A 115,343-nucleotide genomic window follows, 5' to 3' on the forward strand; every position below is an offset into this window, starting at 1 on the left:
ATCCACCGATGAAAACTGTGTCTGTTGAGAAAAATCTTAACAGATAAAATAGCCATAGATAATACCACTCAGGACGAGGTTGATAGGCTGCTGTGAAGTCAATCTTTCTTCCAATAACAGGAGGAAAAAGAAAAGCCAGTACAAGAATTATTTCAAAGGTAATGATTGCAAAAAATAAAATTTCAATAAGATAATCAGGATAAAATTTCTTTTTCATAGGGGTCTTGATATACCAAGTTTTTTAATCATGTGAAAATGTGCCCATAAAAGAAGAATTATAATCATTGGAAACCATAGCACATGGAAACTGTAAAACCTTGAAAGAGTAATTCCTGTTACCTCATATCCACCTCTTACAATCAACAAAAGAGTTTCACCTACTACAGGTAGGCTTCCTATGATATTTGTTCCCACAACAGTTGCCCAGTAAGCTTTCTGATCCCATGGAAGAAGATAACCTGTAAAGCCTTCAAACATAACAATTACGAATATAATCACTCCAACAATCCAGTTTAATTCCCGTGGAGGTCTGTAACTTCTGGTAATAAAAACTCTTATAGAGTGAATTATAATGCTCACAATTAGCACATTGGCAGCCCATTTGTGAATTCCACGCAATAGTTTTCCAAGATATACTTCTTCATGAATTTTTTGAATACTTAAGTAAGCTTCTTTTTCAGAGGGGATATAATAAAATGATAGAAAGAGCCCAGAGACCAGACATATTAAAAATGCTGTAAAGGCAATTCCACCAAAACAGTAAAAATAGGTAATTCCCTCAGGTATTTCTCTTTCAAAAATTCCTCTATGAGCTGATTTTAATCTGAATCTATCAAGAAACCAATCAATGAGTTTCATATTTTTATTCCTATAAAAATTCTGCCATTTTTCATCTTAACAGGAAGCCTATGAAGAGCCTCTTTCGGAGGACCACCAATTACCCTTCCCTCTATGTCATATCTGCCACCATGACATGGACATATGAATTCATTTAGGGTCCTATCAAAGTTTACAAAACAGCCTAAATGGGTGCATACAGGTGAAAGAGCAATAATTGAATTTTTTTGATTTATAAGAAATATTTTCATGGACTTTTCTTCTTCAATGGCTACATCAACTTTTTTTACACCTTCTTTTGGAATTTTGTCCTCTGAGAGCTCAAAAAATTTATAGGGTTTGTTTTTTGGTTTTTTAGGTGTTAAAAATATTAAACCAGTAATTACAAATAAAAATCCCAAAGCTAAAAATATAAGATTAATCATCCTTTTCAAAAAAAGCCTTCTTTGATGTTTATGCAACTTATTATCATTTAAAGAATTTTTTTTCATACCCCTATATCCTATTGTAAAAATCTATTGACAAAAAAAATTTTTTTGACTACTATTTATATATAGTATAACAAAAGCAAGGGGGTGAGGGTATGACCATTACCCGAAGAGATTTTCTCAAAATTGCAGCTGCAACAGGTGGCGCGGCTGTAGCCGGAACTTCAGTTGTAACCTCTGTTTTAGGTCTTGGTAAAAAGCCAGTTTCATTACCTCAATATGTTCCCACTACATGTGAGATGTGTTTCTGGCGGTGTGGTGTTATTGCAAAGGTTGTTGACGGTAAAGTGGTAAAGCTTGATGGAAACCCGCTTCATCCAAACTCTCGCGGCAAATTATGTGCAAGAGGTCATGGTGGAATCGGACTTCTTTATGATCCTGACAGATTAAAAACTCCACTTATAAACACAGGCAAAAGAGGAGAGGCGAAGTTTAAAAAAGTTTCATGGGATGAAGCAATTGGTTTTGTAGCAGATAAAATGCAGAAAATTAAAGAACAGTATGGAGCAGAATCAATAGCGTTACTTACGCATGGAACAATATCAACTTACTTTATGCATCTTCTTCAGGCTTTTGGCTCACCAAATTTTGCAATGCCTTCCTTTGCACTTTGTAGAGGTGCTCGTGGCGTTGCCTTTGAGGTTACCTATGGAGAAGATGTTGGTAATCCTGAAAGACTTGATCTTCAAAACAGCAAAGTAGTGGTTTTAATAGGAAGCCATCTTGGTGAGAATGCTCATAACTCACAGTGTCAGGAATTTGCGGAGGCAGTTGGCAGAGGTGCCACTGTTATAGTTGTTGATCCGAGATTTTCAACAGCAGCAGGTAAGGCAAAATACTGGTTACCTATAAAGCCTGCCACTGATCTGGCTCTTTTACTTGCATGGATAAACTTAATAATTCAGGAAGAACTTTATGACAGAGAGTATGTAACAAAATACACTGTTGGTTTTAATGAAGTTGCCAGTGCTGTCAAGGACTACACGCCAGAATGGGCTGAAAAGGAAACGGATATCCCAGCCAGTTTAATTATTGAGACAGCAAGAATAATGGCTAAGAATAAACCTCATGTTTTAATACATCCAGGAAGACACACTGCCTGGTACTCAGATAATGTTCAGCGTCAGCGTGCTGTTGCTATATTAACAGCACTTCTTGGTGCTTATGGAAGACCTGGTGGAATTTATCTCAGTCCAAAGAAAAAACTTGAGCCAGTGTTTCTCTCAGAAAAAGATTATCCAGAACCTCAAAAGCCAGCAATAAACAAAGGCAATTATCCCTTTGCAGGAGAAGAAGGAGTGACCCATGCAATTGTTAAAGCCACATTAACAGAACAACCCTATCCAATAAAAGCATGGTTTATTACAGGAACAAATATAATGAAAGCAATGCCAGATCAAAGGCAGACATTTGAGGCTGTGCAAAAACTTGATCTTCTTGTGGCTGTTGACATGATGCCTTATGATGGGGTAATGCTTGCTGATGTAGTGCTTCCTGAATGTACCTATCTGGAGCGTCACGATGATTTATTCACTGTTAAAGAAAGAGCCTTTGGAATTTCCATTCGTCAGCCTGTCATTCAGCCAATGTATGACACAAAGCCAGGATGGTGGATAGCAAAAGAACTCGGCAAAAAACTCGGTCTTGAGGATTTCTTTCCATGGAATACATTTGAGGATTTCTTAAAAATGAAGTGTCAAACCTGGGGGATAGACTATGGTGAACTTGCAAAGAAGGGATATATAAGCTTTCCGGAAAGTGAACAGCCTTATATAACACCTGATAATCAACCAAAATTTAAAACTCCATCAGGCAAGATTGAACTTTACAGTAAAGAGTTTAAAGAAAAAGGTTTTGATCCTGTTCCAAAATATACCAGACACACTCAGCCACCAGAAGGCTGGTTCAGACTTATCTATGGAAGAGCTCCAGTTCATACTTTCTCAAGAACAACCAATAATCCTTCCCTGTGGGAGTTAATGAAAGAGAATACAGCATGGGTAAATGCAAAGGTTGCAAAGAAAATGGGGCTTAGAAATGATGATTATATTGTATTGATAAATCAAGATGGAGTAAAATCCAATAAAGTTCGGATAAAGGTTACAGAAAGAATCAGACCAGACTGTATTTATTTTGTTCATGGATTTTGTTCTACTTCTAAGCTTCTACATAGAGCCTATATGAGAGGAGCGGATGACCAGCAGTTAATAACAAGATATGATATTGACCCCATTTCTGGAAGTGTTGGAATGAGAGTCAACTTTGTAAAGATTTCTATGGAGGTATGAAATGCCAAAATATGCAATGGTTATAGATGTGGAAAGATGTATTGGATGTATGGCATGCGTTATTGCCTGCAAAAAAGAAAATGGGGTTGCAGATGGGTATTTTAGAACACGGGTGGTTGAAGAAGTAAGAGGTGAATTTCCGAATTTAAGAATGGAACTGAGGTCAGAGCTTTGCAATCACTGTGAAAATGCACCATGCATAGATGCCTGTCCTACAAGGGCATCCCACAGAGCAAAGGATGGAACAGTTCAGATTGACAAGAAAAAATGCATTGGCTGTAAAGCATGTATTTTAGCCTGTCCATATGATGCAAGATACTCAACTCCTGAAGGAGTGGCTGATAAATGCACATTTTGTGAGCATAGACTTAAAGAAGGTAAGAAACCTGCCTGTGTTGAAACCTGCCTTGGAAAATCAAGAATTTTTGGTGATCTTGATGATCCGAATAGTGAAGTATCACAGCTTTTGAAAAAACATGAAGCTACTGTCAGGCTTGAATTTGCTGGCACATCACCAAGGGTGTTTTACATTAACAAAAAATTTGCAGGAGGTTTATGATGATAGAGCTTAGTATTACAGGAACAAATACAATAACATTTCCACATCTGGAGGTCTGGGACTGGAGAATTGTTTTTTATCTTTTTCTTGGAGGTCTTTCTGCTGGGATGCTTGTAATGTGTTCAATTGCAAACCTGAGAATTCCAAAGCAACCTGTGGAAGAGCTTGCTCAATGCGTTAAAGCGCCTTTAATTGCCTTTATAGTGCTTGCTGTTGGTGCTTTATTCATAATTCTTGACCTTGGCTCACCCATACATCTTATTTGGGGCTATTTAACTTTTCAACCTTTGTCTTTAATGTCCTGGGGTACATGGGGAGTGCCAGCTGTGCTTTTTGCCAATGCTCTTTATATCTTAGCTGTTATTCCGAAAGATCAAAGACATCGTTTAAAACTGCCTTTTCTTATAAAAATTTCTGAAAAACTTGCTCCTAAAATGAGACCCATAGCAAAATTAAATTTTGCTTTAGGAGTATTTCTTGGCATATACACTGGTGTGCTTCTCAGTTCTTTTGCAGCAATTCCTCTATGGAATAATGCTACATTGCCAATTCTGTTTCTCGTTTCTGCTTTATCCTCAGGTGCAGCAATGATTGTTATTATAGCTAAAAAGGCTGAAATAAAATTTCTCTTTACAAAGATTGACATATGGTTAATTGTTGCAGAACTTGTGGTGATAGCTTTGTTTTTCTATGGACTTTACACTTCCACTGCACCATATAAAAGAGCTATTGCGCCATTTTTCTCTCTTACAAGTGAACACTTTATCTTTACAGTTGCCTTGATTGCCATATTCTTACTGCTTCCTTTAGCATTAAGAATTAAACTTGGTGAACTAAAGGAGTTTGAAGACGGTTTTCATGGAGAGTTTACAAAGGCTCAGATTTTCAGGATGAATTTTGCAGCTATTCTTGTGATTGCTGGAACATTAATTCTAAGGGCAGCAATAGTATATGCTGGACAGTTAACAAAACTGTCAGCTTATTGATATAATTTAACAAATCCTGAAAAGAAAGGAGGTGACAAAATGAAAAAAGCATTAGCATTACTATTGGTCTTAACATTTGTCTTTGCAGTAAGTTTTTTATCTTTTGCTGCAGATGCTAAGAAAAATGAGGCAGTACAGGGAACTGTTACTAAAATTGAAGGGAAAAAACTTACAATCAAGCAGGCTGATGGCAAAGAAGTTACAGTTGAAGTTAAGAATGTAAAGGATATTAAAGTAGGAGACAAAGTTACAGTAAAAAATGGTGTTGTAACAAAGGAAAAAGGTAAAGAAGCAACACCTGCACCAAAGAAGAAAAAAGCCGTTGAAGGCTGTTAATCAAATCAAGGAGGAAGGAATTTTGTGTCCTTCCTCCTGTTTTGTTATTTATAGTTATATAACAAGGAGTTTACCGAGTATCATATAATTTTGTTCAATTCCCTAATATTTGACTTTAAAACATTAAAACATTTAAAATTAAAAACCATGCAAATAAAGGCAAAAGGTTTAATTGTTATTGATTCAGAAAGATGTAAAGGATGCAAATACTGCGTATTAACATGTCCAAAAGGATGCCTTGAAATTTCATCAGAGTTTAATTCCTCAGGTTATTTTCCTGCCAGATTTTCCAATCCTGACAGCTGCATAGGATGTGCAATGTGTGCGGTTGTATGCCCTGAAATAGCCATAGAGGTATTCATAGAAGATTGAGTCTTTTGTGGTAAAATAGTCTTAAATTTATCGCAGTAAGAGGGCATTGTTGAAAATCGGAGCTATTTTTTGTGCCTGTGCCGGGCAGATAACTGAAAAGATCGATTTTGATAAACTGAAAACTTTAATAACTGATAAGGTCGCATGGCTTGAAAAATTTGAATTAGCATGTTCTGAGGAGACTCAAAAAGAAATTATAGATTTACTCATCTCAAGAAAACCTGATGGAATAGTTATTCTTGCGTGCTCTCCAAAAAATAAAGACTCTGTATTTCATAGCATTGCCAAAAAAGTAGGGATTAATCCATACATGATAAATCTTGTTAATATCAGAGAACAGGTTGCATGGGTTACTAAAGATAAACAGGAAGCACTAAAAAAAACATATGCACTTTTCAATGGAGCGCTGGAAAGACTAAAAAAACAAAAACCTCTTTTTGAAAAGGAATTTCCAGTTTCCAATGATATAATGGTTGTCGGAGGAGGCATAGCAGGACTCAAGGCAGCAGTTGCTCTGTCAAAAGCTGGCTGGAAAGTTTATCTCATTGAAAGGGAAAACTACCTTGGCGGTAAAATCACCAGATATGAAAAACTCTTTCCAGAGCTTTCCTGTGGACCATGCATGGCACATCCAATGATTGAGGAGGTTTTAAATTCTGATATAGAACTGAGATTAAATTCAGAAGTGAAAGAATTAAAAGGATTTTTTGGAAGCCTTTTTGTAAAACTTTTATCAAAGCCAGTTTATGTTAATCCTAAAAAATGCATTGGCTGCTCTCAATGCGAAGATGTCTGTCCAGTAAATGCTATCAAAGTAGAACCAATGAAGCTTCCAGCAGTGGCAAGAATAAATCCTGAGCTTTGTCTTGCAATTAAAGGACAGGGGTGCAACTTATGCATAAAGGAATGCCCTGTGCCAGATGTAATAAATTTCAATGAATCAGAGAAAGAAGAAACTATAAAAATCAGTGCCATACTCTGGGCAACAGGATTTGAGCTTATGGATTGTAAAGCCATTCCTGAGCTTGGATATGGAAGGTTTAAAGATGTTTATAATTCACTGGAATTTGAGGAAATTTTAAACTCTGAAGGACCTGCACGAGGAGAAATAATAACCAGTTCAGGAAGTCCGCCTCAGAGGATTGCAATTATTCATTGTGTTGGAAGCCTTGATGAAAATTACTATCCATACTGCAGTAAAATATGCTGTCAGTATGCTTTTAAGTTTAACAGAATTATCAGACAGACTCTGCCAGATGTTGAAATAGTTCACTTTGTTAGGGAAATAGTCCTTCCAGGTAAAAAGGCATACAAACTTTATACACAGGCAATTAAAGACTCTTTAACAAAAATTTTAAGATATGAAAGTTTAACGGAGTTAAAAATTAACAAAGAAGATTCATTGATTGTTTATTTTAAAAACGATAAAATTCCCTGTGAAATTGTTGTTCTATGCCCTGCAGTTGTTTCAGATAAAAAAACAGAGGAAGTTTCAGGAGTATTCTTAACAGGCTCTGTTAAAGAGCCTATGACAATAGATGAAACATTAACTGATGCAATGGCTCAAGTTGGAGAACTCCTTTGCTCATTTAAAGAAAAAATAATAAAACAACCATTTATAGCAAAAATTGATTATAATAAATGCAGCAAATGTGGCATATGTTTATCTCAATGCCCTTATAAGGCAATTGAGATTGTAAAGAAAAAACCGGAAATCATTGAAGTCCTCTGTGAAGGATGTAGGATATGTGTGGTTTCATGTCCTTCAAAGGCAATTGAGATTGATGGTTATACTGATGAAGAGATTTTATCTGAAATAGAGGGCATACTTGATGCAATTGAGGAGGTAAGTCATGGCAGTAATTCTGCTTGATGCTCGTGGTTTAAAATGTCCCCAACCCACAATTCAGATGACAATCAAAGCATTAAAAATGAAAAAAGGAGACATTCTTGAGGTTATTGCAGACTGTCCAACCTTTGAAAACGATGTTAAAAACTGGTGCAGAAGAAACAATAAAACCCTTCTATGGATAAAGGATGAAGGCAATGGAGTAAAAAGATGTCAGGTTCAGTTTTAAAAATTTTTTTAATCATTACTTTTGCCCTATTAATCCCTTTCATTGCGTTTGCAACACAACATAGTGACAGTATAGTTCTTGGCATGTCAGCTGCATTTAAGGGTCCAACAAGAGGGCTTGGAATAGAGCTTTACAGAGGAGCAATGGCATATTTTGAGCATATTAATAAAAATGGCGGTATTTATGGAAAAAAAATTGTTATTAAAGCCTACGATGATGGTTACAATCCAATACCCACAATAAAAAACACCATAAAGCTTGTTGAAGAAGATAAAGTGTTTACACTGTTTAACTATGTTGGAACTCCCACTGTAACAAGAATACTGCCAATACTGAAAAGTTACAGCAATAGGAATATTTATTTATTTTTCCCTTTTACAGGAGCTCTTCCTCACAGAAAGCCTCCCTATAATGAATATGTATTTAATTTAAGAGCCTCCTATGAACAGGAAACAGGCGGACTTGTTGAGAATTTTATAAAAATTGGAAGAAAAAAAATAGGAATCTTTTATCAGGCTGATGCTTATGGAAGAAGTGGATGGGACGGCGTAAGAAAAACTCTCGCAAAGTACGGTTCTAAAATAGTAGCAGAGGCAACATACAAAAGAGGTGCCAAATATTCAGAGAGCTTTAAAAAACAGGTTGAAATTCTGAAAAATGCCGGTGCAGATGCTGTTATATCTGTGGGTGCTTATGCAGCCTGTGCAGGATTTATAAGAGATGCAAGAGACATGGGATGGGATGTTCCTATTGCAAATGTATCTTTTGTAGGTAGTGAATTTATGATAAATCTTCTTCTTGAGGAAGAGAAAAAAACAGGTAAAAAATATACTTATAATTTGATAAACTCTCAGGTTGTGCCAAGCTATGAAGATATGAATTTACCAGCAGTAAGGCAGTATAGAACTTTTATGGATAAATACAATCCCATGCCACCTCCAGAATTGATGGAGACAGACTACAAACCTCTTAAATACAGCTTTGTAAGCTTTGAAGGCTTTCTCAATGCCAAAGTAATTGTGGAAGTTCTTAAAAGACTTGGTAAAGAACCAAAAAGAGAAAATATTAAAAAAGTGGTGGAACATATTAAAAATCTTGATATAGGCATTGATGAAAAAATAAGTTTTTCTCAACTAAAGCATCAGGCATTGGATAGAGTATACTATACAACTTACAAAAATGGTAAATTTGTTCCCATAAAAGATTGGAGTGAGTGGAAGAAATGAGAATGTCAAAGCTTTTTCAGAAAACACTTCTTAGCATAATATTTCTATTTATTATTATATTCGTAACAATTAGTGTTTTTTCTGGATGGCATCTTTACAATAATCTGGCTGAAGAATACAAATCAAAGGGAACTGCTATTGCAAGCAGTATTGCCTCATCTTCTGCAGAAACAATTCTTAATCTTGATTCAGCCACTGTTCAGGCAATGATAGATCAGTTTCTTGAAATTGAAGGAGTTTCTTATGTTTTTGTTGTAGACTCAACAGGTGAAATAATTTCCCATACCTTTATTCCAACAATTCCTGAAGAGATTAAAGAGATTGCTCAAATAAACAAAAGTGGCATAAAGGATGTAAGCATTCAAGGTGCAGGAGATTTTTTAGACATTGTATCTCCAATTACAGAAGGAACTGTAGGATATGTTCATGTGGGAATGAATAAAAACAATATTACTCAGAAGATGTGGGCTGTGCTCGGCAAACAGCTTACACTTCTTTCTTTAATATTTATCTTCAGTGTAGTTCTTGCCTACTTTATGGTTAATAAAATATCTCAGCCACTTAATCAGCTCACTGAATATGCTAAAAAACTTCTTTCCCATGATTTTAACGCTAAGGTAGATATAAAATCAAAGGACGAAATAGGCCTTCTTGCCAATACGATGCAATCAATGGCAAATAACATAAATGAAGTATTTGACAGATATGAGTTCGCTCTTAAAGATGCTGTTGTTGAACTTCAGGATACTCTTGCCTATTTGACAACAATAATTGATAACATGGCAGATGGACTTATTGTTGTTGATAAGGATGGAGTAATAAATCACATTAATCCTGCTGCCTCAGAAATGTTTGGTAAAACAGAGTTTGAGATGATAGGGAAGAATATTGATATTCTTGGAGAAGAGCTTAATAAATTATCAAAAAAATCTCTTAATACTGAAGAAGTTGTTTCTACAGAGATAAATCTTGTTAATCAAAGAATTGGAAAGGCTGTTGCAAAAAGCATTAAAAAAGAGTATTTTTCTGAAGAATCAGAGGCAAAAGGAATTCTCGGTTCTGTTATTTTAATAAGAGATATTACTCAGGAAAAAGAAGTTGACAGACTTAAAACAGAGTTTATCACAGTGGTAAGCCATGAATTAAGAACACCGCTTACTTCAATACTTGGCTTCGTTGAGATGATAAATAAGAAATTCGTTGAAAATATTCTCCCCCATCTTAATATGAATGATTCAAAGTTATCAAAAGCAGTTAGTAAGATTAATAAAAATTTTAATATCATTCTTTCAGAAGGAGAAAGGATAACCTCATTAATAAATGATGTTCTTGATATTTCCAAACTTGAGTCAGGTAAGGCAGTATGGAACTTTACAGAGACTTCATTACAGGAAGTTATAACAGATGCATACAAGGCTCTTTCATCACTTTTTGAACAAAAAGGACTTCCCTGCTACATAGAGATTCAACCAGATCTGCCAGTTATCAATGCTGATAGAGAAAGACTTATTCAGGTTGTTATTAATCTGCTGTCAAATGCATTAAAGTTTACTGAAAGAGGATATGTAAAATGTAAAGCACAGCTTAATGGAGATGAAATCTTTGTATCTGTGGAAGACACTGGTATAGGAATTCCTGAAGAAGAAAAAGAGAGAATTTTTGAGAAATTTAAACAGGTTGGAGATTTGATAAGGGGTAAACCCAGGGGCACAGGATTGGGGCTTCCAATTTCAAAGCAGATAGTTGAAGCTCATGGAGGAAAAATCTGGGTTGAAACTAAATTGGGCAAAGGAAGCACCTTTTATTTCACAATTCCTTTAAAAAGAAAAGAGGAGGTAGTTAATGAAAATATTAATAGTTGATGATGAGCCTCTTATAAGGGAGCTTATTTTACAGATAATTGATGAAATAGAGGATATGCAGATACAGGCAGTTGAAGCCTGTGATGGAGTTGAGGGACTTGAATTAATAAGAAAGGAAAAACCAGATATAGTTCTACTGGACATAATGATGCCTAAGATGAGCGGATTTGAAATTTGTAGAATTTTACAGAAAGAACCACCTTCATGTAAAATGAAGATTGTCATGCTTACAGCAAAAGGACAGGAAATAGACAAACAGACTGCCAGGGAGCTGGGAGTAAAATGGTATATTACAAAACCATTTAAAATAGATGATATAATAAAACTTTTGAAAGAACTTGCAGAGGAGGAGTAAATGAGCTTTGAAAAATTTTTTGTAACTCCTGAAAATGCCTTGTTTGTAATAATTGATATGCAGGAAAAGCTTGCCAAAGCAATGAAAGAAGATATTCTTGAGAAAACAGTAAAAAATATCGTTACATTTATTGAACTTTGCAAACTTTATCAAATTCCCATCATCTTTACTGAGCAGTATCCAAAAGGATTGGGAAAAACTCTGGAAGAAATAAAAACTCTGATAAATGAAGAAGCCATTGAAAAAATCAGTTTTAGCTCAGCTGGAGAGGAAAAATTCATCAGTAAAATCAGAGACATCGGCAGGCAAAAGATCATTCTTACAGGAATGGAAACCCATGTATGTGTATGGCAGACTGCTCTTGACCTTCTTCAAAGGGATTACCATGTTTTTGTTCCCTATGATGCAGTATGCAGCCGTAAAAAACAAGATTGGGAAATTGGCATTGAACTTATGAAAAATGCTGGTGCAGTAATAACATGCACGGAAACACTGATATTTCAACTGCTAAAAAAAGCAGGAACAGCTGAGTTTAAAAAAATGCTGGAGTTTATAAAATGATGGACTTTCATATTCACAGTGTATTCAGCGATGGAGAATTAATTCCAGCAGAAATTATCAGAAGAGCTGAGGCAATTGGTTATAAAGCCCTTGCAATAACTGATCATGCAGATCAATCAAACATTGACTTAATTGTTCCAAGAATTGTAAAGGTAATGAGAGAGATTCAACCATTTACCACTGTTGTTTTACTTCCAGGAATAGAGCTAACCCATGTCCCTCCAGATACTATTCCAGAAATAGCAAAGGAGGCACGCAAGCTTGGTGCAAAAATAATTATTGTTCACGGAGAAACCCTTGTTGAGCCAGTTAAAGAGGGAACAAATAGAATGGCTCTGCAGTCAGACATTGATATACTTGCTCATCCAGGATTAATAACTGAGGAGGAAGTAGCACGGGCAGCAGAGCGAAATATATATCTTGAGATTACATCAAGAAGGGGACACAGCTTGAGCAATGGTCATGTTGCCAGCATGGCTTTAAAACACGGAGCAAAAATTGTTATCAACACTGATTCCCATTCACCTGGAGATTTTATCTCAAAGGATTTTGCCATAAAAGTATTAAGAGGTGCTGGGCTACCTCAAGTAGAGATCAATAAAGTATTTCAGAATATGGAAGAAATTGTAAGGAGGAAAACTTCATGAAACATAAGACAGAAGATGTTGAAACCCTAAAAGAAAAATTAATTGCTCAAAAAAAGAAGCTGGTAATCGGAGCATTTATATTTCTTGGTATAGTTTTTCTTGTAACAGGCTTTTATATCTACAATCTTAAACAGGAAAGCGATGCAAAGGAGTTTGAATATGAAGCATATAAGGCATTGTTTCAGAAGAAATTTTCTCAGGCAGGCGATCTATTTGCAAAAGCTTATAAAAAAAAGAAAAAAGTTATATATCTTATGAATGCTGGCTATTCGTACTCTTTAGCAGAGGATAGCAAAAAAGCTATTGAATATTTAAATAAAGTTGCAAGCATGGATGATGAAGCCTTTTCCAATCTTGCAAGATTTAAAATTGCAATGATTTATCTTAAAAACAATGCCTTAGAGCAAGCAATTAAATTTTTAAGAGAAATAATAAGTGGAAAATCTATTGTTATGAAAGATGCTGCATTATTTGAACTGGCAAAAATAACAGATAACAGAGAGGAAGCCAGAAAATATTATGAAGAACTTATTAATAAATTCCCTTCTTCTGCTATGACAGAACAAGCAAAAGCTGAGTTAGAAAAGTTAAATAATTAAGCTTTTTTATTGTTTTTCACTTCTTTAGTTTTACTGTGTTGAGAGGCTTTCTTGTTTTTTAATTTGGTTTTCTTTTTTGAAATTTTCTTTTCGTAAAATTTATCTTCCTTTGAAGGAGTAAATTTGTCATGTGGAGGAATCATGATTTGTGTGCCTGGTTTTAAATTTTTAAATAACTCCGATCCGTTCATCTCATAGAGAACTGTTGTGGAATAACCTGTTTTTTTAGCAATTTTATAGACAGTATCTCCTTTTTTTGTGATATATATATCATGGCTGAATCTTTTTTCAGCTGGAATTTTTTCAAAGTTAGAAAGAAAAGTATCTTTTTTCCCTTCAGGAATCCTGATAATGTATTGTTTAACATTCATTGGAGTAGACCATCTTTTTAGCTCAGGATTTAGTTCTTTAATAGTTTTTACATCAACCTCTGCGCACCTGGCAATTACATCAATATCAGTAGGAGATGGAATCACGATTTCATCATAACTTAAAGCTTCATCTTCCTTTATATTTTCAAAGCCAAATTTTTCAGGTTGTTTTGCAATTGTTATGGCAGCAATGTATTTTGGAACATAATTTTTTGTTTCTTTTGGAAGGTATCTGGTATTAAGAAGCATCCAGTAATCATTTTCACTAATCCTGCTTATAGCTTTATAGATTCTTCCTTCTCCAGCATTGTATGCAGCCAGAGCTAAAGACCAGTCTCCAAACATTCTATAAAGATCTTTAAGATAGTCTGCAGCAGCAATGGTTGATTTAATAGGGTCTTTTCTTTCATCTCTCCACCAGTCAACTACTAAACCATATCTCTTAGCAGTGCTTTCAATAAACTGCCACGGACCAACAGCCTTTGCTCTTGAGCGAGCATTAACATTGAATCCACTTTCTATCAAAGGTAGATAAACAAGATCTTCTGGCAAACCCTTTTCCACCAGTATTTCCTTCATTTTTTCCATATACTTTGTTGAACGGCTCAACCACAGGGAAAATTTTTCTTTTAATTTTTCTGAAAATAAATTAATATGTTTCTCTATTTTCCCGATAAAGCTTTCTTTTGTATCTGGCAGAAGTTTAAAATAATCTTCATTTCCTGAAAATATTAATTCTTTTTTTTCATCCTGTTTGAGAGAAGGAGTAATATCTTTATTGTCTTCAGAATAACATGGAACTGAAAGAGTAAAGATGAAAAAAATAATTAAGCTTATCAGTTTTTTCATAACTATTTTTTATACCTCAAAACATCTTAATTTTTCAACCCCTCTTGTTTCTGGATTTGATGCTTCTATTTAGTTTTTGCTATAATTTTTTAGCCCCCTTAGCTCAGTAGGATAGAGCACAGGTTTCCTAAACCTGGTGTCGCAGGTTCGATCCCTGCAGGGGGCATTTGCTTTGAAGATAAACCCAGAGGGTATAATATATAATGAATCTTTTTGAAAACCGCGAAGAAGGCTTTATCCAGAAAGAAACCCTCTCAATTTTTTTTAATAATAAAAAATGTTCAGATTCACTCAGGGAGTTTTTTAATCCTCAAAAATTTGACTCCATAGAGGTTGTAACCTATGTTTCATCTCCAAGATTCTTTTTTGAAACTTTAAAGGGCTTTAAGAGAATTCTTTTAATTCTCGGAATTGATGATGATACAATCCTTACGAATTTTTCTCCTGAGTTGCAGGAAAAATTTCTAAAGGACCTTGATGAGGAAACACAGAAAAGAGTTGCTCTCGGACAAATAGAAGTAAGATACTCTCCCATCGGATATAGAATTCATTCAAAAATTTACAGACTCAGTAAAGATAATTTCTCCGTCGTTTTTGTAGGTTCAGCAAACTTCACCCAGTCTGCTTTTGAAGGAAAACAGTTTGAAGAACTTGTGGGATACGATAGCCTTTTTAATCCCATATGGTGTCAGTATTATTCAGAAAGAATTAAAACTATTTACGAAAAAAGCATTGACTTTATTCCACTATCTCTCAAAGAGAAAATTCTTAAATCCGGCAAAATTACATTAATTCTTCCAGAGGAAAGCCTTAACATTGTTAAAGAAATTGCTGAAGAACTAAGGGAACATTCTCCTCTAATTCCTTTAAAGGAAATAAAAGAGAGGGTGGAAAATCTTGAAAATTCAATAAAGAAAAAGGATGAAGAAATCAGGATAATCAGAAAAGAAAGAGAACTCATTGACCTGATAATAAAAAGAAAAGAAAGGGATGGTCGTGGAATTATTCTTCCAAAGATAGAGATTGAAAAACAGAAGGATAAAATAATGCAGATTCTCACCAAAAGAAGGGTTGTAAAAGGTGAATTTGAAGACCAGAGGATTGAATTACGATGGGACGATGGACATTTAATCGCCATTAGAGGTGAATGGTCTGAAAGATTTGGTAGACCTGCATCTGTTCAGGTTATCAGGGAAAAACTTCAAATCCTTGACAGATTTATTAAATCTTATGAAATATTTACATCACGAGAAGACAAACAAACACTAAAAAGAGTCTTTGAAGTGATTCTTTATGCCTTCATGTCACCCTTTTTATGGTTAATAAGAAAACAACTTAAGGACAGAGCAGAGCTTCTTTACAAAATTCCCGTTTTTTTACTCATTGCAGGAAAGGCAAACACAGGTAAAACTCATCTTTTAAGATTTATAAGCCTTGCCACAGGAAACAATGAGCAGTATTATCACTATCATAGCAGAACCACTATTTCATCTTATAGGGAAATTCCTCCACAGATTATTGAAGAGTTTTTGAGAGATGAAAATTTATGCCCCATTTTTGTTGACGAAATAGATAGAGCATATTTTTCATCAAAAAACATATCAAAGCCCTTTATGGGTGAAAGTTTCATAAAGGAAGTATCAAATACTCTGATAGGACAGCATCCTACAGTTATCTCAACAACAAATACAACCTTTCAATCCGATGCGCAGGTTATAAAGCGTATTTATTACATTCAATTAAACAACTCTTTTGACCTGACGAGGGAATCAGAGGCATTAAAACATTTTGAAGAAATAAGGGAAAGCTTTGAAACAGTTATTTTCAGGGATTTTATTTTCCGATTAGAAGAGGTAATTAAAGAGAATGGATTAAATATGGAAGGAGATTTTCTGAGTGCTGGAAGAAAAATATTTAGAGCATACTTTGAGGAAACAGAAACTCCTCTTCCATCATGGTTTAATCAAGAGCCTCTCAGAGACTATTATGAAAGAGGCAAGAACATATGGCGAATGCTTTACATGCGAAAAAAGGAGATTTTTGAGGAAATTCCAAGGGATGATAAAATTGTTGTTAATCTGGAGCTTGATAAAAAGGAAAGAGAGGATTATCTCCTCTATCTACCTCCTGAGGTTGTTATTGAAGATAAGGGTTTACTTATTCTCAACAGGGAGAGATTTTTTGAATTCATAGAGGAAAAGCCAAAAAAGATAAAAGACTTTTTTAAAAAACTGGGGTTTTCAAAGTAAATGAACTGGTATCAGTTAAGCATAAGAGATATTTATGAAAAGCTTAACACCCATGAAAAAGGTTTGTCCTCTCAAGAAGTTCAGAAAAGGCTTATTAAATACGGTTATAACAGGCTTCAGAAAGAAGAAAGAGTCAAAAAATTAAAGATTTTCCTTCATCAGTTTGCAAGCCCTCTCATTTACATTCTTCTAATTGCTGGAGCTATCTCCATAATTCTTAAAGAATACATTGATGCAGGAGTAATCTTTGCAGTGGTCATACTCAATGCAATTATTGGCTATTTTCAGGAATACAAGGCTGAACAGAGCGTTAGAGCGCTAAAGAAAATGCTTGTTCCAAAGGCAAAGGTGTTAAGGGATGCAGTAGAAAAGGAAATCAGCAGTGAAGATCTTGTTCCTGGAGATATTGTTCTTCTTTACTCTGGAATTCGTGTTCCTGCTGATATAAGACTTATTCATACTGTTGAGCTTAAGATTGATGAATCCATACTTACTGGAGAATCCCTTCCTGTGGAAAAACATCATCACACAATAAAAGAGGAAAATCTCACTTACGGAGACCAGAAAAACATGGCATTCATGGGGACCATTGTGGTAAGTGGAAGAGCAAAGGGTGTGGTTGTTGAAACAGGAATGAACACGGTATTAGGCAAAATTGCAAAGCATATAAAAGAAGCAGAAACAGTAAAAGCACCTCTTCAGGATAAGATAACAAAATTTGCAAATGCCATTGGAATCATTGTTCTTTTAGCATCTGTGCTACTTTTTCTTTCTGGATTGATTGTTGGTGAGTCAATAAAGGATATGTTTATGACAGCGGTTGCTGCTGCAGTAGCGGCAATTCCTGAAGGCTTGCCTGTTGTTGTAACAATAGCTCTGGCAGTTGGTGTGGCAAAAATGGCGAGACAAAATGCTATTGTAAGAAAGCTTCATGCAGTGGAAACACTTGGCAGCACCACGGTTATTGGCTCAGACAAGACAGGAACACTGACAAAGAACGAGATGACAGTAAAGGTCATTTATGATGGGAAAAATGTTTATGAAGTAGAGGGAAGCGGATATGAGCCTTCAGGCAGGATACTTCATGAAGGCTTGCCTATAAATGCAGCTAAAAGAAAACATCTTATTGATGTTCTGAGAATTGGCTTACTTTGCAACGAATCTTCTGTTTATCCAGAGAATGGAGAATACAGGATTAACGGAGATCCAACAGAAGCTGCTTTAATTGTTTCAGCTATGAAAGCAGGAGTTAATCCTGATGAAGAAAAGGAAAAATACAGACAGATTGCCATAATTCCCTTTGAGTCTGAGAGAGGCTATATGGCAACCTTAAACATTCATAAAGGTAAAAGATTCATATTTGTTAAGGGAGCACCTGAAAAGGTTATTGATATGTGTGTGAAGGATTCTCATGGAAACGAAATAGAGAGAGAAAAAATCCTTCATCTTGCCAGCGAATTTGCAAAGAGAGGGCTAAGAATTCTTGCCTTTGCTTACAGAGAGGTAACAGAAGAAATTGAAGAAATAAGTTGCAGGGAAGTGGAAAAATGCGATGCAGTCTCAGGTTTAGTTTTTGCAGGGTTACAGGGAATGATTGACCCTCCAAGACCTGAAGCAGTTGAGGCAATAAAGGGATGTAAAAAAGCAGGAATCAGGGTAGTAATGATTACAGGAGACCATGCAGTTACTGCAAAGGCAATTGGACAGATGCTTGGAATTTCAGATAGCAAATCAAAGGTTCTCACAGGAAAAGAACTGGAAAAAATAAGCGATGAAGAGCTTTTTCATAAAGTAAAGGAAGTTTCAGTTTATGCAAGAGTATCTCCTGAACATAAATTAAGAATTGTTGAACAACTCAAGAGTAACGGAGAGATTGTGGCAGTTACAGGAGATGGTGTAAATGATGCACCGGCATTAAAGTCCGCTCATATAGGTATTGCCATGGGGAAAAGCGGAACAGATGTGGCAAAGGAAGCCTCTGATATGGTTCTTACTGATGACAACTTTGCAAGTATATTTCATGCAGTAAGAGAAGGCAGAATAGTCTTTGACAACATTAGAAAGGTAACTTTTTTCCTTATTCCCACAGGAGTGGCATCCATACTTTCAATTATTATTGCCATTGTTTTCAGTATTCCCATTCCCTATGTGCCTGCCCAGATTTTATGGATAAATCTCGTAACAAACGCACTTCAGGATGTTGCTCTTGCCTTTGAACCAGGAGAAAAGGGAGTTCTTGAAAGACCTCCAAGGAATCCGAAAGAAGGAATCATGTCAAAGCTTTTGATTGAAAGGACAATAATTGTGGGAGTATTAATATCAGCGGGAGTAGTTTTTAATTTTATTAATGCATTGGAAAATGGTGCATCTATTGAAAAAGCCAGAACAGTAGCAGTTACAACAATGGTTTTCTTCCAGTTTTTTCAGGCATGGAACAGTCGCTCTGAATATGAATCCATATTTAAAATCCCTTTACTTAGCAATCCCTTCCTTTTCTTCAGCCTCATTGCATCCTTTCTTGCCCAGCTTGCATTCATATATGTGCCTGCTTTCCAGTGGGTTTTCAGAACACAGCCAATCTCAATGTCTGACTGGCAGAATATTCTTCTCGTTGCTCTTTCAGTTATAGTGGTTGTTGAAATTGATAAATGGATAAGAAGAAAGAAAAAGCCCCTCTGAAAATGGATAAGGTAATTATTGTAGTTCATGGCAGTTTAAAGAAGGAAGCAGATAATCTTAAAGAGTTCACAAAAGCCCTCGCAATATCTCTTAAAATGAATCATAAAGATGTAAAATATGCTTATCTTCAATATGGCAATCCTTCTGTTGAAGAAATACTGTTAGAATGCGTAAGGGAAAGGGCAAAAAAAATTATAATTCATCCTCTTTTTCTTTTTTCAGGAGTCCATGTAAATTCCAGCATCCCAGAAATTATTGAAAAATTCAAAAAAGATTATCCAGATATTGAAATACATTATACAAAACCACTGGGTTTTCATGAAAAACTGATTGATATAGTTAAAGAAAGAATTGAAGAAATTAAAACCTCTCCACAATAGAGATTGGACTCAAGAACACATATGGGGCACCACCAAACGGGGTCCCCAAAAAGTCAAAGACTTTTTGGGGTACCCCAATCGTAGATTTTTTGGGGACCCCTTGCTCAATTTTGCCCCTTTATAAATAAAACTTCATAAGTAGCGTAAACTCCTCTATGATTACCAAAAAATCTTTTATATGTTTCACAAAATTTTTTAAAGGAGTTCTTACCTGAAAATTTTTTGTTTTCAGTATAGTTCGTTCCTGTTAGTTTATGAAAAATCAGCAAATCTCTGGGTGAATCATAAATTTCCTGATAAAGTTTTACTTCATAATCAAAGGAAAATCCTAATTTTTGAATCATCTCAATATAAAATTCAGCCTTTTGCAAGGTAAAAACTGAACCAAAACCTGTGATTTCTGAAATCTCTTTTAACTCTTTTAAACTATTTGAGGTAAAAATAGAAAAGTAGAATCTCCCGTGTTTTTTCAGAATATCAAAAATTTTTATGAAGTTTTTTTCAGGCTCTTTAAGCCAGTGCAGCGTAGAAGAGCTAACCACTAAATCAGCTATATTTTCCTTTAAGGGCATTTCTTCTGCTCTGGCATTAATAATAATATGATTACCTTTTAAATTTTTTCTAAGCTTTTTAAGAAATTCAAGAGAAATATCAATATGAATATATTTTTCAAAAGAAAGAATCTTGCTTAAGGGAATACTTAAAAATCCTTTTCCACTGCCAATTTCAACAATGTATTGATAATTGGATTTTTCAATTTTTCTTAAAAGTTCAAAGGCAATCTTTTTCTGTAAACTCCCGACTTTTTCATAGGTATCAACAGCCTTGTTAAAATAAAATGTGAGGGAATTCATTTTTTAATTTTAACACAGCTTAAATTTTGAAGGCTCTTACAATGCTTAAAAGATTATCGCTTTTAAGCTCTTCTATCAGAAAATACCTTGCCTGAAGCCATTCTGCAATCCTTCTTGCCAGATCCATCTTTATAAATTTATCCTTTTTTTCTGTATCAATAACAATAAAATCTGATAAGGGAAAATCTTTCAGCATAAAGCAGATGCTTTTTAGTTCTTCAAAAACATGTCCTCCACTTAATGATACATTTGCCTTTCCATCTGTAATAATAAATACCAACAGGCGGGTCTGAGGTTCTTTAAAATGCATTATTTTCATTAATTTGTATGCCTCCATCAGTCCTGCTGAAAGAGGAGTCTTACCTCCTGTTGGAATTTCTTTAAGTCTTTTTAAGGCAAGTTCAACAGAGGATGTAGGAGGAAGAATTGTTTCAGCTTTGTCCTTTCTGAATAAAATCATTGAAACTTTGTCTCTTTTTTGATAACAATCCATTAAAAGTGAAAGAATTGCTCCTTTTGTAGCAATCATTCTCTCAGCAACTCCCATTGAGCCTGAGCCATCAACAAGGAACACTACAGTATGGCTCATTCTTCTTTCTTTTTCTCTGTATCTTAAGTCATCATCTTTAATTATCAATGAATCCTTCATTCCTCTTATTTTTTGAAAAGGTGCAGCAGCCCTCACAGTTGCATCAATTGCTATATCATCTCTTTTCTTAATAAGACTTCTTACATATCTACCTCCCCTGCCCTTTGTTTTTGTCTTTGTTCTTCTTCCAGTAAACTGCCTGAGTATTCTGTCTTTTCTGAAAAAAAATCTTTTTACTTCAAAACTTTCACCAACAGGAAAAACTTCTTCCTTTTCAGATGACGGAGTATTCTGTGATTTTCCTTGTTCAGTGCTTTCATCTATCCATGAAGGAGTCTCCTTTTTATCTCTGTTATCATTTTTTTCTGAGTCTTGAGTTTCATCGGATTTGTGTTGATGCTCATGCTCTTCAGGTTGCTCAATAAGTTTTTTTCTGTGATTTAAAACAAGTGGAGCAACTGTCATTACATGTTCTTGTTTAACAAAATCATCCCCAACATATGCTGCGTAAGCTTTTGAAGCGTATAAAAGAAAGATGTCTGCTCTATGCCCTGATAAAGCCTCTTTTAGAACAATTTCTGATATAAAATCCTTTATTTCATCTGAAACTTTAACTTTTTTTATAAGCTCTCTAAGATATTTGATTTTTTCAATTAAATGAATATTCTCCGATATTTCTCTCTTCTCTGTCAGATTAAGTTTTATTATTTCCCTTCTTTTTTCTCTGTCATTAATCTCATCCATGATAACGCACATGCCGAATCTGTCAAGAAAATGAGAAGAAAAATCTGCTTCCTCAGGATTCATTGTGGCAAGAATCTGAAACTCTGCAGACTCTCTAAGCGTAATTCCCTCTCTTTCAATTATATTTTCAGTCCTTGATTGAACTTCAAAAATAATTGAAAGTATGTCATGGGGAAAAAGGTTTATGTCTTCAATAATGAGAAATCCTCCATCTGCCTTTGAAAGAAGTCCTTTCTGAAACCTTCTTTTGCCAGTTTTAATGGTTTCCTCAATATCAATTCCACCTAAAACTGCCTCTTCAGTGGCATTCATCGGTAATTCAATAAAGGGAATTTTGAATGCTTTAACAATTTCTTTGAAAGCTCTGAGCAGAGTTGATTTACCTGTACCCCTTTTACCTGCAAGTAAAACTCCACCACATGCTGGCTCAATTAGATTTAACAAAAGAGCAAGCTTTGCTGATTCCTGTCCTACAAAATCTGAAAAGCCTATTTTAAATTCTTTCAAGTATTGCATTAAGTTTTTCTGTCTCTATAGATACATCTTCAAAGGGAAGTCTTTTGAGCCTGTGTCTTAAAGCAAAGGGAGCAACTGCCTTAATATCCTCACGGGTTATTTCATCTTTTTCATTGAAAGCTGCAAAAGCTCTTGCAGCCTTGAGCATAACAATATCAGCCCTGTGACCATCAAGATTTAACTCTGCTGTTATTTCAACAACTGCTGATAGAGAACTCTCTGTGATATTTAAACTTTTAAGCCTTTCCTTTGCATTCATAATTTTCTCTGCAAGCTTTTCCTGTTCACTCTGCCATTTCTTATAAAACTCCTCTGGATCGTCGTCAAATTGGGATTTTCTTTTTAAAATCTCAACCCGCAAAGCCTTATCCTTCAATGAATTGACATGAACGCATAAACCAAATCTGTCAAGAAGCTGAGGTCTTAGCTCACCTTCTTCAGGATTCATTGTTCCAACAAGAATAAATCTTGCTGGATGGACAAAGGAAACTCCTTCTCTTTCAACAGTATTTACTCCCATTGCAGCAGAGTCAAGCAAAAGGTCAACAATGTGGTCTTCAAGAAGATTTACTTCATCAACGTAAAGAAAGTTTCTGTTTGCATCAGCAAGAATTCCTGGTTCAAATCTTTTTTCACCCTTTTTAATTGCATACTCAATATCAAGTGTGCCTATCAGTCTGTCCTCTGTAACACCTAATGGAAGTTCAACAACACGCATCTTTTTCTTTTCAATTTCAATTAAGCCATTGTTATTAAGTTTCTCAATACAGTCACTGCAGAAAGGTCCCTCAGGTGAACAGTTGAATCTGCAGCCTTTGACAACATCTATCTCAGGAAGTAAATCAGCAAGTGCTCTCACAGCTGTTGACTTTGCAGTGCCCTTTTCTCCCATAATAAGAACACCGCCTATGTTTGGGTCAATAACATTCAGTATGAGCCCTAATTTCATCTCCTCCTGATCAACAATTGCAGTAAATGGAAATATCATTTCATCACCTCTTGCATCTTCTTTTTCCAGTATTCAACTTCCTCTGCAGTTACAACATCTATTGAACCACCCTGAAAGTTTCCTTTTGTATCTCCCATTTTTTCCTCAATCCATCCCTCAATCTCAAGATAGATTGCCTTTAATGCTTCTTTTACATCCTCTGAAGGATTCCATAGTCCTCTTTCAGCTGCCTCAATCAGCCTTCTTGCGATCTCCTCAAGTGCCCAGGGATTATGCTCCTCAAAGAATCTTCTGTTTTCCTCGTTCATCATGAATGTTCTTGTAATGTCATCAAAAATCCAGTCATCAACCTCCTTTGTTGTTGCTTCCCATCCATAAATTCTTCCTATTCTTTTTGATATGTCTGCTGCACCTTTGTATCCGTGTCTTTTCATTCCCTCAATCCATTTTGGATTTAATAGCTTTGTTCGCACAACACGCCTTATCTCGTCAGCAAGATCTCTAACTTCCACATGTTCGGGATTACGGGTGTCTCCATAATAGGTTTTTACTTCCTTTCCGCTTAAATGTCTTGCAGCGGCTGTGATTCCACCATGAGTTCCAAAATAGCAACAACATCCAAAAAGATCATACTCATCTGAGACTACTTTATTGTAAGTTATATCAACTGTTTTTAAAGCATTGGCAAGTTCTTTATGCTTGCTTTCTCCCCATATTCCCTTCCCATAGGCATATCCATTCCAGTAAAGAAAAACCTCTGCAAGGTCTTTCTCTTCTTTCCATGCAGATGCATATACTGCAAGCTGAGTTCCTGCCTGATAGGTTCCTGGCATTGAGCAGAAAATCCTTAATGTAGCTGAACGCCTGTCTCCGCCATTCTGACAAGCTCTGATTGTATGTTTTTTTATAAAATTCATATCTTCAGGCTCATCAAGAAAGGCAACTGCCTGAACCGCCTCATCAATAAGCTCAATACACATTGGAAAATTATCCCTTGTTATTCCTGAAACTCTTATTGTTACATCAATACGAGGTCTTCCAAGTTCTTTAATTGGTATTATCTCAAATCCCTTTACTCTTCCATTTGAAAGCCATAAAGGTTTTACACCAAGAAGATGCATTATCTGTCCCATTCCTTCTCCGTCAGCCCACATTATGTCTGTGGACTGCCAGTAAACTGCCACATTTTCAGGGAATCTTCCTTCTTCATTTAAATATTTTTCAATAAGCTTTTCAGCAAGTCTTTTACCAATCTCATAGGCAGACTTTGTTGGAACTCTATGCGGATCAAGACTGTAAAAGTTTCGTCCTGTTGGCAGAACATCGTCCCTTCCGCGGGTTATAAGCCCTGATGGACCTGAAGGAATGTATCCACCTGAAAAACCATGAAGTAGCGATTCAATCTCCTTTGAATCCTCAATCTTTCTGTTTAACTCCAGTATCTTCTCTTTAATTGCCTTCCATTCAGGCTTATCCCAGTTTATTTTTTTAAGGATTTCCATCATGCCACCTCCTGTGATATAATTAAGCAAATGATTAGAGAAAGAAGAAAAATTTTGGGATCTATGCTTTTTGACGTAGTAAAGTATTTACTTACCGCTATTGTAATAACAGGACTTTTTTCAGAAAAATTGACATACTTAATCGTGTTTACAGGGCTACTACTTGCATTTATAATAGGAATAATAGCTTTTTTTATAATACCAGAAGATAAGGAGGAGTAAAAATGAAGCCTATTTATATAACTTACATAGGTATTGCCATTTTTGCCATATTCATGTATCTTCTTGTAATTTTTGAAGAAAAAAGGGAGAAACGAAAGAGAAAGGTTAAGTAATTTTTCAAGGATTTCCATCATGCCACCTCCAATTTTGTGTTATAATTAAACATGAAAATTTTAGAAGTTATATATGAAAATGGTGTTCTGAAACCTCTTTCTGAAATTTCCATTAAAGAAAAGAAACATTTTAAAATTATTATATCCGACGAAGATGAACTTTCAATTTCTGATTTATTCAGCGGAATTATAAAAGGATTAAATAATGAAGTAATTGAAAAAATAGCTCTTGATCCGGAATTTGAAATTGAATGATTCATATTCTTGAAGAAATTGAAAATAACACTGAAGTATTCATAGATGCGAATATCTTTATATATTTCTTTTCTAAAGATTCCATCTTTAACCGCTCTTGCTCCAGATTTTTTAAAAGGATAGAGAATCAAGAAATTAAAGGCACTACAAATGCAGTTGTTATACAGGAAGTAATTCATAGAGTAATGGTAGAAGAAGCCATTATAAAATTTCCTGAAATTTCCCTGCAAAAAATAACAACCTTTCTCAAAAATAATCTGGAAATAGTAAAACAGCTTGAAATTAGCAGAAATCTTGTTTATATAATTGAAAACTTGAATATCAATGTAGTTTCTGTTAGTTTTGATAATGTTAAAAAAGCTCAAAAAATCAAAAAACAATATGGTTTTCTCGGAAATGATGCTCTGTTTATTGAAACAATGTTTGAATGCGGTATCAATAAACTTGCCACAAATGATAAAGATTTTGAAATAATTCCAGATATACATATTTACAAACCAACACCTTGCTGATTTAGAACTTCTCTTACTATCTCTTTACCTATCCTGTCTATTTCCTCAATTATTGCTCCGTATGACTTACCTGTCAATGGGTCAATCTTGTTCTGCTCTGATAAAAGTTCGTTTAGTTCATAACCAAGAAGTCTTGCAACCTCCTTTTTCAATGAATGCTCATCACCTGAATCATATCTTAATATGGAATAAATGAAATCAATTCTTCTTTCTCCCTTAGGAGTCTCACCAAATATATGCATTCCATCCTGAATCTGAGTGTTTCTTATAAGTGAAAGCCTGCCATGTGTTTCCTCAATTATTTTTTCAAAGGGAAGTTCATGAATCTCATCATGACTCAACTGAGAAAGGGAGAGCTTTTTACCCTTCCATGGAATTTTTATTTCACTGTCAAGCTTTGCTTTAACTATGGCATGAATTATCATATGCTTGAGAGTATGTAGCCTTGCAGGCTCTTTCTTTTTTGCTTCCTCATACTCACCAAGAAGTCTTTCAAGCTCAAGAAGTTCATCATAGAGTCCACCTTCAATTAAAACTGTCTGCATATGGTCAACAAGCACTGCGTAACTTCGCCTTTTTGCTATTGTTCCCTCAGGAGGATTATCAGCATTGTAAATATAAAGATGAGGAAGAGTATCTATTCCAATATCAGGGAAACAGGCATTGGAAAGTGCTACTGCTTTTCCTGGTAAAAACTCAAGATTTCCATGTGTTCCAACATGAACTATTGCATTAACCTTAAAATCACGGGAAAGCCATTTATATGTTGCCACATACTGATGAGGAGGTGGAACATCAGGATCATGAAGGATTTTACAAACCTGTCCATCACATCTGGCACCTGCACATCCACGCTTTGGCTGAACCATTACAAGCACATTCCCAAAGTTTAAGCCTGTGATAACAATCTTTCCATCATAAACCATAGCTGGCGGAATACCGCTTTTATACTCACCAGGTGGCTCACCCCATGCCTCAATCATTCTGAGCCGTGTCTTTTCAGGAAGCTCATTAAACCATTCTATATATTTATCTTTATCAACAAATGCAATAGCACCACCTTTCAGGACAATCTCCTCAACAGTTGTCCATCTGAACTCTGATATTGCCTTTTTATTCATTATTTCATCAATTAATGCTTTGCCATTTTCTAAGGGATTTACATTATAACCAGCCTCTTTCATCCTTTTCATAATTCTTACCACGCTTTCAAGGCTGTCAAGATGTGCTGCAGAGCCAACAGTTGCCTCAACAGATGCGCAGGGATTGTTATGAAAAACAAAGGCAATTCTTCTTTCATGAGGAGGTGTTTTCCTTAAATCAATCCATCTTTCAATTCTATCAGCAAGCTTTTTCACTCTTTCTTTTATGGGCATCTTTCTTCTTTCGTCTTCACTTCCTTCAACCTGTGCAGAAATTATTACAGGCTCTATCACTCCTTCAAACTCAGGAAGTGCAACTGACCAGCCTATGTCAAGATTCAACTCCTCCTTTTCCCATTCCTCAACTGTTTTGTAATAGGAAGAAACAGGGGATATAACAGGAACATCAAGCTTTTTAAGAATTTCCACTCCCTCTGAGGCAACATCAGTGTTATCCATTCTTTTTATTCTGCTCGTTCCAAGAAAGAATGATATAAGCTTTACCATAGCATCAATTCTTGGCTTACCTTCTTTATCAATAAACCATTCAACTACTAATTCTCCACTTCCTTTTGTTCCAAGAGCATCATCTTTTACTGAATAGGCAAACCCAGCGATCACATTTAATCCCTTTGCTTCAAGCTCTCTAATCAATAAATCCTCAACCTCTGTGTTTCCATTTATCCAGTAATGCCTTGAAAAGAGAATGCCAACAGTTGGAGTATCCTTCTTTTTATACCAATCCATATACTCATCAATACTGGTAAAAATCTTTTCAGCATCAGGATGATATAGTCCTTCCCATGGAATCTGCTCGGGCTCTTCATAAGAAATATCAAGCCCTGCAACTTTACTGGCTAAAAATAGAAACATATTCTTTATATTTTTCTCACCATTTATAACAAGATAACTATAAGCTTTGCTTATGATTTCAGGTGCTACATTTGAGAGAGTCCAGTAGGAAGGATCATGTCCAAGACAAACAATTTTGCCCTTAATACCACCTTCTTTTAGTTTCCTTTCAATCTCCTCCCATACAGACTCATTTGAACGATAGAAAAATAGAATATCAGCATCTTCCACATCTCTTAAAGCATTATCAAGCTTTTCTCTTTCATTTTCAAGTGCTCTAACAGAGTAAACTTTAACTGAAAAATCCTTTATATCTTTTGATGCCTTAAGAAGCATATTATAATAACTCTGCCAGACAACTGCTATAATTTTAAGCATCTAAATCCTCCATTGTAAAAGTTTTTCAATAAAAATAAAACCATCTGATTTACAATACTGGACATATTATGCTCTGTCCATCAACAATGTTTCTTTTTACATCCACACCATAGACCCTTTTAATTAATTCCTCAGTAATAATATCATCTGGCTTACCCTCTGCAACCTTTGCTCCTGAGTTAATTACAACCACTTTATCTGAAAAAAATCCTGAAAGATTGGGATCATGAAGAGTAATTACAGCAGTTAATTCTTTGCTTCTTACAATTTCTTTAATTTTTTTAAGTATATTTATCTGATTTCTAAAGTCAAGATGACTCGTTGGCTCATCAAGTAGCATCACAGGTGCACCCTGTGCAATAGCCCTTGCAATCAATGTAAGCTGACGCTCTCCACCACTTATCTTTGTATAGGGAATATCCTTAAGATACTCAATTCCAACAATACTTAATGCTTCATTCACTTTCTCATAGTCTTTTTTCCCCGGAGATGAAAAAACTCCCACATAGCTTGCTCTTCCCATTAAAACCACATCAGAAACAGAGTAAGGAAAAGGTGGCTCATGTTCCTGAGGAACAACTGAAAATAGGCGAGCCCTTTTTTTGAATGAAAGAGAATCAACTGCCTTTCCTTCAACTTTGATCTCACCCCTGTAATGCTTCCACAAACCTGAAATACATTTAAAAAGAGTTGTTTTTCCAGAGCCATTGGGTCCAAGTATAGTTGTAATCTCTCCTTTTTTAGCTTTAAAGCTTATTCCTTTAAGCACATCCCTGCTTTCACCTTTATGTCTGAAAAATAGCTCATTAACCTCAAGCATCACTTACCCCATGCTTCCTTTCCGCCTCTTTTCATTAAATATATAAAAAACGGTGCTCCGGTAATTGCAGTTATTATTCCAACAGGAATGTCAAAACTCGTAAGGGTTCTTGACACAGTGTCAGCCAAAATCATAAATGATGCTCCTGCTGAAAGACTAAGTGGCACAAGAGTTTTATGGTCAGGACCTGTAAGCATCCTTACAAGATGAGGAACCATGAGCCCTACCCATCCAATAATTCCTGTAACAGAGGTGGCAACCGCAACTGCAAGGGTTGAAAATCCAATGAATAGAATTCTATCCATTGATATGTTCACTCCAAGAGATTTTGCTTCCTCTTCTCCCATACTCATAACATTAAGCCTCCACCGCATAAGAAAAACAGGAAAAATTCCAGCAAAAATACCTATTCCTGCTACCTTTACTGTGTTCCAGTCAGCAAGAGAAAAGCTTCCCATCAGCCAGTAAACAATGCTTTGAAGCTTATGAGGATCAACAAGAAACTTAACAATTGATACCATTGCCGTAAAAAAGGCAGAAACAATTACTCCTGAAAGAATAAGAGGAAGACGGGATACCTCTCCCTGTGTTCTTGCAACAGAGTAAGCAATAACAACTGATGCTACTGCAAAAACAAAAGCCATAAACTGAATGGGAAGATAACTTAAGAATCCAATTGTTATGGCACATCCAAAAGCCGCACCTGCTGAAACACCAAGAATGAAGGGATCAACAAGGGGATTACGAAATATTCCCTGAAGAGTCACCCCTGCAGCAGACAAAGCTGCTCCAACAAGCCCTGCAAGAATTACTCTCGGAAGCCTTATATCAATGATTATTGCCTTTTCAGGAATATCACCAATATCAAAAACATGAAGGGTTTCATTAAGCAGTATCTTTAAAACCATAACAGGTGTCACTCCATAAGCACCTAAAAAAAGTGCAAACCAACCAATTATTAAGGGAGAAACAATAATTATCAATGCCTTAATACCCTTCATACTGCCTCACTTTATAATAGGATATTTCGAATACTTTTAGGTAGAATCTATCAGCAGTTTTTTCAAAATCAATATCTTTAAAAGCTTCAGGATAAATCTTCATTGCCATGTATAGTGCTACTGGCGCAAGTCTTGGTGACCATGTAGACCATTTTGGAAGTTTATAAACTTTATGCTCCTTTACTGCTTTCACAAATCTCCATTGAGAGTTATTATATAGCCATGATTCATCGTATCCTGCTGAGCCCCATATAAAGATCACATCAGGATTCCATTGAATAATTTTTTCCACTGATACATCCGTATTCCTCTGCTTTATTGAGTTAGCAGAATTTACTCCGCCAGCAATCTCTATTACATCATTTGTAACACCAATAGCACCTGAGACTGTTGTTGGCTTTCCGCCAAGATGTATAACTTTTTTTCTTTTGTTTTCTGGTATCTTTGATACTCTATCTTTTATAAGCTTAAAAATCTTTTCCATCTCTGAAATAACTTCCTCTGCCCTTTTTTCTTTTCCAAAAAGCTTTCCATGAATTCTCATTACTTCATAAAGCTCTCTCAGGCTATCAGGATATATTCCTATTACATTGATGCCCTTTTGTTCAAGAAATTTAATTGTATTTGGATTATATGTCCATGTAATCACAATATCAGGATTAAGCTTAAGAACTGCTTCAACATTGACATCAGAGCCTGCACCTACAGCTGGTTTCTTGAATGAAGGATTTGTTTTCACAATTGCTTTATAAAGATCACAGTGTTCCTCTGCCCAGCGGGATACCCCTGCTACCTGATTCCATATATTCAATGCAGGAATAAGTTCATAGGAAATGACAATCACTGCTCTTTTAACAGGAATCTGAACAGTAATCTTTCTATTAAGCTTGTCAATTACAGTATAGGTAGAGGCATAAGTTGCCCCTACCCATGCTAATGTAATTAAAAAAGCTAAAACTTTAATGTAAGCTCTGTAAACCATGATCTTCCAGGCGCTCTGTAGTATTGATAGTATTTTCTATCAAATATATTATCCACTGAAAAGCTCAGCTTTGCAAACTTTGTAATCTGATAAGACACTCTTCCATCAACAACAAAGTATGGGTCATAGGAGCCATATACATTATTTACATAGTCAGAGTTATCATCATTATTGAACCACTTGCCAACATATCTTCCGACAACCATGGCAGAAAATCCTGATTTTTCAAACTCTGCTCCTATGTTTGCTCTCCAAAGAGGTGTATATGTTAGTCTGCATCCAACAGTTTTTGGGTTAGCTTCATTTTCTTTAATTTCAGAATCAGTATATGTAAAGTTACCAAATAATCTCAGCCATTTTTCAAATCTCTGCTCAATCTCAAACTCAACACCCCTTGATTCAGCTTTTCCAACATTTATCAGTTCCTGATATGTGCTAGTAACTGTTTTACGATAAATTAAATCTTTCATATAGTTTTCAAAATAAGTTAAAGATAATTTTGCGCCTTTCCAGAGTTTTTGCTCAATTCCAATATCCCATGAGACAACAGTTTCAGGATCTAAATAAGGATTCCCAGCATATGTAGTTCCAGAAGAAGAAGTCCATGTTCTATAAAGCTCATAAACTGTTGGAGGTCTGAATGCCTTTCCAAGTGAGCCACGAAGAGTTGTTGCTTCAAAGGGTTTATAAACTAAAGCAAACTTTGGTGAAAATGAAGATTTTGACTTTGATGGATAATCCTTTGGATAACCAGCTTTGCCAACATCGTTTGCATACCCATCATAAGTTTTCCACCAATCCTCTCTAAAGCCTATATAGGCAGTAAGATTATTAAGAAGCATTATCTCATCCTGAATAAAGAACGCATATGTTCTATCCTTTCCCTTTGATTCATATTTTAGAGTTGTTGTTGAATCTTCATCTCTCCAGTCTTTTAAATACTTTTCCTTTGTATTTGCATATCCATGCCTGAAGGAACCACCAAAAGTAAGAATTTGATTGTTAAATAAAGGTAAGCTAAACTGTAAATCTGCCATGTAAGCCTCTGCTGGAGTGTTTGATACATAACCACATTTTGTTGGATCTGAGCCACATCCATATCTTGTTGCCTCAGATAAAGTTGTTACATACCAGTCTTTTTCTGTATCAAGGTATGAAAGATTAAGCTTCATTTTCAAGTCTTTGTAAAGCCTTGTTTCAAAGTTTAAAGAGTAAGTATTCTGAATTCTTCCTCCAGCACCAGAAAGAAATGAATTTTCAGATACACTTCCATATTTCCATACAGGATTTCCTAAAGCATCCCTTAAATAAGTATGTGGGTCATCGTAGTTGTATTCATAGCGATTTCTCATAAAACTAAATCTTATTTTTGTATCTTTATCAAACTCATACTGTGTTTTTATTGTAATTCCATCATCCCACCAGCGGTTGTCCCCTTTATCACCTATTAAATAGGCAGTTTTACCTTCTCTGGTTGAAGTTATTTCATATCCAGTAATTCCTGTAGGTGGCTTTGATGTCTGAACATTCAAATCAGTTAGATATCCATTTGTACCCTGCCAGCCATAGCTTAAAAATATACTTAATTTATCCCAGAGTTTGTCACCATAAGATGCGTAAATTCTTCTTAAATCATCCATTGCTTCTCCTCTGTTCCAGCTTGAGCCATATCCAGATTTAAAAATAAACTCCCTTTTTTCAGGCATCTTCGTAATAAAGTTTACAACTCCACCCATTGCATAACCACCATAAAGGGATGAAAAAGGACCTTTAACAACCTCAACTCTTTCAAGGTCTTCTGGATAGTATCCGCCCATTTTTACATAGCCTGTATATGGATTATTTAGAACTACTCCATCCATAAGAATCAGAGTTCTTTTCTGCTCTGGAATACCTCTCAAAGTAATAAATGAAAGAGTATCCATCAAACCCTTTCCTCTTCTTACAAATACACCGGGAACATCATTCAATGTCTGGTCAATGCTCTTAGGTGCTTTAAGCTCAATTTTATCCTTTGTTACAATGCTTACAGATGCAGGTGCAGATTCAACTGGAGTCTCTGTTCTTGTAGCAGTAACCACAATCTCTTCAAGCTTTTCATCCTTTTCCTCTGCAAAAACAGGTAAAATAAGGCATAAAACAAACATAATGCATAAAAGAGTCTGGAAAATCATCTTTAGCCCCTCCTTAAAAATTTTTATAAATACTCTGCTCCCTTCAGAGAGGCTTTAGACCCTTCATGAGTCTAATTCATAAAAAAAGCCGTGGTTGGGATACATTCCCTTCCACGGCCTTCATGACCAAGTTTACCCTTCGTGGGTTATAATATTAAAGCAAAAATTTATAACTTAAGTCAACTTCATTTATGAAATCCGTATTTTTCAGGATTTTTTAATATCTCTTTGTAATAACTGTAAAAATTTGAAATATCCTCAAAATGCTGATTTACTGCTCTACCTTTAATCATCAGATAACAGTGCATCTTTAAATATATTTTCAAAGTATTGAAAATCAAGATACTGCATTATAACTCTGTCTTTATATTCATCTAAAAACTCTGTATCAGAGTAGAAGAGTTATAGGAATATTATAACATCTTCTAAAAATCAGCTATTACAAACCTTCTTCTGTCAAGCTCTATTATTTTTACATCAATATCATAAACATTCTTTATAAGTAAGGGTTCAATTATGTTAATGTCTCCAGTTTGGTAAATCTCACCCTCTTTCATAAAAATAAAATAATCGGCAAACTGAATGGCAAGATTAATGTCATGCAAAACAATTATTGTTGTAAGATTTAAACTCTGTGTTAATTTCCTTAAAATTTGAAGTATCTCAATCTGATTTTTTGGATCAAGATGGTTTACAGGCTCATCAAGCAAAAGCACCCTGGGTTGCTGAGCAAGAGCTCTTGCTATGAGAACTTTCTGGACTTCCCCTCCGCTTAATTCATTGATCTTTCTGAAAGCAAAATCTTTAAGTCCAAAATCATCAATTATTTTTTCAACAACTTCAAGGTCTCTTTCAGTTGGTTCAAAGTATATATGAGGTTTTCTTCCAAGAAGTATTGCATCAAAAACCGAGCTATATGGAGTAGAGTTTGAACGCTGAGGCAGATAGCCGATTCTTTTTGCAGTCTCTCTTGCTGAAAATTTCCTTATATCCTCACCATCTATGTAAACTGTGCCTTTTTCTGGTTTTATGATTCTGTCAATGGTTCTTAGAAGAGTTGACTTACCTGAGCCATTGGGTCCAAGTATGGCATAAACAAATCCATCTCTAAATTTCAGATTAATTCCCTTGAGAACTTCTCTGTCTCCGTATCCAGCTGAAAGCTCTTCTATCTTTAGCATTTACAGTCTTCTCCTTCTTATGAGCAAATAAAAAAACATAGGTGCACCAGCAAAGGAAGTTATAATTCCAACAGGCAATATAGATGGAGAAATTATTGTTCTTGCAATCAAATCAGAAATAGAAAGCAAAACTGCACCAAAAATCGCTGAGTAAGGAATTAAAAACCTGTGATCACTACCAATGATGAGCCTTACAATATGAGGGGATATTAATCCTACAAATCCTATTATCCCGAGAAAGGCAGTGCAAACAGAGACAACGAGAGCACTGAAAAACATTCCTGAAACTCTTAAAAATTTGATATTAACACCAAGACTTTTTGCCACCTCATCTCCCCACATAAGGACATTAAAATTCCATCTATTAAGAAAGAAATAGACAAAACAGAGACAGAAGACAATAAACATGAGTCTGTTTTCAAGCCACCCAGCCTTTCCAATATCACCAAAGGTCCAGAAAACAGTTGCAGCCACCTGAAAATCACTGGCAAAATACTGTAAAAACATGGTTGCTGAGCCAAAAAGGCTGCTCAATGCAACACCAGCAAGTATTATTGCCTCTGGAGTTATATTTTTAAGAAATGAAAGAAAAAGAATAAGTAAAACCGTAAGAATCGCACCAGCAAATGCTGAAATTACAACAGGATAACTTTTAAATACTGTTACAGCCTCAGTTCCAAATGAATGGGTCTGTCCAGCCCCAAGAAAAATTATTGCAAAGGCTGCACCAAAAGCTGCACCATGAGAAACTCCCAGCGTAAATGGAGAAGCCAGTGGATTTTTAAGCACATTCTGCATTACAGCACCTGCAACGCCTAAAGAAGCACCTGCAAGAATAGCGCCAACTGTCCTTGCTACTCTTATGTTCCATATGATATAGGAGTTTTCCGTGTTATTTAATATAGACCTGATAACTTCACTTATTGGAAGATTCATTGAGCCAGTTGAAACAGAGACAGCTGCCACAACAATAAGAAGAGCTATTAAAAAAAAGCCAAAGGCAATCTTTGAATAAAAAGACCTAAGATACTGTTTTTTTATTGAATGCTCAGTAGACTGTAATTCCTGACTCTTTAAACTCAACCTTTCCATATCCTCTGTATACTTGTTTTAAATCATTGTAAACATCCACTCCAAGAAATTTTTTGAATATCTCTCCTGCCTTTTTTCGTGGTTCTATGTCCCTGAATTTATCAGGATAGATAACTTTGCCCATGAAATAGGCATTGGCAAGGAGAATCTCAAGATTTGTCCTGTAAAAATTGTATGGAAAAACAGTGTAAACTTTTCCTTCCTTTATTGCTTTAAGTTTTTTATAAAACTCTTTGTTTTTTAAATAATCATCGTTTACGAGAGAGATTCCACCTGTATCAATGAAAAGATACTGAGGATTCCATAAAAGAAGCTTTTCCCTCTCAATAAAAACATGTCCAATTCTACCAGTTTCATCAACTACGTTTTTAACGTTAAGCCATTGAAGAGGCGGATAATGAGCTTCAGAGCTTGTTATTCCATGCGCTCCCCTTGCACTTATTGCACCTATGTAAACTGTTGGTCTGGCTGAACCAGCTGTTCTCTTTCTCAGGTCTGAAATGCATTGTTGAATATATTTGTTGAGTTCAGTTGCTCGTTTTTCTCTGTCAAGAATCTTTCCAAGAAAGGTAAAGGTATTCTGAATGTCTTCAATTCTGAATCCCTCTGTCCCTGCATACTGAATAACAACAACAGGAATCCCTGTTTTGCTCTGAATCAGTTCTGCATTGTCAACTTCAAAGGTTACAACCAGATCAGGCTTTACAGTGATAAGTTTTTCAAAATCAGGAAGCTTGCCAGGTCCGCCTTCACCAATTGAAGGAATATTCTGAACCTTATCCTTTATTGCAAGCCAGTATGCCTTTCCTGTTGCTGGATTACCTCTCATAACTCTTTGTTTTTCTATCCCTTCAATTCCTGCAACCTTATCAAATGCCTGAAGATAAACAATATAGCGCAAAGAAGCAGATAGTGCCACAACTCTTTCAACCTTTTTCGGGATTGTAATTTTTCTTCCAGCCATGTCAGTTATTGTGACCATCTCTTTTGCACTGAGAGAGGATGCAAAAATAAAAATAAAACAAACTATAAATAAAACCCTCTTCATTTATCCTACCCCTGTGATCTATAAGGTTTTTATATTAAAAATTGGTATTCCCTCATACATATCCCACTTTTTCTAAAAACTCCTCAACTTCTCTGAAAGCTTCTGAAGTTTCTGGAATTTTTCCATCAATTGAAAAACTATAAACATCAGCTGAAAAGTGTATCACGCCTGAAAGAGGCAAGCCTCTTTTCTGAATTGTCTCTTTAACTTTACTTTCAATATCAGAAGACACTTTGTTGATAATAAAATAAACATTTTTACCCATCTTTTGAGCAAGTCCAATTGCCTTCTCAGCAACTTCAATAGAGTCAAGATAGGGCTCTGCAACTGTTATAACTGTATCAATTCCCTTTTCTATACCTCTTCCGAAATGCTCCACGCCTGCCTCTGTATCAACAACTATAACTTCATTCTCCTGCAACTCAATTTTTTCAAGAAACTCCCTGCTTACAACTCCCATCGGACAGGCACATCCTTCCATTGGTTCTTTGATTTTTCCTATGCTAACAAGAGCCAGATTGCCATCTTTCTTGATAAACTCTGCTGGAATATCATTAATGCTGAATGTATCCTTTTCAATTACGCTCATTTTTGGCTCTTTTTCCCCAGATTGAAATCTCTTGATCAGGCTTTGCTGCACACTTTTTTTACCTCCAAGAAAATCCATAAAAGAAGAAGGAGGTTCATTGAAGCCAAAAAGCCTGTAAAGCGTCTGATTGCTTTCATCAGAATCAACAACAAGAACTCTCTTGCCTCTCCTTGAAAAAGCCTTTGCAAGTGCGTAAACAATAAAACTTTTACCAACGCCACCTTTTCCACATACTGCAATCTTTTTCATTACCTATTCCTCCTTAAAAGGCAAATGATATAGAACCTCTCATTGTGAATGGAGCACCCACTCCATAAGTTGTGCCTGATACAGCATCATCCATTGCATTAATTACAGAAACATATTTTTTATTGAAAATGTTGTCAAACTCAAGGGAAATTTTCATTCCCCTGAGCATTCCTACTTTCTCCTTAACATAGTTTAATCTTAAATCAAACACTGCATAGGAAGGAATTTCTTCTTTGTGTTCGCAATCTCCGTATCTTTTTCCAAGATAACGCATCTGAGGAATTATTTCAAAGTCTTTATATTTTGCGATAACTCCTGTTACAACAGTCCACTTTGGAACATCCACCACCTGTTTACCATCTGTTGAAAGGGTTTGACCTGAATAAGTTATATTCCCATCATAGGTTAAATGATTGAATGTGGGATTAAGATAAAAAGTAAGCCAGTCAGAGACATAAACAGTGGTTCCTATTTCAAAGCCATATCCCTCTGCTTTCCCGATGTTTTGCTGGTAGTTTACAGGTTTGTTTGTTTGAGGATCAATAACTCTTGGATCAGTTATTGTTGTTAAAAGATTTTTATGTTTTGATAAGAAAATTGTTGGATTTACCTCTATGAAATCCTTACGAAATCTTAAGCCTATGTCAATATTGTCAGACTGTTCAATGTCTCTATTTTTAAATAGTTCACTTAAAGGAATCCCAGCAGCTACAAATTGACTGTAAAGTCGGTTATATAAATTTAAAATTGGCATATAGGCATATGGTCTTATATAGTTTCTCCCATAACTTAAGTATGCTTCTATGTTTTCATTAAAAGTATAGGATACACCAGCTGTTGGAAGCCATATATCATATGTCTCTGCTTTTCTATCAAGGTATGGTGCTCTTGTTAATACAGGATTGCCTCCAACAAAAGTAGTTCTATATCCATCACTGGCTGAATCTTCAAACTTAAAATATTTAATACCTGCCTGCCAGTTAAATTTATCTATAGTTCCTGCAACTTTCAAATAAGGACTGTTAACATAGGTTGTTCCAGTAGTTGCGAAAACTCCATAACCTCTGTATATCAGGCTACCATCTGGATTAATCCAGTAGTTTTCAGAGTAAATATTCATATCCGCTGATTCATAGTTATAGCCTGCAGTTGCTTTCACTGTATTAAAATCAAGGGCAATCTCTGCTATGATACCTTTTCTTTCAATATCTCTTGTTCTTTGCTGAACTCCCGGATTACCTGAAATATTTGGTGAACCATCCCATATTTTAGCATCTTCCTTTGAAATATATGGCTTTAAAACAATCTTGAGATTATCGGTTACCTTTGCAGTAATTGATGCAAAAAGATCTCTATTTTTATGATACTCTCTGTTGAATTGGTAATAAAGATAATCCTGTGCAGGAATGCCCGTTATTGAGTTATTGAAGTCAAGGCGATAGTATTTATCAAGGTCTTTTGTTTGAGTATAAGTGAGGAAGCGATATTTGTCATGCTTTATTTCATTGAAGTTTCCCCAGATTTTAAACTCTATGTTTTTTCCGATTGGCTGAACAAAAGTAAAATTTAAATTATTTCTTGGTCCAATTTCTCCAGGACCTTTCCATTTATCCTGCCCTGTAAAAGAATAGGAAAGAGAAAATCTTGTATCAGTTGGCTTTATTTCTCCAGAGTCAAATCTAAGATAGGTTCTTTTATACTCAAAAGAACCAATTGATTGGGATAACTTTAACCCAATCTCTTTTTGAGCCCAAAGTGGTCTCAACTCAATAGCGCCACCTCTATTTCCAACGCCTGAGCCTAAATCAGCAGGGACTGCGCCTTTGTAAACCGCTATGCTTTGAAAGTTTTCAATGTCATAGATATAAGCTCTTGGTCCCATTGGATTTCCACCATAATTTGGAATTCCCTCAACAGTCATTGCTCCAAGATAGCCTCTTACTCCTCTGATTCTTATGTTTGCCTGCTCTGTTGCTAAATTATTAGCATCAGCACTTTCAAAAACTACACCTGGCAGAATTGAAATTGCCTCGTATACATTTGTTTTCCCTCTCTCTCCAGAAAGTTCAATTCCCTTTGTTGTTATCTCTGTTCCTGTGTAAACTGTCTCACCAGTTTGCTTTGTAGGCACAACAATTTTCTCTCCAGTAACCACAATCTCTTCAAGCTTTTCATCCTTTTCCTCTGCAAAAACAGGTAAAATAAGGCATAAAACAAACATAATGCATAAAAGAGTCTGGAAAATCATCTTTAGCCCCTCCTTAAAAATTTTTATAAATACTCTGCTCCCTTCAGAGAGGCTTTAGACCCTTCATGAGTCTAATTCATAAAAAAAGCCGTGGTTGGGATACATTCCCTTCCACGGCCTTCATGACCAAGTTTACCCTTCGTGGGTTATAATATTAAAGCAAAAATTTATAACTTAAGTCAATTCAATCAATTTTTTACTTTAAAGATGAAAAAATAAGCTGATATTTTTTAAAATATGCCTATGCTCAGATTTCTTACAGCAGGAGAATCACATGGCAAAGGACTTACAGGCATAATAGAAGGAATGCCTGCAGGAGTCCCTATTTCAAAAGAAGAAATTGATAAAGAACTTAAACGAAGACAACATGGTTATGGCAGGGGTGGAAGAATGAAGATTGAATCTGACAAAGTGGAAATACTCTCGGGAATAAGATGGGGAAAAACTCTTGGAAGTCCAATTACACTGTTCATTAAAAATCGTGACTGGGAAAACTGGAAAGAAGCAATGAATCCTGATGAATCTTTTGAAGGTTCACAACCTCCTGTAACAAGACCAAGACCAGGGCATGCTGATCTGGCAGGATTTCTTAAGTATCAACACAATGATATTCGGAATGTTCTTGAACGATCATCGGCAAGAGAAACTGCAATGAGAGTAGCAGTTGGTGCAGTAACAAAGCAGTTTTTAAAATTTTTTGGTATGAAAATAGGAAGTTTTGTAATAAAAATTGGTTCTGCTGAAAAAAAATTTGAAACAGCCCATTTAAATGAAACAGAGTTGCTGCAGCTTGCTACATTGGCAGAAAATTCTCCGGTTAGATGTCCATGGAAAGAAACAGAAGCAGAGTTTATAGATGTTATTGATCAAGCAATAAAAAATGGAGACAGTATAGGTGGCTGCTTTATAGTTTTTGCTACAGGTGTTCCAGCAGGACTTGGAAGTTATGTTCACTGGGACAGAAAACTTGATGCAAGAATAGCTATGGGAATAATGAGTATTCAGGCTATAAAAGCAGTTGAAATTGGTGATGGAGTTATACTTGGTGGAAAATTTGGCTCTGAAGTTATGGATGAAATTTTTTATGATAATTTTTTTTACAGAAAAACAAATCATATGGGCGGAATTGAAGGAGGAGTTTCAAATGGAATGCCTGTTATTGTTAGGGTTACTATGAAGCCAATACCCACTTTAAGAAAACCTTTAAAGTCCGTTGATGTTTTCACCAAGGAAGCTTCTTTAGCCTCCTACGAAAGAAGTGATATATGCGCTGTGCCTGCTGCAGCGGTTATCGGAGAAGCAGTGCTGGCATGGCATATAGCGGAAGCTTTTCTGGAAAAATTTGGTGGTGACAGCCTGAAGGAAATCAAAAGCAATTTTTATTCTTATCAAAAACAGATAATGGAAAATAAGGAATGAAACTGTCAGGCTTATTAATAGTTTTTCTCTTATTTCTTTTTCTTCCGTCTGATACATTATCGCAGTTTTCTTCTTTAGAGTATCTCATTGAAGGTAAAAATTCCCTTGATTCAGGAGAGTTTCAAAAAGCAGAAGAGTATCTAACAAAGGCTATGCCTGAATTCAAAGAAATTGGTGATTATATAATGCTTTGGCGAGCAAAGGCTTATAAAAATATGAGAAAATATGAAGAAGCCTTAAATGATTTAAGCGAAATAAGGAAATATTATCCCACATCCCCCATTCTTAAAGAAGCAAGGAAAGAAGAGATTGAACTGGCAAAATTACTTAACTCATCTGATCTTGAACAACTCTATCAATCCTTTGTAAATGAATATCCTGAAGAATTAAAAATAAAATTTGAATATGGAGTTTATCTTAAAAAACTTGGAAAACTTGAAAAAGCAAAGAAAATATTTAAAGAAATTTTTATAACTGCCTCTCCCTTTGCTCAACAGGCAGAAAAGGAACTTTCCTCAGATGATATAACAATAGATGATTTGATTAAAAAAGCTAAGGCTTTAAATAATGCCTATCAGTTCAAAAAAGCAGAAAAATATCTCAAAGAAGCCCTCTCTATGAAAAATTCTCAAAAATCAGAGATTCTTTCATTACTTGGATATTCACTTTTTATGCAGAAAAAATACTATGAAGCAGCAGAGATTTTCAAACACACAGGAGAGCATTACTGGAGAGCAAGAGCGCTTTTGAGGGCAAAAGATTATGAAACCTTTGAAAAGGAAATAGCTGATTACATAAAATCAGCAGATCAGCGAATTTCAGAACTCCTTATAAATTATGCAAATATTAAAAGAAGAGCAGGTAAATATGAGGAAGCAATAAAAACTCTTAAGATGATTATTAACAAATATCCATCTCAAAAAGAAAATTCACTATGGTCTTTAGCATGGAACTATTATCTTATGGAAGAATATGATGAAGCAAAAAAAATACTTGAGAGTCTTTACTCCTCATATGGTAAGCTTAAATACCTTTATTGGCTTGAAAAGATAAATGAAATAAAAGGAGTTATTCCTGTAAAACAATACTCTGTTTCCTTTCAACAGGGAGATATTTATTCATATTTACTTTATATGAAAGGAAAAATCTCTAATATTCCTGAACCACTCTCAGTGAACTATCAAATAATACTTCCCAGAAGAGTTGACATACTTGTCAGAGCAGGGTTTAATAATGAAGCAATAAGAGAATTAAAAGCACTATTAAAAGAAAACAGAAAAATTGAAAATATTCCATTAATAAGTAAAATTCTTTATGAACTGGGAGATTATTCTACCTCAGTAAGGTTGATATCAAAGATTCCCCAGAAATTCAACTTTCCTGAACTTCTATATCCTCAGGTTTACAAAGATGCTGTTTTAAAAGCTTCCAGAAAAATCAATATAAATCCTTATATTCTCTTTGCCATTATGAGAGAAGAATCCCGTTTTGAATGTTTTGCCCAATCACCAGCTGGAGCAATGGGATTAATGCAACTAATGCCAGATACTGCAAAAAGAGAAGCTAAAAAAATCGGTATTATACTTAAAAAAGATTCTGAAATATTTGATCCTGATAAAAATATATTAATTGGAAGCTTTTACTTGAAAAATCTAATTGAAGAATTTGGTAATCCTGTAATCGCTGTTGCTGCATATAATGCAGGTGAAAAGGCTGTACAGGCATGGCTTAGAGATAATTCTTATAAAGATATTGATGAATTCATGGAAGATATTCCATATGCTGAGACAAAAACTTATGTACAAAGAGTTTTTACTTCCTATTTTGAATATCTCAGAATTAATAAAGCTTTGACACAGGAAAATATTTCAAGAATAATAAAAATTAAAGGAGGAGGGAATTCATGATTGAAGAAAAAATTGCATCAGCACTGGAAAGAATCAAAGTTCTCAAATCGGAAAAAGAAGAGTTGCAGAAAAAAGTAAACACACTGGAAGAAGTTTTAAGAACAAAGAATCAGGAAATTGAAAATTTACTTTCTGAAAGGGAAGCAATAAAAAAACAGATAGAAGAACTTCTCAAAGAGCTTGATTTAGAGGCATCAGAATGAAACTTAAAATTTAGCAAGGGATCTCCTCCTGTGATTATTAGAAAAAGGGAGGAGATTCTATGCCTTCAGACTGCAATAAAAATGGAGGCAGATAATGTATAAAACAGAAGTTTATATACTGGGGCAGAAATATACAATAAAAGGAGAAAAATCACCTGAATATATCCAGAGGCTGGCTGCCTATGTGGATGAAAAATTGAGGAAGGTTTATGAGCAAAACTCTGCAATACCTCCTCTTAGGGCAGCCATCCTTGCCTGTCTTTACATTGCTGATGAGTTGTATGAAACAAAAAAAGACTGTGAAGAAACAAAGCAACAGTTAAGAAAACTTGAAGAAAAGACAAATGAATTGCTTCTGCTTCTTGACTAAATAATATTTCTTCTTCTGTCAAATGCGTATCTTTTTTCTTTTTGTTTCTTAGCAATAGACTTCATGGTAGATGCAACCTCAGCCATTTCACTGAAATGATTGAAAATTCTAAATTGATTGGAAGTTATTCCAACAGAAATTGTCATAATAGGATAAATCTGAATATTGCCCTGTCTGTCAACTGATTCAATATAACCTTTTTTTAAATCTTCTTCGTCATAAAAATTTTTAACAATTTTGTCAAAAATGTCTATTATTTTCTCTGTTGTCTCTTCAATTTTTTCAGGACTCATTATATAAACAAAGTCATCACCCCCTATATGTCCAACAAAACTTCCATTTGGTTGCTCTGTCCTTACCATATTGAGGATAAGTCTTCCAACTACTTTTATTACCTCATCACCCCTTGAAAATCCGTATCTATCATTGAAAGGCTTGAAGTTATCTAAATCTGCGTATGCCAGAGCAAAAACATCTCCTCTCTGAAGTCTTCTCTGAATTTCTCTCTGAATAACAAGATTGCCAGGAAGCTTTGTTAGAGGATTTGTTGCTATAACTCTTTCTACTCTTTGAAAACACAGATTTATTCTCATTTGCAAATCTATCTCCAGATTATTAACTCTTATAAAATCATCAACAAGAAAATTCTGCCAGTCTTCAATATAAAAATCATGAGATACTATTGCTATAACATTCATTGAGACAAAAATAGGATCACTTTTTAAATTATTTATGATTGAAATCTCCATAACTGGATTATTTATTGCTTCTACAAGAAGCAGTTCAGGAACTTCATCATATATAATCTGAAGAGCTTCTTTAATATCATCAAAATAATAAATTTCATCAGGAAAATTAAAAAGAACTTTCTTTATAGCCTTTTTTATTTCATAACTTCGCACAATAACAATAATTTTTTTAATCATCAGAAAGGAAGATTTCTCCTGAAGTAGTTATAGGCTCTTCTGCTTCTTTAAATATTTCTGAGATTTCCTCTGCTTTAAGATTTAAAATTTCCCATGCAAAGGGATGAACAGAAGGAACAAAAATTTCTCCTGAATATCCTACTCCCCTTGCCAGTGCAAGTATATTTGATATGTGAACAACAGCTGTTTCTCTCTGAAACTTTTCAGCCAGCTGAGGTCTATGGTGATACATTATTGGCTCTATCAATTTCAAAGGAAAATTCCATTTTTTCGCAATAATTCCTCCAACTTCAGCATGTGTTATACTAAAATATTGTTTTTCAACTTCATACAAAAAACTTTCCTTTTCCTGAACAAAGTCAATTAATTTTATATATTCATCTTTAAATGCCATTATTAGAATAACCTTTCCAATATCATGTAAAAGTCCTCCTATTGAGATTTCTTCAGGAGACTGCAATTCTTTTTTAGTTGCGATAATTCTTGCAAATATGGCTGTTGAAAGAGAATGCTCCCATAGTCCTATCATACTTTTTTGCATTATCTCAAAAACTGACACGCCCAGAAGAAGTCCCTTTACCGCATTTAAACCAAGAATAACCATTGCATGGCTTACAGAGGAGATTCTTCCGGGAAAGCCATAAACAGGAGAATTAACCATTTTAAGAATTCTTGCAGTAAGAGTAGGATCAGATGAAACAAAATCCGTTATTTTTTGCAGTGACACCTTAGGGTCTTCTATAACTGATAAAATTTTTTTTAAAATTGGAGGGATTGTAGGAAGACTCTCTATTTTTTCAATTTTTGTAACAACTTCCTGAACATTCATTTATAAAGTTCCTCAATGTGACTCTTCAATATGGTTTTTATCAAAAGAGTATATGAATCAGTCGCTTTTTTAAATCTTCTTTCAATTTCATCCAGAACATCTTCCTTTGGTGGCATCTCTTTTTGTCCTTCTACATATAAAAAATTTACATTCATCATTAAAAGTTTGTCTATAAGAGAATCTGTCAACTCTTTACCTGCAGGAACCACAACCATGCCTGCTTCATTAGTTATATCTTTAAGAATTTTCATTCCTGGCTTTGCTTTACTAATTGGAATTTTTATCATTGTTGTTTAATTATACCTAAATATCAAGCTTTATGTGTAATTCCTTTAATTGCCTTAAATCAACCTCCGAAGGAGCATCGCTAAGTGGACAGTAAGCTTTTTGAGTTTTCGGAAAAGCAATGACATCTCTTAAAGAACCTGCTCCAGTCATAAGCATAACAAGTCTATCAAGTCCAAGCGCTATTCCTCCATGTGGAGGTGCTCCATAGCGTAAAGCTTCTACAAAAAATCCAAATCTTTTTTTAACTTCCTCTTCTGAAATACCAAGTATTCTAAATATCTGCTCCTGAAGCTCTGCTTTATGAATTCTTATACTTCCACCACCAAGCTCATAACCATTCAGGACAATATCATAAGCTTTTGCTTTTAAATCTTTTACAGGACTTTGAGAATCTCTGAATGCTTCTTCTGGCATTTGTAAAAGTTTTTCTATATCCTCTTCCTTAGGAGATGTAAAAGGATGATGCATGCTTACAAATCTTTTTTCATCCTCACTCCATTCAAACAGAGGAAAATCAACTATCCATACAAAATTAAAACCTTCTCTTTTTATTCCTGCCTTCTCAGCAATTTCAAGCCTGATTCTTCCTAAAACTTCATTGGCAACAGAAGCTTTGTCAGCAACAAAAAGAAGCATGTCTCCATTTTCCACCCCTACTCTTTCAACAACTTCTTTAAGAACTCCATTAGAAAAGAATTTTACTATTGGTGATTCAAATCCATTTTTAACTTTAATCCATGCAAGTCCTTTTGCACCAAAAGATTGGGCTAAGGTTACAAGTTTATCTATCTCGCTGCGTGTTAAGGTTGCAAAACCTTTGCCACATATTGCTTTTACAACTCCACCTTTTTCAATAGTATCAAGAAAAACTTTAAATTGGCAGTTTTTTACAATCTCAGTTACATCATGAATCTCAACTCCAAATCTTAAATCTGGTTTATCTGAACCATATTTATTCATTGCCTCCTCATAAGTAAGCATCTTAAATGGCAATTCAATCTCAATGGAGAGTACTTCTTTGAAACATTTAAAAAGCATCTCTTCAACAATTTTTAATATATCCTGCACATCAGCAAAGGACATCTCAAGATCAATCTGTGTGAATTCTGGTTGACGGTCTGCTCTCAGATCTTCATCTCTGAAGCAGCGGACAATCTGAAAATATCTATCAAATCCTGACATCATAAGAATCTGCTTAAAAAGCTGAGGAGATTGTGGCAGTGCATAGAATGTTCCAGGATTGAGCCTGCTTGGAACAAGAAAATCTCTCGCACCCTCTGGTGTGGATTTTGTAAGCATTGGAGTCTCTATTTCAAGAAATCCTTTAGCATCAAGAAAGTTTCTTACTGACATTGTTACTCTATGTCTTATAAAAAAATTTCTCTGCATTTCTGCTCTGCGAAGATCAAGATAACGATATTTTAATCTTAGAAGTTCACCTGTCTCTGTTGCTTCATCAAGCTGAAAAGGCAAAGACTTTGAAGGAGATAAAATTTCAAGATCTGAAACCCAGAGTTCTACATTACCTGTAATAATCTCTGGATTTTCAGTTCCCTCTGGTCTTCTTCTAAGAATACCCTTTACAGCAATAACATATTCTGTTCTTAAATTGTGGGCTTTTCTATGGGTTTCTTCAGAAATTTCAGGACTAAAAACAATCTGAATAATCCCAGTTCTATCACGCAGATCAACAAAAATTAAACCTCCATGGTCTCTTCTGCGAAAAACCCATCCACATAGTCTCAATTCACTGCCAATTTCTTCTTCTTTAACTTCAGCACAGTATTTATCGCGAAACATTTATCCTCCTGTTGATTGATTTCATAAATTTTTATTATAGCAAAATAGATATATACGATAAAAATCGGATAGTGCTATCATGTAACTGCTAGGTGGGATTTATGATGAAAAATCATAATTTATATATTAATTCCATCTCTTCTGTATATTTTCCATTTTCTCTGTAAATAAAAAGCGGAGGTTCTACTTTGAGAGCAATCTTTCCTCCTTTTACTGCCTCTATGAGAACCATTTTTGCATCTGTATTTATTTTTGAATGAACAAAACGAAGTCTTTTTACTTCAAGAGAATAATTTCCCATTATTTTAATAATTTCAGTCAGTCTTTCTGGCAGATGAATCATGTATAGTCTGCCTCTATGCTTTAATACTCTTTGACTAATTTGGGAGAGATCTTTCACTGTAAGAGTCAATTCATGCCTTGCCAAAGCCTTTTTCTCCAGAGGACTCATTTTACCTGTTTTTAGTCTTCTAAATGGAGGATTTGAAATTACAAGATCATAGCCAGAATCCTTAAATTCTTTAGCATCCGCACACAATATATTGACTCTATCTGCAATATTGTTTAATTCAGAACTTATATGAGCAAGCTCTGCAAGTTCTGGCTGAATTTCTATCATTGTAATATGTGCTTCTGGATATTTTTTTGCAAGAATAATTCCAATGATTCCGGTTCCTGAACCAATATCTACAATTTTGTTAACTCTTTTTAAATTAACAAAATGAGCAAGAATCAAAGCATCTACACTGAAACGATAACCTTCCTCAGGCTGGCAAATTTTTATACTTCCTATAGAATCAATTGTGTATTGCATAGAAAAAATTATAGCATAAAAAAATTATGAAATTTTTGCTATACTTAAAAAAAGAATTGGAGGTGTAAAAATGATTGACAGAGAAAAACTTGAAGAGGAAATAAGACAGGTTGCCTATGAACTTTATGTTAAAAGCGGATGCATTCCAGGAAAAGACCTTGATAACTGGCTTGAAGCTGAAAGAATTGTTATGCTCAAATACAGACTTACAGAAACTCAAAAAGAGCATGAAGCTGATAAACCAGAAGAGGAAGAAAAGCCTCAAAAAAGAGGAAGAAGAGTTTGTAAAAGAGGTTCTACAACTAAAAAAGCTAAAGGCAGAGGCAAAAAATCATGAAAGAAGCTTTATTTTATGAAAAACTATCTGATGGAAAGGTAAAATGCGGACTCTGTAATCAACATTGTGTAATCTCTCCAGATGCAAGAGGTATCTGCGGAGTGAGAGAAAACAGAGATGGCAAACTTTACAGTCTTGTATATGGAAAAATAATTGCTTACCACATTGATCCCATTGAGAAAAAGCCTCTTTTTCATTTTTATCCTGGCTCTGTATCCTATTCAATTGCTACAGTTGGATGCAACTTCCGTTGTCTTCATTGCCAGAACTATACAATCTCACAGTATCCAAAGCTTTATAAAGACATTCCAGGTGAAGATTTTACGCCTGAAGATGTAGTAAAGGAGGCAAGAACAAGCGGATGTAAGAGTATTTCCTATACCTATACTGAACCAACGATATTTCTTGAGTTTGCCTATGAATGTATGGTTTTAGCTCATAAAGAAGGAATTAAAAATGTATGGGTAAGTAATGGTTACATGTCAGAGGAAGCTTTGAGATTTGTTGCACCCTATCTTGATGCAATAAATGTTGACCTTAAAGGAGATGATGATTTTTACAAAAAAATCTGTGGAGCAAGGGTTGAACCTGTAATGAAAAATATAAGACTACTTAAAGAACTGGGAGTATGGGTTGAGGTAACAACTTTGATTATTCCTGATTTAAATGATTCAGAGGAATTTTTAAGAAATACAGCCCGTTTTCTCGTATCAATTGATCCTTCAATTCCATGGCATGTAACCCAGTTTTATCCCACATATCAGCTCACTGACAAACCAAGAACCCCTCCTGAGACATTGAGAAAAGCAAGGAAAATTGGTTTTGAGGAGGGGCTCAGGTTTGTTTATGTTGGTAATATTCCTGGTGAAGGAGGTGAAAATACTTACTGTCCTAATTGTAAGAACCTTCTCATTGAAAGATTCGGATTTTTTATCAATAAAATCAACATAAAACAGTCACGATGCACAAACTGTGGTAATTTTATTGAAGGAGTAGGATTACCGTAAATCCGAGATTGTTTATTAAATTTTATATTTGATTTTCCTCAAAAACTCTTTTCTATGCTGGCGGTCTTCTTCCTTTTCAACTCCCTTTGGGGAGAAACCATCAATAACCCCAAGAATGCCTCTGCCAAGCTCTGTTTCAGCAACAACTACTTCAAGAGGATTTGCTGTTGCACAGTAAATACTGCATACTTCCTGACACATTTTAATTGCATTTAAAACACTTATTGGGAAAGCGCCTTTAATGAGGATGCAGAATACATGACCTGCGCCTATGTTTTGAAGGTTTTTAATGCATACATTTCTTAGTTCTTCGTCATTTCCTTCAGAACGAATAAGACACGGACCTGATGCTTCTGTAAAGGCAACTGCAAACTTTGCATGGGGAATATGGGTTGCAAGTATTTCATAAAGGTCTTCAGCAGTTTTTATGAAATGGGTCTGTCCAACTATTATGTTACATCCTTCAGGAATTTCCACTCTTATTGATTTAAGCTCCATATGCCACCTCCATTTTTTTCAAATTATATCATAAATGTTTTTTCCTGCCAAGCCACTTATGAAGTCTGTCCATATATAGATAAAACACAGGAGTGACAAAAAGTGTAAGCATCTGGGAGAAAAGCAAACCTCCTACAACAGCCAGTCCAAGAGGCTGACGAACCTCACCGCCTGCGCCAATTCCAAGAGCAATTGGTAAAGCTCCAAAGAGTGCTGCTGCAGTTGTCATCATTATTGGACGAAATCTTATAAGGCAGGCACTGTAAATTGCTTCCTCTGGTTTCATACCTTCATTTCTCTGAGCATGAAGGGCGAAGTCTATCATCATGATTCCATTTTTCTTTACGAGTCCTATAAGCATTATTATTCCCACGAAAGCATAAATATTTAATTCAACTCCAAAAATCAATAGAGTCACAAGTGCTCCAAATCCTGCAAAGGGAAGTGCTGAAAGGATTGTTAATGGATGAATGAAGCTTTCATAAAGAATTCCAAGAACTAAATAGACAACAAAAACTGCAACAATAAGCAAAAACCACAGTCCCTGAAAAGATTCCTTAAATGCCAGAGCTGCACCCTGAAAATTTGTCATTATTGTATCTGGTAAAGTTGCTTTCGCAATCTTTTGAATCTCTGTAACCGCTTCACCAAGAGAAACACCTGGCTTAAGATTGAATGATATTGTGACTGAGGGAAGCTGACCTGTATGATTGACAGTCAATGGACCAATGCTCTCAGATACAGTGGCAACTGAATTAAGAGGTACAAGTTCACCTTTTGAAGAGTGAATATAAAGCATGGAAAGTGCTGATGGATCCTTTTGATACTCAGGCTTTAATTCAATTATAACCTGATACTGATTATTGGGAGCATAAATTGTTGAAATCCATTTGCTTCCAAAGGCATCCCATAGAGCATTCTCTATCTGCTCTGCTGTGACACCAAGAGAGTCTGCTTTTTTTCTGTCAATTTCTATGTTTAACTGAGGTGTTTTTATCTGAAGATTTGATGAGACATCCTGAATAATTGGAATCTGTCTCATCTTCTGCTCCAGAATCTGGGCATAATAATAAAGCTCTTGTAAATTACTTCCTGAAAGAGTAAATTGATAAAGAGCTTTTGTAAGAGTGCCTCCTATACGGATTGTTGGAGGATTTTGAGGATATACTTTAAGTCCAGGAATTGAATTAAGCTTGGGTCTTAGTTGCTCGATCAATTTATCCACATGAGGTCTTTCTGAAATAGGTTTTAAATGCATAAACATTCTTCCAATATTTGGAGCAGGAGAGGCAGGACCTGGTCCAACAGATGTCATAAAATCCTGAACTGCCTGCTCTTTTAAGACAATCTCAGCTAACTTAAGCTGATGTCTCACCATCTCATCAAAGGATATGTCTTCTGAGGCTTCTGTAATCACAAAAATCTGGCTTTTATCTTCGCTTGGAAGAAAACCAGCTGGAATTTTTATAAAAATATAGACTGTAAGAAATAAAATCACAGCAGAGCCGATCATAATTGATTTATGATGTTTCAAAGACCAGCTCAAACTCACTTTATAAACATTAATCATCCACTCAAAGCCCTTTTCCAGGGCATTATAAAGTCTTCCATGTTTATGATTTTCCACTTTAAGGAATCTACTACACATCATTGGAGTAAGAGTTAATGAGACAAGTCCTGAAATTAAAATTGCCACAGAAATGGTTACAGCAAACTCCTTAAAGAGCCTTCCCACAATTCCACCCATAAAAAGCACAGGAATGAAAACTGCAACAAGCGAAAGAGTCATTGAAAGAATTGTAAACCATATCTCTCTTGAGCCGTTTAAAGCTGCTTCAAATGGGTTTTCTCCTTTTTCTACATGTCGGACAATATTTTCAAGCATAACAATTGCATCGTCAACCAAAAAACCAATGGAAAGAGTAAGTGCCATGAGTGAGAGATTATCAAGGCTATAACCAAGAAGATACATGACAGCAAATGTTCCAATTATTGAGATTGGCAGAGCAACAGATGGTATTACAGTTGCAGAAAGTCTTCTCAAAAAGACAAAGATTACCATAACCACTAAAAACACTGTAAAAAGCAAAGTAAACTGCACATCTCTTACTGAATCTCTTATTGACTCAGAGCGGTCATAAAGAAGATGGAGAGAAACACTTGCTGGCATCTGTTTTCTCAACTCTTCCACTTTTTTCTTGACATCATCAGCTACCTTAACAGTATTTGTTCCTGGCTGTCTGTAAATTGCAAGAACCATTGCTCTTTGAAGCTTTCCTCCACTTCCATACCATGCAGCAAGCTTATCATTTTCAACACTGTCAATAGCCTCTCCAATGTCTTTAATTTTTACAGGAGAGCCTTCTTTACTCTTTACGATCAGCTCATTGTAATGGGAGGCATTGAAAAGCTGTCCTGTTGCCTCAATGGTAAAAGCCTGATAATTACCATAAAGTGTGCCTGTAGGAAGCTCCACATTTCCCTTTTTTATTGCCTGTTCAACCTCATCAATTCCAATTCCCTTGCTTGCTATAAGCCGCGGATCTATTCTTACTCTTACAGCATATTTTTGAGCTCCAAATATTTGAACCTGTGCAACTCCATTTACCATTGAAATATTTTGAGCTAAAAGTGTGTCTGCATACTCATGAAGCCTGTAAAGAGGCATTGTGGAAGAAGTAATTGCAAAATATAGAATTGGCATATCAGCTGGATTAACTTTATTGTAAGTTGGAGGAGTTGGCATATTTGAAGGAAGTTGGCGGCTTGCCCTTGCAATTGCTGTTTGCACATCCTGTGCTGCTGCATCTATATCTCTGTTTAAGTCAAACTCAAGGGTTATCTGAGTTTGACCCTTTGCATTAACAGAATTCATTGACTTTAAGCCAGAAATTGTTGAAAACTCTCTTTCCAGCGGAGTTGCAACAGCAGATGCCATTGTTTCAGGAGAAGCACCTGGCAGTGATGCAGAAACAAGTATAGTTGGAAAATCAACATTGGGAAGTTCAGCTATTGGAAGATAACGATATCCCACCAATCCAAAAACAACAATAGCAACCATTAAAAGAGTTGTCATTACAGGACGCTGAATGAAAATCTGGGAAAGATTCATTACTCTTTAATCTCCACCTTTGCTCCTGGTGTAAGTCTCAACTGCCCATCAATAACAACAGTTTCCCCTGGGGTCAATCCTTTTTCTATTGTTACATCATCACCTATTCTCAGTCCGGGTGTAACTTCTCTCATTTCAGCAGTTTTGTCATCTTTAACAACCCATACATACTGACCCTTCTGTCCTGTCTGAAGAGCTCTGTATGGAATAACCACAGCATTTTTCTTAATTCCTAAGGTTAAAACAACATTAACAAACTGCCCGGGCCAGAGCATTTTGTCTTTATTGGCAAACTCTGCTTTAATCTTTACTGTTCCTGTTGCCACATCAACAGCATTGTCAATAAACACAACCCTGCCCTGTGCAGTATAGCTTGCATCAACACCTTTAACAACTGCTTCAGTTTTAAGCATTCCCTCAGACATCGCCTTCCTGATTCTAAAGAGTTCCTGCTCCGGTACTGAAAAGCGAACAAATATAGGCATTATCTGATTAATGGTTGCAATCTGTGTATCATTTGCCTTTATCATATTTCCGGGATGAACGAGCAATGCTCCAATTTTGCCATCAATAGGTGAATAAATATAACAGTAATTGAGTTGCAGTCGTGCATTGTTAAGGATTGCCTCATCTGCCTTTACAGTTGCCTTAAGAGATTCGTAGTTTGTGCGAATTTTCTCATACTGCTGTCTTGATACAAGTTCTTCCTTCAGGAGTTCATCATATCTTTCAAGATCTACCCTTGCGAAATCAAGTTGAGCTTTATCTCTAAGAAGATTTGCCTCAGCCTGTCTTACTGCTTCTTCAAATGGTCTTGGATCAATCACAAAAAGAAGCTGTCCTTTCCTGACCTCATCTCCTTCTTTAAAGTTTGCCTTAATAAGCTGTCCTTCAACTCTTGATTTTATTGTTATTGAAGAATAGGCTTCCACATTTCCAACTGCTGTAATCTGAACTGGCACATCTTTAATAACTGCCCGGGCAACAATAACAGGAACAGGAGGTGACTGCTTTTTAGGAGCGGGTTTTGAACAGGAAAAAAGAATAAAAAAGCAAAAGATTAATGAAATTATTTTAACTATATTCATTTTGCCCCCTTAGAATATCAGCATGTAAGCACTTACTAAGATAAAAGAAAAAGAAGGAATTTGTCAATGATTTAAAATTTTACGGTAATGTCAATAATTTTGTGTAAATTCATAAATGGGTGTTTTCATCCATTTTTTCATTCAAATGGTTTATCACTGCAAAAACTTTATACATTCTAAAGCGTTCGGATAAATCCTTCCCCACTTGCTCTCCCATAACTTCCTTCTGGCTTCTGTTAAATTATCTGCACTTTAAATGGTTTGTGCTGATACTTCTTTTAAAGCTTTGCCTGCAAGACGTTCTAAGTTTTAAGCTCTTGCTTTATTATTTCAATGGCTTCCATAACTTCCTGAAGTGTTGTAAATTTTCCAGTGCTTATTCTTATTGATGAAAGGGCTTCATCCTCAGACAGTCCCATTGAAAGCAAAACATGGCTTGGTTTTCTTATTCCTGCATGACAGGCTGAACCTGCTGAAATTGCTACTCTGTGTGAGATTCGTTCAACAAATTCATCAGCTATTATGCCTTTTATTGAAACATTTATTGTGTTTGGAAGTCTCGGTGCTTCTGCTCCATTAAGCTTAATTCCTGGAATTTCAATTAATCCTTTAAGCAAAGGCTCTGTCACATGCTTAAGATGCTCGGTGATTGTATCAAACTCTTCAGATACTATCTCTGCTGCCTTTCCCAATCCTGCAATGTATGGAGTATTCTCTGTTCCAGGTCTTAATCCTTTTTCATGGGATGCACCAAAAAGCAAAGGCTTTATAAAAAAATCTTTCCTTAGATAGAGCACTCCTGTTCCCTTAGGTGCATAAAATTTGTGTCCAGCTAAAGTAAGCATACTGACAGGAAGTTTTTTAACAGAAACTTTCACCTTTCCTGTGCTTTGAGCACAGTCTGTATGAAAGGGTATTTCCTTTTCCATAAGAATTTCGGCAATTTCCTTTACTGGCTGAATTACTCCTGTTTCATTATTTGAATGCATTATTGTTACAAGGATTGTATCCTTCCTGATTGCTTTTTTAACATCATCAGGATCAACCACTCCCTTTGAACTAACAGGTAAAAAAGTAACCTCATATCCCATGCGTGCAAGCTGCTTGCATGGATTGAGAACTGACGGATGCTCAATCTTAGATGTAATTATGTGCCCACTATCAAAACAAATTGCTCTACCAAATATGGCGAGATTGTTTGATTCTGTACCTCCTGATGTAAAAATTATTTCTTCCGGGGCTGCATCAATAAGGTTTGCTACCTTTGTTCTTGCAGATTCAATAATCTGTCTTGCTTTTTTACCATATTCATGGGAACTTGAAGGATTTCCAAATTCTTCAAAAGCTTTTATTATCTCTTCCTTTACTCTTGGTTCCAGAGGTGTTGTCGCGTTGTAGTCAAGATAAATCATAAGTAATTAATAATGATATCTACAAGAAACAATGATGATATCATTGTCCTCAATTTTATAAATTAAACGATCTTGAACAAAAACCTTGCAAACTATATTTGAGAAATTCTGGTTTACCTATTCCTGTAAAGGGATGTCTTTGAATATCCTTTATCAAATCTAAAATTCTTTTAGCCTTTTTTTTATCATTTTCTATCCAGAATATAAAATCTTGGAATCCATTTTGGGTAAATTTTATATTCATTTAATCATTTCCTCTAACTCTGAAAGAGTGAGTGTTTTATACTCTTTTTTTTTTCAGCCTGTTGAATTGATTGATTGAGCCATTCAGCATTTATTCTTGAAGACAGTAAATATATGGTCTCATTCATTGATTCAAAATCTTCCATAGAAAACAAAATGGCACTCTGACCATCTTCATCCACTAAAATAATTGGAGTCTTGTCTTCATTAACTTTTTTTATAAGTTTTTTTAGCTCAGCTTTTTTTGACAAAATAGCAGGCATATCTGCCTCCTTTACTTAAAATTTTAATTTATTTTAACATACTTTAATGAAAATTCAATTCTTTGGAGCGACGAAGACTGTTACAGGTTCATGCTTTCTGCTTGAAGCTGAAAAACATAATATTCTCATTGACAGCGGACTTTTTCAGGAAAATGATAAAGAATACCTTAATTATGAGCCTTTTCCATTTAATCCAAGGAAAATTGACCTTGTTATTCTTACCCATGCCCATCTTGACCATTCTGCCCTTATTCCAAAACTTATAAGAGAGGGCTTGAGATGCAAAATTATAACAACTCCGGCTACAAAGGACCTTCTTGAAATTATGCTCTTTGATGCTTTAAAAGTGCAAAAAAATGAAAACTATAAACAAACCCTTTATGATGAAGAAAACATATACAGAGCATTAAAACAAATAGAAATACTTCCATATCAAAAAACTTTAAATTTTAACGGAATAGATATAAAACTTTTTGATGCAGGACATATTCTTGGAGCAGCCTCTGTTCAATTAAATGTTAATGGTAAAAAAATAGTATTTTCAGGAGACATTGGAAGAAGTGATTATCCTATTTTGCGAGACCCAGAAGTTCCACAGGAGGCAGACTATCTCATTTTAGAGTCAACCTATGGAAACAGAATTCATAAAACTCTCAATGAAAGCATTAAAGAGCTTATTCAGGCAATAAAAGATACCTTTCAGAAAGGAGGAAATGTAATAATTCCAGCTTTTGCTGTGGGAAGAACCCAGGATTTGCTTTATATTCTCAACAAAGCTGTAAGACAGGGACTTCTTCAGCCTGTAAATGTCTATCTTGACAGCCCCCTTGCTGAAGAAGCAACACGAATATATCTTTCCCATCCAGAGCTTTTTGATGATGAAGCTTTAAAAGAAATGAGAAATCCAGCTCGCACATCAATAAAGCTTCACTTCGTTAAAACTGTGGAAGAATCAAAAAAGCTTAATTCAATCAAATCAAACGCTGTTATTATTGCTGGAAGCGGAATGTGTCAGGGTGGAAGAATTGTATACCATCTTTATCATAATATTGACAGAGAGGAATGCAGTATCATTTTTGTAGGATTTCAGGCTAAAGGAACACTGGGAAGAAAAATTGTTGATGGAGAAAAAGAAGTTTCAATTCTCGGAAAAACTCTTCCTATAAGAGCAAAGGTTTACACAATTGGTGGTTTCTCAGCCCATGCTGACAGGGATGAACTTCTTCAGTGGATTGAGTCAATAAAAACAAAGCCAGAAATATTTCTCGTGCACGGTGAAGCAGAAGTTATTGAGGCTTTTAAAAACTCCATAGAAGAAAAATTTGGACTTATATGTAGAATTCCAGAAAGACTTTCTGTTTATGAAATCTGATAAATTCTTTCTCAATAAAAATTTTTTTATCAAACTTATTGAATTTCCTGCACTTTATAACATAAAAACAGATGAGCTATACAGCATTGATGACAAAGCATTAAAAATACTAAAAAATATTGAAAAGGGCAGGTTTTTAAACATAAAAAATGCAAAGGAATTGTTAGAATACTGCATAAAAGAAGGAATTCTTACTGAAAAGCCTCAAAAAAGAATTAAAACTCTCATTAAACAATCACCAATTCCTTCACTTAGATATCTTGAGCTACAAATTACAAATCAATGTAATCTCCGATGCAAGCACTGTTTTGTTGATAGACAGAAACCACAGACTCTCTCTTTTGAAAAAATTCAAAAAATTCTCAAAGAATTTGAACAAATGCAAGGATTGAGAGTTTTAATTACCGGTGGAGAGCCTCTGCTGCATCCTGAATTTGAAAAAATCAATGATTTTATAAAAGAACTTGCTATAAGAAAAATTCTTTTTACAAACGGCCTTTTACTCAATGATAAAATATTGAAAAATCTTAATGTAGAAGAGATTCAGATAAGTCTTGACGGAATGAAAAAAGGGCATGAGAGCTTAAGAGGAAAAGGAACATTTGATAAAACTATAGATGCAATAAAAAGGGCAATTGAATACGGATTTCAGGTATCTATAGCAACAGTAATTCACAAAGGCAATCTTACAGAGTTTGACAAACTGGAAAACCTTATTAAAGGCTTAAAAATAAGGGAATGGACAGTGGATGCTCTCACAATAACAGGAAATTTAAAGCTTCATCAGGAAGTGTGGGTACCTCCAGAAGAGGCATATAAAATCATGCAAAGATATGGATTCTCCATGGAAGACCATCCAAAAGCAGAAGAATACGGATGCGGTGCTCATTTACTTACTGTGCTTGCTACAGGTCTTGTAGCCTTTTGCTCTTTTTATGAAGATGAACCAATAGGAAACATTGATGAAGGATTGGAAAACCTATGGAAAAAGAAAAAACAGATTATATTAAAAGAGCTTGACTGTTCTAAAACTAACTGTCCCTTTCTTCAGGAATGCAGAGGTGGTTGTAGATTCAGAGCAATGGTGTTAACTGGCAGAAAAAATGCACCAGATTTATTTAAATGTTATCAGTTTGGCAGGCTAAAGCCTTAGCTTTTTCATACTCCATCCATAAAGCCTCTTTAGTTAATCCTTCATGTTCAATAAAATCCCATGGTAGATAGTCTTTAAAAGATTTTATCTCATAAAGACTTTCCTTGACCTCATCAAAAATTCTTCCAAAGTTTTCTCCTTCTGAAATTCTTTTAATCACTGAAAATGCTTTTCTTGAGGCTCTTGCAAAGTATCCCTCCATATAAGAGTATTTTGGCACTTCATGAAAAAGCTTGAATCCTTTAATCTGCCATGTATCTGTTTTCAATTTTTTCAGTTTCTCTTTAATTTTTTCATACTCCTCCATCCTGTGCCATTGAAATGGAGTAAAAGGTTTTGGAACAAATACGCTTACACTTGCCGTTATCCTGCGATGGAAAATATCTCTGATTTTTTTAATGAGTTTGACTATTTCATCAATCTCTTCATCTTTTTCAAAAGGAAGTCCAATCATGAAGTAAAGCTTCAGAGTTTCCACACTGGTTTCTTTAAGTTTGTCTGCAATGTTGAGGAGATCCTCTTCGCTGATTTCTTTTTTTATTATTTTTCTTAATCTCTGAGAACCTGCCTCCGGAGCCAGAGTAATGGTTCTCTGTGAGGCAAGATTTTTTAAGATTTCAATGGTTGTTTTATCTGCCCTTAAAGAAGTAAAAGATAATTCAACACCCTGTATTTTGAGCAGTTCTTTTAAATCACTGTAAGCTGTCAGAGAAGGAGCTATTATTCCTGCTTTAATGGGTTTCAGATTGTCAATTATCTCTTTTAATTTTTCAAAGGAAGCTTTCCTTACAGGCTTATAAACATATCCAACAAGACAGAATCTGCAACTGAAAGGGCATCCTCGCATAGTTTCTAAAAGAAACATGCTTGAAAATACAGCCTCTTCAGTAATTATTTGAGAAAAATTGAATTTTTCTGCAAAATCTTTACAGTAAACCTTCTTAATTTTTTCTGGAGCATTTTTCCATAAAGCTTTCCTTCCTGTTAATTTTCCTTGGAAATATACCTCTTCGTATGCTTCTGGAATATAAAAGCCATCAAGCTTCATAAGCTCTTTTTTTAGATTCTCTTTAAAATCCTTAGTGAAACAACTTTCTTTTACAGTTTTGTAGACTTCTATGAATTTATCAATAAGTTCTTCAGCTTCACCAATAAATAAAGCATCAAAAATTTCTGCCACTGGTTCAGGATTGCTGAAAACTCCCACTCCACCAGCAACAACAAATGGATGATTAAAACTTCTCTCTGAAGTAAAATAAGGAATTTTGCCAAATTTTAATATTTTTAGAATATTTGGATAGTCATTTTCAAAGCAAAGACTGAAAGCCACTATATCAAACTCATAAAGAGGTGTTTTTGATTCAAAGGATACAAGGGGATGAGTTATAAAATTATTCTGTTTTTCTGGAAGAAAAGCTCTCTCGCAAACAACATCCTTTCTTTGATTAAAAAGTCTGTAAACAGCTTGAAATCCTAAGTTTGATATGCCAACCTGATATAGATTTGGATATATGAGACATATCTTTATTCTGCCACCATGCTCTTTAAAAATTGTACCCTTTTCTTTTTTCAGAAAAGCATCAATTCTGTCAGATATTTTTCTCATTCAAGATTTTATATTTCTTTCTCAAATAGGCTGGAATATCAATTTCATCCTCAATCTCTGAAGGAATCTCTTTTGAAGGCTCTTTTACAATTATAGATGCTTCAGAGTCCTGTGTAGTTGATTTTTCTTCAATTGAACTTTGAACTTTGAATTTTGAATTTACAGAGAAGGACTCTTTACTGGTTTCAAAGCTTTTGTCAACTTCTTTATTTACAGAGAGAGTAGATAAAGCTTTTTCTGAATTTGGTTGACTCTCAGTTGCTGGGTGAATTTTTAATGAAGAAAGAGAATTAATATCTTTTGAGATAATTCTCTTTGTTTCTTTCAAAGAAATGCTGCTACTTTTTGGCATCCACTTCTCAGCGGAGCTTAAATGGAGCTCTTCAGTTTTATCTTCAAATCCTGTTGCAATAACTGTAACAAATATTTCATTTTCAATTTCAGACTTTATAACAGTTCCAAAAATAATGTTTGCATCTTCATGGGCAACATCATAAACAGTTCCAGCAATTTCCTGAACTTCATCAAGAGTAAGGTCAAATCCTCCTGTAATGTTTATCAGGATTCTTTTTGCACCCTCTATTGATGTTTCTTCAAGCAGTGGATTATTGATTGCTCTACGGGCTGCCTCAGCTGCTCCTTCCTGTTTTGTGCATGTTCCAAGCCCGATTACAGCCGTTCCAGAGTTTTCAATAATAGTTCTTACATCTGCAAAGTCTCTGTTTATAAATCCAGGACTTAAAATCAGATCTGAAATTCCCTGAACAGCCTGCCTTAAAATGTCATTGGCAATTGCAAAAGACTTTACAAGAGGAGTTCCTTTTTCAACAACCATATGAATTCTATCATTGGGAATAATAATTATTGTATCCACATATTTTTTCAGCTCTTTAATGCCGACAACTGCATTGTGAAGCCTTTTTTTACCTTCAAAATAGAATGGTTTTGTAACAACAGCAACTGTCAGTATTCCCAGTTCCTTTGCTAAAGAAGCAATTACAGGAGCAGCGCCTGTTCCTGTTCCTCCACCCATCCCGGCTGTTATAAAAATTAAATCTGAGCCTTCAATGCAGGAAAGAAGTGTGTCTTTGTCTTCCATCGCTGATCTTTTACCAAGTTCTGGATCAGAACCTGCTCCAAGCCCTTTTGTAAGCTCCTTTCCAATCTGCACCTTTACAGGAGCTAAGGATATTTCAAGATGTTGTATATCAGTGTTGACTGCTATAAACTCAACTCCATAAATGCCTGAAGAAATCATTGTATTTACTGCATTTGTTCCTGCACCTCCAACTCCTATAACCTTTATTTTTGCTACAGGTCTTTCCACTTCTTCAATTTCAAACATTTTATCCCTCCTTCTTTGATTTTATATAAACTTCTTCAATCCTTTTTCAAACCAAGTGGTAATTTTATTAAATATAGTTTCAAAGCTTGAAATTGATTCATTAAAATCTCTTGTTTTTAATGCATAAATAAAACTGCCTATAGTGGAAGAAAACTCAGGATTGTAAATTCCATCTATTCCTTCCTCATTAACAGAATCATCCTCTAAACCAAATTCTGAAGTTATTGCCATAAGTCCTACATCTGGTTTTCCTATTCTTGCGGGAATTGATAAAAATCCCTCAGCCAGAGAAACAAAACCCTGCAAAAGAGAAGTCCCACCTGTAAATACTGCTGAAGATATTGAATCAACTTGAGTTGAATCAAGCTCTTTTTTAATAATTTCAAGTATTTCTTCACATCTGGCATAAACTATTTCTTTTATTACATTTAAGGGAATTTTTATGGAATGCTTATCTACTCCAACAATTTCTATCTCTTTTTCATTTTCTTTGAGTTTCAAAGTACCAAAGCTTACATCAGGCATTGCAACTGCGAACTGAGTCTTTATTCTCTCCGCTTTTCCAAATGGTATTTTTAAACCTATTGCCAGATCACTTGTAATGTGATTGCCTCCGATGCCGTATGTTGCAACATGCCGTAAATAACCATCATAAAACACGGCAATATCAATAGTTCCTCCACCAATATCAACAACCACACTTCCCATTTCTCTGTCATGTTCTGTAAGTGTAGCCTCAGAGGATGCTATGCTCTGCAACACAATCTCTTCAACTTCAATGCCTGCTTTATTGCAACAACTAATAATATTCTGAATGTGAGAGGATGAAGCAGTTATAATATAAACCCTTACTTCAAGTCTCAATGCCTTCATGCCAACAGGATCTTTTATCCCATTTACTCCATCTACAATAAACTCAACAGGCAAAATATGAACCGCCTGTCTGTCTGAAGGAAGCCTCATAGCAGTTGCTGCTTCAATTGCTAAATCCACATCTTGCTCTGTTATTTCTTTTTTTCTTACTTTCACTGCTGCATTACTGTACATACCTTTGATATCACTTCCTGAGGCACAGACATATGCTTTTCTCATCTTTAATCCTGTAGTGGCCTCTATATCCTGTAAAGCCCTTTTAATAGAACTGCTCATTGCTTCCATGTCAACTATTTTACCTTTCTTTAAACCCGAAGAAGGATAACTTCTAAGAAACTTGATTTTTAATTTCCCATTCTCAATTTTTGCTAAGGCAAAAGCTATTTTCGTTGTTCCAATATCAATTACTGCAATCTCACTCATCTTTCAAATCCTACTCCACTGGTTTTACTATTACTCTATCAGGAAATCTTAAATCAATGTATTGCACCTTTAAACCTCTTTTTTGAATTTCTGAACTTACTACAAGATATTTGGCAAACTTCGTCTCAAAATCTCCTTTACCCACAATGATTGGAAAATCATTTATGTAAAGAGTAAGAGTGTCTGGATTATTGCCTGTTATGCTTATCTCATCTTCAGGTTTTATAAAACCTTTATTATTAATAAAATTCAGTAAATTCACAGCTTCCCCAAGAGTTTCCCTGTTTTTAAAGGGATCAATATTTTTTATAACAGGCAAGAATAAAGGCTTATGGTTCGCTGATGCTTGAATATCTTGAGTAAAATCCTCAAGAACCTGAGCTTCATAATCAATTAGATAGGCTCTTTCATTAAACATGACAACAGCAACAGGGCTGGATTCTTTTATATAAATCGTTATTGTGCCATTTAAATCTTTTCTTATTATCGCATCCTTTATCCACGGAGTTTTTCTTAGTCTTTCATATAAGCTCTTAGATGATGGATAAATTATAGAGTTTCCTTCTTTTATGCCTATGATTGACCTGATTTCTCTTTCATTAAGATGTTTGTTGCCAATAATGACAATATGCTTTACTGTAAGAGTCTCAAAAAATAAAAATCCTGCCACCAGCATTAAAAAAAACACCCCGAGAATTATCCATTTCTTATTTTTCATCTTTTAGCGCAAGTTCAAGAATTTCTTTAACAAGACTTTTAAAATCATAACCTGCCAGAGATGCTATTTTGGGTAAAAGCGATGTCTCTGTCATTCCAGGTATGGTATTTACTTCAAGAACATAAGCATTGCCTGCCTCATCAACGAGCATATCAACTCTTGTAGCACCTTTACAGCCTAATGCTTGATGAGCTTTCAGTCCAAGCTCTTTAAGTTTTTCATAAATAGAAGCATCTATCTCTGGAGGAAGTATATAGTCAGTGAGTCCCTTTGTATATTTTGCTTCATAGCTGTAAAAGCCCTTTTTAGGTCTTACCTCAACTCCTCCAAGAGCTTTATTGCCAAGAACACCAATGTGAATTTCTTTGCCTTCAATATATTTTTCTAAGATTGCTCTGCTGCCATATTGAAAGGCTTCCTTAAGAGCTTCATCAAACTCTTTTTCGCTTCGGACAATATTTACTCCTACTGAAGAGCCTTCATGTGCTGGTTTTACCACACATGGTAAAAAAGGAGTAGCAAATGTTTGCTTTAAATAGTCTTTTTTATTAATTATTTTAAAGGGAGGCACAGGAATACCGTGGTATAGAAATACTTTCTTTGTTGCTTCTTTGTCCATTGCCAGAGCTGAGGCAAGAACTCCTGAACCAGTATAAGGAATACCCATAACTTCAAGCATTCCCTGGACACCACCATTTTCTCCCCATCCACCATGAAGAACCAGAAAGGCTACATCAATTTTTTCCTGTTTTATTTTCTCACAGAGGTCAGTTCCTGCATCTATAAAAACCGCATTAAGCCCAAGTTCCCTTAAAGCATTAAAAACTGCCTGTCCACTTCTAAGAGATACCTCTCTTTCAGATGATACTCCGCCTGCTATTACACCAACCCTCATAAAGTACCTCCTAAAATTTTTATCTCAGGTTCCAATTCAATAGAAAAAAGCTTGAATACTTTTTCTCTAACAAGATCCATTAATCTTAAAAAATCACAGGCTTTGCCACTACCAGCATTGATAAAGTAGTTAGCATGAACAGAACTTACCATTATATCTCCAATTCTTATTCCCTTTAATCCTGCTTTGTCTATTAAAGCACCTGCTGAATGCCCTTCAGGATTTTTAAATACACAGCCTGCAGACTTCTCTCTTAAAGGTTGTGTTTCTATTTTTTTCTTAAGAAATTCCTTCATTTTTTGAAAAGGCTGTCCGCTCTTTAAGTTAAATCTAACAGATTTAATAATCCAGGAGTTAGGCAGTCCTGAACTCCTGTATTTAAAATTGATATTCTGCTTTTTTAAAACTTTTATCTGCAGCTCATCAGTAATAACTTCCACTTCCTCAAGGCTGTCCTTTATTTCATATCCAAAAGAGCCTGCATTGCCTTTCACCGCACCTCCCACTGTTCCAGGAATACCAATAAGCCCTTCCATACCTGAAAGACTTCTTTTCAAAACAAAGGCAACAAGCCTTTGAAGCATTACTCCTGCTGACACTCTAATACTAAATTCTTCAATATTTATTCTGTTCATTTTTTTTGTATTGATTATCACTCCTCTGAACCCATTATCACTTACAAGTAAGTTGCTACCTCCTCCTATAACATAATAGGCTAATCCCTCGTTTTTTATTACTTCAATCAATTCCACAATAATGTCTTCATCTGAAAATACTATTAAATCCGCCTGTCCACCAATTTTCAAAGTGGTGTATTCAGACAGCGGCTCATTTTTTTTATAAATAATTCCCTTTTCTTTACAGAAAGTTTCAATATTTTTCATAGTCTTTCCAGAACAGCCTCACCAATTTTATAAACATCTCCTGCTCCAATGGTGAAAACCACATCTCCTTCTTTTAACTCCTTCAAAATATCGTCTTTAATTTTTTCTTTATCTGGATTAAATCTAACATTAACATGAGCAGATTTTAACTTTTCATATAAAATTTCTCCACTTACTCCTTCAATTGGAGATTCACTTGCAGGATATATATCCATAAGAAATAAAATATCAGTTTTTCGCAATGTGTTCTTAAATACCTTAATAAACTCTTCCATCAAATCTCTTGTTCTTGTGTATCTGTGAGGTTGAAAAACTATACAGAGTCTCTCTGGTTTTAACCATAAGGCAGTTTTTAGCACAGCCTTTATCTCTGTTGGATGATGCCCGTAGTCATCATAAAATTTTATCCCCCTTTTGTCTCCTTTAAACTCAAATCTTCTACCAATTCCTTTAAAGTTTTCAAAGGATTCTTTCACTTTTTCTAAAGGCACTGAAAGTTCCTTTGCTACAATTATTGTTGCCAGAGCATTCAAAACATTATGCTTTCCTAAAACAGTAATAGTAAATCTTCCAAGAGATTTTTCTTTGAAAAAAGCTTCAAAAGAAACCTTAGGTGGTGAATACTCAATATTTTTTGCATAAAAATCAAAGCTCTTATCAAATCCATATGTTACATATCTTCTTGTTAAATGAGGAATTAAATCCCTTATGTGTCTGCATTCTCCACAGAGAATTGAAAGACCATAAAAGGGAACTTTATTTGCAAACTCAACAAAAGCTTTTTTAATTCTTCTTAGATTTTTAAAATAATCAAGATGTTCTCTATCAATGTTTGTTATAACAGAAATAGCTGCAGTAAGCTTTAAAAAACTTCCATCACTTTCATCAGCCTCTGCTACAAGAAATTCGCCTTTACCAAGTTTTGCATTACTGCCAATTGACTTAAGCTTTCCTCCAACAACTACTGTAGGATCAAATCCTGCATCAGTTAAAACAGTGGCAATTAATGAAGTAGTTGTTGTCTTTCCATGGGCACCGGCAACTAAAATTGAGTATTTTAATCTACAGAGTTCAGCAAGCATCTCAGCTCTTGGGATAACAGGAATACCAAGCTGCTTTGCTTTAATAATTTCAGGATTATCAGGCTTTACTGCTGAAGAAAATACAACCACATCTGTTTCATCAATGTTGTCTTTGCTGTGTCCGATAAATACTTTTACTCCAAGACTTCTTAATCTTTTAACTGTATCAGACTCTTTTATATCAGAACCTGTTACAGTATAACCCATATTATGAAGAACCTCGGCAATACCGCTCATTCCAATTCCACCAATGCCAACAAAATGAATTTTTTTATACTGATACATTTCTCCTCCTTACCAGGGTTTCAGCAATCTCAATAATCTTCTCTGCTGCTTTTGGTTTTCCAAAGGCAATACTTGCTCTCTGCATCTCTTTTAAACTGTCTGGATTATCTAAAATTTCATTGATTTTTTTTGCAAGACTCTGTCCATTTAAATCCCTGTCAAGAATAAGTTCACAGGCACCCCGACTGAGAAGTCTTCTGGCATTCATCTCCTGATGATTGTATGCAGCATATGGATATGGAATCAAAATTGATGCTTTACCAATAGCTGTAATCTCTGCTACAGTAGAGGCTCCTGCCCTTGAAATTACTAAATCTGCTACACTGTAAGCTTCTGCCATCTCATATATAAATGGCAAAACAGTTGCCTTAAATGAAAGATTTTTATATTCAGCAGAAACCCAATTTAAATCATACTGTCCTGTTTGATGAATTATCTGAATCCTGTTCTTTAATGGAACTAAATATGAGAGAGCCTCTGTCATAGCTTTGTTTATTTTTCTTGCACCAAGACTTCCTCCAAAAACCAGTATGGTGAATTTTCCTTCTTCTATATTAAAAAGCCTTTTTGCTTTTTCTGAATCACCTTCAAGGATATTTTTTCTAATTGGGGTTCCTGTGAGATAAACTTTTTGTTTTGGAAAATAATCTATGGTTTCAGGATAGGTTATAGCAATTGCTGAGGCAATCCGTCCAAGTATTTTATTTGCAAGTCCTGGAACAGTATTCTGTTCAAGAATAATTGAGGGAATTTTTTTTAAAGCAGCTGTTAAGACAACAGGAAATGAGGCATAACCGCCTACCCCAAACACCACATCCGGTGAAAAAGAATTTATAATGTTTTTTGATTCAGAGATTGATTTAAAAAGACTCATAAAAGTCTTAAGCTTCTGCATTGCAGACTTTCCCACAAATCCCTGAATAGATATGAATTTCAGATCATATTTTGTTTTAGGAATAACCTTTGCCTCCAGTCCCCGCTGAGTTCCTACAAAAACAATCTGAGCCTCTGGATATCTCTCTTGAATTGTTTCTGCCAAAGCCACGCCAGGGAAAAGATGTCCTCCTGTTCCACCACCAGCTATAATAACTTTCATGAGAAATTTTTACCTCTCCAGTATTTGTATGTTCTTAGTTTTGTTTTTCTTTTAGAATACACCTCTACTGAGTCTTGAGTTGAATTAAATCTTGAAAGATTAAGTAAGATTCCAATAGCTATGAGATTAACAACCAGAGCAGAACCACCATAGCTGATAAAAGGCAGTGGAAGACCTTTTGTTGGTGCCATGCCTGTTACAACAGCAAAGTTTATCAATGCCTGAATAGAAATCATAATTGTAACTCCTGATGCAAGAAAGTAATAAAAAGGTTCAGACTGTCTCATGGCAATGTTTAATCCTCTAAGACATATTAAAAAAAACAAAACCACCACTGTAGCTGCTCCTATAAATCCCATCTCTTCACCAATGTGAGCAAATATAAAATCTGTATGTATCTCAGGTAAAAAAGCAAGCTTCTGCTTTCCTTCTCCAAGTCCTTGTCCTGTGAGTCCTCCACTTCCAAGAGCAATCAATGACTGAACAAGCTGAAACCCACTACCTTGTGGATCAGCCCATGGATCAAGAAAAGAAGTAATTCTTTTCCATCTATAAGGTTCTTTAGCAAGATAGACTACCAAAGGAATAGCAAGCAAAACTGTAGCTCCCAAAAATCTTAAACTTACACCTCCTATAAAAAGCATCACAAAAGTAATTATTCCGAGCGTCATTGCTGCACCAAAATCAGGCTGTTTTAAAAAAATCAACTGAAAAATAGCCATCAATCCAATGGGAATTATAAAATGCTTAATACTTTCTTTATTGTAGCCATCTCTACTCATATACCAGGCAAGAAAAAAGACCATGGCAAGCTTTGCAAGCTCTGAAGGCTGAAAAGAACTGGGCCACAGCCTGAGCCATCTTCGTGCTCCTCCTGCAGTAACTCCTATAGGAGTAAAAACTGCTGCAAGCATTATAAAGGAAATAATAAGCAGTGGAAAAACGAGTTTTCTTAATTTTTCTCGTGATAAAAAAATAAACACAACCATAAAGAAAAAACCTATAATCAACGTAAAAAACTGCCTTTGTAGATAAATCATTCCTCCTTTATTTGCGTATTTTGCTTTGACAGAGGCTAAAACAGAAGTAGAACTGTAAACTGCAATAAGCCCGATCACAACAAGCAGAGCCACTGCAATTATAAGTGTTTTATCAATAGAGCCTCTGTCCATAGTAGTTTTCATAAAGAATTTACAATATCCTTGAATACTTCTCCACGATGTTCAAAGTTATTGAACATATCAAAGCTTGCACATCCAGGAGAAAGAAGCACTATATCTCCTGCTGTGGCAATTTCCTTTGCTTTAACTACAGCAGATTTCATATCCTCTTCAAAATAATAGGGAACTAAATCTCCAAGAGCATCTGCAATTTTTTGCTTTGCCTCACCAATAAGTACTAAAGCCTTTACTCTCTTTTTTACAATCTCCCTTAATTGAGAAAAATCTCCACCTTTATCCCTTCCACCTGCAATTAAAATCACATTCTCAGGAAAACTTTCAATGGACTTAGCTACTGCATCCACATTGGTTCCCTTTGAATCATTTACATAAATTACTCCGTTTATTTCTCTCACATACTCCATTCTGTGAGGAAGTCCAGAGAATTCTTTAACAACTTCTTTTATGCTGTCTCCTTTACATCCAGCACAAAAAGCAAGTAAAGCTGCTGCCATTATATTTTCAATGTTGTGAACTCCTTTTATTTTAAATGTGCTTACAGGAACAACTGTATTTTGCATCTCTGAAAAAATGCTTTCTGGAATCTCCTCTCTTGGATTGAACCGAACTTCATTGTTTGCTAAATAGGCTCCATAAACATTTTGAAATCTGCTGAAATAAAAAATATGCGGAAGTTTACCTTTTCTCAGATAAACACTTCTTAAATGTTCAATAGCAGACACTGTATTTTTATCATCCATATTAAGTATGAGATAATCCTCTCCACCCTGATTCTGAAAAATTTTTGCTTTTGCCTCAATATATTCCTTCATACCTGAGTATCTATCCATATGATCAGGTGTAATGTTAAGGATTGCTGCAAAATCTGGTTTAAAGTTTTTTATTCCTTCAAGCTGAAAGCTTGAAAGTTCAAGCACAAGATAGTCTATATCAATCTCTTTTTTTAAAACTTTCAAAACAGCCTCTGCCATGGGGTATCCAATATTTCCTGCCAGATGAGTCTTTTTACCATCTTTCTTCAAAAATTCATAGACCAGTGTAGAAGTTGTTGATTTTCCATTAGAGCCTGTAATGCCTATTATCTTTATCTCTGGATTTATGAAACTCAGAATCTGCCAGCTAAGTTCTATCTCGCCAATAACTGGAATACTTTTATAGATTGCTGAAACAATTGAAGGTGTACTTAAAGGAACTCCTGGACTTACCACTATAATTTCAGCACCCTCAAGAGCTTCTGCTGGATGCCCACCTCCTGTTATTTTTTCCACACGCTCTTTTATCAGAGTTATCTCCCTTAAAATTTCATCTTCATTTTTTTTATCATTTATTATTAATCTTGCACCAAGACTGCTGAGCAGTTGAGCTACTGCTAAACCACTTTTTCCAAGTCCAACAATTGCTACTTTTTTATCTTTTAGTTCAGATAGTTCTTTTATTATTTTTTGCATTTTTTATCCTCTTTTTAAGTTTCTGCACTTTCTTTTTATTTGTCTTTTTAGTTAATTTTTGATTAGTTTTATAAGACACAGGCATTACTGATTTTTCCTCTGAAAGCTTAACCACAGGCTGCTGTTTACCTGAAATAACATCTTCTGCTTGAGCAATAAGTTGTTGAGTATCTTCCCAGAGCTTTTCTCTGTTTTTATCTCCAAGAATTGCTGTATAAACAACTCTCCCCATTACTTTATTGGCACTAACAAAACAATGCCTTGCACTTCTTGTATATCCTGTTTTACCTCCTATCATGTTATCTTCTAACCATAATAAATGATTGGTATTCTGAATGAAGTATTGTTTACCATTTCCAGATTTTACTAGATAAACCCTGGTATTTATAGCTTCCTTTATCAGTGGATAAGCAAGGGCATGAGACATAATTTTTGTCAAGTCATAAACTGTTGTGTACTGTCCTTTGCCAGGTAATCCGCTGGCATTTACAAATCTTGTATCTTTTGCTCCGATTTTCTGTACCTTTTCATTCATGAGTTTTACAAAATTTTGCTCACTTCCTGCTGTAGCTTCTGCCAGAGCAACTGCTGCAGAGTTTACAGAACGCATTAAAGCAAGGTAAACAAGATCACGAACAGGATAAACTTCTCCCTGAACAAGTCTTGGTGAGACACTTGGAGTTTTAGCTGCTTTTTTTGATATGATTACTTTATCATCAGGATTAAGTTTTTCAAGTGCAACCATCACTGTTACAAGTTTTGTTGTGCTTGCTGGAGGAAGTTTCATATGAGGATTTTTTCCGTAAAGAATTTTCCCTGTCTGGGCATCCACTGCAACTGCGCTTGGTGCGTCAATATCAGTAGCTAAACAGTAGGAATTTAAAAAAAATAAACATACAATAAAAATAAAAAGTTTTAGCTCTGCCTTAATCCTTAAGCCTTTAGCCTTATTTCTCATTGCATCACCTCAGTTTTAAAGTTAAAAGACTTAAAAGAGCAAGTATTATTCCTATTATCCAGAATCTTACTATAACCTTTGGTTCTGGCCATTTTTTTAATTCAAAATGATGATGAAGTGGAGCCATACGAAAGATTCTCTTCCCATTGGTTAACTTGAAATAACCAACCTGAAGAATAACTGATAATGCCTCCACAACAAATATGCCTCCAACTAAAGCAAGAACTATCTCATGTTTTGTTATAACTGCAAGACTTCCAAGAGCTCCTCCGAGGCTCAAGGAACCAACATCTCCCATAAAAACCTCAGCAGGATAAGAATTATACCATAAAAAACCAAGACATGCCCCAAGCATCGCTCCACAGAAAACAGACAATTCTCCAGTCCCTGGTATATAAAGAACATAAAGATACTTTGCAAATACTGCATGACCTGATATGTAAAGAAGGACAGCATTTACAATAGAGGCAATTCCCACAAGCCCTGCAGCAAGACCATCCATTCCATCTGTAAGGTTAACAGCATTTGAAGCTCCCACAATTACAAATATTGCAAAAGGTAGATAAAAAATTCCAAGGTCTATGAGCCACTGCTTAAAAAATGGAATACTTAGAACAGTTGTATATGGGTCTTTTGGATTGAAATAAAGAAAAAGAGTTACGGACATAGCAAGTAAAAACTGGGCAAGCAATTTATACCTGCCCGGTAAGCCTTTGTAATTTTTTCTTGTGATTTTTAAATAATCATCAATAAATCCTATCAAGCCAAAGCCTAAAAAACATATAATCATTATCCACATGTAGTGATTCCTTAAATTTCCCCATAAAAATACTGAAACCAGAACTGATGTAATTATTATTATTCCACCCATTGTAGGAGTGCCTTCTTTTTTAAAGTGTGTTTTTGGCCCGTCATCTCTAATATGCTGGGTAAAACTTAAATTTTTAAGCCATCTTATGCACGAAGGAGCAATAATGAATGTAAAAAAGAAAGATGTAAGTATGGCAAGCATTGTCCTGAAAGTAATATAACGGAAGACATTAAATACAGAGATCTGATCACTTAAACTGTAGAGAATTTCATAAAGCATGTCTGCCCTCTAATAAAATATTAAGAATTTGTTCCATCTTCATAGCTCTTGAGCCTTTTATTAAAATAATTTCAGAACCATTAAGTTGCCTTCTCAAAAATTCACCTGCCTGCTGAGCATCATCAAAAAACTCTCCATCAACATATCTTAAAGCATTTTTCATAAACTTACCAACTCCAACAAAAAAATCAATTCCCATTTCTTTAATCCATTTACCCACTTCCTCATGAGCTGATTGAGTAAACTCACCAAGTTCAAGCATATCTCCGAGCACAGCAACTGCTTTTCTTGTTTTTTTTCTTCTTGCAAGTTCCTGTAAAGCCGCTTTCATTGAAGATGGATTGGCATTGTAAGCATCAAAAAATATCTCAATTCCATTGATTTTTATTATTTCTCCACGCATGGCTACAGGACTGAAAGATTCTGTAAACTCCTGTATGGTGCACTTAGAAACACCGAAGAAAGTTGCAATGCCTGCCGCAGCTGTTATGTTGTAAACATTATGCATACCCATTAAAGAGGATTTCACAGGAAAACTTACCAGCCCAGCATGAAAATCAAACTCTACATGGTCATCATAAAAATTAATATTTTCAGCCCTATAGTCACATTCCTTGCTCAAGCCAAATGTCAGAACAGCTCCATTAAAATCTTTAAGTCCTTCCATAAGAAACTCATCATCTCCATTGGCAAAAACTGTTTTAACAAAGGGAAGTATCTCAAGCTCTCCATCTCTTACGCCTTCAAGTGAGCCAAATCCCTCAAGGTGCTCATATCCGATATTGGTAATCACTGCATAATCTGGATAAACTATTTCACAGAGTTCCTTTATATCTCCATGTCTGTTTGTGCCAAGTTCAAGAACCATTATTTCTGTATCATGCTCAATTTTGCTAAGGCAGAGAGGAACTCCAATATTGTTATTGAAATTTCCCTCTGTTTTGAGAACCTTATATTTTCCTGATAACATACCAGCAATTAACTCCTTTGTTGTAGTTTTACCATTACTTCCAACCACTGCAATAACCTTTCCTTTAAATTTTTTTCTTAAATATCTTGCCAGCTCCTGTAATGCTTTAAGAGTATCATCAACTAAAACTACTGTTTTATTTTGAAAATCCACATCTATTTCTTTAGAAATTACTGCACCATAAGCTTTTTGAAATGCTTCAATTAAAAAATCATGACCATCTCTTTTAGAACCCTTTAAAGCAAAAAATAAATCATTCTCAGTGATTGTTCTTGTATCAATTGATACCTCTCTGAATACTTCCATTCCTGAGGAAAGTAACTGTCCTCGTGTAGCTTTTATTAAATCCTCAAGAGTAAACATGGCTTATTTCAATCCTTTCAAAGCTTTTATCAAAACTTCTTTATCACTGAAATGGTATCTTTTCCCTTTTATTTCCTGATAGTTTTCATGACCTTTACCAGCAACAATTAAAATATCTCCTTTTTTGCATATTTTTGTTGCAATCCATAAACTTATTGCTCTGTCTGGAACAACAATATAGTTATCCTTTGAAATACCTTCTTCAATTTCTTTAATGATTTCTCCTGGTTCTTCCCATCTTGGATTATCTGAAGTAAGAATAACCATGTCACTTAACTCTGTGGCAATTCTGCCCATCTCCTGTCTTTTACCTCTGTCACGATTACCACCACAGCCAAAAACTGTTATTATTCTGCCATTTTTTGATAACTCCTCTTTTAATTTTTTTACACTTAAAAGCAGTCTCTCAAGAGCATCAGGTGTGTGTGCATAATCAATAAACACAAGGAAATCCTTTCCTTCTGCAACTCTTTCAAATCTTCCCTCTGGAGATTTAGCCTCGGAGATGGCAGACACAATAATATCAGGTGGTATGTTTAAGCCAAAAGCAACAGCCACAGCAGAAGCAACATTATAAATATTTGGAAATCCTAAAAGTGACGTCTTCACAAATAACTCCTCATCTTGAATGGAAAAAGTAATCTCTGTTTCTTTAAACTTCAATCTATAATTTTTTACATAAATGTGGGCTTCAGGATTTTGCAGAGAATACAGAATTTTTTTATTTTTTACTTCCTCAGCAAGTCTTTTTCCATATTCATCATCTATGTTTATAACTGCTATACCATCTTTTTTAAGTAAATCTGTAAAAAGTCTTTTTTTTGCCTGAAAATAATCTTCCATATCCTTATGAAAATCAAGGTGGTCTCTTGAAAGATTTGTAAATACTGCCACATCAAACTGGGTGTAATCAACTCTTTTTAAAGCAAGAGCATGGGAAGAAACCTCTGAAATGACATATTCCACACCTTTTTGAAGCATTTCATGGAGAAGTCTCTGAAATTCTGGAGCTTCCGGAGTTGTATGAATTGCTTGTTTTTCTTCATTATCAATCAAATATTTGATGGTTCCTATAATTCCTGTTTTTTTACCGCAGTTTTTCAGTATCTGTCTGATTAAATAGGATGTGGTGGTTTTTCCGTTTGTGCCTGTTATTCCGATAATTTTAAGTTTTTCACCTGCTCTATAAAACCTTGAACTCAACCATGCAAGAGCATCTCTTGTGTCATTAACGCCTATCCATGTAACAGAGCTGTTATAAGGAGTGAAACTCCCCTTTTCATAGACAACAGCAACGCTGCCTTTTTTTATTGCTTCTTCAATAAAAAGATGTCCGTCAGTGTTTCCACCTGATATTGCTACAAAAAGGCTTGATTCTTTTATATCCTTTGAATTGTAGCTTATATAAGCAATATCCCTATTTATATCTCCTTTTATATCAAAATCATCTCTTAAAAGTTCCTTTAAAATCATTCTCCTGCCACCGCAACCTTTCTACTTACCTGTCTATCAAAGGTAACAACAAGACCTTTTTCCCTGGCATCATCTCTTGGAACATTCAGATAAGACAGTGCCTCATCAGCTATTGCTTTAAATACTGGAGCTGCAACAACCCCTCCATAATGAGCACCTTTTGGATCTTGAATTACCACTATCATGGCAATGCGGGGATTGTCCGCTGGAATAAATCCAACAAATGAGCTTACAAATCTATCTTTTGAGTATCTGCGGATTTTTGGATCATATTTTTGAGCTGTGCCTGTTTTGCCTGCCACATCATTTCCATCAAGCTTTGCCTGAGTAGCAGTTCCTCCTTCTTCTGTAACTTTTTTAAGAATTTCTTTCATTATCCTTGCTGTTTTATCAGAAATGATTTTTTCTCTCTGAATAACACTTTTATATAAAATGTTGCCTTGAGGAGAGTGAATTTCAGAAACCACAAAAGGCTTTACAAGATAACCTCCATTTGCAATTGCAGAGTAAGCTCTAAGGATTTGCAATGCCGTAACTCCTACTTCCTGTCCAATTGGAATAGCTCCTATTGATGTGCCAGACCATTTCTGAGTAGGCCTTATATAGCCTGATATCTCTCCTGGAAGATCTATTCCAGTTTTTTCACCAAAGCCAAATTTTTTTATGTATTGATAAAGTTTTTCCTTTCCAAGCATCATTGCTATTTTTATTGTACCAACATTAGAAGACTTCTGAATAATTTCTTCAAAAGTAAGAACTCCATGTCTATGAGCATCTCTTATTTTTTTACCCCATACTTCTATGTATCCCTGTGAACAATCAAATTTAGTATTTGGCTTTACAATACCCTCTTCGAGTGCAGCAGTTGCAGTAACTATTTTAAAGGTAGAACCTGGCTCATAAAGGTCTGTTATTGCACGATTTCTTATTATACCAATATTCTTTATAGATTTTAAATTATTGGGATCATAAGTTGGTCTGTTTGCAAGAGCGAGAATCTCTCCTGTAAAGGGATCCATCATTATTGCAGTGGCAGAAGAAGCCTGCCATTTTTTTACTGCCTCATCAAGGTATTTTTCAACAATGTATTGTAATCCTTCATCAATTGTTACAAAAACATCATTTCCCTTTACATCCTTTAAATCTCCCTGAGAGAGTTTCTTACCCTTAGCATCCACTGAAACTACTTTCATAGACTTCTCTGCTCTAAGATATTTATCATACTTCCTTTCCACTCCTTCCATACCCTGTTCATCAATGTTCACAAATCCGATCAAATGAGAAGCTAAAAAACCCTTTGGATAAAATCTTGCTCCTTCTATGACAGAACCAACTCCTTCAATCTTTAATGCTTTTATTTTTTCCGCCACAGCTGAATCAACTTTTCTTTGAAGCCATAAAAATCTTATATTTTTTTCTGATAATCTTTCTATCTGCTCTGGATCAACTTTAACATAGTTTTTTAAAAGATTAACTGCCTGAATTGAGTTTAAAGAGGCAGGATCAATGAATAGAGACTCTTTTTCCAGAGAAATTGCTAATTCCCTGCCCATTCTGTCATATATGTTGCCTCTCTTTGGAATAATCTCTTCCTTTTTTATTTGCTGAATTTTTGCTTTTGCAAAATAAGCCTCGTGTTCAACAAACATGATTAAGCCAAGACGAAAGATAACAGAAGTAAAACAAATTAAGAAGAATATTTTCAGTAAAACAAGCCTTTTCTTCATCTTCAATTCTTTTTATTAAAACTGACTGTTTTTACAAAACTTTCAGGACTCCCTTCTATATAAACGACTTTTTTCCTGTCAGGAAATACCAGCAAATGTTCATTATTAATTCTTACAAAGGAAGTTAAGCTTGACTTTTGAGCAACTAAATTCTTGTTTTCTCTGAGCAAAGCCTTTTTTTTCTCTTCAAGACTGCTTAATCTATACTCTACAGAAATTACATTTGACCTTACCCATAAAATTGCAAAAATTGCAAACAAAATAAAAACTATTGAGATAACATATTTCATATTTTTTCACCTCCCCTGAGTCTTGCACTTCTTGATGAAGGATTTCTATAAACTTCTTCAAGAGATGGTAAAATAGGTTTCTTAGTGAGTATCCTGAAAATACTCTCCTGTTCTTTTTCTCTGAAAAAATTCTTTACAACTCTGTCTTCGCCTGAATGGTAGGAGATAACACACATCCTTCCACCTGATTTTAATAATTCCAATGCCTGGGAAAGTCCTTCTCTTAGTTCCTCAATTTCTTTATTCACTTCTATTCTTATTGCCTGAAAAACCTGAGTTGCAGGATGAAGTCTTCCATGTCTTGGAATAACTTTTTTAACCAAATCTGCAAGTTCCTTACATGTATCAATTGGTTTTTTGCTTCTCTGTCTCACAATCTCTCTTGCTATTCTCCTTGCAAAGGGTTCATCACTATATTCTCTTAAAATCCTTTCAAGCTCCTTTTCTGAATACTTGTTTACCACATCCCAGGCTGTTAAAGAACCTGTTTGATCCATTCTCATATCAAGATTTTCATCAGAATAAAAACTGAATCCTCTTGAAAAATTCTTTAGCTGAAGCATTGAAACTCCTAAGTCAAAAATAATTCCATCAATACTGTCAATGTATAATTCCTTTAAAACCTCCTTTAATTGAGAAAATCTTGCTTTTTTCAAAATCACCCTTGAATCATTAAGAATTTCTTTTGAGATCTCTATTGCCGATTCATCCCTGTCAATGCCAATTAATCTTCCCTTAGGACCAAGCTTTTTAACTATTTCCAATGAATGTCCTGCACAACCTAAAGTAGCATCTACATAAATTCCATCTTGAACAGGATTAAGAAGCTCTATCACTTCTTTAATCATTACAGGAATATGCAGTTTTTTATAATCCATATCTGGCAAGTCCATCCTGTATCCTCTTTATATCTACTTTTGATGGATCAGTGATGCTGTCCCATGTAGGTTTATCCCATATTTCTATTCTGTCAATCTGCCCAACAATAACAACCTCTGAATTAATTCCAGCATCCTGCCTGTGTTCATAGGGAATTAGTATTCTTCCCTGTTTATCAAGCCCACAGGATATAGCTCCTGCTATAACCCTCCTTAAAAAATACATTACAGCTTCATCTGACTTGGGAAGCTGTCTTATTTTTTCTTCAAGCTTTAACCATTCTTCAAGAGGATAAAGATGCAAAGCCTTATCAAATGGAGCATTTGTAAGATAAAGTTTGCCTGAAGAATACTTTGTTGATAAAACCTCTCTAAGAGGAGCTGGCAGAATAACTCTTCCTTTTTGATCAAGATTATGGTAATATTTTCCTATGAAAGATATCATACTCCACTTTCCACCACTATTTACCACCAATATTATACTAAGGTGAAATTTTTGTCAAGAGGTTATTGATATGAATGAAAAAATTTTTGAAATTTTTGAAAAAAAGCTTGAAAAACTTAAAGAAGAAAATCTCTACCGCTCAATAAAGGATATGGAAACAAGGATGGGGATGGAGATCACTATTCAGGGGAAAAAATATATAAATTTTTCATCCAATGATTATCTTGGACTGAGTCAAAATTCTATGTTAAAAGAAGCAGCAAAGCAGGCTGTTGAAATTTTTGGTTGTGGCGGGGCAGCATCAAGGCTTCTTAGTGGAGGCACGATTTTGCATAGGAAACTGGAAGAACTTTTATGTGAATTCAAAGGCAGTGAAGGCTCAATTGTTCTCAACTCCGGTTACACAGCAAATACTTCTTTAATACCAGCACTGGCTGATGAAGAAGATATAATCTTCAGTGACGAACTCAATCATGCAAGCATTATTGATGGAATAAGGCTCAGTAAAGCAAAAAAAGTTATCTATAAACACGCTGATATGAATGATTTATACAGGAAGATAAAAGAAAATTCATGTAAGGGCAAAAAAATTATAGTAACAGATACAGTGTTTAGCATGGATGGAGATATTGCACCATTAGGAGAGTTTTATGAAATCTGTAACTCTGAAGAAGCTCTTCTTTATATTGATGATGCTCATGGAACAGGTGTTCTTGGACAGGGACATGGTGCATTGAAACATTTTAATCTTCCTCAAACTAATTTTGTAATTCAAATGGGAACTCTTTCAAAAGCAATTGGTTGTTTTGGTGCCTTTGTATGCGGAGCAAATACTTTAATAGAATGGTTTATAAACTCAGCAAGAGGACTTATTTTTTCAACTGCTCTTCCAGCAACTATTATTGCATCTGCCTATGCTTCCATAAAAATTATCATGGAGGATAAAACTCTTATTGAAAGACTATGGCAAAATACAGGAAAAGTTATGGAATTTGTAAAAAAACTTAATCTAAAAACAACAAATACGCAAACGCCCATTATCCCGATTCTCTTTAATACAATACATGAAGCAACAAAGGCTTCACAGATCTTTAATGATTTAGGTATCTATGCCCCTGTTATTAGACCTCCAACAGTAAAACTGCCGAGAATAAGAATCACCATAAGTGCAGGACACACAGATAGAGATATTGAAAGACTTATGGAGGCTTTTAACCTCCTCTACCGGCAACTTCACCAAGTTTGAATATGGGAAGATAAAGGGATACGACAATAAATCCTATTGTAATGCCAAGAAACACTATTAAAGCAGGCTCAAGCATGCTCATAAGATTCGCAACAGCATTGTCAACTTCCTCATCATAAAAGTCTGCAACTTTATTGAGCATCTCATCGGTTTTACCTGTTGACTCTCCAACACTTACCATCTGAATAAAAATTGGTGGAAAAATTACAGGTTTTGATTTTAAGACCTCTGTGAGAGATTTACCAGCAGTTATATCCTCTCTCATCTCAATAACAATATCCTCTATAATTTTATTTCCACAGGCTCTTGCTGAAATCTCCATACTGTTAAGAATGGGGACTCCGCTGCCAAGAAGCGTTCCAAGAGTTCTTGAAAATCTTGAAAGAGAAGCTTTGAGCAATATAACTCCTAAGAGAGGAATCTTTAAAAAAATCCCATCTGTTATCTTTTTACCCTTAGGAGATCTTCTCAAGAGTTTTATAAATATGAAAAATCCAATGACTCCTGCAACTATAAAAATTCCTGATCTTGCCATAAAATTGCTCATGGCAATTGTAATTCTGGTAGGAAGAGGCAGGTCAAGTCCCATTTCAGCAAATAATTTAGCAAATGTTGGAATGACAAATATCATAATTATTGCAACAACCAGTACAGCCACAGCTATTACCAAACTCGGATAAATCATAGCGCCAATAATTTTTCTACGAAGCTTTATCATTTTTTCAAAATAATCAGCCATTCTCTGCAATACCTTATCAAGCATTCCACCTTCCTCACCTGCTCTAACCATGTTTACAAAAAGTGAGCTGAATACTCTTGGATGTCTTTTCATAGCATCAGCCAGGGATGAGCCTTTTTCTATGTCATTTCTTAATTGAATAAGAACTTTTTTGAAACCTTTATTCTTTATCTGACCTATTAATGCATCAAAAGCTTGCACAACAGGTACACCTGAAGAAAAAAGTGTTGCAAACTGGCGAGTAAAAAACAAAATATCTTTTTGGGAAACTCTTGTAAAACCAAAAAATTTTTTTTCTTCCTTCTCTTTTACATATCTTGGAATTATTCCCTTTTTCCTTAATGCTAAAAGCAGTTCTCCTTCATTCTCAGCTTCTGTTTCGCCTGTTACTGGAAGTCCTTCTTCTGTTCTACCTTTCCAGATAAAAGTTGTAGGCATTTAAAACCTCTCAATTTTTTATAAAAATACAATTTTAAACCCGAAAAATACAAGCCCTAATGGAATAACAAATATCATAAATTTCAAAAACCTTTTCAATGAGTTGTTTTTTACATACTCTGTAACCAGGCCATTCAATCCATAGAAACCATGATATAAAGCTGACAGAAGAAAAACAATATTGAAAACGTTCCAGGATGGCTCACTCAACCTCTTAATTATAGCTTCATAGGAATATGCTTCAGGTTGAATAAAGTGCATCATGAAAAAATGATAAACCAGACCAAATGCAAGAATCACGCCTGTTATTCTATGTAAAAGCCAGCTCCACATTAAAGCACCTCCTTAAGAAAGTAAAAAGCGCCAATAAACCACAAAACTGCTACAAGAGTTGCTCCAGCATAAGCCATCTGTTTTTGATACTTTGTAGATACTCCTATCTCAAGAAGTGTAATTCTTAATCCTGCAAAAACGTGTTTTAAAACCACTGCAAAAAGAACAAGTTCACCAATTTTGATAATGGGATTTTTCATCAATGCCATAAGTTTATTATATGCCACAGGATCTTTTAAATGGCTTAAAACATAAATATGAGCGACTAAATAAAGTGTAAGAATTATTCCTGTAACTCTATGAATGAGCCAGGCAATTGAGCCTGTATTCCACTTATATCTCATCTTTCACCTCCAGTAAAACCTTTCTTAACAGCCAGTCGTTTTAATTTTAAAATATGCTTTGTAATGTCAATATCTTTTGGACATACCTCCACACAGTTAAAGATTGAGTGACAACGCCAGAGTCCGTGTTCGCCTGTAATTTTTTCAAGTCTCTGCTCTGTTGCTCTGTCACGGGTATCAAAAAGAAATCTGTATGCCTTAAGCAAGGCACTTGGTCCAAGATATTCTTTGTCAGCCCAGAATACAGGACATGATGTGGTGCAACTGCCGCACATAATGCATGTTATGGATTCAAGAATTTTATGCTGATCTTCAGGTGATTGAATTCTTTCCCTTTCAGGTGGAGGCTCATCATTTATTAAATAGGGTAAAACTCTGTCATTTTTCTCAAAAAACAGAGTCATATCTACCACAAGATCTTTTATAACAGGCAGGGAAGGCAAAGGCTCAATCACTATAAGTTCTGGCAGGTCTTTTGCCAGTGTCTGACAGGCGAGCCTGTTTTTACCATTAATCTTCATTGCGCAGGAACCGCATACTCCATGAGCACAGGATTTTCTGAATGTGAGAGTTCCATCTCTGGTTTCTTTAATCTTAATGAGTCCATCTAATACCCTTTCCATGCTATTAAGCTTAATTCTAAACTCATCCCATCTGTGAGATGGATTTTCATCGGGCAAATATCTCTTGATTTTGAACGTGTAGTATTTTTCCATCAGTATTTCCTCTCCTCTGGTTTAAATCTTGTTATTTTAACAGGTTTATATCTAAAAGTAATGCCTTTATCTGCCTTATAGGCAAATGTGTGTTTGAGCCAGTTTTCATCATCTCTTTTTGGATAATCCTCTCTGCAGTGCGCACCCCTGCTTTCTGTTCTCTGTAAAGCACTCCAGGCTATTACTTCTGAAAGAGTAAGCATGTGTCCCAGTTCTATTGCCTCAAGAATTTCTGTATTAAATATTTGTGATTTATCAGCAATGGATATCTCTTTATATCGTTCCTTTAAGTTATGGATTTCTTCAAGAACTGCTTTCAATCCTTCCTCAGTTCTGAATACTGAGCATTTATCCATCATGGCTGATTGAAGATCTTTTCTTACAGAGGCAACAGTTTCCCTGCCTCTGGAGTTTTTAAGCATATTTATGCAGTCTAAAACTATCTGAATTCTTTCTTTCTTGACCTTACCTTTTATGTTTGATTTAAGAATCTCTGAAGCAGCTTTTCCTGCTCTTCTTCCAAATACAACAGTATCAAGGAGAGAATTACATCCAAGCCTGTTTGCTCCGTGCACAGATACACAGGCACACTCACCAGCAGCATAAAGTCCATAAACAACTGAGCCATCCACATCTTTTAAAACCCTTCCATCATTATCTGTTGGAATTCCGCCCATTGCATAGTGAGCAGTGGGAACAACAGGAATTGGTGCACGAGAAGGATCAATTCCCATGTAGATTTTGCAGAAAGTGGTTATCTCTGGGAGCCTCTCTTCAAGAATTTTTCTATCTACATGTCTAAGATCAAGATAAACATAGTCCTTTCCATCAATACCTCTTCCTTCTCTTATCTCAGTAAGAATTGCTCTTGATACCATGTCTCGGGGAGCAAGATCTTTTATGGTAGGTGCATACCTCTCCATAAATCTTTCACCCTTACCATTAATCAGGACTCCACCCTCACCTCTTGCTCCTTCAGTAATCAATATTCCAAGTCCGTAAAGTCCTGTTGGATGGAATTGAAAGAACTCCATGTCTTCAAGAGGAAGTCCCTGTCTGAAAAGCATACTCAGACATTCACCTGTGCTTGCATAGGCATTGGAGGTAACTTTAAAAATTTTTCCATATCCACCACTTGCTACTATTACTGCCTTAGATTCAAATACATGAATTGAGCCATCTTTTATGTTCACTGCAATAACTCCCTGAACAGCATCATTTTCTATAACAATATCAAGAACCTCAAACTCCTGAAAAAATCTTACACCTTTAAGCTGACACTGCTCATAGAGAGCAAAAAGCACAGCATGACCTGTTCTGTCAGCAGAATAACAGGCTCTGCGAACAGGTGCTTTACCAAACTCCCTTGTATGCCCTCCAAATCTTCTCTGTGCAATTTTTCCTTCAGCAGTGCGGGAAAAAGGCACACCCATGTGTTCAAGCTCAATAATAGTGGGAATAGCGTCATAACACATAATTTCAATGGCATCCTGATCTCCTAAAAAATCACTTCCCTTAACAGTATCATAAGTATGCCATTCTGGAGAGTCCTCTTCTTCATTGCCAAGAGCAGCACCAATTCCTCCCTGTGCTGCTGTTGAATGAGAGCGGGTTGGATAAAGCTTGCTTAAAACTCCAACTGTTCCGTGATTAATACATTCAATAGCAGCACGACAACCTGCAAGCCCTGAACCAATAATAACTGTGTCAAAGTAGTGTCTGTTAATCTCCACTTATACTCCTCCCTATTTGCAAAAATTATTTTATTTTGTATAATTTATAGCACAATGTCAAGCATGGGAGGATAAAAAATGGGATATGTACCAAGTCCAAGTTATAGTATAACAGTCAGAGTTGAAATTGAAAATAAGATAGGAATGTTTGCCAAAATTGCCTCAGCTATAAGTGGAGCAGGTGGAGACCTTGGTTCAATTGATATTGTAAAAGTGGAAAAAGGAAAAATTATAAGAGACATAACAGTAAATGCCAGAGATGAAGAGCATGAAAAGAAAATTATCAAGGCACTCAAACACATTGAAGGAGTTAAAATCCTCAGGGTAATGGATAAAACATTTCTCGTTCATGAAGGAGGAAAAATCGGAACATACAATAAAATTAATGTTAAAGGTAGAGAAGATCTTTCCAGGGTCTACACTCCAGGTGTTGCCAGAGTCTGCCTTGATATTAAGAAAAATCCTGAACATGTATATCGTTACACCATTAAAGGAAACACTGTTGCAGTAATTACTGATGGAACAGCAGTGCTCGGACTTGGAAACATAGGACCTGATGCAGCCATGCCTGTTATGGAAGGAAAATGCATGCTTTTTAAAGAGTTTGGAGGAGTTGATGCCTTTCCAATTGCAATAAGGACAACTGATGTAGATGAGCTTGTAGATATAATCAAAAAAATATCAACTCCTTTCGGTGGAATAAATCTTGAAGACATTGCTGCACCCAGATGTTTTGAAGTGGAAAAAAGACTAAGACAGGAGCTTGATATTCCAGTTGTTCATGATGACCAGCATGGAACAGCAATTGTTGTTTTAGCTGCATTGATAAATGTGGGAAGAATTCTTAAAAGAGACATTAGAGATTTTAAAGTTGTCATAGCTGGAGCAGGTGCTGCAGGAACTGCCACAGCTTATATGCTTCTTGACTACGGAGTAAAGGAGATCATTGTATGTGACAGAGCAGGCATTCTTTATGAAGGAAGAACAGAGGATATGGATCCCCATAAAGAGGAGCTTGCAAGAAAAACTAATCCACAGAAAATAAAAGGCAAGCTCAGTATTGCCCTTCAGGATGCTGATGTTTTTATAGGGCTTTCTGCACCGAATATTTTAAAACCTGAAGACATTGAAAAAATGGCAAAAGACAGAGTAGTATTTGCCCTTGCCAATCCAGACCCTGAAATAGCACCAGAGCTTGCAATGCCTCTTGTAAGAATAATGGCAACAGGAAGGTCTGACTATCCAAATCAGATTAATAATGTCCTTGCTTTTCCTGGATTATTTAAAGGCTTACTTGAGGTTCGTGCAAAGAGAGTTGAAAAAGAAATTTTTTTCGCAGCAGCCAGTGCAATTGCAAACATAATTAAAGATGAAGAATTGAATGAAGATTATATAATTCCAAGCATATTTAACAAAAAGGTTGCTCAAGCAGTATCCCATGCAGTGGCAGAAAAGGCTAAAAACCTTGGATTAGCAAGATAGAGCAAGATAGATATTGAAATTTTTTAAAAATTTTTAATATCATCATTAAAATTTAAAAAAGGAGGGGTAAAATGAAACGAGCATGTTTAATGATTCTGGTATTAAGCTTGATTTTTTTATTTGTAGCTCAGGCTTTTTCTGCTGATGTGATCAGATTTGGCGCAGCTCTGTCTCTTACAGGAAAACTTGCAAAAGAAGGAAATCTTGTAAAGAATGGTTATGAACTGTGGAAAGAAACTGTAAACAAACATGGAGGTATAAGAGTAGGAAACAAATATTATAAGGTTGATATCAAATACTATGACGATGAAAGTGATCCGAACAGAGCAGCAAAGCTTGTAGAAAAACTTATAACTGAAGATGGTATCAAACTCATTTTGGGTCCATACGGCAGTGAATCAGTTTTTTCAACATCTGCGATTACTGAGAAATACGGAGCTTTAATGGTTCAGGGAGGTGCTGCTGCAGACAAACTTTATACAAGAGGTTTTAAAAATCTATTTGGAATTTATACAGTAGCCACTGAATATATGGATGATACTTTAAAAATGTTAAGGAATAAAACTCCTAAACCAAATACTGTTGCAATTGTTTATTCAAACGATCTTTTCTCCACTCAGGTTGCACAGGGTGCATATGCTTCAGCTCAAAAATATGGTTATAAAGTAGTATATTACAAGGATTATCCAAAGGGAACACAGGATCTATCAACAGTTATTGTGGAAATTAAAGCTAAAAATCCTGATATTCTTATAGGATGTGGACATTTTCAGGATACTGTTGTAATAGTTAAACAAAGTAAAGATTATAAATTAAATCCTAAGGCAATTGCATTTTCAGTTGGTCCAACTTTACCCGATTTTGTAACAGCACTTAAAGGTGATGCTGAATACATTTTTGGTTCAGCTCAATGGACCCCAACTTTGAAATATAAAGATCCTGTTTTTGGTTCAAATGCAAATTTTGTAAAAGCCTTTAAAGCAAAATTTGGTGTTGAGCCAAATTATCATGCTGCAGGTGGCGCTGCTGCTGCAGTTATATTCCAAAGAGCTATTGAAAAAGCTGGCAGTTTCACAGATATAAACAGAATAAGACAAGCACTTGTCAGCTTTAATGAAGAAACACTATTTGGAAAAATTAGATTTGATAGCACAGGAAAAGTTGTTGGTAAAGGAATGCCTGTTATCCAGATACTGAGAGGACAACAAAAAACAGTATATCCTGAGGCAGCTGCTGAGGCTAAACCAGTATATCCAAAACCAGCATGGAGATAATTCTTAAAAGCCCGGAATTATTCCGGGCTTTTTATTAAATTTATACGAGGGAAGATATGATAATATTACAAATTCTTCTGAATGGTATTTTTCTTGGTGGTTTTTATGCTCTTATTAGTGTTGGTTTTTCTCTTGTCTGGGGAGTAACAAACATAATTAATCTTGCTCACGGAGCAATAGCTCTTTTAGGAGCATATATTACTTTGTTTTTATTTCAATATTATGGGATTGATCCTTTCTTAAGTCTTCCTTTCAGTTTCATACCTCTTTTTATCTTTGGATATATTTTACAAAAGTTTTTGCTTAATCTGGTTGTAAAAGCTCAGATTTTTATGCTTCTTATTTTAACCTTTGGTATAGAAATATTTCTTGTAAATTTTATGACAACTTTTTTCTCTGCGGACTTCAGGTCTGTTACTCCTGAGTATGCAGGAGAAAGTTTAATAGTTGGAGACATTGTTATACCTTACATAAGACTGGCTGTATTTGCGATATGCGTGTTAATTACATTACTTTTAAGTCTTTTCCTCAATAAAACATGGACAGGAAAGGCAATTAAAGCCACATCTCTTGATATTGATGCGGCAATGATGGTGGGAATAAACCCAGCAAAAATTTTTGCAATAACCTTTGCAATTGCTTCAGGATTGGCAGGAGTTGCTGGAAGTCTTTTCTCATTAACACAGGCATTTTCTCCATCTGTTGCAGGTTCTTTAACTTTAAGAGCTTTTATCGTAAGTATTCTTGGTGGTCTTGGAAGAGTTGAAGGAGCTCTTTTAGGTGGAATTATTCTTGGCATTATAGAAACATTGAGTTCTTACATTATTGGAGAAAGTTATAAAAATGCTATTACTCTGGCAATAATGGTTGTGGTTCTTGTAATAAAGCCAACAGGAATCTTAGGGAAAAAATACTTTGCGGAGGTAAAGCATTGATATGAAAAAAAGTGTGATCTTATTTTTTGTATTTATTGCCATATTAATTTTGCTTCCATTTTTAGTTTCAGGATACTGGCTAAGAGTTCTTACACAGACATTTATGTTTGCAGCTATAGCTACTGGAAGCAATATAATCATAGGATTTACAGGATATCCAGCCTTTGGAAATATAGCATTTTTTGGGATAGGAGCATATGTGACGGCAGTACTAATGACAAAGTATAATTTGTCCTTTTTCCTTACCCTTCCATTTTGTGCACTGTCAGGATTTCTGGTTGCTACAATTCTGGGAATACCACTTTTAAGACTTAAAGGACACTATTTCGCTATTGCTACAATAGGAGTAATGGAAGCAATAAAAGAAATCATTGATAACATGACAGAAATAACAGGCGGAGGCATGGGACTTACATTGCCTATTATGGAAGGCGATCCTGGTTACATATATAAATTTTTCTACTATGAAATCTTTTCAATAATGCTACTTACTGTTTTGATAGCTTTTTTAATATTTCGTTCAAAATTTGGATATGCTTTAAGAGCAATCAGAATTGACGAAGATGCAGCATCTGTAATGGGTATAAATACATCACTTTTTAAAACAATATCTTGGGCTATAAGTGGAGCTCTTGTCGGCATAGCTGGTGGATCATATGCTTACTGGTTAACATATATTGATTCTTCTACAGTTTTTCAAACTTCCTATTCTGTAAAAATGTTTGCAATGATTTTGCTTGGTGGTGGAACAACTGTCCTGGGTCCAATGATAGGAGCTTTTATTCTTGAGCTTGTCTCAGAACTGGTATGGAGCAAATTTATAGAAATTCATGGAATGATACTCGGACTGTTGATTATATTAATTGTCATATTTATACCAAAGGGATTATTTGAAACCTTTAAAGGAGGCTTTTCATTTAAAAAAATTATGATTAACTTGAAAGAAAATAAACTCTGAGGTGTTGCAAAATGATAATGCTTGAAACAAAAAATCTTGCCAAAAAATATGGCGGACTTGAGGTTTTAAATAATGTAAATCTTAAAGTCTACAAAGGAGAAATTCTTGGGTTAATAGGTCCTAATGGAGCTGGAAAAACAACTCTAATGAATCTTATATGTCGCCTGACTGAGATAACAAGGGGTGAAATTTATTACAAAGGAGAATTAATAAACAATAAAAAAACATACGAAATCTCAAAAATGGGAATAGCAAGAACATTTCAGGTTGTTAAACCTTTCAAGGGGCTGTCAGTTCTGGAAAATGTTATGGTGGGAGCATTTTATGGTAGAAAAAATGCAAAAACCACAGCAGAAGCAAAAAATATAGCAATGGAAGCATTAAAAATAGTTGGACTCTTAAATGAAAAAGACAAAGAGCCAAGCATTTTACCAATAGCTCAGCGTAAAAAACTTGAACTTGCAAGAGCATTGGCAATGGATCCTGAACTTTTAATACTTGATGAGGTTATGGCAGGACTTAATCCAAAAGAGCTTGATGATATAATGAAAGAGATTCTGCTTTTGAAAGAAAGAGGAATAACAATAATAGCCATTGAGCATGTCATGAAAGTTATAATGGAAATATCAGATAGAGTTGTTGTTCTCCATTTAGGAAAACTTATTTGCGAGGGAAAACCTTATGAAGTTTGCAATAATCCACAAGTAATTGAAGCCTATTTAGGAAATAAATTTGCACAAAGAGGGGTGGCATAATGAAATTTTTTGAGGTTAAAAATCTCAATACAGGTTATGGTGACCTGCAGATATTAAGAAATGTTTCTCTTGAAATCAATAAAGGTGAAATAGTTGCTCTTCTTGGCTCAAATGGAGCTGGAAAGAGCACATTAATGAGAGCGATTGTAGGACGACTGAGAGTATGGAATGGAGAAATCATTTTTAAGGACAGAAATATTGCCAATCTTTCACCTGATAGAATTGTTAAACTTGGAATAAGCCTTTGTCCAGAAAGAAGAAGAATATTCTCTGGTATGACTGTAAAAGAAAATCTTGAAATAGGAGCATATCAGAGAAGAAATGGATTAAAAGAAAGAATGGAAAAAGTTTTCTCCATTTTCCCGAGACTTTATGAAAGAAAAAATCATCTTGGTGGAGACCTTTCTGGTGGTGAGCAACAAATGCTTGCAATTGGAAGAGCACTAATGAATGAGCCTGAACTTCTTTTAATAGATGAATTTACATTAGGGCTTGCTCCCACAATAGTTGAAATTCTTGTTGATGTGGTGAAAAAGATTAATGAATCAGGAGTAAGTATTTTATTGGTTGAACAGGATGTTCATATGGCACTGGAAATAAGTGACAGAGCATATGTTATGGAAGTTGGCGAAATAACAATCTTGGGAAGTTCAAAAGAACTTCTTGAAAATCCACAAATAAAAGAATCTTATCTGGGTATGTAAGTTAAGATTCTGAAAGGAATCCAGTGAGAACCAGAGATAATATGCGTCTGAGCAAATGGGAATATTTTTTTAAGATCAAATAAAGCTGTAATGGGTAAAATTTTATCACCGCTTCCGTGTATGAAAATGAGCTTAATTTTAGGATAATTCATATAATTAAACTCAGAAAAAACTAAAAATTTTAACCCTTCTTTTAAGGCATTTTTATCAACTTTGACAGGTAAAATTGGCTTACATCCTGCATTCAGTAGAAACTCCTTTATAACTGCTTCTGGTTGTATTTCCATCTTATCAATCATTCTTCTAAGGATTCTTGGATTTACATAATCGGTAAATTTTTTAAATCCTGCCACAACAATTATTTCATTGAATCTTAACGAGAAAAATTGAAAATTTTTAAGAATAATATGTCCACCTGTTGACCAGCCAATCAGCGTTTTCCCTGATTTGTCTTTAAAAAAATCTAAAATCCCTTGCTCATCTAAATCAATAAATGGAACTATAAAATGCCACTCTTCTGGCACATCCAGTGCTTCTCTAAAGCCTGCCCAACCTGATATGAAATAGTTCATTTATGATTTCACAACCAATACAGGCACCTTTGAAAGTCCGATCACTCTCTGGCAGGTGCTTCCCATAAGAAGCCTTTTAAGCCCTGTTCTACCATGAGAACCAACAACAATAATATCAGCTTGAATCTCGTCTGTTTTCTCAAGAATCTTTCTGTAAGGCTCTCCTTCTTCTATAAAAATTCTGGGAGAAATGTTTTCACCATGAAATTTAAGTTCAAGCTCTTTCAAATACTTTTTTGTTTTATTTACCTGTTCATCATAAAGTTCAGGTTTTACAGCAAAAACTGCTGAAGGAACTTCTACTGCAGAAATCAGGTTTATCTCTGATTGAAAATCTCTTGCAATCTCTATTGCTTTATTGCAAACTTTTTCTCCATATTTAGAAATATCAACAGCCACAAGGCATCTATTCCATTTGATAATTGAATTTTTTGGCACAACTAAAACATCTGTATTACTATAACCAATTACTCTTTCTGTCACACTTCCCATTAAAACCTGCTGAAGAGCACTTATCCCTTTTTTGCCCATAACTATTAAGTCTGCTGAGATTTCTTCACTTACATCAACAATTTTTTCAAAAGGTTCTCCTTCTTCATAAAGTGTTTTCACAAGAACTTGATGTTTATCAGCTATATCTTTAGCTTTTGAAATATTTTCCTTATAAGGTTTGCTGATTTCTTCAACAGAAACTCCAATGCCTAAAAGACTTAAATCTCCGTGATATGATGGTGCAACAGTCAGCACAAAAACCGTAATGTTTTTTCTCTTTGCAAACTTAACAGCCTCTTCAAAAGCATGAAAACTCTCCTCTGAGCCATCAATGCATGCAAGCATTCTTCTGTAAAGAGCCATCTTTACCTCCAGTGTAATTTTTTAAATCATTTATAAAATTTTAAAAAAGGGTGAAAATTTATTCAAACCCGTTTTTTTAATTTTAAATTCTACTTAACTGTGACTGAAGAGGTTGCAACAATCTTCTGTATTTTCCTTTCTTCCCGTAACCCCTTAAACAATGCTGCACATATAATACCTGCTCCCAATACAAGAGCTGTTATCATAACAGCAAAACTTACAGTTTTAAGGACGGTAACTGTAGCACCTGATAAAGGAGATATTATTCCAAGTTGACCGAGATAAACTGGAACCATCAAGCCTCTGCTAACAAGAACAACAAGCATAATAACACCCATCACTATCTTTATCATATAATCCTTAACATATGTAGTTCCAATTGCTCCAAGTTGAACGCCAAAAAGAGAGCCTGCAAGAATTATCATTGAAAGTCTAATATCTACAAATCCGCTCATCGCATATTTAAATGAACCAACCAGTCCCATAACAAAGGCAATGACAAGCTCCGTTGCGGATGCCATTAATGCTGGAGCACCGAGCACATACATCATAGCAGGAACTCCTATAAATCCTCCAACTGCAATAGTGGCTGCAAGCATACCTGTTGCAAAGCCAAGTGGAATTGTAAAAAGAACAGAAACTTTTGCATTGAGGCTTTTAAAATAAACCATGGTTCCAGGAATGTGAATTGACTGAACCCATTTTGCGATTTTTGTAATTCCTTCTGGTTTATTTGATTTATCATTATTTTTAGTCTTTATTGCATCTAAAAGCACATAGCTACCTACGATACCAAGAACAACAACAAATGCAACACTTACATAAAGATTTGAACCTGCATCACCAAATGTTTTCTTTATGTATTCCTGAATATGAGCTCCGAATAAAACTCCTGCCTCAGCAGAAGCTCCCATAACAAGCCCAAGCTTAACATCAACCTGTCCAAATTTAGCTCTTTTTATAGCTCCTACAAGTGCCTTTGGAAACTTATGGCACATATTTGATGCAACAGCAACCAGTCCTGGAACCCCCATACTCATCATTCCAGGAGTCAGGACAAAGGCTCCACCTGAACCAATAAATCCGCTTACAAGCCCTCCTACAAGCCCTACAAAGAATAGATACATCACATTCATCCAGTTTAAATCAACAAAATTTGTTGTAAGTTCAATCATCGTTAACCTCCTTTCCTTAATTTTTTATGCTCTTAACTGAGTTCTAACTTCTCTTCTCTCAACAGGTCTCTCATGTTCAGTCAATTCAAATCTCTTCTTCTTTGCTTCAATACCGAGCGTCTGCCAGAAGTAGTTTGTAAAGTTACCATGAGCAAAAGAGAAAATAAAAGCAGTTGCCAATGGAAATAAAGCATAAAGCCCTCCTCTTGAACACAACACCTTAACCATAGGTTCATTAAAGAAAAGCGCAGCATACAATGTTGCTGTAGTCACTCCAAAGAACAAAAGCTTCACCAGAGTTTTCTTCTTTCTTGCCATTTTACCCTCCTACTAAATTTTTATTTTGTTGAACATACACTAAAGGAATTTTCCCGAATTTCATTTCTTCAACCAATTTTTCATCTGCTATGATTACCAAATCTGCTTTATCAAGGACTTTTCTAACACTGAGTTCCTTTAAACTTTTAAATTCTGAAATTTCATAGAAAATATCTTCTTCATTTAACTCTTCTATCTGCTTTTTTATTCCTTCATGTTTAATAAGAATTTGTAGTATTCCATTGACTCTTTTTGTTAAATTCAGAGCATACTTTATTACATATCTGTCTTCCTCTAAACCTGAAAGAACTACTGAAACAACTGTTTTTTTTCTAATAATCTGCTTGCTTGCTTCAAAATCGCCTGCTTCAGCGAAAGTTATTGCAGACATGTAGTCATCAAATCTGCTTATAAAATCTTTTATTCTTTTCATAAACTTTCTCCTTAACGAACTTCCTACTTATATAAAAATCAATTAATATGCCAGAAGATTAAAAATTTAAAATTCATTGAATTTATAGGGATTTTTTAATTCATTCAAAAAATTTATGTTGCAAATTGCATCGTCATGTTTGTAAAATGCAATAAAGGAGAAAAAATGAGGTTTTTTAAAAAAAATTATCAAATTGATGAAACTCAAATAACCATAATTGAAGAACTGAGAAAAAAAATTTCTCAATCTGGAATGCCTTCTCAAGTTCAGGAGATTGCTCTAAAAGAGCTTGACCTTCTTTCAAAGATGAATCCATCTTCAGCAGAATACACTATTACACTGACCTACATTGAATATCTTGTAAGTCTGCCATGGAATAAAAAAACTTCTGATAATCTTAATCTTCAAAGAGCTGAAAGGATTTTAAATGAAAGACATTACGGGCTTTATGAGGTAAAAAACAGAATTCTTGAACATCTTGCTGTAAAAATCCTTTCAGCAAACAAAAATCCGAGAATACTAATTGTTGATGATGAAGAAATAACAAGAAAAAACCTTGAACATGTTTTAAAAAAAGAAAACTATGATGTGGTCGCAGTTAAAAACGGAGTTGAGGCACTTAAAATTCTTGATGAACAGAAATTTGAAATAGTTCTTACTGATATAAAAATGGAAGGAGTAGACGGTTTTGCAGTGCTTGAAAAGGCAAGAGCAAAATATTCAAATACAAAAGTTATAATGATAACAGCTTACGCAGCTGTGGATAACGCTGTTGAAGCAATAAAAAGAGGAGCATTTCACTATATTGCAAAACCCTTTAAAATAGAAGAGATAAAACTATCAATAAAACAGGCAGTAGAAGACAGGCTTTCAACTATTTCAACAAAAGGCTCCATATTATGTTTTGCAGGTCCACCTGGAACAGGAAAAACATCCATTGGTAAATCAATTGCTGATGCTCTTGGAAGAAAATTTGCAAGAATATCACTTGGTGGAATAAAAGACGAGGCAGAAATAAGAGGGCATAGAAGAACCTATGCTGGTGCAAAACCTGGTAGAATAATAGAGGAAATCCGCAGAACAGGAGTGGCAAATCCTGTTTTAATGCTTGATGAGATTGATAAAATCTGTCAGGACTTCAAAGGAGACCCAGCATCAGCGCTCCTTGAAGCTCTTGATCCTGAACAAAACTATGCATTCATTGACCATTACCTTGATGTTCCATTTGACCTTTCTGGAGTTATGTTCATAGTAACTGCAAATATACCTGATAATATTCAGCATGCTTTACTTGACAGGATGGAGGTTATAGAATTTTCAGGATATACAGAAGAAGAAAAGAAAAATATAGCATTGAAACATTTAATTCCCAAGCAAATAAACGAGCAGGGTCTTACTGATTTCCCTCCTGAGTTTACTGATGAAGCTATTTTAAAAATTATTCAGGATTACACAAAAGAAGCTGGAATAAGAAATCTTGAAAGAATGATTGCAACAATATGCAGAAAAATCGCTACAGAAGTTGTTAAAGGTAATAGAGCCAGAAATTCAGTAAAAATAACGCCTGAGATAGTAGAACAGTATCTTGGTCCAAGAAGATACTATTTTGAAGTAGCTGATGCAAAAAATAGAGTTGGAGTTGTAACAGGACTCGTATGGACGGAAACCGGCGGTGATATTATTTTCGTAGAAGCAGCTAAAATGAAGGGTAAAAGAGAACTAATTCTTACAGGTTCACTTGGAAACATAATGAGAGAGTCTGCCCAGGCAGCACTGAGCTACATAAAAAGCAATGCCTCAGTATTTGGTATTTCAGAAGAGATATTTGAAAACCAGGACATACACATTCATGTTCCTCAGGGAGCAATTCCAAAAGACGGTCCTTCAGCAGGAACAACAATTGCAATGGCTTTAATTTCTCTTTTCACAAACAGACTTGCAAGAAGAGATGTGGCAATTACTGGAGAACTTACTTTAAGTGGAAGAATACTTCCTGTTGGCGGTATTAAAGAAAAAATTTTAGCGGCAAAAAGAGCTGGAGTAAAAACAGTCATAGTTCCTCGCAGGAACAAAGCAGACATTGACAATCTGCCAGAAGACTTTAAAAAAGGATTACAAATTATATTTATGGAAAAGATTGAAGATGTCGTTGATATAGTGCTTATTTAAAAGGGGCTTATAGCCCCTTTTACTAAGCTCTCATGTGAGGTCGTATTTGCTGCTGAGGTCTTATTCTGTCTTTCTTTCTATGAATATATTGCTGCCGTAAAATTTCTCTGGCTGTATCAAACTCTCCTGACTCAGCAAAACTAATAGCTACAAACAAATTTTCAAAAAGTTGTGCAATTTTTTTTAACATTTTTAAACCTCCTTTTAAATTTTCTAATAAATAAATTAGCATTTTTTATGCCAGAAAAAATTTTTTTAATTTACTTAAGTTTTTAATGTTAAGAATTCCCATCAATTGTTTCAGAAATAAACTAATTGTTGCATTTTGCAATTTGTATATTTTAAATTAAACTATGTTTCCTAAAAGCATTGCACAGAAAATCATGCTTTTTTACATTACTGGAATATTTGTCACTGTTGGTTTATCAGTGGTGGTTCTGTATGATATATGGCTGATCACACAAAAAATAGAAGCGGAAGAAAGTATCTCTAATTTATTTGAAACAATTCAGGAAATAAGAAGAACAGAAAAAAATTTTTTTCTTTATAGAAACGATACAGACTATCGTGACAACTTAGAATACATTAAAACTGTTAAAAATTTTATCACTAATGAGAAATTTGAAGGATTGAAGATAGAAAAATCAATTAAAAAATTATCAGATACTCTGCAAAGTTATGAATTATTAATGTTACAGTTAAGAGAAAAAATAAATTCTCACTCTGGTCATAATCTTGAACAGTCTATAAGAGAAAAAGGTAAAATCCTTACTCACATAGCAGAAGATATTAAAACAACAGAACGCAGGTTAATAAAAGACAGTCTTAATAACATTTTGAAATACAGCATTTTTCTGATAATTATATTTTTTGTTATTCCTTTTATTTCTTTTGGGTTAGGTCTCACAAGATTGATCTCCAAACCATTGAAAGAGCTTGAAGAGAAAATGAAAAAGATCGCAGAAGGCAAAATATATTGTATTGAAGTTAAATCTCATGATAAAGAGATTCTTTCACTGGTGAATACTTTTAATAAGGTTTTAAAAGAACTTGAATCAAAACAAAAGCAATTGATTCAGGCTGAAAAACTCTCCTCCCTTGGAACGCTTCTTTCGGGAATTGCCCATGAATTAAACAATCCACTATCAAACATTTCAACTTCCTGTCAGATACTTATTGAAGAGCTTGAAGAAGCAGATAATGAATATAAAAAAGAGCTTCTTCAGGCAATAGAATCCCAGACTGAAAGGGCAAAAAACATTATCAGAACAGTACTTGATTTCTCAAGAAGAAAGGAGCTTAAAAAAGAAAGGATTCTTGTCAAAAACTTAATTGACGAAACAATAATTTTAATCAAAGGTGAAATTCCAACAAAAATTAACTTAGTTATTGATGTAGAAGAAAACCTTACGATATATGCTGATAAACAGCGGATTCAGCAGGTTCTTTTGAATCTCATTAAAAACGCAATCCAGGCATCTGAACCAGAAGGAGAGGTAAAAATCAGGGCTTACTCATACAGCCAGGAAGTTCTTGATAAATATCTGTTTTTTAAAAAAGAAGGAAAGTGTGTAGGAGATATTTCTCTTAATAAAGAATTCGTTATCTTAGAGGTAAAAGACAACGGTCCAGGAATCCCTCAAGAAAACCTGTCAAAGATTTTTGAACCATTCTTTACTACCAAAGAAAACAAAGGCTCAGGATTAGGACTTTTTATAACACAGGAATTAATTAAAGACCACGACGGCTGTATATGTGTTGACAGTGTCCCTGGACAGGGCACAACATTCGTGGTAATGCTTCCGGGACAGTAAAATGACAAAAATTCTTGTAGTGGATGATGAAAACATAACTTTAAAAAATCTTGAACATGTAATGAAAAAAGAAGGTTATGATGTGACAGCCACTCAGAACGGTGTGGAGGCTTTAAAACTTATTGAAAAACAACCATTTGATATAGTTTTAACTGATATAAAAATGGAAAAAGTTGATGGCTTTGAAATATTGAGAAAGTGTAAAAGTCTTTATCCAGATATGGAAGTAATAATGATAACAGGTTACGCTACAGTAGAAAGCGCTGTTGAAGCAATGAAGGAAGGAGCCTTTTACTATATTTCAAAACCTTTCAAACTGGACATTATTCGCAAAATTGTCAAAGAAGCCTCTGAAAAGGTAAGTCTTAAAAAAGAAGTTAAACAACTCAGGGAACAGCTTGATTTTCGCGAAAAAGTTAACATAATTACTCAAAACATTAAAATGCTTAAACTTTTAGAGATTGCTCGCCAGATATCTCCCACAGATTGCAGTGTTTTAATTACTGGTGAGTCTGGCACAGGAAAGGAACTCTTTGCAAGATACATTCACTTGAATTCTTTAAGGAAATCAGGACCTTTTCTGGCTGTAAATTGTGGAGCTTTTACAGAAGAACTTCTCAGTAATGAGCTTTTTGGACACGAAAAAGGAGCTTTTACAGGCGCTACAGCACTAAAAAAAGGATTAATTGAAATAGCTTCATCTGGCACTTTATTTCTTGATGAAATAACAGAGATGTCTCCAACCATGCAGGCGAAACTTCTAAGAGTTATTCAAGAAAAAGAGTTTTTCAGGCTGGGAGGCACGGAGCCAATCAAAGTAGATGTGAGATTTATAGCAGCAACAAACAAAGATATTCGTGAGGAAGTCAAAAAAGGAAAATTCAGAGAAGACCTCTATTACAGATTAAATGTGGTTAGTCTTGAAGTTCCTCCTTTAAGAGAAAGGAAAGATGACATTCCTTTACTGGTTGCATATTTTGTGAAAAAATATGCTTCAATTATGAAAAAGGAAGTAATAAAAGTCTCAGATGAGGCGATGAATCTCCTTATAAACTATGAATATCCGGGAAATGTCAGAGAGCTTGAAAATATTATTGAAAGAGCTGTTGTTTTAAGTAATTCCTCCCAAATTGAAATTGAACATCTTCCAGATGACTTAAAAGATTTAAAAATTCAGGTTTTTACTAAAAAAGAAGGAAAATTCATGACACTGGATGAACTGGAAAAGGAATATATTATATGGGTTTTAAAGGAAGTTGACAACAACAAGACACTTGCAGCACAGATACTTGGAATTGACAGGGTCTCGTTATGGAGAAAATTGAAAAACTACGGGATAGAGAATTAATCTAAAATTGCCCTATCCTTTAAAATCTGCTATAATTTAGAAAATGTTTAATTTCATCAAACAGTTTATTATAAAACTTACTGAGAACAGATACTTTTACCTTAAATTCAGGCTAATTCTTCTTAATACACTTTTTGCAGTTATTCCTCTCATTATAGTTGTCACAATAACTTATTTATGGATTTATCAGATAGTTCACAATGAATTCAGAAACAGCCTTAGATGGCAGATGGAAGAAACAAGACACTCCCTTGAATTTTTTATTTCTGAAAGAATATCTGCTCTAAAATTTATTGTAAGTTCATATCCTGATGATTACTTCATGGATGAAAAGAAATTTTTTAAGTTATTCTTAGACTTTAAAAAAGAGTTTGAAGGAATTGTTGACATGGGGATAATAGATGAAAAAGGCATACAAATGCTTTATACAGGTCCATATCAATTGAGGGGAAAAGATTACTCACAGACAGAATGGTTTAAAGAGATGCTTTTAAAATCAAAATATGTAACAGATGTTTTTCTTGGGTACAGAAAATTTCCACATTTTTCCATCATAGTAAAAAAAGAATCAAACTATCATAATAGATTCTGGCTTATCAGGGTTTCAGTAAATATGGATATTTTACAGAAGTTTATCTCAAATCTTGAAATTGGTAATGATGACGATGCTTTTTTTATCAATAAACAAGGTATTCTTCAAACAAATTCAAAATTATTTGGTAATGTGCTTGAACCTCTTAAATTAAACAACATTACAATACAGACAGATAGAAAAAATATTACAATTTATAGTATGAAACTAAACAAAAAACAGGCTTACATAGCATATGTGCCTGTTAAAGATACTCCGTGGATACTTGTAACCGCAATATGTTCAAGGCCTTATGAAAAAATTCCTTCTTTTTTTACAAAAGAGGTTATATTAATAAGTACTCTGAGTATCATTATTACTTTTATTGTGATAACAAAATCAATAACCTCATTAATTAACAGAATACAGAGAGCTGACCATGAAAGAGAAATTGCAATTGCTAATGCCGAACACGCTGATAAACTTGCTTCTATAGGTAGGCTTGCTGCTGGAGTAGCTCATGAGATTAATAACCCTATTGCAATTATTAATGAAAAAGCAGGACTTATGAAAGACCTTATTGAATACACTGATTTATCTCAGAACAAAGATAGATTTCTTCAGCTTGTAAGCTCAATTCAGAACAATGTTGCAAGATGCAGAGCAATAACTCACAGGCTTCTGAGCTTCTCAAAAAGAATTGATAGAGGTAGAGAAGATTTCAATGTAAATGAAGCAATAAAAGAAGTGATTGGATTCATAGAAAAAGAAATCCGAACAAAAGGTATAAATATGGTTTATGATTTTCAAGAAAATTTACCCAAAATTATATCAGATAAAGGACAGCTTCAGCAGGTACTGTTAAACATCATTAACAATGCAGTGGATGCAGTGGATCAGGGCGGAACAATTGAGATTAAAACAGAATTGAGCCGCTCAAATCATATAGCAATATCAATTAAAGACAATGGACATGGAATACCAAAAGATAAATTGAAACATATTTTTGAGCCCTTTTATACCACAAAGAAAAAAGGAACAGGGCTGGGGTTATACATTTCCTATGGAATTATTAAAAAACTCGGGGGTGAAATTTATGTATCAAGCGAAGTCGGGAAAGGAACAACTTTCACAATAGAAATCCCAATCAATCCAGAAGTGGAGGAAATTAAATGAAAAAAACAAAGCTTTTGATAATTGATGATGAATCTGAATTTGTATCTGCACTTACTGAAAGACTGATTCTCAGAGGATATGAAGCAAACGGTGTTACAAATTTTAGTGATGGAGTTGAATTTTTAAAGAAATTGCCTGATGTAGTCATATTAGACATCGGATTACCAGATATGGATGGACTGGAAGCCCTGAGAAAAATAAAAGAAATCAATCCTTCTATTCAGGTAATAATGCTTTCAGGCTATGGAGATGATGAAAGAGTAAATAAAAGCCTCATGTACGGAGCATACGACTATCTTATAAAACCTGTAGAAATTGAAGAATTAATATCAAAAATTGAAAGTGCTAAGATTAAAAAGGAGGAGATGAAATGATTGAAAAACCTTTAGCTTTTGTAGGTAAGATTATTGCAGACTTCACCCATGAAATCAATAATCATCTTGCATTAATAAAGGAATCTGCAGGACTTATAAGTGACATATGTAAAGGCAAAAAATCAATTGATAAAAAAGAAATACCCTATATCATAGAAAGCATTGAGGCAATTGAAAATCAAATAAATAGAAGTGTGAGTTTTATAAACTATTTCAACAGATTTGCTCATAGAATGGATAATTTAAAAAGCTCATTTAAATTAAGCTCTGCTGTAGAGGAACTATTTGAACTGCTCAAAAGATACTCAAATAGAAAAAAAGTAACTCTCAATCATGATTTATCAGCAGACATGCCTGATATTGAAAGTTCTCCTTTTATAGTTGAGTTTGCAATATTTTATGTGATAGACAGTTTTTTGAAAAAATCAAAACCAGATACAAAGATTATTCTTACAGCAGATGCAAGCAGTAATTTAGTTACAGTAACAATAAAATACAATGGTGATTTTACAGAGAATATAACATCTGAAATATGGAATATTTCCACTGTTCAGGAAATTGCATCCCTCGCCAACATAAAAATTTCAATAGAGGATAAAACAGCTACAATTGAGATACCTGTATAGACTATTTTTCCTCTTTGTTTTCCATTTCCATAATTTTTCTTGCTGTGTTAAACTCTCCCTCTTCAGCAAATGCAATCGCAGACATTGTAAGTTCAAGCTTTCTCTGATAGGCACCTTTGATTTTGTCCACCAGGGTTTCAATATCAACAGGTTTCCTTAAAAACTCATAGGCACCAAGTTTCTGAGCTTCTTCCTGATCCTTTTCAGTGCCATGAGCAGTAAGAATAATAACCTGTGTTGTAGGATATGCCTGTCTGATCTGCCTTAAAACTTCAATTCCATCCATACCAGGCATCCTGAGGTCAAGAACAATAACATCAGGCTCCTGCTCTTCAGCGTATTTAATAGCTTCTTCTCCGCTATATACTGTATCCGGCTTAAGCTCTCTCATTTCAAGTCTTTTAGCAAGAGTTTTTACAAACTCCACTTCGTCATCTACCAGCAAAACTCTCATCTGTCTTCCCATATTTACCTCCAAAAATTTTTTAGGTCTTTTTAAAATATTAAAAAAAATCCAGAAAAATGTAAAGCAATTATAAATTATTTACCTATAAAAAATTATAATAACCATTTTTTAGGTCATTTATGTAATAATTTTATAATCTTACATCTAAAAAGTCAGGAGGTTAGGATGAAAATAAGATGCCTGAGTTTGCTTATTCTCATGCTTTTATCGCTGATTTCTGCTTCCTCTGCTTATGCTGAAACAGCAACACCAGCAGACACTTCAATGCCATGGTGGGCATGGCCACTGATTTTGTTTATTATAACATTTATACTTGGAGTGTTAGCTGTTTTAGGTGGAGTTGGAGGTGGCGTTTTATTCGTCCCGATAGTCGGAGGCTTTTTTCCATTCAATATGGATTTTGTAAGAGGTGCTGGACTTTTTGTTGCTCTCGCAGGTGCACTTGCAGCAGGTCCTGGACTTTTAAAAAGAGGCTTTGCTGACCTAAGATTGGCTATACCTCTTGCACTAATTGCTTCAGCTTCTGCAATTGTAGGTGCCATGATAGGACTGGCTCTTCCTTCACAAGTTGTTAATACAGCACTTGGTGTAACAATTCTTATGATTGTAGCAATTATGCTTCTTGCAAAGAAGTCAGAATATCCCGATGTTCCAAAAGCCGATGCTCTATCTCAGGCATTAAAAATAAGTGGTATTTATCATGAAATATCAACGGGAAAGGAGATTGAATGGAAGGTTCACAGAACACCACAGGCTCTTTTTCTTTTTATAGCCATTGGAATAATGGCAGGTATGTTTGGTCTTGGTGCTGGATGGGCAAATGTTCCTGTTTTGAATCTTTTAATGGGGGCTCCTTTAAAAGTCTCTGTTGCAACAAGTAAATTTCTTCTTTCAATAACAGATACCTCTGCTGCATGGATTTATCTTAATAATGGAGCGGTTTTACCAATAATGGTTGCTCCAAGTATTGTAGGAATAATGCTTGGTTCAGTGGTGGGTGTGAGAATCCTTGCTGTTGCAAAGCCAAAAATAGTCAGATACATTGTTATTGCCATGCTTCTTTTTGCAGGCTTAAGGGCATTGCTTAAAGGACTTGGAGTATGGAAATAAAGGAGGTTTAACGATGACAAAACATGAAATTAAAGAAGAACAGATTGCATATGCAAAATGGCTTGACTGGGGAATGAAAATTGGATTTTTCTTACTAATCATTACTTTTATAATTTACATTACAGGTATACTTCCTCCTCAGATACCCATCTCAGACCTTCCAAAATATTGGAAACTAAAAGCCCATGAATATTTATCTTCAGCAGGACTTCAACCTGGCTGGGCATGGCTAAGTATGATTACAAAAGGAGATTTTTTAAACTTTGTGCCTGTTGCCTTTCTTGGTGCTGTTACAATTTTTTGTTATATAAGAATTTTGCCTATTTTTATAAAGCAAAAAGATATAGCTTACTTTATCTTTGCCTTTGTTGAGTGTTTGATTTTACTTCTTGCAGCATCAGGATTTTTACACGTGGGACATTGATGAGAGGAGGTTAAACCTCCTCTCTATTTTTTTACCATGGCTTACTCTGAAGTATTTCCTTTAAATGTTCCTCATGTTTCTTCTCAATCAGAAGAAATCTCTTATTCTTAGCCTCTGAAATCTTTTCAAGAAGTTTTTCAAAATCAACCGGCTTTTGCATAAAATCAATAGCACCCTCTTTTATTGCCTCAACACCTGCTTCAACTGTTCCATGTCCTGTAAGAATAATAATCTGCAAATCAGGATGTTTTTGTTTAATCTCTTTTAAAACTTCTATCCCACTTTTACCCGGCATTACAAGGTCAAGAATAATTGCATCAAACTCTTTCTGCTCAGCCTTTTTAATTGCTTCATCACCACTTGTTGCAGATTCTACCTTAAGTCCTCTCATTTCAAGTCTTTGGGAAACAACTTTCAAAAACTGCTCCTCATCATCAACAAGCAATACATTGGCTTTAAGCTCTTCATTTGACATCTTATATTCCCCCCTTTTGTTTAATTTTTTCTCTTACTCTTTCTATCTTTATTATAAGCTCTCTTATATCAATTGGTTTAATTATATATTCAACTGCTCCGCTTTTCATTGCATCTTCAACAAAATTCATATTCCCATAAGCTGTAAGCATAATAACTTCTGTTGAAGGATTGAGCTTTTTTAATAATTTAAGAAACTCAATTCCATTTATCTCTGGCATTCTGATATCAAGTATAATAAGATGAGGTGAGTAACTGTAAAGTAATGGCAAGGCTTCAACAGCTGAACTTACAGCCTTTACATCGTAATCTCTTAATGCAAGTCTTTCAGAAAGTGTATCTACAAAATCAACTTCATCATCAACAAGAAGAATCTTTAACTTATTCATTTTCTTCCTTATAAGTTAACTATTGCCACTGTTGTTTCAATGCATTTATTTATCACTGAAGAACTTACACCACCAAGAACAAGGTCTTTCATTGCAGTACGTCCCTTTCTTCCCATGATTATCAGATTGTAGCCACCCTCTTCAATCTCCTTTAAAATCTCATCAGCAGGGAATCCTACTTTGCTTTTTGTTACTATTAATTGTTCAGGAATGTCTTCTTCAGTAAACCTTTTTTTTGCCTTGTTGAGTATCTCATCTGCTTCTGTTTCAGGATCTATTCCCTGTCTTACTCTTTCAAGATAAAGGGAAATATTTATTACTCTTAAAACAGTGATATTTTCTATGCCTTTCACTATTTTTGCAAGACATACTGCATGTTCCACTGCTTTCGTTGAGTATTCAGAACCATCAACTGGAACTAAAATTCGTGAAACAGGGCTTTGTTCTGAAATTTTCTGTCCAACAAGATAAATATTTTGATTTAGCAAGCCATGAATAACTTTATTTGACACACTTCCAAGAATAAGACTTTTTAGTTCTGACATACCTCTACGAGCAAGAATTACTGTCTGAAAACTCTCTTTAGTGGCAATTTCAATTATCTTATTACCAGGCTCACCTTCTTCTATTCTCTTTGCTATCTCTCCTTTTAGTCCTGAAGTTTTAAGAAGAATGCTCTCATATTCATTCAAAAAGGGAGTGATATTTTCTTCAATATGTTTCGCTTTAATCTTTTTAAAAACTTCTGTATCTTTGATGAGCTCTGCTCTGAAATCAATGTTTTTCATGTGTTCACTGAGATATCCTCCAGCCATTACATAAAGAATTGTAATCCCTGACCCCTCAACTCCTGAAAGTAGTGCTCCAGCAAATTTTATAGCTCTTCTTGAGTTGTCACTTCTATCAACAGGCAGTAAAACTTTTTTAAAGGGACAGTTTATCATATTTTAACCTCCTCAATTTAGTAAAAAATCAAAAGCCATACATTAGATATTGCCACACTTATTAGCATATACAAAAAGGCATACTTAAAGAAACCAAAAAAGCTTATTCTGTAACCTGCAGCCTCTGCAATTCCTACTGTTACCACATTTGCAGAAGCACCAATCATTGTTCCATTGCCACCCAGACATGCACCAAGAGCAAGTGCCCACCAAAGAACATTGCTTTCTGCTCCTGGGATAACCTTTGTAAGATAGGCAACAATGGGAAGCATAGTAGCAGTAAAGGGAATATTATCAACAAAAGCACTCATTATTGCAGAAACCCATAAAATCAAGCATATGGCAATGGTAAGATTTCCTGCTGAAAGCTGATGAACCCAATCTGCAATTACAGCAAGAAGTCCTACTTCTTCAACAGCACCAACGATTATGAAAAGAAAGATAAAGAATAAAAGTGTAGTCCATTCAATGTCCTTTTCAATTAATTCAAGCATTTTAACTTTCTTTGTGACCACTGCATATGTGAAAAGAATACCTGCACCAAAAAGTGCTGGAATACTTACTTCCATATGCCATATTCCATGAGTTGCAAAAAAGGATACCACAATAGCCATTATAAAGAGTCCATAACCAAGAAGTGTTTTATCAGTGATTTTATATTCTTCCCTTAGATAGCTTATGAAGGAATTGATATCTTCAACCCTTCCTTTTTTGTATTCCTTTGAATAAAAAAATTTGTTGTAGAAAACAAGAGCAAGCATGGATATAATACACACTGGAGTAAGAGCATATACAAATTGCATGAATGTAAGCCCTGTATAGGAGCCAATCATTATGTTTGGTGGATCACCGATAAGTGTTGCTGTTCCACCAACATTTGATGCCATAATTCCTGGAATTAACAGTGATAGAGGATTAATCTTCAATGCAATTGCTATCTCTATAAGAACAGGCGTGTAAAGAAGCATAGTTGTAACATTGTCAAGAAAAGCAGAGGTAATTGCAATAAAAAAGCAAGATATTACCGCAAGAGTCATTACATTTCCTTTTGCAATTTTATAGGACATGTAAGCACACCACTGAAAAACTCCTGTGTGTTTTAAAACTCCAATGATAATCATCATTCCCATAAGAAGAAAGATAACATTCATATCAATTGCCTGAATTGCCCTTTCAAAGGAGATTATATGAAAATCTGGATTAAAGGTGCCAAGTGTATAGGTAAGTATAAGCATTGTTGCCGCACCAATCATGGCAGCTACAGTTCTGTGGAGAAGCTCAAAGGAAATCAATGCATAGGCAATCAAAAAAACAGCTGTTGCAATCCAGAAAGCAGGTCCAAGATAACGCTGAATTATTATGTCTTTGCTTATATAGAACTCATTTCCTTTAACTGCAAAATCCTCTTTTTTAAAATCTACGGTCGTTCTCTTATAAGAGCTTTTTACAATCTCTATTTGAATTTTTGCGGAATCAATTGCACCTTTTGGAAGTTGAAAGTTCAGCTGAAATGTTCCATGGGAGGATGTAACAGTTTTATAACTCTCTTTATGATCTGTAATTATCTTATGTGGCTGTCCATTAACTAAGAGCCTGATTTCAGCTTCTTTTACAGGTTCTTTATGGGAGTCAAGAATTGCCCCTGAAATATAAAATATATCCTTGTCTTCTCCTCGGTTTTCTGCTTCTTGAGCTAAGGCAGTTACATTAAAAAGCAGAAGACAGAAGAGAAACAGAAAAATTACTCTTTTCATGAGTCCTCCTTAAATCTGCAGTTTTTTCTTTTCACCATTTAATACCACATAGGATTCATCAGGAACAATATAGTTTTCATCTGGTCCGTGCACTTGAATTCCAGTGATTACTGCATAGTCAGCTTTTTTAGAATCAATAACCTTTTCAATTATGTTTTCAAGGTCTTCAATAATTGCTTTGAGGGTGATTTTTGTGAGAGTTAAAAGGTCTGGAACCTCTCCATATTTAAGTTCTCTTAAAAGCCTTATTTTAAGAAAATTTTCCTCAATATCTTCCTCATCAAGCCTTATGTTAATCTTTCCTCCTGCAAGTTCATTTAGAAAAAGACATAGTGCTCCACAGGCATGGGATTTCTCAAGACCCTTTCTTTTGCATACTCCCATATTCTCATTTTCATCAATGGCAGTGTGGGAAAAGGCATAAAACACATATCTTTCTTTTCCATTAACCTTTGGTGCATGACTTATAAAGGCTTTCATACCAGTCTTACCGGCTGTAAACAAGCCGGCAAGACTGGAAAAGTTAAATTCATTACCCCACATACTCTTTATGTGACTTGTTATTGTCTGTGAAATCTCATCTCTACATACACAAACTGAGGCTATTGAATTATCATAGGTAAATCCAAAACCTTTTAATACATCACAAGAATTTTTGATAAAGTCAGACTCTTTGTAAAATCTTCCAAAAAATTTCTCCAGAATTTGCTTCATAGACATAGTTTCCTCCTTACTTTAAGAGTATTGGCATTCCAAGAAGGGGCCATACAGTTACGAGAAATACTGCAAGCACTAAAATCAAAACAATGCTCATTGGGATTCCATGTTTGAAAAACTCACCTGGTGTAAACTGCCCGGACTGATAGGCTATTGCATTAGGAGCTGCACCAATCAGGAGAAGGAAAGGCATTCCTGCTGTAACAAGGGAGGAATAAAGGATTACATCTGGAGCTACACCGAGATACTGAGCAATAACCAGAGAGACAGGAAGTGAAATAGCAATTGCAGCAACATTCATTATGAAGTTTGTCATTATTAGAACAAAGGTTGCTATTGCAAGAACAAATATGATCCACGGTGCCTGCTGAAACATAACAAGCCAGTTTACTGCAAGCCATTGAGCCGCACCTGTTTTCCAGAGACAGAAACCTATGCTCATTGCACCACTGAAAAGGAGGATTATATTCCATGGAATCTCTTCAAGCTCTTTTATTGTAAGAACTCCTGTAAGGAAGAAAAGGAGAGTTGAACAGAGCATTATTGCTGAACGGTCAAGTGGTTTAAGAGCAGGAACAAAGGACTGTAGGGACATAACACAAATAACAGCAAGAACACAGATTATTACAAATTTTTCCTGCCCTGTCATAGGTCCCAGTTCTTTCATCATTGTTTTTACTTTATCCCTTAAACCATGAATAACGCTTTTTTCAGGCTTAAGGAAAATCATTAAATAAACCCAGATTAAAAATACCATTATCCAGCCAAGTAAAAACATATATTTCGTGAGCTCAAAAAATCCGATATCTCTACCTGTAAACTCCTTGAACATACCAGCTGCTGCCGGACCTCGGGCTGCACCAAGGAATGTAACAATACTTCCTGCACCTGCAGCATAAGCCATGCCTATAAAAAGTGATTTACCGAACTTTGTTGGTTTATCTTCTTCTCCATAAAGAGCATTTATGGCAAGAAGAATTGGGAAAACTGTTGCAGCTGCTGCTGTATGTGCCATTAAGTGAGCCAGTCCTGCAGTAACAACCAGTGCACCAAGAACAATCATGCTTGTCCTTTCACCAACAACCTGAAGCATGTTGTAGGCAAGTCTCTTTGTAAGTCCTGTTTTTGTAAAAGCAAGCCCTACAACAACAGAACCAAATATGAACATAACAGAGGGATCCATAAAATCACGAAAAGCATCCTTTGCTGAACGGATTGAAAAGATTGCCTGAAAGACACCTATGGCAATACTTGTAACACCTATTGGCACAACCTCAAAAACCCACCAAATACCTGCCATCATGAACAGAGCTATCGCTCCCTTTGCTTCCTTTGAAAGAGGAAAATGTTTTCCAGCTGGATCAACAGCATCTGGCCAGGCTGGTGAGAAATAGATTACAAAGAAAAAGGCAAGTCCTAAAAGAATAAAAAATATTCTCTTCCATGGAATCTTTCTTTTTTCCTTTGCCACATAAATTTCTGCTGGTGGTTCTGGTAAACCTTCTGGTCTTTTTTTCTCAGCCATCTCTTCCTCCTATTCCTTGATAATTTCTTCTGAAATCGCATCAAATACTTCAACCATTCTTACAATTCCAACAAACTTCTTTTTGTCCTCAATAACAGGTAGCACTGGAAGGTCAAAATGAATCATCAGATAAGCAGCCTTAGTAACAGGATCACCGGGATCAACAAAATGCTTTGCAGGAACCATTATCTCGCTTACAGGTTTCTGGGCAAGTTTTTTTGATTCCTGACTGAAAAGACTATCCCATACAATTGCAAGTCCTGTCTTTTCTTCCTCTAAAACCTGTGCTTTTGCTGGTGGCTTTAAAAATGTTGGTTCAAGCCCTCTTAAAATGTCCTTTAAAGTTACTGTTCCAAGAAGATTATACTTCTCATCAAATACAAGCACTGCAAGCGGATCCATGTGTTTTTCAGGCTGAATAAAAGAAGCTTTTACAACCTTGATTGCCTGTTCAATGCTGAACCAGTAGGGAATATGAGGATACTCAAATATTCCCATCATTACATCCTTAACTAACTTTCCATCTGACATACCCCCACCTCCTGAGTGTTTATAATGCTTTTCTCTGAAAAGCAATGAATAATTTATTGTCATCATTCTTTTTATAAAATCTATTAAGCAGAATAACTGTATCTCCAGAGAAAACCCTCTGAGTCATAAAAATAGCAGGAGAGTTTTCAGATATTCCAAAGGACTGTGCCAGCTCTTTATTTAAAAAGGTTAATTCAAAGTAATTATTCACCTTTGTGGTTTTTATGCTGTATTTTTTCTCAAAAAGGTCAATTATTGACTGATTTTCAATGTCCTCTTCAAGCAAATGCGGACAGATATTAAAGGGAATGAAAGACTCCTGCAAAATTGAAGGCTCATTCTGAACAAGCCATAAAACTTTTACATAAATCACATGCCTGTTTTCAGGAATATTGAGCTCTTTACTTAAATCACCAACAGGCATCATTACTGTTTTTGCAAGAACTTCCTTTCTATAAACTGAGTCATCCTCAACCCAGAGTTTCTTAAACACTGTGGTCATTATCAAGCCTTCAGAAATATAACTACTGCTTACAAAAGTGCCTTTACCCTGCTGCCTTGTAAGATAGCCCTGCCTTACAAGTTCAAGAATAGCATTTCTTACAGTTGCCCTACTTACATTGAACATCTTACAGAGTTGCTCCTCAGTGGGAATCTGCATACCAGCAGCCCATTCTTTGTTTTCAATTTTTTTCTTAAGAATATCAAATAACTGTAAATAAAGCTTTTCATGCTCATCCCTGCTTATTAACTCTACCATTTTTACTCCTTGTTATATTGTAATAACATTATTATATTGTTATAATGTAACATTGTAATTTTATTTATCATACTGAAGAGAAAATTTTTTGTCAAAAAAAATTATGTTATAAAGCAATTAAAATCGTTTATAATTAAAAATGATGGATTTTTTTGGTTTTTTTAAATCAAAATCTAAAAAAATTGAGGAGAAAGAGAAACTGAAAGCACTTTTAAAAGAGAAATATTCATATTTTCAGAAGGTACTCAATGAAAATAATCATGTCCTGAGCATAATGGCTGACCTTGAGGAAAAACTTTCAGGAGAGTATCTCTTTGATATACAATACATAAAAACAAGCGTTACTGCTATATCTGATGGTGTTTATGAAATAATTAAAAACTTAAATGCTCTTGCTGACAATAAGTACTCAAAATTGCAAGAAGTTTATAAAAAAATTAAAGAAGAAATTGAAAGAACCCTTACTTTAAAGGTACAAATACCTGTAACTGAATTTACAGTTTCTCTTGAATCTCTCAACAAAGACTCAGTAAATATTGCTGGTGGCAAAATTGCCCATCTGGCAGAGTTAAAAAACACCCTTCAGATTCCAACACCTGAAGGCTTTGCTATTACTTCCTATACATTTGTAAAGTTTATTGAGAAAACAGGGCTAAAAGAAAAGATATCTGAAATGTTAAAAAAGATTGATATAAACAATTTTGAAGGGCTTAATGAAGGATGCAGAAAAATTCAGGAATTAATAATTAATACTGAAGTTCCTGATGAAATAGCAGACTCAATAAAATCAGCTTATAATGAACTTTGCAAAAAAACTAACAGTAAATGTAAAGTTTCAGTAAGAAGCAGTGCAATTCATGAAGACTCTGAATTTAGTTTTGCAGGTCAGTACTCATCCTTTCTTAATGTTCCTGAAGATTTAATTGTTTACAACTATAAAAAGGTAATTGCAAGTCTTTTTAACACAAGAGCAGTTTTTTACTACAAAACAAAAGGCTTTTCTGAAACTGATATGGTAATGGCTGTGGGAGTTCTTTCAATGGTAAATGCAAAAGCAGGTGGAGTAATGTATTCTAAAAATCCAAATAATCCTGAAAGTGAACACATAATAATAAATGCAGTTAAAGGTCTTGGTAAATTAGTAGTTGATGGTACTGTCACTGCTGAAACATACATAGTTAGCAGAAAACCTGAAATTTCAATCTTAGAGAAAATCCCCGGGAAACAAAACAAGATGCTCATATGTAAGGAGGAAGGAGATATTGAAGAAATTTCTCTTCCTGATACTCCTGCCTTATTTTCTTTAAGTGATGAACAGATCATTGCATTATCAAAAATAGCTTTAAAAATTGAAGAATATTATGGATACCCACAGGATATTGAATGGGCATTGGATGAAGATGGAAATATCTTTATCCTTCAGGCAAGGGCATTGAGAATTATAGAAAAAAAGGCAGAAACTAAACTACTCCTTCCAACAAGAATTAAAGGACACAATATTCTAATTGATAAAGGCTTTACTGCGTGTAAAGGTGTGGGATACGGAAAAGCCTTTATTTTAAAATCTGACGAAGAGTTAAAAGACTTTCCAGAAGGATATGTTCTTGTTGCCAGACATACTAATCCAAAATATGTAGTCATCATGAATAAAGCATCAGCAATTGTTACTGATGTGGGAAGTCCAACAGGTCATATGGCTTCTCTTTCAAGAGAATATCGTGTTCCAACACTTCTTAATACAGAAATTGCAACTAAAAAAATAAAACATGGACAGGAAATAACAGTTGATGCAATTAACTGTGTTATATATGAGGGCAAAGTTGAAGAATTGATTGAGGCTTATAAAAAGACAGAAGAAACTTTTAAAGAAACTCCTATATTTAAAACACTTGAGAAGGTTTTAAAATTCATTGTCCCCCTTTATCTTATTGAGCCTGATTCAGAAGACTTTAAACCTGAAAGTTGTAAAACTTATCATGATATTACAAGATTCTGTCATGAAATAGTTATGCATGAAATGTTTACAATGTGGAACAAATATGATGAAAGTGAAATCCATGCTGTTCCTTTATTAGCAGGCGTTCCAATTGGTGTTTTAGTGCTTGACATTGAAGAAGGTTTAAAGGAGGGCATAAAAAAAGCTACTCCTGAAGATATATATTCAATACCTCTAAAAGCCCTCCTGAGAGGAATGCAATCAATGCAGTGGCCCAGTCCTCCTCCTGTTGATGCAAAAGGATTTCTTGAGATGGTTGCTCATACAGTTTCCATTCCTGAAGATGAACTGAAAGAAACAGGTAAAAAAAGCTTCTGTATTGTAACAAAAAACTATATGAACTTTAGCATTCGTCTTGGTTATCATCTCTCAATGATTGAAGCCTATACAGGAGAAAACATAAATGATAACTACATCAAATTTTTCTTCAAAGGTGGTGGAGCTGCACTTGACAGAAGACTAAGAAGAGTAAAACTTATTGTTGAAATACTGAAAAAAATGGGCTTCAGGGTTATAACAAAGGAAGATATTATAGATGCCATATTAACAAAATATGATATTCCAACAATAGAAAAAAAGCTTGAAATTCTTGGAAAACTAACAGCTTATACAAAACAGCTTGATATGGTATTATTCAATGACATGGTTGCTCAAATGTATACCGAAGAGTTTATTAAAAAACATATAAAAGATATCAGTTTTCTATCTTAAGTTTTTCTCTTAACATTCTGTTTTCTCTTTGAACTCTTAACCACTTAAGAGCTTTCTCAATGGTAAAAAGAATTTGTTCTTTCTTAAATGGCTTTGTTATAAAATCAAATCCACCCTTTTCAATTGCCTCAGTAGCAGCATCAATTGTTCCGTATGCTGTAATTATTATTACAGGTATATCCTCATCACGCCTTTTAACTTCTTCAAGTAATTGAAGCCCGTCAAGTCCTGGCATTTTAAGATCTGTTATAACAAGGTCAAATCCTCCTGTTTTTACCAATTCTACTGCTTCTACTGGATTATTTGTTGTTGTAACTTCATATGGTGTTTTTTCCTTTAAAATCATTGAAAGCAGTTTAAGCATGTCTGGTTCATCGTCAACTATTAAAATCTTCTCTGGCATAACTTTACCTCCTTTTTTACTCCTTTGTTCCAGGCAATTTTATTATAAATGTTGTTCCTGTCTGCTCTGCTTCTTCCTTTGTTTTAGTATTGAATGTAATTATACCATTATGCTTTTTAACAATGTTATAGGAAACCCATAAACCCAATCCTGTGCCTTTTCCAACTTCTTTTGTTGTAAAGAAAGGATCAAAAATTCTCTGCCTGTGCTCTTTTGGAATTCCACAACCTGTATCAGAAATGCAAACTTCAACCCATTCTCCATCATATTTTGTGGTAATGATCAATACTCCTCCACCTTTCATAACATAAATAGCATTGTTAATTATATTAAACAAAACCTGCTGTAACTCTCCTGGATCTCCTTTTATAAGAGGTAGGTGTTCCTGTAAACTCTTTTTCACTTCTATATTATTGATTGCAATAGTATTGTTCATAACATCAAGAACTGTTTCAATACACTCATTAATGTTTACAAGTTGCTCTTTATGTTCCTTATGTCTTACAAAACTGAGAAGATTCTCTACAATTCTCTTGGCATTTGTTGCCTGCTTTTCAATTGTCTTTAAAATATCAAACTCCTGAGATTCAGGACTGGTTTTTTCAAGTAACATGTCTGTAAATCCGAGAATTATTGCAAGGGGATTGTTTATCTCATGAGCAACTCCTGCTGCAAGAGTCCCCATTGAAGCAAGTTTCTCAGTATAGTAACTCTGTTCTTCCATCTTTTTTCTATCAGTTATATCCCTTGCTATTCCAAGAATATTATAAATATTGCCTTTTTCATCTCTTAAACCCCTGAGGTTTGTGTTAAACCAGAAATCCCTGTTATCCAGAGTGACTCTATGGGTAATCTGTCTGCTTTCTCCGGTTTTCAATATATGCTTTATATTCATCACGAGAATTAATCCGTCTGGCACAAAAATATCTGTAATACTATAACCTAAAATTTCATTTTCATCTTTCTTAAAAAAGCGCGTCCCGTGTTTGTTTATTGAGCTTATCCTACCTTCAGTATCAACAGTAAAAATAATATCCTCTGCGTTTTCTATTAAAGATTTATATCTTTCTTCTGACTTTTTCAGTTCAAGAGTCTTTTTTGTAACTTCCTTTTCAAGAACATTTGACCATGTTACAAGAATAAAGTTTATAAATAATCCACCCAGCAAAATAATCACTATAATTATAGCCTGAAGAACCATCTGCTGAACATGAACAGTATGAATTACTCCCTCAACTTCACTTAT

The 115,343-nt window shown here is 35.0% G+C and carries 110 protein-coding genes, 1 tRNA gene and 2 pseudogenes (2 of these 113 only partly in view); 44 read left to right on the forward strand and 69 right to left on the reverse strand.

Annotation, left to right across the window (positions count from 1 at the left end; translation table 11 throughout):
- The 3 genes in view from ACYQ3X_RS04410 to ACYQ3X_RS04420 are tightly spaced (each overlapping or abutting the next) and all read right to left on the reverse strand, a layout consistent with a single transcriptional unit that may run on beyond the window.
- Positions 1-217, reverse strand: the 5' portion of a protein-coding gene (locus tag ACYQ3X_RS04410) for a hypothetical protein (RefSeq protein ID WP_460180610.1). 143 nt of this gene lie to the left of the window's left edge; 217 of the gene's 360 nt are visible here — the first part of the coding sequence; the start codon lies at positions 215-217; its stop codon lies beyond the left edge, outside the window.
- Positions 214-858, reverse strand: coding sequence for a cytochrome b N-terminal domain-containing protein (locus ACYQ3X_RS04415; RefSeq protein ID WP_460180611.1), 645 nt, complete (start codon positions 856-858; stop codon positions 214-216). Before ACYQ3X_RS04415 ends, ACYQ3X_RS04410 begins: the two co-directional genes overlap by 4 nt.
- Positions 855-1,262, reverse strand: a complete 408-nt coding sequence (locus ACYQ3X_RS04420; RefSeq protein WP_460181690.1) for a QcrA and Rieske domain-containing protein — start codon at positions 1,260-1,262, stop codon at positions 855-857. Before ACYQ3X_RS04420 ends, ACYQ3X_RS04415 begins: the two co-directional genes overlap by 4 nt.
- 158 nt (positions 1,263-1,420) lie before the next feature.
- Between ACYQ3X_RS04420 and ACYQ3X_RS04425 the strand changes: the two genes are divergently transcribed.
- The 13 genes from ACYQ3X_RS04425 to ACYQ3X_RS04485 all read left to right on the forward strand — a co-directional run bounded on the left by ACYQ3X_RS04425 (position 1,421) and on the right by ACYQ3X_RS04485 (position 13,194).
- Positions 1,421-3,613 carry a molybdopterin-containing oxidoreductase family protein gene (locus ACYQ3X_RS04425; RefSeq protein ID WP_460180612.1) on the forward strand — a complete coding sequence of 731 codons (2,193 nt, stop codon included), beginning with the start codon at positions 1,421-1,423 and terminating at the stop codon, positions 3,611-3,613.
- A gap of 1 nt (position 3,614) precedes the next feature.
- Entirely contained in the window at positions 3,615-4,172 is a 558-nt protein-coding gene (locus tag ACYQ3X_RS04430; protein WP_460180613.1) for a 4Fe-4S dicluster domain-containing protein, read from the forward strand.
- The gene (gene nrfD / locus ACYQ3X_RS04435; protein ID WP_460180614.1) at positions 4,172-5,158 is read left to right on the forward strand and encodes an NrfD/PsrC family molybdoenzyme membrane anchor subunit; all 987 of its coding nucleotides are present in this window, start codon (positions 4,172-4,174) and stop codon (positions 5,156-5,158) included. The genes ACYQ3X_RS04430 and nrfD overlap by 1 nt, the downstream gene beginning before the upstream one ends.
- 39 nt (positions 5,159-5,197) lie before the next feature.
- Positions 5,198-5,494, forward strand: a complete 297-nt coding sequence (extJ, locus tag ACYQ3X_RS04440) for a selenite/tellurite reduction operon protein ExtJ (protein WP_460180615.1) — start codon at positions 5,198-5,200, stop codon at positions 5,492-5,494.
- A gap of 147 nt (positions 5,495-5,641) precedes the next feature.
- Entirely contained in the window at positions 5,642-5,866 is a 225-nt protein-coding gene (locus ACYQ3X_RS04445) for a 4Fe-4S dicluster domain-containing protein (RefSeq protein ID WP_460180616.1), read from the forward strand.
- Positions 5,867-5,915: 49 nt separating this feature from the next.
- The gene (locus tag ACYQ3X_RS04450) at positions 5,916-7,739 is read left to right on the forward strand and encodes an FAD-dependent oxidoreductase (RefSeq protein ID WP_460180617.1); all 1,824 of its coding nucleotides are present in this window, start codon (positions 5,916-5,918) and stop codon (positions 7,737-7,739) included.
- On the forward strand, positions 7,720-7,944 hold the full coding sequence (locus ACYQ3X_RS04455; RefSeq protein ID WP_353684635.1) for a sulfurtransferase TusA family protein: 225 nt from the start codon (positions 7,720-7,722) through the stop codon (positions 7,942-7,944). Before ACYQ3X_RS04450 ends, ACYQ3X_RS04455 begins: the two co-directional genes overlap by 20 nt.
- Positions 7,926-9,170 carry an ABC transporter substrate-binding protein gene (locus ACYQ3X_RS04460; RefSeq protein ID WP_460180618.1) on the forward strand — a complete coding sequence of 415 codons (1,245 nt, stop codon included), beginning with the start codon at positions 7,926-7,928 and terminating at the stop codon, positions 9,168-9,170. Before ACYQ3X_RS04455 ends, ACYQ3X_RS04460 begins: the two co-directional genes overlap by 19 nt.
- A gap of 2 nt (positions 9,171-9,172) precedes the next feature.
- A complete protein-coding gene (locus tag ACYQ3X_RS04465) occupies positions 9,173-11,032 on the forward strand; it encodes a sensor histidine kinase (RefSeq protein ID WP_460180619.1) in 1,860 nt (619 codons plus the stop codon).
- Positions 11,013-11,387, forward strand: coding sequence for a response regulator (locus ACYQ3X_RS04470; RefSeq protein WP_460180620.1), 375 nt, complete (start codon positions 11,013-11,015; stop codon positions 11,385-11,387). Before ACYQ3X_RS04465 ends, ACYQ3X_RS04470 begins: the two co-directional genes overlap by 20 nt.
- The gene (locus tag ACYQ3X_RS04475; RefSeq protein ID WP_460180621.1) at positions 11,388-11,948 is read left to right on the forward strand and encodes a hydrolase; all 561 of its coding nucleotides are present in this window, start codon (positions 11,388-11,390) and stop codon (positions 11,946-11,948) included.
- A complete protein-coding gene (locus ACYQ3X_RS04480; protein WP_460180622.1) occupies positions 11,945-12,595 on the forward strand; it encodes a histidinol phosphate phosphatase domain-containing protein in 651 nt (216 codons plus the stop codon). Before ACYQ3X_RS04475 ends, ACYQ3X_RS04480 begins: the two co-directional genes overlap by 4 nt.
- Positions 12,592-13,194 carry a tetratricopeptide repeat protein gene (locus ACYQ3X_RS04485; RefSeq protein ID WP_460180623.1) on the forward strand — a complete coding sequence of 201 codons (603 nt, stop codon included), beginning with the start codon at positions 12,592-12,594 and terminating at the stop codon, positions 13,192-13,194. Before ACYQ3X_RS04480 ends, ACYQ3X_RS04485 begins: the two co-directional genes overlap by 4 nt.
- Here ACYQ3X_RS04485 and ACYQ3X_RS04490 read toward each other — a convergent pair.
- On the reverse strand, positions 13,191-14,414 hold the full coding sequence (locus tag ACYQ3X_RS04490; RefSeq protein WP_460180624.1) for a lytic transglycosylase domain-containing protein: 1,224 nt from the start codon (positions 14,412-14,414) through the stop codon (positions 13,191-13,193). The genes ACYQ3X_RS04485 and ACYQ3X_RS04490 overlap by 4 nt on opposite strands.
- Positions 14,415-14,506: 92 nt before the next feature.
- Here ACYQ3X_RS04490 and ACYQ3X_RS04495 point away from each other — a divergent pair.
- From ACYQ3X_RS04495 to ACYQ3X_RS04510, 4 genes are all read left to right on the forward strand, one after another.
- Positions 14,507-14,580 (forward strand) — tRNA-Arg (locus ACYQ3X_RS04495).
- A 37-nt stretch (positions 14,581-14,617) separates the two neighbouring features.
- Entirely contained in the window at positions 14,618-16,663 is a 2,046-nt protein-coding gene (locus ACYQ3X_RS04500; protein WP_460180625.1) for a restriction endonuclease PLD domain-containing protein, read from the forward strand.
- The gene (locus ACYQ3X_RS04505; protein ID WP_460180626.1) at positions 16,664-19,342 is read left to right on the forward strand and encodes a cation-translocating P-type ATPase; all 2,679 of its coding nucleotides are present in this window, start codon (positions 16,664-16,666) and stop codon (positions 19,340-19,342) included.
- Positions 19,312-19,722: a sirohydrochlorin chelatase gene (locus tag ACYQ3X_RS04510; RefSeq protein ID WP_460180627.1), complete on the forward strand. Its 411-nt coding sequence runs from the start codon at positions 19,312-19,314 to the stop codon at positions 19,720-19,722. The genes ACYQ3X_RS04505 and ACYQ3X_RS04510 overlap by 31 nt, the downstream gene beginning before the upstream one ends.
- A gap of 104 nt (positions 19,723-19,826) precedes the next feature.
- Here the strand turns inward: ACYQ3X_RS04510 and ACYQ3X_RS04515 are convergent, their stop codons facing one another.
- From ACYQ3X_RS04515 to ACYQ3X_RS04530, 4 genes and pseudogenes are all read right to left on the reverse strand, one after another.
- Entirely contained in the window at positions 19,827-20,576 is a 750-nt protein-coding gene (locus ACYQ3X_RS04515; RefSeq protein WP_460180628.1) for a methyltransferase domain-containing protein, read from the reverse strand.
- Positions 20,577-20,595: 19 nt separating this feature from the next.
- Entirely contained in the window at positions 20,596-22,425 is a 1,830-nt protein-coding gene (locus ACYQ3X_RS04520; RefSeq protein ID WP_460180629.1) for a VWA domain-containing protein, read from the reverse strand.
- Positions 22,403-23,413: an ATP-binding protein gene (locus ACYQ3X_RS04525; RefSeq protein WP_460180630.1), complete on the reverse strand. Its 1,011-nt coding sequence runs from the start codon at positions 23,411-23,413 to the stop codon at positions 22,403-22,405. Before ACYQ3X_RS04525 ends, ACYQ3X_RS04520 begins: the two co-directional genes overlap by 23 nt.
- Positions 23,410-24,831, reverse strand: a pseudogene (locus ACYQ3X_RS04530) (cobaltochelatase subunit CobN); the annotation flags it as partial. The gene ACYQ3X_RS04525 and the pseudogene ACYQ3X_RS04530, both read right to left, overlap by 4 nt.
- 75 nt (positions 24,832-24,906) lie before the next feature.
- On the opposite strand from ACYQ3X_RS04530, the gene ACYQ3X_RS04535 reads away from it, so the two are divergent.
- The 3 genes from ACYQ3X_RS04535 to ACYQ3X_RS04545 all read left to right on the forward strand — a co-directional run bounded on the left by ACYQ3X_RS04535 (position 24,907) and on the right by ACYQ3X_RS04545 (position 25,978).
- A complete protein-coding gene (locus ACYQ3X_RS04535; protein ID WP_460180631.1) occupies positions 24,907-25,098 on the forward strand; it encodes a hypothetical protein in 192 nt (63 codons plus the stop codon).
- 164 nt (positions 25,099-25,262) lie between these two features.
- Positions 25,263-25,466 (forward strand): antitoxin family protein, encoded by a 204-nt coding sequence (locus ACYQ3X_RS04540; protein ID WP_460180632.1) that lies wholly within the window; start codon positions 25,263-25,265, stop codon positions 25,464-25,466.
- The gene (locus ACYQ3X_RS04545) at positions 25,463-25,978 is read left to right on the forward strand and encodes a type II toxin-antitoxin system VapC family toxin (protein ID WP_460180633.1); all 516 of its coding nucleotides are present in this window, start codon (positions 25,463-25,465) and stop codon (positions 25,976-25,978) included. The genes ACYQ3X_RS04540 and ACYQ3X_RS04545 overlap by 4 nt, the downstream gene beginning before the upstream one ends.
- On the opposite strand, the gene ACYQ3X_RS04550 is transcribed toward ACYQ3X_RS04545, so the two are convergent.
- The 10 genes from ACYQ3X_RS04550 to ACYQ3X_RS04595 form a co-directional block, all read right to left on the reverse strand.
- The gene (locus ACYQ3X_RS04550; protein ID WP_460180634.1) at positions 25,957-28,350 is read right to left on the reverse strand and encodes a cobaltochelatase subunit CobN; all 2,394 of its coding nucleotides are present in this window, start codon (positions 28,348-28,350) and stop codon (positions 25,957-25,959) included. The two genes, ACYQ3X_RS04545 and ACYQ3X_RS04550, sit on opposite strands and share 22 nt — an antisense overlap.
- Before the next feature lie 49 nt (positions 28,351-28,399).
- The gene (locus ACYQ3X_RS04555; protein WP_460180635.1) at positions 28,400-29,170 is read right to left on the reverse strand and encodes an ABC transporter ATP-binding protein; all 771 of its coding nucleotides are present in this window, start codon (positions 29,168-29,170) and stop codon (positions 28,400-28,402) included.
- Positions 29,170-30,171 carry a FecCD family ABC transporter permease gene (locus ACYQ3X_RS04560; protein WP_460180636.1) on the reverse strand — a complete coding sequence of 334 codons (1,002 nt, stop codon included), beginning with the start codon at positions 30,169-30,171 and terminating at the stop codon, positions 29,170-29,172. The genes ACYQ3X_RS04555 and ACYQ3X_RS04560 overlap by 1 nt, the downstream gene beginning before the upstream one ends.
- Positions 30,158-31,153, reverse strand: a complete 996-nt coding sequence (locus tag ACYQ3X_RS04565) for an ABC transporter substrate-binding protein (RefSeq protein WP_460180637.1) — start codon at positions 31,151-31,153, stop codon at positions 30,158-30,160. The genes ACYQ3X_RS04560 and ACYQ3X_RS04565 overlap by 14 nt, the downstream gene beginning before the upstream one ends.
- The gene (locus tag ACYQ3X_RS04570; RefSeq protein ID WP_460180638.1) at positions 31,123-33,327 is read right to left on the reverse strand and encodes a TonB-dependent receptor plug domain-containing protein; all 2,205 of its coding nucleotides are present in this window, start codon (positions 33,325-33,327) and stop codon (positions 31,123-31,125) included. Before ACYQ3X_RS04570 ends, ACYQ3X_RS04565 begins: the two co-directional genes overlap by 31 nt.
- A gap of 425 nt (positions 33,328-33,752) precedes the next feature.
- Positions 33,753-34,508, reverse strand: a complete 756-nt coding sequence (locus ACYQ3X_RS04575) for an ABC transporter ATP-binding protein (protein WP_460180639.1) — start codon at positions 34,506-34,508, stop codon at positions 33,753-33,755.
- Positions 34,509-35,600, reverse strand: a complete 1,092-nt coding sequence (locus tag ACYQ3X_RS04580; RefSeq protein WP_460180640.1) for a FecCD family ABC transporter permease — start codon at positions 35,598-35,600, stop codon at positions 34,509-34,511. It abuts the gene before it with no gap.
- Complete coding sequence (locus tag ACYQ3X_RS04585; protein WP_460180641.1) at positions 35,557-36,648, reverse strand: iron ABC transporter substrate-binding protein; 1,092 nt, start codon at positions 36,646-36,648, stop codon at positions 35,557-35,559. Before ACYQ3X_RS04585 ends, ACYQ3X_RS04580 begins: the two co-directional genes overlap by 44 nt.
- 52 nt (positions 36,649-36,700) lie before the next feature.
- Complete coding sequence (locus ACYQ3X_RS04590) at positions 36,701-37,486, reverse strand: ATP-binding protein (RefSeq protein ID WP_460180642.1); 786 nt, start codon at positions 37,484-37,486, stop codon at positions 36,701-36,703.
- Between the two features lie 13 nt (positions 37,487-37,499).
- Complete coding sequence (locus ACYQ3X_RS04595; protein ID WP_460180643.1) at positions 37,500-39,734, reverse strand: TonB-dependent receptor; 2,235 nt, start codon at positions 39,732-39,734, stop codon at positions 37,500-37,502.
- Positions 39,735-39,971: 237 nt separating this feature from the next.
- Between ACYQ3X_RS04595 and aroC the strand changes: the two genes are divergently transcribed.
- The 4 genes from aroC (at position 39,972) to ACYQ3X_RS04615 (ending at position 43,633) form a co-directional block, all read left to right on the forward strand.
- Positions 39,972-41,153 carry a chorismate synthase gene (gene aroC / locus ACYQ3X_RS04600; RefSeq protein ID WP_460180644.1) on the forward strand — a complete coding sequence of 394 codons (1,182 nt, stop codon included), beginning with the start codon at positions 39,972-39,974 and terminating at the stop codon, positions 41,151-41,153.
- On the forward strand, positions 41,150-43,060 hold the full coding sequence (locus ACYQ3X_RS04605) for a transglycosylase SLT domain-containing protein (protein WP_460180645.1): 1,911 nt from the start codon (positions 41,150-41,152) through the stop codon (positions 43,058-43,060). The genes aroC and ACYQ3X_RS04605 overlap by 4 nt, the downstream gene beginning before the upstream one ends.
- The gene (gene zapB, locus ACYQ3X_RS04610; protein WP_460180646.1) at positions 43,057-43,263 is read left to right on the forward strand and encodes a cell division protein ZapB; all 207 of its coding nucleotides are present in this window, start codon (positions 43,057-43,059) and stop codon (positions 43,261-43,263) included. The genes ACYQ3X_RS04605 and zapB overlap by 4 nt, the downstream gene beginning before the upstream one ends.
- A gap of 94 nt (positions 43,264-43,357) precedes the next feature.
- Positions 43,358-43,633 carry a cell division protein ZapA gene (locus ACYQ3X_RS04615; protein WP_460180647.1) on the forward strand — a complete coding sequence of 92 codons (276 nt, stop codon included), beginning with the start codon at positions 43,358-43,360 and terminating at the stop codon, positions 43,631-43,633.
- Here the strand turns inward: ACYQ3X_RS04615 and ACYQ3X_RS04620 are convergent.
- From ACYQ3X_RS04620 to ACYQ3X_RS04640, 5 genes are all read right to left on the reverse strand, one after another.
- Positions 43,630-44,559: a GGDEF domain-containing protein gene (locus ACYQ3X_RS04620; RefSeq protein ID WP_460180648.1), complete on the reverse strand. Its 930-nt coding sequence runs from the start codon at positions 44,557-44,559 to the stop codon at positions 43,630-43,632. The two genes, ACYQ3X_RS04615 and ACYQ3X_RS04620, sit on opposite strands and share 4 nt — an antisense overlap.
- Entirely contained in the window at positions 44,552-45,388 is an 837-nt protein-coding gene (locus ACYQ3X_RS04625) for an HDOD domain-containing protein (protein WP_460180649.1), read from the reverse strand. Before ACYQ3X_RS04625 ends, ACYQ3X_RS04620 begins: the two co-directional genes overlap by 8 nt.
- Positions 45,385-45,675, reverse strand: coding sequence for a hypothetical protein (locus ACYQ3X_RS04630; RefSeq protein WP_460180650.1), 291 nt, complete (start codon positions 45,673-45,675; stop codon positions 45,385-45,387). Before ACYQ3X_RS04630 ends, ACYQ3X_RS04625 begins: the two co-directional genes overlap by 4 nt.
- Before the next feature lie 16 nt (positions 45,676-45,691).
- Entirely contained in the window at positions 45,692-47,476 is a 1,785-nt protein-coding gene (gene aspS / locus ACYQ3X_RS04635; protein WP_460180651.1) for an aspartate--tRNA ligase, read from the reverse strand.
- Positions 47,477-47,588: 112 nt separating this feature from the next.
- Positions 47,589-48,290 carry a tRNA1(Val) (adenine(37)-N6)-methyltransferase gene (locus ACYQ3X_RS04640; RefSeq protein WP_460180652.1) on the reverse strand — a complete coding sequence of 234 codons (702 nt, stop codon included), beginning with the start codon at positions 48,288-48,290 and terminating at the stop codon, positions 47,589-47,591.
- Between the two features lie 70 nt (positions 48,291-48,360).
- On the opposite strand from ACYQ3X_RS04640, the gene ACYQ3X_RS04645 reads away from it, so the two are divergent.
- Both ACYQ3X_RS04645 and amrS read left to right on the forward strand, forming a co-directional pair.
- Positions 48,361-48,627 carry a DUF2934 domain-containing protein gene (locus ACYQ3X_RS04645; protein WP_460180653.1) on the forward strand — a complete coding sequence of 89 codons (267 nt, stop codon included), beginning with the start codon at positions 48,361-48,363 and terminating at the stop codon, positions 48,625-48,627.
- Positions 48,624-49,634, forward strand: a complete 1,011-nt coding sequence (amrS, locus tag ACYQ3X_RS04650) for an AmmeMemoRadiSam system radical SAM enzyme (RefSeq protein WP_460180654.1) — start codon at positions 48,624-48,626, stop codon at positions 49,632-49,634. Before ACYQ3X_RS04645 ends, amrS begins: the two co-directional genes overlap by 4 nt.
- A gap of 15 nt (positions 49,635-49,649) precedes the next feature.
- On the opposite strand, the gene ACYQ3X_RS04655 is transcribed toward amrS, so the two are convergent.
- The 6 genes from ACYQ3X_RS04655 to ACYQ3X_RS04680 all read right to left on the reverse strand — a co-directional run bounded on the left by ACYQ3X_RS04655 (position 49,650) and on the right by ACYQ3X_RS04680 (position 56,250).
- Positions 49,650-50,132: an adenosine-specific kinase gene (locus ACYQ3X_RS04655; protein WP_460180655.1), complete on the reverse strand. Its 483-nt coding sequence runs from the start codon at positions 50,130-50,132 to the stop codon at positions 49,650-49,652.
- Positions 50,133-50,160: 28 nt separating this feature from the next.
- Positions 50,161-53,244, reverse strand: coding sequence for an efflux RND transporter permease subunit (locus ACYQ3X_RS04660; RefSeq protein ID WP_460180656.1), 3,084 nt, complete (start codon positions 53,242-53,244; stop codon positions 50,161-50,163).
- Entirely contained in the window at positions 53,244-54,332 is a 1,089-nt protein-coding gene (locus ACYQ3X_RS04665) for an efflux RND transporter periplasmic adaptor subunit (protein WP_460180657.1), read from the reverse strand. Before ACYQ3X_RS04665 ends, ACYQ3X_RS04660 begins: the two co-directional genes overlap by 1 nt.
- Positions 54,333-54,634: 302 nt before the next feature.
- The gene (locus tag ACYQ3X_RS04670; protein WP_460180658.1) at positions 54,635-55,744 is read right to left on the reverse strand and encodes a cysteine desulfurase family protein; all 1,110 of its coding nucleotides are present in this window, start codon (positions 55,742-55,744) and stop codon (positions 54,635-54,637) included.
- A gap of 55 nt (positions 55,745-55,799) precedes the next feature.
- Entirely contained in the window at positions 55,800-55,988 is a 189-nt protein-coding gene (locus ACYQ3X_RS04675) for a Txe/YoeB family addiction module toxin (protein ID WP_460180659.1), read from the reverse strand.
- Positions 55,989-56,001: 13 nt separating this feature from the next.
- Complete coding sequence (locus ACYQ3X_RS04680) at positions 56,002-56,250, reverse strand: type II toxin-antitoxin system Phd/YefM family antitoxin (protein ID WP_460180660.1); 249 nt, start codon at positions 56,248-56,250, stop codon at positions 56,002-56,004.
- A 46-nt stretch (positions 56,251-56,296) separates the two neighbouring features.
- Here ACYQ3X_RS04680 and ACYQ3X_RS04685 point away from each other — a divergent pair, with 46 nt between their 5' ends.
- Together ACYQ3X_RS04685 and ACYQ3X_RS04690 are read left to right on the forward strand one after the other, a co-directional pair.
- The gene (locus ACYQ3X_RS04685; RefSeq protein ID WP_460180661.1) at positions 56,297-57,622 is read left to right on the forward strand and encodes an MBL fold metallo-hydrolase RNA specificity domain-containing protein; all 1,326 of its coding nucleotides are present in this window, start codon (positions 56,297-56,299) and stop codon (positions 57,620-57,622) included.
- Positions 57,612-58,775: a radical SAM protein gene (locus tag ACYQ3X_RS04690; RefSeq protein ID WP_460180662.1), complete on the forward strand. Its 1,164-nt coding sequence runs from the start codon at positions 57,612-57,614 to the stop codon at positions 58,773-58,775. Before ACYQ3X_RS04685 ends, ACYQ3X_RS04690 begins: the two co-directional genes overlap by 11 nt.
- Here ACYQ3X_RS04690 and ACYQ3X_RS04695 read toward each other — a convergent pair.
- The 18 genes and pseudogenes from ACYQ3X_RS04695 to mraZ all read right to left on the reverse strand — a co-directional run bounded on the left by ACYQ3X_RS04695 (position 58,741) and on the right by mraZ (position 78,805).
- Positions 58,741-60,381: a radical SAM protein gene (locus tag ACYQ3X_RS04695; protein ID WP_460180663.1), complete on the reverse strand. Its 1,641-nt coding sequence runs from the start codon at positions 60,379-60,381 to the stop codon at positions 58,741-58,743. The genes ACYQ3X_RS04690 and ACYQ3X_RS04695 overlap by 35 nt on opposite strands.
- A 268-nt stretch (positions 60,382-60,649) precedes the next feature.
- A pseudogene (gene ftsZ, locus ACYQ3X_RS04700) lies at positions 60,650-61,726 on the reverse strand (cell division protein FtsZ); the annotation flags it as partial.
- Positions 61,727-61,747: 21 nt separating this feature from the next.
- Complete coding sequence (gene ftsA, locus ACYQ3X_RS04705; protein ID WP_460180664.1) at positions 61,748-63,022, reverse strand: cell division protein FtsA; 1,275 nt, start codon at positions 63,020-63,022, stop codon at positions 61,748-61,750.
- A gap of 10 nt (positions 63,023-63,032) precedes the next feature.
- Positions 63,033-63,740: a cell division protein FtsQ/DivIB gene (locus tag ACYQ3X_RS04710; protein ID WP_460180665.1), complete on the reverse strand. Its 708-nt coding sequence runs from the start codon at positions 63,738-63,740 to the stop codon at positions 63,033-63,035.
- Positions 63,730-64,635, reverse strand: a complete 906-nt coding sequence (locus ACYQ3X_RS04715; RefSeq protein ID WP_460180666.1) for a D-alanine--D-alanine ligase — start codon at positions 64,633-64,635, stop codon at positions 63,730-63,732. The genes ACYQ3X_RS04710 and ACYQ3X_RS04715 overlap by 11 nt, the downstream gene beginning before the upstream one ends.
- Positions 64,632-65,519, reverse strand: a complete 888-nt coding sequence (gene murB / locus ACYQ3X_RS04720) for a UDP-N-acetylmuramate dehydrogenase (protein ID WP_460180667.1) — start codon at positions 65,517-65,519, stop codon at positions 64,632-64,634. The genes ACYQ3X_RS04715 and murB overlap by 4 nt, the downstream gene beginning before the upstream one ends.
- Positions 65,516-66,886 (reverse strand): UDP-N-acetylmuramate--L-alanine ligase, encoded by a 1,371-nt coding sequence (murC, locus tag ACYQ3X_RS04725; RefSeq protein WP_460180668.1) that lies wholly within the window; start codon positions 66,884-66,886, stop codon positions 65,516-65,518. Before murC ends, murB begins: the two co-directional genes overlap by 4 nt.
- Entirely contained in the window at positions 66,873-67,982 is a 1,110-nt protein-coding gene (gene murG, locus ACYQ3X_RS04730) for an undecaprenyldiphospho-muramoylpentapeptide beta-N-acetylglucosaminyltransferase (RefSeq protein WP_460180669.1), read from the reverse strand. The genes murC and murG overlap by 14 nt, the downstream gene beginning before the upstream one ends.
- Positions 67,979-69,166, reverse strand: coding sequence for a putative lipid II flippase FtsW (ftsW, locus tag ACYQ3X_RS04735; protein ID WP_460180670.1), 1,188 nt, complete (start codon positions 69,164-69,166; stop codon positions 67,979-67,981). Before ftsW ends, murG begins: the two co-directional genes overlap by 4 nt.
- Positions 69,163-70,611 (reverse strand): UDP-N-acetylmuramoyl-L-alanine--D-glutamate ligase, encoded by a 1,449-nt coding sequence (murD, locus tag ACYQ3X_RS04740; RefSeq protein ID WP_460180671.1) that lies wholly within the window; start codon positions 70,609-70,611, stop codon positions 69,163-69,165. Before murD ends, ftsW begins: the two co-directional genes overlap by 4 nt.
- Positions 70,583-71,569 (reverse strand): D-alanyl-D-alanine carboxypeptidase family protein, encoded by a 987-nt coding sequence (locus ACYQ3X_RS04745; RefSeq protein ID WP_460180672.1) that lies wholly within the window; start codon positions 71,567-71,569, stop codon positions 70,583-70,585. Before ACYQ3X_RS04745 ends, murD begins: the two co-directional genes overlap by 29 nt.
- A 4-nt stretch (positions 71,570-71,573) precedes the next feature.
- A complete protein-coding gene (gene mraY, locus ACYQ3X_RS04750; RefSeq protein WP_460180673.1) occupies positions 71,574-72,659 on the reverse strand; it encodes a phospho-N-acetylmuramoyl-pentapeptide-transferase in 1,086 nt (361 codons plus the stop codon).
- Positions 72,649-73,992, reverse strand: coding sequence for a UDP-N-acetylmuramoyl-tripeptide--D-alanyl-D-alanine ligase (locus ACYQ3X_RS04755; protein WP_460180674.1), 1,344 nt, complete (start codon positions 73,990-73,992; stop codon positions 72,649-72,651). Before ACYQ3X_RS04755 ends, mraY begins: the two co-directional genes overlap by 11 nt.
- A 3-nt stretch (positions 73,993-73,995) precedes the next feature.
- Positions 73,996-75,465 carry a UDP-N-acetylmuramoyl-L-alanyl-D-glutamate--2,6-diaminopimelate ligase gene (locus ACYQ3X_RS04760; protein WP_460180675.1) on the reverse strand — a complete coding sequence of 490 codons (1,470 nt, stop codon included), beginning with the start codon at positions 75,463-75,465 and terminating at the stop codon, positions 73,996-73,998.
- On the reverse strand, positions 75,462-77,192 hold the full coding sequence (locus ACYQ3X_RS04765; RefSeq protein ID WP_460180676.1) for a peptidoglycan D,D-transpeptidase FtsI family protein: 1,731 nt from the start codon (positions 77,190-77,192) through the stop codon (positions 75,462-75,464). The genes ACYQ3X_RS04760 and ACYQ3X_RS04765 overlap by 4 nt, the downstream gene beginning before the upstream one ends.
- A gap of 2 nt (positions 77,193-77,194) precedes the next feature.
- Positions 77,195-77,482, reverse strand: coding sequence for a hypothetical protein (locus ACYQ3X_RS04770; RefSeq protein ID WP_460180677.1), 288 nt, complete (start codon positions 77,480-77,482; stop codon positions 77,195-77,197).
- Complete coding sequence (gene rsmH, locus ACYQ3X_RS04775) at positions 77,479-78,360, reverse strand: 16S rRNA (cytosine(1402)-N(4))-methyltransferase RsmH (protein WP_460180678.1); 882 nt, start codon at positions 78,358-78,360, stop codon at positions 77,479-77,481. The genes ACYQ3X_RS04770 and rsmH overlap by 4 nt, the downstream gene beginning before the upstream one ends.
- Positions 78,350-78,805 carry a division/cell wall cluster transcriptional repressor MraZ gene (mraZ, locus tag ACYQ3X_RS04780; protein ID WP_460180679.1) on the reverse strand — a complete coding sequence of 152 codons (456 nt, stop codon included), beginning with the start codon at positions 78,803-78,805 and terminating at the stop codon, positions 78,350-78,352. The genes rsmH and mraZ overlap by 11 nt, the downstream gene beginning before the upstream one ends.
- Before the next feature lie 70 nt (positions 78,806-78,875).
- Here mraZ and ACYQ3X_RS04785 point away from each other — a divergent pair, with 70 nt between their 5' ends.
- Positions 78,876-80,051, forward strand: a complete 1,176-nt coding sequence (locus ACYQ3X_RS04785; protein ID WP_460180680.1) for an aminotransferase class I/II-fold pyridoxal phosphate-dependent enzyme — start codon at positions 78,876-78,878, stop codon at positions 80,049-80,051.
- Here ACYQ3X_RS04785 and ACYQ3X_RS04790 read toward each other — a convergent pair.
- The 5 genes from ACYQ3X_RS04790 to sdhA are packed head-to-tail and all read right to left on the reverse strand — an operon-like array spanning position 80,017 to position 84,354.
- Complete coding sequence (locus tag ACYQ3X_RS04790) at positions 80,017-81,228, reverse strand: type II secretion system F family protein (RefSeq protein WP_460180681.1); 1,212 nt, start codon at positions 81,226-81,228, stop codon at positions 80,017-80,019. The genes ACYQ3X_RS04785 and ACYQ3X_RS04790 overlap by 35 nt on opposite strands.
- A gap of 18 nt (positions 81,229-81,246) precedes the next feature.
- Entirely contained in the window at positions 81,247-81,561 is a 315-nt protein-coding gene (sdhD, locus tag ACYQ3X_RS04795; RefSeq protein ID WP_460180682.1) for a succinate dehydrogenase, hydrophobic membrane anchor protein, read from the reverse strand.
- A complete protein-coding gene (sdhC, locus tag ACYQ3X_RS04800) occupies positions 81,561-81,905 on the reverse strand; it encodes a succinate dehydrogenase, cytochrome b556 subunit (protein ID WP_460180683.1) in 345 nt (114 codons plus the stop codon). Before sdhC ends, sdhD begins: the two co-directional genes overlap by 1 nt.
- Complete coding sequence (locus ACYQ3X_RS04805; protein ID WP_460180684.1) at positions 81,902-82,621, reverse strand: succinate dehydrogenase iron-sulfur subunit; 720 nt, start codon at positions 82,619-82,621, stop codon at positions 81,902-81,904. The genes sdhC and ACYQ3X_RS04805 overlap by 4 nt, the downstream gene beginning before the upstream one ends.
- The gene (sdhA, locus tag ACYQ3X_RS04810) at positions 82,621-84,354 is read right to left on the reverse strand and encodes a succinate dehydrogenase flavoprotein subunit (RefSeq protein WP_460180685.1); all 1,734 of its coding nucleotides are present in this window, start codon (positions 84,352-84,354) and stop codon (positions 82,621-82,623) included. The genes ACYQ3X_RS04805 and sdhA overlap by 1 nt, the downstream gene beginning before the upstream one ends.
- Positions 84,355-84,432: 78 nt before the next feature.
- Here sdhA and ACYQ3X_RS04815 point away from each other — a divergent pair, with 78 nt between their 5' ends.
- The 6 genes from ACYQ3X_RS04815 (at position 84,433) to ACYQ3X_RS04840 (ending at position 90,462) form a co-directional block, all read left to right on the forward strand.
- Positions 84,433-85,836: a malic enzyme-like NAD(P)-binding protein gene (locus ACYQ3X_RS04815; protein ID WP_460180686.1), complete on the forward strand. Its 1,404-nt coding sequence runs from the start codon at positions 84,433-84,435 to the stop codon at positions 85,834-85,836.
- A 71-nt stretch (positions 85,837-85,907) separates the two neighbouring features.
- Positions 85,908-87,110 carry an amino acid ABC transporter substrate-binding protein gene (locus ACYQ3X_RS04820; protein WP_460180687.1) on the forward strand — a complete coding sequence of 401 codons (1,203 nt, stop codon included), beginning with the start codon at positions 85,908-85,910 and terminating at the stop codon, positions 87,108-87,110.
- 56 nt (positions 87,111-87,166) lie between these two features.
- Complete coding sequence (locus tag ACYQ3X_RS04825; RefSeq protein WP_460180688.1) at positions 87,167-88,045, forward strand: branched-chain amino acid ABC transporter permease; 879 nt, start codon at positions 87,167-87,169, stop codon at positions 88,043-88,045.
- A 1-nt stretch (position 88,046) separates the two neighbouring features.
- The gene (locus ACYQ3X_RS04830) at positions 88,047-89,003 is read left to right on the forward strand and encodes a branched-chain amino acid ABC transporter permease (RefSeq protein ID WP_460180689.1); all 957 of its coding nucleotides are present in this window, start codon (positions 88,047-88,049) and stop codon (positions 89,001-89,003) included.
- Positions 89,004-89,014: 11 nt separating this feature from the next.
- Entirely contained in the window at positions 89,015-89,758 is a 744-nt protein-coding gene (locus ACYQ3X_RS04835) for an ABC transporter ATP-binding protein (protein WP_460180690.1), read from the forward strand.
- Complete coding sequence (locus tag ACYQ3X_RS04840) at positions 89,758-90,462, forward strand: ABC transporter ATP-binding protein (RefSeq protein ID WP_460180691.1); 705 nt, start codon at positions 89,758-89,760, stop codon at positions 90,460-90,462. Before ACYQ3X_RS04835 ends, ACYQ3X_RS04840 begins: the two co-directional genes overlap by 1 nt.
- Here ACYQ3X_RS04840 and ACYQ3X_RS04845 read toward each other — a convergent pair.
- The 5 genes from ACYQ3X_RS04845 to ACYQ3X_RS04865 form a co-directional block, all read right to left on the reverse strand.
- Positions 90,447-91,034, reverse strand: coding sequence for an alpha/beta hydrolase family protein (locus tag ACYQ3X_RS04845; protein ID WP_460180692.1), 588 nt, complete (start codon positions 91,032-91,034; stop codon positions 90,447-90,449). The two genes, ACYQ3X_RS04840 and ACYQ3X_RS04845, sit on opposite strands and share 16 nt — an antisense overlap.
- Positions 91,035-91,889: a universal stress protein gene (locus tag ACYQ3X_RS04850; protein WP_460180693.1), complete on the reverse strand. Its 855-nt coding sequence runs from the start codon at positions 91,887-91,889 to the stop codon at positions 91,035-91,037. It lies immediately after the preceding gene.
- Positions 91,890-91,978: 89 nt separating this feature from the next.
- A complete protein-coding gene (locus ACYQ3X_RS04855) occupies positions 91,979-93,064 on the reverse strand; it encodes a sulfite exporter TauE/SafE family protein (RefSeq protein ID WP_460180694.1) in 1,086 nt (361 codons plus the stop codon).
- A gap of 24 nt (positions 93,065-93,088) precedes the next feature.
- The gene (locus tag ACYQ3X_RS04860; RefSeq protein ID WP_460180695.1) at positions 93,089-93,382 is read right to left on the reverse strand and encodes a hypothetical protein; all 294 of its coding nucleotides are present in this window, start codon (positions 93,380-93,382) and stop codon (positions 93,089-93,091) included.
- A 1-nt stretch (position 93,383) separates the two neighbouring features.
- Complete coding sequence (locus tag ACYQ3X_RS04865) at positions 93,384-93,815, reverse strand: hypothetical protein (RefSeq protein WP_460180696.1); 432 nt, start codon at positions 93,813-93,815, stop codon at positions 93,384-93,386.
- A gap of 165 nt (positions 93,816-93,980) precedes the next feature.
- On the opposite strand from ACYQ3X_RS04865, the gene lon reads away from it, so the two are divergent.
- Complete coding sequence (lon, locus tag ACYQ3X_RS04870; protein ID WP_460180697.1) at positions 93,981-95,984, forward strand: endopeptidase La; 2,004 nt, start codon at positions 93,981-93,983, stop codon at positions 95,982-95,984.
- A 22-nt stretch (positions 95,985-96,006) separates the two neighbouring features.
- Here lon and ACYQ3X_RS04875 read toward each other — a convergent pair whose 3' ends face one another.
- The gene (locus ACYQ3X_RS04875) at positions 96,007-96,174 is read right to left on the reverse strand and encodes a hypothetical protein (protein WP_460180698.1); all 168 of its coding nucleotides are present in this window, start codon (positions 96,172-96,174) and stop codon (positions 96,007-96,009) included.
- Positions 96,175-96,337: 163 nt separating this feature from the next.
- Here ACYQ3X_RS04875 and ACYQ3X_RS04880 point away from each other — a divergent pair, with 163 nt between their 5' ends.
- Genes ACYQ3X_RS04880 through ACYQ3X_RS04900 form a run of 5 tightly spaced genes read left to right on the forward strand, consistent with a single transcriptional unit; the run spans position 96,338 to position 101,893 of the window.
- Positions 96,338-97,798 (forward strand): ATP-binding protein, encoded by a 1,461-nt coding sequence (locus ACYQ3X_RS04880; protein ID WP_460180699.1) that lies wholly within the window; start codon positions 96,338-96,340, stop codon positions 97,796-97,798.
- 1 nt (position 97,799) lies between these two features.
- Positions 97,800-99,146, forward strand: coding sequence for a sigma-54-dependent transcriptional regulator (locus ACYQ3X_RS04885; protein WP_460180700.1), 1,347 nt, complete (start codon positions 97,800-97,802; stop codon positions 99,144-99,146).
- A gap of 43 nt (positions 99,147-99,189) precedes the next feature.
- On the forward strand, positions 99,190-100,893 hold the full coding sequence (locus ACYQ3X_RS04890) for a sensor histidine kinase (RefSeq protein WP_460180701.1): 1,704 nt from the start codon (positions 99,190-99,192) through the stop codon (positions 100,891-100,893).
- A complete protein-coding gene (locus ACYQ3X_RS04895; RefSeq protein ID WP_460180702.1) occupies positions 100,890-101,267 on the forward strand; it encodes a response regulator in 378 nt (125 codons plus the stop codon). The genes ACYQ3X_RS04890 and ACYQ3X_RS04895 overlap by 4 nt, the downstream gene beginning before the upstream one ends.
- On the forward strand, positions 101,264-101,893 hold the full coding sequence (locus tag ACYQ3X_RS04900; protein ID WP_460180703.1) for a sensor histidine kinase: 630 nt from the start codon (positions 101,264-101,266) through the stop codon (positions 101,891-101,893). The genes ACYQ3X_RS04895 and ACYQ3X_RS04900 overlap by 4 nt, the downstream gene beginning before the upstream one ends.
- Position 101,894: 1 nt before the next feature.
- Here the strand turns inward: ACYQ3X_RS04900 and ACYQ3X_RS04905 are convergent, their stop codons facing one another.
- Positions 101,895-102,359 (reverse strand): response regulator, encoded by a 465-nt coding sequence (locus ACYQ3X_RS04905; RefSeq protein ID WP_460180704.1) that lies wholly within the window; start codon positions 102,357-102,359, stop codon positions 101,895-101,897.
- A 165-nt stretch (positions 102,360-102,524) separates the two neighbouring features.
- On the opposite strand from ACYQ3X_RS04905, the gene ACYQ3X_RS04910 reads away from it, so the two are divergent.
- Together ACYQ3X_RS04910 and ACYQ3X_RS04915 are read left to right on the forward strand one after the other, a co-directional pair.
- Positions 102,525-103,469: a sulfite exporter TauE/SafE family protein gene (locus ACYQ3X_RS04910; RefSeq protein ID WP_460180705.1), complete on the forward strand. Its 945-nt coding sequence runs from the start codon at positions 102,525-102,527 to the stop codon at positions 103,467-103,469.
- A 13-nt stretch (positions 103,470-103,482) separates the two neighbouring features.
- Positions 103,483-103,893 (forward strand): hypothetical protein, encoded by a 411-nt coding sequence (locus tag ACYQ3X_RS04915; RefSeq protein ID WP_460180706.1) that lies wholly within the window; start codon positions 103,483-103,485, stop codon positions 103,891-103,893.
- A 31-nt stretch (positions 103,894-103,924) separates the two neighbouring features.
- Here ACYQ3X_RS04915 and ACYQ3X_RS04920 read toward each other — a convergent pair whose 3' ends face one another.
- Genes ACYQ3X_RS04920 through ACYQ3X_RS04955 form a run of 8 tightly spaced genes read right to left on the reverse strand, consistent with a single transcriptional unit; the run spans position 103,925 to position 110,987 of the window.
- The gene (locus ACYQ3X_RS04920) at positions 103,925-104,368 is read right to left on the reverse strand and encodes a sigma-54-dependent transcriptional regulator (RefSeq protein WP_460180707.1); all 444 of its coding nucleotides are present in this window, start codon (positions 104,366-104,368) and stop codon (positions 103,925-103,927) included.
- Between the two features lies 1 nt (position 104,369).
- Complete coding sequence (locus tag ACYQ3X_RS04925) at positions 104,370-104,756, reverse strand: response regulator (protein WP_460180708.1); 387 nt, start codon at positions 104,754-104,756, stop codon at positions 104,370-104,372.
- Positions 104,757-104,764: 8 nt separating this feature from the next.
- Entirely contained in the window at positions 104,765-105,700 is a 936-nt protein-coding gene (locus ACYQ3X_RS04930; RefSeq protein WP_460180709.1) for a universal stress protein, read from the reverse strand.
- Positions 105,701-105,717: 17 nt separating this feature from the next.
- Entirely contained in the window at positions 105,718-107,454 is a 1,737-nt protein-coding gene (locus tag ACYQ3X_RS04935; protein WP_460180710.1) for an ArsB/NhaD family transporter, read from the reverse strand.
- 9 nt (positions 107,455-107,463) lie between these two features.
- Positions 107,464-108,168: a hypothetical protein gene (locus tag ACYQ3X_RS04940; protein WP_460180711.1), complete on the reverse strand. Its 705-nt coding sequence runs from the start codon at positions 108,166-108,168 to the stop codon at positions 107,464-107,466.
- Between the two features lie 16 nt (positions 108,169-108,184).
- The gene (locus ACYQ3X_RS04945) at positions 108,185-109,696 is read right to left on the reverse strand and encodes a DASS family sodium-coupled anion symporter (RefSeq protein ID WP_460180712.1); all 1,512 of its coding nucleotides are present in this window, start codon (positions 109,694-109,696) and stop codon (positions 108,185-108,187) included.
- Positions 109,697-109,705: 9 nt separating this feature from the next.
- Positions 109,706-110,227, reverse strand: a complete 522-nt coding sequence (locus tag ACYQ3X_RS04950) for a CBS domain-containing protein (RefSeq protein ID WP_460180713.1) — start codon at positions 110,225-110,227, stop codon at positions 109,706-109,708.
- Positions 110,228-110,246: 19 nt separating this feature from the next.
- Positions 110,247-110,987 (reverse strand): GntR family transcriptional regulator, encoded by a 741-nt coding sequence (locus ACYQ3X_RS04955; protein ID WP_460180714.1) that lies wholly within the window; start codon positions 110,985-110,987, stop codon positions 110,247-110,249.
- A 139-nt stretch (positions 110,988-111,126) separates the two neighbouring features.
- On the opposite strand from ACYQ3X_RS04955, the gene ACYQ3X_RS04960 reads away from it, so the two are divergent.
- Positions 111,127-113,694: a PEP/pyruvate-binding domain-containing protein gene (locus ACYQ3X_RS04960; RefSeq protein WP_460180715.1), complete on the forward strand. Its 2,568-nt coding sequence runs from the start codon at positions 111,127-111,129 to the stop codon at positions 113,692-113,694.
- Here ACYQ3X_RS04960 and ACYQ3X_RS04965 read toward each other — a convergent pair.
- Positions 113,678-114,097, reverse strand: coding sequence for a sigma-54-dependent transcriptional regulator (locus ACYQ3X_RS04965; protein ID WP_460180716.1), 420 nt, complete (start codon positions 114,095-114,097; stop codon positions 113,678-113,680). The genes ACYQ3X_RS04960 and ACYQ3X_RS04965 overlap by 17 nt on opposite strands.
- A 16-nt stretch (positions 114,098-114,113) precedes the next feature.
- Positions 114,114-115,343, reverse strand: the 3' portion of a protein-coding gene (locus ACYQ3X_RS04970; RefSeq protein WP_460180717.1) for an ATP-binding protein. The gene runs 990 nt beyond the window's last position; 1,230 of the gene's 2,220 nt are visible here — the last part of the coding sequence; its start codon lies beyond the right edge, outside the window; the stop codon is at positions 114,114-114,116.

This window comes from Thermodesulfovibrio sp. TK110, assembly GCF_054658355.1.

Coding starts and splice junctions, on each gene's coding strand:
- ACYQ3X_RS04415 (WP_460180611.1), bottom strand. CDS start 858: ATGAAACTCATTGATTGGTTTCTTGATAGATTCAGATTAAAATCAGCT.
- ACYQ3X_RS04420 (WP_460181690.1), bottom strand. CDS start 1,262: ATGATTAATCTTATATTTTTAGCTTTGGGATTTTTATTTGTAATTACT.
- ACYQ3X_RS04425 (WP_460180612.1), top strand. CDS start 1,421: ATGACCATTACCCGAAGAGATTTTCTCAAAATTGCAGCTGCAACAGGT.
- ACYQ3X_RS04430 (WP_460180613.1), top strand. CDS start 3,615: ATGCCAAAATATGCAATGGTTATAGATGTGGAAAGATGTATTGGATGT.
- nrfD (WP_460180614.1), top strand. CDS start 4,172: ATGATAGAGCTTAGTATTACAGGAACAAATACAATAACATTTCCACAT.
- extJ (WP_460180615.1), top strand. CDS start 5,198: ATGAAAAAAGCATTAGCATTACTATTGGTCTTAACATTTGTCTTTGCA.
- ACYQ3X_RS04445 (WP_460180616.1), top strand. CDS start 5,642: ATGCAAATAAAGGCAAAAGGTTTAATTGTTATTGATTCAGAAAGATGT.
- ACYQ3X_RS04455 (WP_353684635.1), top strand. CDS start 7,720: ATGGCAGTAATTCTGCTTGATGCTCGTGGTTTAAAATGTCCCCAACCC.
- ACYQ3X_RS04460 (WP_460180618.1), top strand. CDS start 7,926: ATGTCAGGTTCAGTTTTAAAAATTTTTTTAATCATTACTTTTGCCCTA.
- ACYQ3X_RS04465 (WP_460180619.1), top strand. CDS start 9,173: ATGTCAAAGCTTTTTCAGAAAACACTTCTTAGCATAATATTTCTATTT.
- ACYQ3X_RS04470 (WP_460180620.1), top strand. CDS start 11,013: ATGAAAATATTAATAGTTGATGATGAGCCTCTTATAAGGGAGCTTATT.
- ACYQ3X_RS04475 (WP_460180621.1), top strand. CDS start 11,388: ATGAGCTTTGAAAAATTTTTTGTAACTCCTGAAAATGCCTTGTTTGTA.
- ACYQ3X_RS04480 (WP_460180622.1), top strand. CDS start 11,945: ATGATGGACTTTCATATTCACAGTGTATTCAGCGATGGAGAATTAATT.
- ACYQ3X_RS04485 (WP_460180623.1), top strand. CDS start 12,592: ATGAAACATAAGACAGAAGATGTTGAAACCCTAAAAGAAAAATTAATT.
- ACYQ3X_RS04490 (WP_460180624.1), bottom strand. CDS start 14,414: ATGAAAAAACTGATAAGCTTAATTATTTTTTTCATCTTTACTCTTTCA.
- ACYQ3X_RS04500 (WP_460180625.1), top strand. CDS start 14,618: ATGAATCTTTTTGAAAACCGCGAAGAAGGCTTTATCCAGAAAGAAACC.
- ACYQ3X_RS04505 (WP_460180626.1), top strand. CDS start 16,664: ATGAACTGGTATCAGTTAAGCATAAGAGATATTTATGAAAAGCTTAAC.
- ACYQ3X_RS04510 (WP_460180627.1), top strand. CDS start 19,312: ATGGATAAGAAGAAAGAAAAAGCCCCTCTGAAAATGGATAAGGTAATT.
- ACYQ3X_RS04515 (WP_460180628.1), bottom strand. CDS start 20,576: ATGAATTCCCTCACATTTTATTTTAACAAGGCTGTTGATACCTATGAA.
- ACYQ3X_RS04520 (WP_460180629.1), bottom strand. CDS start 22,425: ATGCAATACTTGAAAGAATTTAAAATAGGCTTTTCAGATTTTGTAGGA.
- ACYQ3X_RS04525 (WP_460180630.1), bottom strand. CDS start 23,413: ATGATATTTCCATTTACTGCAATTGTTGATCAGGAGGAGATGAAATTA.
- ACYQ3X_RS04535 (WP_460180631.1), top strand. CDS start 24,907: ATGATTAGAGAAAGAAGAAAAATTTTGGGATCTATGCTTTTTGACGTA.
- ACYQ3X_RS04540 (WP_460180632.1), top strand. CDS start 25,263: ATGAAAATTTTAGAAGTTATATATGAAAATGGTGTTCTGAAACCTCTT.
- ACYQ3X_RS04545 (WP_460180633.1), top strand. CDS start 25,463: ATGATTCATATTCTTGAAGAAATTGAAAATAACACTGAAGTATTCATA.
- ACYQ3X_RS04550 (WP_460180634.1), bottom strand. CDS start 28,350: ATGCTTAAAATTATAGCAGTTGTCTGGCAGAGTTATTATAATATGCTT.
- ACYQ3X_RS04555 (WP_460180635.1), bottom strand. CDS start 29,170: ATGCTTGAGGTTAATGAGCTATTTTTCAGACATAAAGGTGAAAGCAGG.
- ACYQ3X_RS04560 (WP_460180636.1), bottom strand. CDS start 30,171: ATGAAGGGTATTAAGGCATTGATAATTATTGTTTCTCCCTTAATAATT.
- ACYQ3X_RS04565 (WP_460180637.1), bottom strand. CDS start 31,153: ATGGTTTACAGAGCTTACATTAAAGTTTTAGCTTTTTTAATTACATTA.
- ACYQ3X_RS04570 (WP_460180638.1), bottom strand. CDS start 33,327: ATGATTTTCCAGACTCTTTTATGCATTATGTTTGTTTTATGCCTTATT.
- ACYQ3X_RS04575 (WP_460180639.1), bottom strand. CDS start 34,508: ATGCTAAAGATAGAAGAGCTTTCAGCTGGATACGGAGACAGAGAAGTT.
- ACYQ3X_RS04580 (WP_460180640.1), bottom strand. CDS start 35,600: ATGGAAAGGTTGAGTTTAAAGAGTCAGGAATTACAGTCTACTGAGCAT.
- ACYQ3X_RS04585 (WP_460180641.1), bottom strand. CDS start 36,648: ATGAAGAGGGTTTTATTTATAGTTTGTTTTATTTTTATTTTTGCATCC.
- ACYQ3X_RS04590 (WP_460180642.1), bottom strand. CDS start 37,486: ATGAAAAAGATTGCAGTATGTGGAAAAGGTGGCGTTGGTAAAAGTTTT.
- ACYQ3X_RS04595 (WP_460180643.1), bottom strand. CDS start 39,734: ATGATTTTCCAGACTCTTTTATGCATTATGTTTGTTTTATGCCTTATT.
- aroC (WP_460180644.1), top strand. CDS start 39,972: ATGCCTATGCTCAGATTTCTTACAGCAGGAGAATCACATGGCAAAGGA.
- ACYQ3X_RS04605 (WP_460180645.1), top strand. CDS start 41,150: ATGAAACTGTCAGGCTTATTAATAGTTTTTCTCTTATTTCTTTTTCTT.
- zapB (WP_460180646.1), top strand. CDS start 43,057: ATGATTGAAGAAAAAATTGCATCAGCACTGGAAAGAATCAAAGTTCTC.
- ACYQ3X_RS04615 (WP_460180647.1), top strand. CDS start 43,358: ATGTATAAAACAGAAGTTTATATACTGGGGCAGAAATATACAATAAAA.
- ACYQ3X_RS04620 (WP_460180648.1), bottom strand. CDS start 44,559: ATGATTAAAAAAATTATTGTTATTGTGCGAAGTTATGAAATAAAAAAG.
- ACYQ3X_RS04625 (WP_460180649.1), bottom strand. CDS start 45,388: ATGAATGTTCAGGAAGTTGTTACAAAAATTGAAAAAATAGAGAGTCTT.
- ACYQ3X_RS04630 (WP_460180650.1), bottom strand. CDS start 45,675: ATGATAAAAATTCCAATTAGTAAAGCAAAGCCAGGAATGAAAATTCTT.
- aspS (WP_460180651.1), bottom strand. CDS start 47,476: ATGTTTCGCGATAAATACTGTGCTGAAGTTAAAGAAGAAGAAATTGGC.
- ACYQ3X_RS04640 (WP_460180652.1), bottom strand. CDS start 48,290: ATGCAATACACAATTGATTCTATAGGAAGTATAAAAATTTGCCAGCCT.
- ACYQ3X_RS04645 (WP_460180653.1), top strand. CDS start 48,361: ATGATTGACAGAGAAAAACTTGAAGAGGAAATAAGACAGGTTGCCTAT.
- amrS (WP_460180654.1), top strand. CDS start 48,624: ATGAAAGAAGCTTTATTTTATGAAAAACTATCTGATGGAAAGGTAAAA.
- ACYQ3X_RS04655 (WP_460180655.1), bottom strand. CDS start 50,132: ATGGAGCTTAAATCAATAAGAGTGGAAATTCCTGAAGGATGTAACATA.
- ACYQ3X_RS04660 (WP_460180656.1), bottom strand. CDS start 53,244: ATGAATCTTTCCCAGATTTTCATTCAGCGTCCTGTAATGACAACTCTT.
- ACYQ3X_RS04665 (WP_460180657.1), bottom strand. CDS start 54,332: ATGAATATAGTTAAAATAATTTCATTAATCTTTTGCTTTTTTATTCTT.
- ACYQ3X_RS04670 (WP_460180658.1), bottom strand. CDS start 55,744: ATGATTTATCTTGACTACAACGCGACAACACCTCTGGAACCAAGAGTA.
- ACYQ3X_RS04675 (WP_460180659.1), bottom strand. CDS start 55,988: ATGAATATAAAATTTACCCAAAATGGATTCCAAGATTTTATATTCTGG.
- ACYQ3X_RS04680 (WP_460180660.1), bottom strand. CDS start 56,250: ATGCCTGCTATTTTGTCAAAAAAAGCTGAGCTAAAAAAACTTATAAAA.
- ACYQ3X_RS04685 (WP_460180661.1), top strand. CDS start 56,297: ATGAAAATTCAATTCTTTGGAGCGACGAAGACTGTTACAGGTTCATGC.
- ACYQ3X_RS04690 (WP_460180662.1), top strand. CDS start 57,612: ATGAAATCTGATAAATTCTTTCTCAATAAAAATTTTTTTATCAAACTT.
- ACYQ3X_RS04695 (WP_460180663.1), bottom strand. CDS start 60,381: ATGAGAAAAATATCTGACAGAATTGATGCTTTTCTGAAAAAAGAAAAG.
- ftsA (WP_460180664.1), bottom strand. CDS start 63,022: ATGAGTGAGATTGCAGTAATTGATATTGGAACAACGAAAATAGCTTTT.
- ACYQ3X_RS04710 (WP_460180665.1), bottom strand. CDS start 63,740: ATGAAAAATAAGAAATGGATAATTCTCGGGGTGTTTTTTTTAATGCTG.
- ACYQ3X_RS04715 (WP_460180666.1), bottom strand. CDS start 64,635: ATGAGGGTTGGTGTAATAGCAGGCGGAGTATCATCTGAAAGAGAGGTA.
- murB (WP_460180667.1), bottom strand. CDS start 65,519: ATGAAAAATATTGAAACTTTCTGTAAAGAAAAGGGAATTATTTATAAA.
- murC (WP_460180668.1), bottom strand. CDS start 66,886: ATGTATCAGTATAAAAAAATTCATTTTGTTGGCATTGGTGGAATTGGA.
- murG (WP_460180669.1), bottom strand. CDS start 67,982: ATGAAAGTTATTATAGCTGGTGGTGGAACAGGAGGACATCTTTTCCCT.
- ftsW (WP_460180670.1), bottom strand. CDS start 69,166: ATGAAAACTACTATGGACAGAGGCTCTATTGATAAAACACTTATAATT.
- murD (WP_460180671.1), bottom strand. CDS start 70,611: ATGCAAAAAATAATAAAAGAACTATCTGAACTAAAAGATAAAAAAGTA.
- ACYQ3X_RS04745 (WP_460180672.1), bottom strand. CDS start 71,569: ATGAGAAATAAGGCTAAAGGCTTAAGGATTAAGGCAGAGCTAAAACTT.
- mraY (WP_460180673.1), bottom strand. CDS start 72,659: ATGCTTTATGAAATTCTCTACAGTTTAAGTGATCAGATCTCTGTATTT.
- ACYQ3X_RS04755 (WP_460180674.1), bottom strand. CDS start 73,992: ATGTTTACTCTTGAGGATTTAATAAAAGCTACACGAGGACAGTTACTT.
- ACYQ3X_RS04760 (WP_460180675.1), bottom strand. CDS start 75,465: ATGATTTTAAAGGAACTTTTAAGAGATGATTTTGATATAAAAGGAGAT.
- ACYQ3X_RS04765 (WP_460180676.1), bottom strand. CDS start 77,192: ATGAAGAAAAGGCTTGTTTTACTGAAAATATTCTTCTTAATTTGTTTT.
- ACYQ3X_RS04770 (WP_460180677.1), bottom strand. CDS start 77,482: ATGAAATATGTTATCTCAATAGTTTTTATTTTGTTTGCAATTTTTGCA.
- rsmH (WP_460180678.1), bottom strand. CDS start 78,360: ATGGATTATAAAAAACTGCATATTCCTGTAATGATTAAAGAAGTGATA.
- mraZ (WP_460180679.1), bottom strand. CDS start 78,805: ATGATATCTTTCATAGGAAAATATTACCATAATCTTGATCAAAAAGGA.
- ACYQ3X_RS04785 (WP_460180680.1), top strand. CDS start 78,876: ATGAATGAAAAAATTTTTGAAATTTTTGAAAAAAAGCTTGAAAAACTT.
- ACYQ3X_RS04790 (WP_460180681.1), bottom strand. CDS start 81,228: ATGCCTACAACTTTTATCTGGAAAGGTAGAACAGAAGAAGGACTTCCA.
- sdhD (WP_460180682.1), bottom strand. CDS start 81,561: ATGTGGAGCTGGCTTTTACATAGAATAACAGGCGTGATTCTTGCATTT.
- sdhC (WP_460180683.1), bottom strand. CDS start 81,905: ATGAGATATAAGTGGAATACAGGCTCAATTGCCTGGCTCATTCATAGA.
- ACYQ3X_RS04805 (WP_460180684.1), bottom strand. CDS start 82,621: ATGGAAAAATACTACACGTTCAAAATCAAGAGATATTTGCCCGATGAA.
- ACYQ3X_RS04815 (WP_460180686.1), top strand. CDS start 84,433: ATGGGATATGTACCAAGTCCAAGTTATAGTATAACAGTCAGAGTTGAA.
- ACYQ3X_RS04820 (WP_460180687.1), top strand. CDS start 85,908: ATGAAACGAGCATGTTTAATGATTCTGGTATTAAGCTTGATTTTTTTA.
- ACYQ3X_RS04825 (WP_460180688.1), top strand. CDS start 87,167: ATGATAATATTACAAATTCTTCTGAATGGTATTTTTCTTGGTGGTTTT.
- ACYQ3X_RS04830 (WP_460180689.1), top strand. CDS start 88,047: ATGAAAAAAAGTGTGATCTTATTTTTTGTATTTATTGCCATATTAATT.
- ACYQ3X_RS04835 (WP_460180690.1), top strand. CDS start 89,015: ATGATAATGCTTGAAACAAAAAATCTTGCCAAAAAATATGGCGGACTT.
- ACYQ3X_RS04840 (WP_460180691.1), top strand. CDS start 89,758: ATGAAATTTTTTGAGGTTAAAAATCTCAATACAGGTTATGGTGACCTG.
- ACYQ3X_RS04845 (WP_460180692.1), bottom strand. CDS start 91,034: ATGAACTATTTCATATCAGGTTGGGCAGGCTTTAGAGAAGCACTGGAT.
- ACYQ3X_RS04850 (WP_460180693.1), bottom strand. CDS start 91,889: ATGGCTCTTTACAGAAGAATGCTTGCATGCATTGATGGCTCAGAGGAG.
- ACYQ3X_RS04855 (WP_460180694.1), bottom strand. CDS start 93,064: ATGATTGAACTTACAACAAATTTTGTTGATTTAAACTGGATGAATGTG.
- ACYQ3X_RS04860 (WP_460180695.1), bottom strand. CDS start 93,382: ATGGCAAGAAAGAAGAAAACTCTGGTGAAGCTTTTGTTCTTTGGAGTG.
- ACYQ3X_RS04865 (WP_460180696.1), bottom strand. CDS start 93,815: ATGAAAAGAATAAAAGATTTTATAAGCAGATTTGATGACTACATGTCT.
- lon (WP_460180697.1), top strand. CDS start 93,981: ATGAGGTTTTTTAAAAAAAATTATCAAATTGATGAAACTCAAATAACC.
- ACYQ3X_RS04875 (WP_460180698.1), bottom strand. CDS start 96,174: ATGTTAAAAAAAATTGCACAACTTTTTGAAAATTTGTTTGTAGCTATT.
- ACYQ3X_RS04880 (WP_460180699.1), top strand. CDS start 96,338: ATGTTTCCTAAAAGCATTGCACAGAAAATCATGCTTTTTTACATTACT.
- ACYQ3X_RS04885 (WP_460180700.1), top strand. CDS start 97,800: ATGACAAAAATTCTTGTAGTGGATGATGAAAACATAACTTTAAAAAAT.
- ACYQ3X_RS04890 (WP_460180701.1), top strand. CDS start 99,190: ATGTTTAATTTCATCAAACAGTTTATTATAAAACTTACTGAGAACAGA.
- ACYQ3X_RS04895 (WP_460180702.1), top strand. CDS start 100,890: ATGAAAAAAACAAAGCTTTTGATAATTGATGATGAATCTGAATTTGTA.
- ACYQ3X_RS04900 (WP_460180703.1), top strand. CDS start 101,264: ATGATTGAAAAACCTTTAGCTTTTGTAGGTAAGATTATTGCAGACTTC.
- ACYQ3X_RS04905 (WP_460180704.1), bottom strand. CDS start 102,359: ATGGGAAGACAGATGAGAGTTTTGCTGGTAGATGACGAAGTGGAGTTT.
- ACYQ3X_RS04910 (WP_460180705.1), top strand. CDS start 102,525: ATGAAAATAAGATGCCTGAGTTTGCTTATTCTCATGCTTTTATCGCTG.
- ACYQ3X_RS04915 (WP_460180706.1), top strand. CDS start 103,483: ATGACAAAACATGAAATTAAAGAAGAACAGATTGCATATGCAAAATGG.
- ACYQ3X_RS04920 (WP_460180707.1), bottom strand. CDS start 104,368: ATGTCAAATGAAGAGCTTAAAGCCAATGTATTGCTTGTTGATGATGAG.
- ACYQ3X_RS04925 (WP_460180708.1), bottom strand. CDS start 104,756: ATGAATAAGTTAAAGATTCTTCTTGTTGATGATGAAGTTGATTTTGTA.
- ACYQ3X_RS04930 (WP_460180709.1), bottom strand. CDS start 105,700: ATGATAAACTGTCCCTTTAAAAAAGTTTTACTGCCTGTTGATAGAAGT.
- ACYQ3X_RS04935 (WP_460180710.1), bottom strand. CDS start 107,454: ATGAAAAGAGTAATTTTTCTGTTTCTCTTCTGTCTTCTGCTTTTTAAT.
- ACYQ3X_RS04940 (WP_460180711.1), bottom strand. CDS start 108,168: ATGAAGCAAATTCTGGAGAAATTTTTTGGAAGATTTTACAAAGAGTCT.
- ACYQ3X_RS04945 (WP_460180712.1), bottom strand. CDS start 109,696: ATGGCTGAGAAAAAAAGACCAGAAGGTTTACCAGAACCACCAGCAGAA.
- ACYQ3X_RS04950 (WP_460180713.1), bottom strand. CDS start 110,227: ATGTCAGATGGAAAGTTAGTTAAGGATGTAATGATGGGAATATTTGAG.
- ACYQ3X_RS04955 (WP_460180714.1), bottom strand. CDS start 110,987: ATGGTAGAGTTAATAAGCAGGGATGAGCATGAAAAGCTTTATTTACAG.
- ACYQ3X_RS04960 (WP_460180715.1), top strand. CDS start 111,127: ATGATGGATTTTTTTGGTTTTTTTAAATCAAAATCTAAAAAAATTGAG.
- ACYQ3X_RS04965 (WP_460180716.1), bottom strand. CDS start 114,097: ATGCCAGAGAAGATTTTAATAGTTGACGATGAACCAGACATGCTTAAA.